Origin of the sequence: Sphingobacterium sp. BIGb0116 (genome assembly GCF_024808035.1) — a bacterium.
Lineage (GTDB): Bacteria > Bacteroidota > Bacteroidia > Sphingobacteriales > Sphingobacteriaceae > Sphingobacterium > Sphingobacterium paramultivorum.
In genome coordinates this window covers 1-115,343 of the sequence record NZ_JANUDT010000012.1, presented here as the reverse complement: position 1 = coordinate 115,343, position 115,343 = coordinate 1, and the positions used below count along the sequence as shown (strand labels likewise).

Sequence of the window (115,343 nt, the reverse complement as noted above, 5' to 3'; positions counted from 1 at the left end):
GTTTACTTTCGGTAGCGCCAGATCAGGATAAGCTAAGGCAGCAATTGGTTGACATGCGTAAGTACCTTTATCAGATCAAGCTTTAATTCCTAATGCAAGGATCTAATCTGTTATTCCAAATGATCTTACGAACTTTAAATTAGATCGAAGACCAAAACAGGTTAACTTTTAATTGGACATATTCAAGCGTAAAGCGGACATTTGTATCTTAACGATCTTCTAGCCAACTGAGGAACTGGGCGGTCTTTTCTTTGCCTATAAGCAGCTTATCGTCTGTGGGGACAGTCAATTTGACATATAATTTCCTGGCAAAATAATGTTCAACCTCTTTAACGGCCGAAAAACTGATTAAATACTGTCTGTTCAGCCGAAAAAAATCTTTGCCAGATAATTGGGAGGCCAGCTGATCCAGGGATTGACTGAGATCAAAATGCTCACCCTTAAAAGTCACCATGGTCGGAGAGGTGTAGTTAATATAGATAAAAGCAATATCTTCTGTCTTCACCGTCATGTACTTATTGTTTTTGAACACGAGAAAGCTCTTCTTTTTATTGTCTTCGCCACTGATCTTCTGGATCAGTTCAACAAGATTATTTTCGGTGGTTTTCTGAAAGAAATTCTTGAAATTATCTACCTTTTCAAAAGCGTTTTTTAGGTCTGTTTCTGAAAAGGGTTTAAGCAGATAATCAATTCCGTTCTCTTTTATAGCCTCCATTGCGTATTCACCAAATGCTGTGCAAAAGATAACAGGACATACAACCTTTACCGACTTAAATATATCAAAACTGATCCCGTCAGAAAGTTGTATATCCATAAAGATAAGATCCGGCGTGGCACTGTCAGAGAGGTAATCTATGGCTCCTTCAACGCTCTGGATCTTTGCCATAATCTTAGACTCTGGACGAAGTTTCGATATCAGGTTCTCGAGGGAACGGGCAGCTTTAATCTCGTCCTCAATTATTAGTATGTTCATATATAATGGGAAGTTTTATAGTAAATGTTTCAGTATCCATTAGGATACTGATCTCCTTTTCGGATAGATGAAGATAACGCTGGTTGATATTTTCAAGTCCTAAACCGGTAGAAGGTTCCGATATTTTCCTGGGCTGTATATTATTGCTGACAATAAGGTAATCACCTTCCTGCCCAATGGATATATGTAGGGGTTTCTCAAGTGAAACTATATTATGTTTAATGCAGTTCTCTACCAAGAGCTGCAATGTAAAAGGAGGAATAAAACTTCCATAAATTTCACGTCCTAGATTCATTGAAATAACTAAACCTTCCTCAAAACGTGCTTTTAATAGGTAAATATAGGAGTCCATGATCTGTAGCTCCTCTCCGAGTGGAAGTAGGTTCAGTTTGAGGCTGCCCAAAGTAAACCTGTAAAAATCAGCAAGCTTGATGATAAATTCCGCTGACTGAGTGTCATTGCTTTCCACCATGTATTTTAACGTGTTGAGACTGTTGAACAGAAAATGCGGATTTACCTGCTGTTTTAAAAGCTCATACTGTGCTGCGAGGTTTGCGGACATCGAACGCTCAAGTTCCCGTACCACCTGCTGGTTGAGATAAGTCTGGTATAGGAGATGTATAAACATATAGAAAGTCAGGTTGATGAGTACACCTCTGACCTCATACATCAGCATTTTAGGTCCAAAATTGAGATGTGAAAGGATGTAATACTGTATTGAGGAAAGTACGAACATCAATACCAAACCAACTCCTAAACCTCTGAAAAGTTGAGGTGATATCACATTTTTGCTGCCCGTTTTCTTTGTATAGGCTGGTATCGAATGGATATTGTAGTACCAGATCAAAAGGGCAAAACCCGTGGTTACACCAAAGTCGGCAATACCCTCAGAAAGAATAAAATTATGGTCCACAATCTTTGGGATAGATGTTAGTATACCCAATGATATTGAACTGATCCAGATTAGTTTATGGGATATATAAAAAGGTGTCTTCATACTTTGCTCACCGTTGTTAAGCTGATAATGTTTTATATAATTTGCTGGTATTTCTGGCTGTTTGAAATGCCAGCAAATTAGCGAAAAATGTTTTATATCTAAATACCTGATACTTGTAATTTAAGTATTTAGATCTTTTGCTGTATAAATAACATGATTTATCCTATTAAATGAAAAATAGGTCACTGAAAGTATAGTAATGGCAACGCATGTATCGATTACGGAAGAAGGTTCAAGAACAGCAATTTTTGAGAAGAACGCAAAAATAATATCAAAATACATACCTACGAAAACCCATTCCTTAAGCCTTTTAAATCTATTCGGGATCAGTAATATAGTAACACCTAAAATTTTGAATACGCCGAGAATGTATATAAAATGCGCTGGATAGCCTAATTTTTGTGTGATGTCCCATACTGCAGGGTTATGTGTCAGTTCAAAAAAGCCGCTGAGCCCAAACCATATTGATATCAGGATACTTCCGGTAAAATAAATCTTTTTGTATGTTGAATTTTTCATAATATTTTTTGTGATTAATTTCTTTATTATTTAGAGAGCGAGTCGGCCTCAATAATGGCATCTGCAAATTCTTTGGGTGCTTCCTGTGGCAGGTTGTGTCCGATCCCACCCGTCAGGTTATGGTGTTTGTACTTTCCTTTATATTTGGAAGCATAGTTTTCAGGGAGTGGAAACGCCGCACCGTTGGCATCACCTTCCAGGGTCACGGTCGGTACGGTGATATCCAGTGATTTGGCGAGCTTTGCTTCAAGTTCGTCGTACTGTTTCTCTCCGGGAGCAAGCCCCAGCCGCCAGCGGTAATTATGGATCACGATAGCAACATGGTCAGGATTTTCAAACGATCTGGCCGAGCGCTGATAGGTTTCTTCATCAAAAGACCATTTCGGGGAGGCTGTTTTCCAAATCAGTTTGTTAAAAGCCGCTGTATGTGCTTTGTAACCTTTGTAACCCCGCTCCGTTGAGAAATAGTACTGGTACCACCACAAGAATTCAGCAGCCGGTGGAAGTGGGATCTCATTTGTTTTGGGGCTCCCGATCAGATACCCGCTTACAGCCACCAGCGCAGAAACACGTTCCGGCCAGAGGGCAGCCATGATATCGGCAGTCCTGGCGCCCCAGTCAAAGCCCCCAACAACAGCTTTATCTATTTTCAAGGCATCCATGAAGGCGATGATATCGAGCGCCACAGCTGACTGCTGTCCGTTACGTACAGTCTTTGGCGAAATAAAGGTTGTTGTTCCGTAACCCCGGAGATAGGGCACAAGTACTCGGTATCCTTTTGCTGCAAGCAATTCAGCGGATTTTTCAAAACTATGAATATCGTATGGCCATCCATGGAGCAGGATAACGGGCTTCGCGGTTTTTGGACCGACCTCTGCGTAGCCTATATCAAGCAGTCCTGCCCTTATTTTTTTTGTATGCTGGAATGCGGAGTCTACGGTGTTGTCAGCCTGTACATGTTTATCCTGAGAAAGCTGTTGGGCGTGGACTAATGATACACCTGCTGTGGCAAGCAGGGATAACGAGAGGGTGAAAATCACCTTTTTGCCAAAATTTGCTATTGTATTCATTGGATCTGTTTTTTGTCGATTTTAAATTATTGAGTTGAAGCTATCATTGTGGAAAATTTACGGGATCAGTATCCATTATGTCGGCAATACGCTGCTCTCTGGATTCTCCGGAGGGTATTTCACCATATTCTGTGGTATAGTCCAGTTTGCCATCGCCGCCGGCTTTTACCGTCTCTACACGCAAGAGTTCACCGTTTACTTTACTCCCAAAATATTGCGGATCTTCCAGCATTTTATAGGTAACAAGCTTGAGTGAAACGCGGTCGTGACTATGTCGGGCTCCTTCCAGGAGGGACAGGGCTTCCTTATTCCCGTATAATGCCGACATCGTCTGCCTGTCCGTATTAAAAGATGATGAGATAAATTTCAGTTCGCCGGGTTCAAACATGAACCGTATTTTTCCATTCTCTTTATCTGATATGTTCTTGCTGCATGAGCCGAAGATTAAACTACTTAGAAATAGTACGGATAGGATCTTTTTCATTTTTGGACAGTTTTTAGATATTGCTGGATCATTCTTTTGGAGTTCACTTTCGGCGGAACATTGAACAGGTAACCCGTCGATTCTGCGAGCTGCCTATGACAGCTGATACAGGACTGTTGGGCAAACAGTGCGGTCTTTCCGGTGGGTTTTAAATCTTGACCATTGAATTTCGAAAAACCCCAGCCTTCGGTTTCCTTATATGTTTTTCCGTCTTTTACCATGTACTGCATGTTTACGAAATCTCCGGGCACGATATCTCCATTGGCTTTTCGGGTCTGTTTAAAAACCGCCTTGGCCACTGCACTGCCATTGGGCCAGGGGTGGAAGTTTTCCTCTTCGATAGCGCGGACTGCGATGTCATTTCCGTAAATCACGCGTAGTGTATTGTCGATAAGCGTGCTCATCCCGATCACTTTCCAGTTCTTAAAATCGGCATTGTACGGGATTCCGTTCGGTGATACCGGGGCAAGGGCAGCTGTTGTTTCTAGTACGTTCGCAATACCCTGATGTGCAGGTAGCAAACCATCTTTTGCGGATAGCGAAAGGGTATACTGTTTTATGGTCGCTACTTCAACAGCAGATAGTTTTGAGTCCGGATGTGTGAGCGCATAGGAAGGCAGGGGCATCTTACCCGCGTTTACCATATTGTAAATGGCATAAAATTTACCTTTCTGTTCCGCATCGGAGAGCTTATCCCACTCGGAAAAATTCATCACTTCCCGTGCACGGTCAATATCCCTGTTCACGATCCACGATACCGGGGCAATTTTATCAAAGAACGATAGTCGCTGCTCATTGGAATGGCAGTTGAAACAGGAACGTTCTAGGATAAGCTGAACCTGTTTAGGCACATTTCTGATATGTCCGGTTACGGCTTTTTGTTCAATGGTTCTATTGAAAAATTGAAGGGCGATAAGACCAACCACAATGCAGATGAATATGGTGGGTATCAGTTGGATTCGCTTTACGAGTTTCATGATCTTTGCTCTTTTGTTATGTTAAAATTAAGGTAAAGCACTACCCTAGGGAAGCTCAAAACAGTTGGACCGGACATATTGAAGGTTGAATTCTTCTTTTGGATCCCCGAAGTGGACAATCTATTTCCTAAAGGTTTATGCTTGAGGCAGCTAGTATTTCTCCGGATTTCTTGTCCTGCTCGAAAGCGATGATTTCCCATGCATGACCGGTTTCCGGAAGTTTAAAAGAAAAACTGTCCTGGGCTTTAGTGCCCATGCTCTTCAGCTCGCGTACAACCTGCACATGGGAGAGGGCTTTTCCGGCGTTATCTCCCGCAGATACCTGAGAGGAAGCGTGTTTCTGGACAAGAGCGACCAGGATGTCCGAGTTTTTGGAGCTAGAGGATGATACATAAGCGATCTGGATATTTTTGCCTTCGGCTTTCAATACTTTTAAAGCAAGAGTTTCAGTATGTTGTTCCAGCATCGCGGACTGGATGCCGCTGATGACTTTGCCTGTTTCCGATCCGACCATTTCCTGTTTGCCGTTGATGACCATTTGGGGGGTATATAAGGTACTTAGATTCATCCATGTGGCGTACTGTTTCTGTCTTTCGGTAAAACTGCTTTTGCTAAAGCGATCTTTCCATCCCTGATGATCCCAGTAATCGACATGAAAGGCCATGATATAAAGTTTTTTATTCAGGTTATCCTTCTCAAGTTTTGCAATAAGCTCATCTGCGGGAGGGCAACTCCAGCAACCTTCTGAAGTAAAGAGCTCGACCACGGCGAAGCTTTTGTCGGAGTTGCTGCTTTTGATCTTTTGCAGGTTTTTATCATCATTGATACCCTTGAAGGCCATGATCAGGGCAATGATCAAAGGCAGGCTCAAAACGTATAGTATTTCTTTTATTGATTTCATGATCTAAATTTTTAAGCTGTTTATAGTTTGTTGTTAGTTGAAGATTTTTAGGGAGAAGCCGAAATCCTGTGGCGGAACACATACCTGATCGCTGCACTGCATAAACTGAATGGTTCCCCGGATTGTTCCATTTTTGCCCTTTAATCTGATCTTCTGACCGAACTCGACCTCATTTTCAAAATAGGTAACTGGCATGCCCAGAAGTTTATCAGACTTCAACAGTGGGCTGGGCTGGCTCACATTTCCCACCAATTGGTAAGATCTGTCAGGCTCGAATTTAAAATTCATCTTGATAGGGCTCAGGGGGCTGTTGCCCAGTGCATACATATGCCATCCGGGGGCGATCCTGGCCTTCATCCGGATTTCTCCTTCTTCGGGGGATTTCCTTTTAAGCGTGCATTCCCATGTCACCTGACCGAATAAGGTCTGTCCTTTTGAATGTGAGCAGAACATCATTAGAACTGTCAGTACTAAAATTGTTAATCTGTTCATTTCTATGTTTTTAATTGTTAAACCTTAAATTCTTTGTACAAATAGACCGGAATTATGCTCCTGCTGCCACTGTAAACTGCTTGAAGTAGACGTTTTAAGCCCTTAAATGGACAGTTTAATGGACAGTTTGGATCATAAAGGAAAATCATCACAGTTGATCCCGCAGCGTTTTAAAAGCGTTCCTCATTTCCTGGGTGAAGAGCTCCGGCTGTTCCCATGCCGCAAAGTGCCCACCCTTTGGTGCGATATGATAATAGTATAAAGAAGGATAAGCCGCTCTCGACCAGCTTTCTGGTGCTTGATAGATTTCATGCGGAAATACTGAAATAGCTACAGGAATTTTTATGCGCTTTGTTTGCTGATGTTCGGAACTGAAATTGTTGTTATTATTTTCCCAGTAAAAGCGGGACGAGGATGCTCCGGTATTGGTTAGCCAATACAAAGTTATATCGTCAAGGATCGCATCGCGGCTAATTACCTTTTCTGGCTGAAGGTTACTTTCTGACCACTCAGCGATCTTTTCGTATAAAAACGCTGCTAGTGCAGTTGGAGAATCAGAAAGCAAATAGCCTGTAGTTTGTGGCCTAGTCACCATCATCCCGCCATACGCTGCGTTTCTGCCAAAGAAAGTGCGCATTGAATTATAAGCCTTTGTTTCTTCTGGAGAAAGGCTTGTCGGAGCGGGATCACCGGCGTTGATTGGTTTTACCAGGTCTGTAGGAATTGTGGCCGGCATGGTCAGGTGGATACCCAATAGCCCCGAAGGAGCCTGTCTGGCAAGCGCGTCGGAGATTACAGATCCATGGTCTCCACCTTGAGAAACATATTTTGTGTAGCCCATACGTTTTACCAAAATATCCCAGGCTTTGGCAACACGGTCAGGGTTCCAGCCAAGTTCTTTAGGGATTTCGGAAAATCCATATCCTGGAATTGCGGGAATGATAACATCAAAGGCATCTTCAGCTTTACCACCGTATTTGACGGGATCTGTAAGTGGGCCTATAGCATCGATAAATTCCAAGGGTGATCCTGGCCATCCATGTGTAAGGATAAGGGGTAAGGCACCTTTTTCCTTTGAACGCACGTGGATAAACTGTATGTCAAGTCCATCAATCTTGGTGACAAACTGTGGCAGCGCGTTCAGTTTGTTTTCAAGCTTACGCCAGTCATAGCCATTTCCCCAATAATTGATCAGTTCTTTTAACTGGGCTAGTTGTATGCCCTGTGATTCATCGTTTACCGTTTCGCTATCTGGAAACCGGGTCTCCGAAATACGTCTTTTCAGTTCATCAAGTTTAGCCTGTGGAATATTGATCTTGTAAGGTCTGATACCAGTTTCTGAGTTTACGCTTTCCGTTTTTGCTATGGTGCGCTGTGCATTTGTAATTGTAGGAATACATAGTGCGCATGTCGCTACCATAAGGATTGTTGTTATTTTTGTTTTCATTTCTTTTTTGTTTTAGATTTTACGATCTGATTTCTTTTGTTGCAACAAATGTATGTGGGGCGGCGTGGGTGTTAAACGGAGAATAGGTTCAAGTGGACATATTCACAGGTGAGCTGGGAGTTTTAAAGCTCGAACAGGAAGTTCCATTTTTATAAATCGGATTGAAAGTAAGATATCGGTAGATAAAAGAACCGGCTATGAAGGATTTTGATAGAAAGCATTGTCCTGTAATCAACGTAGAGGTACTTTTCTATGAAACTATATGAGCCGCGGAATTGACTAATTCACTTACAAAATTGTCCGGTTCAACTGTTTTGGGTATGTAGTGCTTTGACGATCGTTTTAAGTTTGCTTCATAATCATTAAAACAATAATAAAATGAAGACAATCAGAAAATTTACTATCGCAGGCGCACTATGTTTAAGCCTTTTTTCCGCAGTATCGATTTCGTGTAGCGACGATAATGATTTACCAATAGGGCAGGAGACAACCATTGTAAATCACAAAAATGCGAAGACCAGCTTTATCAATGTGAAAGGAACAGATTTCGCTTACCGAAGTTGGGGTAAAGATGGAGGAATTCCGCTAGTATTACTACCTGGAACAGGTGGTTCTATGGATGATTGGGATCCTGTCGTGACCGACGGTCTCGCGAAAGAATACAAATTGATCATATTTGATAATAAAGGAGTGGCATCTTCGAAAGGAGCGACCCCCAATACTATTCAGGCAATGGCTAACGATGCCATTGATTTTATCAAAGCAATGAATTTAGGGAAGGTCAATATTATGGGATTTTCAATGGGCGGATTCGTGGCTCAAAGAATTGTTTTGACGGATCCCGAACTAATTAATAAAATAATTTTAGCTGATAGTGGGCCCAAGGGAGCTATTGGTCTTTCCAATCTTCCAAATATAATTGCTGGAAGTGCAGGACTTAGTCCCGAAGATTCCTACTTAAAATTCGGATTTACCGATTCACAGTCAAGTATTGCGTCTGGAAAATCATCTTATGCTAGAGTTCATCAACGGATAATTGATAGAGATCCAGTGCTTAGCGATGCTAGTTCGTCTGCTCAGTTTACAGCTGTACTAACCTGGGCACAGCCAGACCCCGGAGCACTGGATGAAATTAAGGCTATCAAAAAACCTGTTTTAATCGTACATGGTGATCAGGACCTTCCAATTTCCATTCAAAATGCCTACAATATGAAACAAAATTTAGAAAACGCTATGCTTTTAGAGTTTTCAGATTCGGGGCACGCCGCATTTTATCAAAATTATGAGACTTTTTTAACGAAGGCTATTGCATTTCTTGCTCCATAGGTTATCTGAAACAAAAAATGATAAATAGCTAACAGGTTTTTCGTTTGAAACGATTATTAAACAGTAAACTACAATGCTAACAACCAACAATTGCTTGGACTTTCTGCCAATATAATTTTGAACTTCTCACGAATTAATTTCATCGCTAATTAGTCCAATTTTGCTGTATAACTTTTAAATACAGAAAATATGAGCAAGAGAATTTTAATCACAGGAGCTGCAAGTGGATTTGGAAAAATTGCCGCTTTTGATTTAGCAAAAAAAGGACATAAGGTGATTGCAACAGCGCAAGTTTATCCGCAAATGAGCGACTTGATAAGAGAAGCCAAAGAGCAAGGCGTAGAATTGACTGTGGATAAATTGGATGTAACCAATGCTACAGATATCGCTTATATCACTAAAAAATACGATATCGATATTTTGATCAGTAATGCCGGAATTATGGAAGGTGGTCCGATTGCGGAGCAGCCTATAGATCTAATCCGTTCGATGTTTGATGTCAATGTTTTTGGTGGATTGCAACTGGCACAAGGTTTTATCAAAAAATTTATTGACGAAAAAAGACCTGGTAAAATTGTTTTCACAACTTCTATGGGAGAATTATGGACTGTTCCTTATGTGGCCGCTTATTGTGCATCCAAGCACGCAATGGGATCAATCGCTGAAGGGTTGAAAACAGAATTGGCACCATTCAATATCAAGATTGCAACCTGTAATCCGGGTATTTTTGGAACCGGTTTTAATGATCGAGGTGTTGATACAATTTCCCGTTGGTACAATCCCGATAACAATTTTACACCTCCATCTGCATTCGATGGTACTGCCGAAGCTTTGGCCAACCAGTTAGATCCTCAATCGATGGCGGAGTGCATCGTTGATGTGGCTCTGGATGAAAATTCGAACTTTAGAAATGTACATCCAAAAGAAACTGAAGATTTTGTAAAACAATTGCAGGCAGAAGCCTGGACGGCTAAAAGCTAAATAGAATTCACAAAGCACGGATCATAAAATATTGAAAAATGAACATAACTTATAACGAAGCAACGAAAGCCTTAACTTCCATAGAAAAAGCGAAAGCTTTAAACATTCCCGTAAGCATTGCAGTGGTTGATGCTGGGGGACATCTGCTTGCTTTTGCAAGATTAGACAGTGTCTTTGGTGTAATAGAATTTGCCGTAAAAAAAGCCAGAACTGCCGTAATGTTCGGTGTAGATAGTGACATAATGGGCACAATCGTTTCCGGCGCAGATATTCACGGATATGGAATGCTGAATTCAAATGATGGACTATTGACCATAGCTGGAGGTGTTGTGATAAAGGATAAAAACGGGAATATCATTGGGGCTATAGCTTCTTCGGGGGGCTCTCCAGAACAGGATAAAGAAATCGCGGGTGCAGGAGCTGTCGGGTTGAATTAAAATTTAAGATATTTGTGGTATGGAAGCAAAGCGTGAAATTATTTTTGATAAGTTCGTCTATTCCTGTGTATTTGAAAAGCATAGAGGAAATGAAGAGTTTATTCCCGAGCATTTCTTAGGATTTCAATTATCGGGAGAAACACACGCTTTTCATGCTGATGGAAATAGCGTAATTCCTGAAAACGTCGTCGTATTGGTTCGTAAAAATCAATTAATAAGAACGATAAAATATCCTGCAAAATCGGGGAAATACCAATTTGTATCCATTACGTTGGACAAGGAAACATTGCAACAGTATGCTTTTGAAAATAAAATTGTGGTGGACAAAAAATACACCGGCAAACAGAAATTGTTTTTTGAACCGGATGATTTTCTGCAAAATTATTTCGTTTCATTGGCTCCGTATATCAATAAGAAAAAAGAAGCAACGCCACGATTGGCAGATTTAAAAATCAGGGAAGCCATCGAGTTATTATTACAGTGCAACCCTGATTTTAAACAAATTCTGTTCGATTTTTCCGAACCCTACAAAATAGATTTGGAAGAATTTATGAACCAGAATTTTATGTTCAATGTATCAGTAACATCTTTTGCAAAACTGACCGGAAGAAGTCTTTCCGGCTTTAAACGTGATTTTGCTAGAGCATTTGGTACAACGCCAAAAAAATGGTTATTGGCAAAGCGTTTGGACGAAGCCCATTATTTAATCAGGCACAAAAAACAAAAGCCATCCGATTTTTATCTGGATCTAGGGTTTGAGAACTTATCCCATTTTTATGCTTCGTTTAAAGAAAAATTTGGAACAACCACAACTGGGCTCTAATAGAACAATGGAATTTTTACGACAATTGAGCGTATTGCTCAAGCTATATCGCGACAACAACGACTCAGTCGCCCGGCACCGCGATCGAGGGAACGAATTGGACAACAGACCCGTGATCGGGTCGGTGAGTTTTTTATAAAAGATCAAACGAAAAGGAATCAACCATTGTTATAAGAATACTTTTCATAAATTAGGTTAATAACAGGTAGTAAAAACCTTGAGATCCCTCTCCTCAAGGTTTTTTTATTTTTTTAGGAACCGACCATTCCATTATGAGGATCATAACGATATAACGAAGACGACGATAAGGTTTGTTATGCATACTTATTGAAGGAGGAAGAATAGTTGGAGAGGGATCCTGCCAGGCTGGTATAGTATCTTCACTAAAGACGGCCCTTTGGCGCTGAAGATGGCGGATTGTCAGGATTAAACCGTAATTTCATCGATCAAATACATTGAACATGACATTTCTATACCAATATTTTCGTTTTTATGGGGTGCTAGTGGCATTCATATTTTCCTTCAATGTTTCTGCACAAAAGCAATCAGGGGTGGACAGCAATGCGTTGGCAATTCAGTTCATTGACGGGCAACTTCCTGAAGGCAACTATACGGCTGCGGTGTTGGGAATTCCCCGACCGAATGCATCGCAGCTTGCAATTGTTGGGAAGATGAAACAAGCCATGAAAGCCAATGAAGATTGGTTTTTCAAAACCATGAAGGAGTTAAAACCCGGAGAGCCTATACCATATCACAAAAATCTAGGTATTAGCGAAGAGGAGTATGCTGCTTTTATGGAGTTCTCCCAATCTATCAAAATAGACAAAATAGGGGCTATGGAGCTCAAGATCATCCGCAAGGACAATAGTATCCATTTCGAGCCTAAAGACTTCGGCGATTATTTAAAATATCTAGTTATCGATTTAAAAGACCAAAGGGTCAGAGTTGATAGTCTGGGCTTGGAATATAAAGGACAGATCACTTTGGATGCCAAACAGACAACATTGGTCGCAGGACCTTGGACAGGTTACTCTTGGCAACTCGAAGAATTTAAGAAAGATGGAAAATTAATTTCAGATCCGAATAAAGTCGTTCCTGCAGAAATGGGAGAACTGGATATAAAGTCTATAAAAGTGTCAGTAGGCCGACTCGATCATAGCAATCAATGTTTCCTTTATCTCAAGAGTAATATTGTCCATAAAGGCCATGTGCTTGCAAAACAGGATATAGCCCTTTTATTAACGAAAGAATAAGCTGAAATCCAAAAATATACCTAACTTTAAATTAGATCAAAGCCCAAAGCCGATTAACATTTGGCCCAAGCGGACATCTAGCCAAAAAGGCACCCTTATCGGTTAATAAGGGTGCCTTTTATTTGAAAAAAGCAGCATAAATGTTGTGACGGTACTCCGATTGAATTCAAAGAATATATCGAATGTTTAATGAAACGTAGTCTTCGATGGACCTAATTTGTGAATCGATTCATACGAATATGCTGGATAAAACCTCTTTAAAAAATCTCCAATAATTCCATGGTGACATTAAAATGAAAGATAATTTCACCATGGAGTAAGAGTTGTAAACTCTGATTTCCTAATATTAATTAAAGATTTTTGTTAGATCCACTAATTCAAACTTTTTATCAACCTCAAAAAATGTTCTAAATATTGAAGCATGTCCGGTTCCAACCAAAATAAAGATGGTTTTTGTACCGGGCTTAATTTGATTTTGAATATTGGCATACATAATTAAATTTCTTTTATACCAATCAGTAACGAGTCTAGCACCAAAATAATCTTTCCCGATCATAATTTTGTTTGCGAATGAAAAATAAAAGCCAATATTGTTGTCTAGTTTCGATTTTTCATTCATGCATAAAAAGATTTGACTCAAATTCTTTTCTTCCAGACACTTATCCGATATTGACAATTTTATTTCATCAAGTTCTTTTTTTAAGGTAGGGTTGGAATTAACCTCTTTCATCAAAATATCGAATCTCATTTCGATCAGTGTATCAATTGGATATAATTCCTGATGTTTCAATTTTTTTGCCAATCGAAATCCCAGTTGAACCGTTTCACCTTCCTTAAAAAATCTTCTCATCCGTTCGCTTTTTATTGTATCGGTGAACGCGTTATATTGATTCTTTAAATAAAACTTGTAATGTGCATCTAACTGTTTCTTTTCGTTAAAGTTGCTTTCAACAAATATTTGTTCAGGTTTATAATCAGATGAATAGATTTTTTCTACGACATTATCCAGGTCCTTTTGATTTTCTTGGGATAGGATATTTCTATCCTGTACTTTAATCATATCGTTTCCTGGATTATTGAAGTGATAGGTTCCGAGTAAAATAACCTTTATTTTCTCCTGAGCCGATAGCACTGAAAATTGAAAAAGTATCAGGAAAAGGACTGTGAAAATTTTAGTAAAATAAGAATTTTGCATATAATAGTGTTAAAAATAAATAATTCACGAAACTAATAAATAGGGATTACTTATCTGCTACGAATAATAAATGAACAGTCACGAATAATAAATCATTATAGGACCAACTATGGTTGTTTTTACTGTTGCAAGCCTATACTTCTCATTAACTTTTCATCCAACTCTGTGAATACTTTAGGAATAAATGCCTGTGGATCATAATATCGTTTAGTATTTGGCCAATATAACAAGATGAATACCACCTTTGAGTTGCCATCGCAATGCTTTTTATTCTGAATAAATAGATCGGTTGAACCGTTTATGGGGCATTTATTTTTTACATTTGTATTTAACAATAGTTTAAAATCTATGCAAAAACACAGGGCATCCATTCCTGTCAGGAGCTGGGACAGCAATTTTAATGGAATCGCTGTTGTTCGTATAGCATCAGAAATTCCCGGGAGTAAAGAGTTTAATCATGCACATCGACACGACTATCACCTTTTCGTATTGCAGGAAAGTGGTATCTCGTATACCGAAATAGACTTTAAAAAATATTTGATAGATAAGCCAACTATACTATATCAATCGCCAAATCAGGTTCACAGAGCTTTGAAAGTCGAAAATATAAGTGGATTTATTTTAACAATATCCAATGAAAACTTAAATGCGGATTACCTAAAATTATTGCAGCGCAATACGCCTATCGAGCCATTATCGTTATGCTCACGCACAGATTTAGCGATTATCCAAGCGTGTTTTCTTTTATGTAGAAACCTGTATGACAGAAAAGAAGACAAGTTATATCATTTGCAGCTGAAAGACAGTTGCAATACATTGGTCGCCCTATTTATGTCGCAGTTCCTCAAGCAGTCAAAACCAGCAGAAAAATTGTCGCGTTTTGAAATAATTCAGAAGGCATTTTCAGAATTGCTCGAGCAAAATTTTGTGCACATGAAACGCCCCGCGGACTATGCCGCAGCATTAAACATCTCCGTTGCTTATCTAAATGAATGTGTAAAGAACGTAACGGGTTTTTCTGTTTCACATCATATACAACAACGTATTATTTTAGAGGCAAAGCGGCTGCTATATCATTCCGATAAATCGGTAAAAGAGGTTGCAGCCGAATTAGGTTACGATGACTATCCCTATTTTTCACGACTATTTGTAAAAGTTGCAGGAATTACCGCTTTGACATTTCGTAGCAAAAACCACGATTAATCCAATACCTACTCTTTTCCGTTCTATTTTATACGATTGATTCTGCTGTACTTTGCTTTGAACAAAATATAATACTATGCCAAGTGCACCAAAATGGTTATTTGATACCTTAGATTTCTTAACGCCCAAGCTACCTTTGACCGAGGTTGTCGAAGCAGTCTCTTTATCAAAATCTGTCAAGAAGATTTGTTTTAAAGGGGATTTAAAAAATGTACAATTCGCGGTAGGTTCGTTCATCGACTTTAGAATTAATGCTACAGAGGCGCGGAGATATACCGTTTCTTATGCAGATACTGAAAAGGGCTTGTTTGAATTCATCGTTTATTTGAATGGTAAAGGTTGCGGAAGTCATTATATGTCGGATTTAAAAGTGGGCGACAACATCGTGATGTATAAGCCGAGAGGAGAAAGCAGGTATTATGATAAAACGACTCAAAGGTTTGTAATTTTTGGCGATGAAACCTCGTTAGCACTTGCTTGTTCTTTTCTTCCAATGTTAAAGAAAAACAACCATCAGTTTGTGTTCCTTTTTGAATTGGATGAAGAGAACAAAAACGTTCCAAAATTATTGGGTTTGGAAAATTGCCTGATATTTCCCAAAAACTTTTCGTTCAGCATGGAGGAATGGGTCAGCAAGCTACCAATGATCAATACCCCGGATTGGCAAGAAGCTAATTTCGTGTTGACAGGTAACGCAAAATCGGCTCAGCTGCTTAGAAAAATCATTAAAGAAAAAACCAATGGCAATGTTTTTTTACACGGCTACTGGTTAGCGGGTAAAAAAGGATTATAGATCGATGCGGTTAAACTGTGCGTATTTATTTGTATTTTTAGTCCTGTAGATGGCATAGGTGATTGAACGATATTTTGTAATCCGTAATGCCAAGTGTGTAGCTGAATAAGGTAGATACCACCCATAACTGATTGTTAAGGTTTTTATATTCTTACTTTGTTTTTTATGCCATTTGGATTAACATGAATCTTGAATTATTTATCGATCAATTTCAGTTGATGCTGGAATTCACTTAATGAGATTTTCCCAGATGCAAAGTTGACATCTAAAATAAACTTCTTTTCGTTGGGGGACAGTTCACGTCCATAAATCTTCCCTAATAATCCATCTTCATCAGGTAAAGCTTCGGTCACATCTGCTGCATTTAAAAATGCCTGATAGTATCGTAGTCCGAATTTTCTAAGCGACGACGCGTTGAAATGAATTTGGTCTTCGTTTGCAGTTAACCCTTTTGCCGAGACGAAGTTACAATTGTTGTGCGATGCTGCGTATTTTTGTAAGGCGCTATTGACCAAATGGTAATCATTGAAATGCGCCCCAAATAGACCATAAGGCAAAAAATCGCCTATCGCGCCGATAATCAGGGGAACTTCAGGAGCCCCTAATTGCTTCCGTAGCTCATTGACTATACTATCAAACTTTTCACCGTATTTTGCGGCCAGTTCGATGGAAGAATCATTTTCTCCCTGATGCCACAATATTCCTGTCAACTGGCTGCTACGTTGAGCAAGTTTAGCCTGAAAAATAGCGTGGTCAAAGAGTGCGCCACCAACCTGCCAGTCATTTAAGCTGGTACCGCCATCAGCACAAGGGATAAGGCCGATCTCCTCGCCAATGTGATCCGCATGCCAGGAGGCAGCAAATGATGATGCAAGCCCCACACCAGCCATAGGCCTGTCATTGTGTATGGGTTCGGCCATTATCTGCCAGCGTCCATTGCGAAGCATCTTTATTGATTCGTTGATGATAGGCGGCACTGAATCCGGAATTCCGCGGCCGGCCATATTTGATTGCCCTATTAGCAAAAAAGATTGTATCATAGTTGATTATATATTTAAGACTCCACGATTCCTATACTGCGGCTAAATGATAGCCAGGCAAATTTTTTAAGATCATTCGGAGCGACGTCACCAGAATTTAAAGCCTTCACACTTGCTCTTGCCACACTGGCAAAGAGATGTCTGATCCAGGCTGAGGACAAACGATTGTCTATAATGTGTTTCGCCTGCAGCTGGGGAACTATAGCAAACCACTTTTCTTTTGCTTGTTCATAGGCAATAACTTTTTCTTTGTCCATCGCTGCGACATCAACCTGCCTCTCCTCAAGGGCGTGTAGGAAAATATATTTTACACCGCTGTCGATAGCTGCGTATAGCATTGCTTCCAATTGTTTGACCGGATCAGTATCGCTGTTAAATGCAGAAACCATAGCGATATACCAGGTTTCAAGCATATCGACATAGCAGGCAGTTATAAGTGCATCTCTATCCTTAAAATACCGATACAAAGTTCGCTTACTGATTTGTGCAACCTCGGCTACTCGCTCTAAAGGAGCGTGAAAGTCTTCATTTAAAACTTTTACTGCACTATAAATTAGCTTTTCTCTATTCATTTGGCACAAATGTATGACAAATGTCTTATATATGTGTGAGTTTATAGGTGAAATTATAATTAATTGGTCCAATTGTCATTAAGTATCGTTAAAATTCCAAAGGGAACTATCACTTTTTAACAACCCTTTGTCAACTTTTGAACAATATTTCAAAGGAAATGAACAGATGTAATTCCAGCTAATCTTACGACCTTTCGCTTAGATCGAAGCCAAAGCCGGTTAACATTTAGCTCAAGCGGACATCTAGCTAAAATTGTCTCCCTTATTGATTAATAATAGAGGATTTTTATTAGTAGCATAAATCATTTTTTCTCCCTTAAATCGAGCTTTAAAAACTAGGACATAGATAATCAAAACAATGATCCAATATCTAATTTTTAAGCATTATCAATGCACAAGCATAAGCCTTTCGCAGCAGGTATGGCCCTCTTTGAGACCGAGAGTCGCAAGCCTATTCTTCCGCCTTTGGAAGGCAAAGGTCCTAGAATACGGTTGCTCTTCCATTGAGGTGATTCGCTGTGGCAAGATGCCGCTAAAACCCGATCCGAGGAGTGGGTAGGATGGGAATGATCTTCTTCATCGGGAACCTTGTTTTAATTCATATACAGAATAGTATTATAATGCTAAAAATATTAGTATTATAATATTTATTTACATATATTTGCATTGTTAACCAATTTAAAAACAATGTATTATGAGTGAGTTGAAACAATCGAAATATATCGATATTACAACAGATTATGGTTTTAAAAAAGCTTTCGGATCAGATACCAATAAAGATCTTCTGATCGCTTTCTTAAACGAACTCTTTAGAGGGCGCAAGGTTATTGCTGACCTGTATTATAACAAAAATGAGCATGTCGGGGATACAGAGGATATCGGTACCGTTATTTTTGATCTGACCTGTACGGCAGACAATGGCGAACGTTTTATTATTGAAGTGCAGCGCACGGCGCAGGATAATTTGAAAAAGCGCATGCTTTATTACAGCAGTAAATTGATAGCGGATCAGGCACCCAAAGGCAACCGAAGGGCTTGGAATTATGCAATTAGTGAAGTTTATATCATTGTACTGATGGATGGATTTGCAATGCCTGATGCGGGGGATGAGCAGTATTTTCTGCACGATATTTGTTTATGTTATCGAGATCATGGTAAAATATTTTATGACGATCTAGGCTTTATATATGTGGAATTGGTTAACTTTGTAAAAGCTGATGCAGAGTTAGTTAATGATTTAGATCGTTGGCTTTATGTACTCAAAAATATGTCTTCGCTAAATGGACTTTCCACTTATTTGCGTAAGCCTATTTTTGAGAAGTTATTTCAGTTAGCAGAGTATAGCAAACTAAAACCGGAGGAACGAGAGATGTACAACGTAAGTTTAAAGAATAAATGGGATGCCGAGAGTATCCGAAGTAGTCAGGAGGAGCTATTGAAACGAGCGCGCGAAAAAGCAATGGCTGAGGGAAGAGCCGAAGGAGAGGCTAAAGGAAAAGCAGAAGGAAAAGCAGAGGGAGAAGTTATAGGAAAAGCCGAAGGAAAGGCGGAAGTAATAAAAAATCTTTTGTCTTCGAATAAGTTTTCGATATCGGAGATAGCCGAATTAGCGGACGTCACTGTAGAGTTTGTAAAGCAGATCGAGGAAGAGAAAGCTAAAGGAAAATAGAGTATATAACCATATAAGGTTTTACGGCCACTTGGATACTGTCTAAGCGGCCTTTTTCTTTTTATAGGTTAAGTTGGTTTCTTAACCAATACCATTTTGAATAAGCTCTCATTTAAATAGAAATAAATACAAGGCCGAAGAGACGAACTCAACCTTTTTATAAAAAGATCAAACGAAAGCGAACTAACCATTGTTATACCAATACTTTCATAAATTAGGTTAATAACAGGTAGTAAAAACCTTGAGATCCCCCTCCTCAAGGTTTTTTTATTTTTTGAAACCGACTATCTCTTTATTGGGATCATAACTATATATCAGGGCTGGATTATTCCGGCCTTTTTTGTGCCGACACGATCAGCATCATAGGCCTTCTGAGTTCGTCTGCCATTCCGGCGACACTGTTAATCATTTCCATGTTTGGCTGTGGTTCAGTAACTAAATCGATGGCAAAGTTATTGGCAAGCAGGATTGTAAGATAAGTGGTAAGTGTCCTATGGTATTTTATTACATTGTTTTGTAAGAAATGTGTTTCCCTCTTTCCTTCTTCAAAGTAATGGTCCACGGGCCAGTATAACTTGTTTCCGGATGCATCGTAAACCCAGTCTTGGTCGGGTCTTGCAGTGAATATCGGATGCTCAACAGAAAACACAAAACTGCCGCCCGGTTTTAGCCAACGGTTTATATGCATGCAGAGCGGATCAAAGTCTTTGATGTAATGGAATGTAAGGGAACTGATGACGCAGTCGAACTCCTGCTCCTCAAACGTGATATCCTCCAATGCGCTTCTGATATAAGTGATGCCAGGCAGGTCATTGATTTCTTTCGCCTTATTGAGCATCCTTTCGGAAAGGTCGACACCTGTTACTGTTTTGGCCCCGTTTTCAATAGCATAACGACAATGCCAGCCAAAACCGCAGCCCAGGTCCAATACATTTTTGCCATCAAAGCTCGGAAGGATATTTTTTAACGCATGCCATTCTCCGGCACCTTCAAGACCTTTAATAGATCTGTCCATATTTTTATATTGATCGAAGAATGTTTGGTCGTCATATTTGTTCTGCTTCATAATCTGACAATAAATTTTAATAGGGTAAGATACATCCTTTTATCAGGGGACAGTATCACAGACCCCTGTATTAAACCATTTACCATTTCCTATTTTTGCTTTTCTTTCATAGGATCTAACCCGGTAGTATGCTGAACCTGGTAATTTTCCATCCATGATTCAATATGAAGCAGCAATTGCTCTAGACTTTTACCCGTTTCAGATAACCCATAATATACTTCCGGAGGAAAGGTGTTCACTTGTTTTCGAACCACAATTCCATCGTTTTCCATTTCTTTTAGTTGTTCTAATAATACTTTTTTGGAAACCTTGGGCATTTTACGCCACAATTCAATGAAGCGTTCATCACCCGTATAAAAAAAATGATGGAGGATCAAGGGCTTCCACTTCCCGGAAAATATTCTGAAAAAAAGATTTACGGAACAGTTTTCAAATTCCTTATAATTCATTAGGTAACAATTTTGTAACCGGGAAACCTCTGGGTAAATATCTTTCGTTAGCCGAAGGTTGTACCGAAATTTACCAGCTAAGTTAGGAATTTAAATACGTTATCACTATGACAATACATCAAATACGTAATGCCACTATTATTATCGAATCGGAAGACAACTTTATATTGGTTGATCCTTTATTGGGAAAGTCAAAGACATTTGTTCCGCTAACCCTTTTCCGTTTCAAACCCCGTCGCAACCCTTTGGTTGATTTACCCATTGAAAGCGAAAAACTGTTGCAGAAAATCGATTATTGCTTGATTACACACCTGCATCCCGACCATATCGATGCGGTAGGAATCGAGTTTTTGCGTAGCCGTAAAATTCCCGTCCTGTGCGGTGAAAACCACGCCCGCCAATTAAAAAAATGGGGGTTAAATGTCCTGCAAGCGATTGATTATTGGGAGACAATCTCGTTTCTGAAAGGCAAACTTACTGCGACACCTGCAGTTCATGGCTATGGCTGGGTAAGAAAACCAATGGGGCATGTGTATGGATTCGTATGGCAGTCATCCGATGAAGAATCGGTATATATAAGTGCAGATACCATTTATACCGATGACGTAAAAAAGGTGTTGGCTACCTACAAGCCCGACGTATCTGTGCTAGCTTGCGGTTCGGCACAATTCGATTTCGGCAGACCACTATTGATGACAATGGACGATATTGTAAAGTTTATCCGTGATGCGCCAGGCAAAGTATTGGCAAATCACATGGAAGCCATCAATCATTGTCCTACCACGCGCCTTGAGTTAAAGCAAAGATTGGAGAAGGAGGGATTGCTGCAAAAGACATTTATTCCGGCCGATGGAGAGCGTATTGAAGTTGTAAAACCATAGCATGAATCCAAGATATAATTTTAAGCATAGTTTTTCCATGGAACACAATTGCTTGGTTTAGTGTTTAAAATAGGATAAGATCTTTATCAGGGCTGGATCCATCCAGCCTTTTTTCTGATATAAATGTTATCTTAGCGCTATGCTGAACAATCTCTTTGAACAAGTCACCGTTATGAAGCTTTCGATAGGGGAGGGATTGACTCCACTGTGGAGTGATACGGCACAGACTTCGTTGTTTTAAATTAGCTATTTTATGGGAAGTTTAACAAAATATGTATCAAACGATCGTCCAGAATTCGCCGTACTTATCGAAGATGACGATAAGGTTTGTTATGCATACTTATTGAATGAGGAAAGAATAGTTGGAGATATTTGGTTATACAATAGCGTTCCTACTCCGAGAGAATCTGAATGGCATAAAAGGGAGAATCTACCGTTTTTAAATCCTGCTGAGTTTGTCAAAGAAAACCTTGAAGCATTTGATGCGATTTCACCTGTCGAGGTAACCTGGGATTTGGGGGAAGAAACGGTGGTCAATATATTTCTAGCGTCCAGATTGATCGCAAAGCTAACCGTAGGGTCTTTTCCGGGTTGGTCTAGTCTGGTCACTAAAGATGGGCCTTTGGCGCAGAAGATGTAGAGCTTTTAAAATATGATTGTCAGTAAAGATTCCTACGTGTTTTTATTTCTTCGATCCTTTTATAATAAAGTTTTCTTTGTTTTTGTTTACGAAATGGGTCAACAGACAAATAAATAAACAACAATATAATAATTCCAGAAAAAAAAGCAGCGACATACATTAACCAAGTAAAAAACTTTTTCATTTTTTTCGGACCTGTCCCACTAAATGTGTAAATAAAAACTACGGATTCCAGTTATGTTCCTTATAACGGGACTCGTTTTTCAAGTAAAGTTAGGAATTGATTTAGGACCTAGCGTGTCAATTCTTTTACTTATTTTTAGCGTATGAATGATAATCAAGCATCGGGCTTGTTTCTAGCCATTTTTAGCATTATTGTTGGACTTATTGTGAAAAGGTTCGGACAGCCATCATATTGGTATACCCGACCAATTGCTCTGGGAATATTCGTTATCATGCTTGTTCTTTTTGATGTTTTTATTAATAGATCATGAGTTTTATCGCCATCATCAAATCCCACTGCTATTTCCTTTGCTTGTGCAAAAATTGAAGTTTTGAAATCTTCGGATTTTACATATGACTGAACTGGACATCCAGCATAAAAGAAAAATAAGCATCCCACTTTGTGCCCCAAACCGGATTAGAGATCAGCATGGGACTATGAATCGGGGTCTAATGATAGAATGTAGGGTATTTAGATGATAAGTTTGTAACTTATCATGCCAATTGTTCCATTGCAGCTTTGACAATAGGATATAGGATTGAAATCAAATCAGTCGGTGGATTCAGTATTTTTCTTCGAAATTCAGGGGAACTTTTTTAACAAGGAAATAGAAATGGAGGATTACTTAATAATGTTCAACAATACGATTGAGTTCTTGAAAAAGAATAATTTAAAGTATGAATATATGAAATTTTCATCTGGTTCAATAATGCTTGATGTTTGGTTTAATAAAAAATTCTACGTTTTTCAATTTGAACCTAATCAAATAGGATTCTCAGAAGTTGATGAAAATGTAGGCTTTGATACGATACCTGATAAAATAATTTTGAATTCGGATATGTTAAGACTTGTATTGACTAGCCTTGTTTAAGGCACTCTTCTTTTATATTGGAAGCTCGTAACCAAATAACTAATGAAATTTTCCAGTTGATGATTACTAATGTCACAATTGAAAGAAAATTTTAGATAATTTTTTTGCTGGCATGCATTTCAGTAAATTTGATGCATAACATAAACTTTAAGTAAGAATGGAAAAGTATAATTACGGGGTCATTGGTCTGGGTGTAATGGGAAGAAATCTGCTTTACAATATTGCCGATAATGGTTTTTCTGTCGTAGGATTCGATTTAGATGAAGAAAAGGTAATCGAACTTCGTAAAGGAGTTGCTTCAGGTACAAAGGTTGTTGGAACTGTTTCTCTAGAGGAATTTGTGTTGAGTTTAGACAGTCCGCGAAAAGTTATTTTGATGGTTCCTGCAGGTAAACCGGTTGATGCTGTTCTTGAAAGCATAACACCGCTTCTGAGTCCAAAAGATATTGTCGTTGATGCGGGAAATTCTTATTTCAAAGATACCGAGAGACGTATAGCTGATTTAGCTTCTAAAAACCTTCATTTTATGGGAATGGGAGTTTCTGGAGGAGAGCAGGGGGCAAGAAGAGGACCGAGTATTATGCCGGGTGGAGATTTGGAAGTTTTCAATTTGGTGAAGCCTATGCTGGAAGTTATTTCAGCAAAAGTAAAAGGGGAGCCCTGCACCGCTTATATGGGAAAAGGAGCTGCAGGGAATTACGTTAAAATGGTTCACAACGGTATAGAATATGCTATCATGCAATTAATCAGTGAAGCATACGATTTACTGAGAAAAGGAGCTAATCTTAACAATAACCAATTGTATGAAGTTTTCAAAAGATGGAATGAAGGCGAGATGAATTCTTTCCTTATTGAAATAACAAGAGATATTTTCCAGCAAAAAGATGATGTAACAGACGGTTTTCTTGTCGACAAGATTTTAGATAAAGCAGGAGCAAAAGGAACCGGAAAATGGACCTCCCAGGAGGCTATGGAAGTTGGGGTGTCTATTCCAACCATCGATATTGCGGTAACATCAAGAATTTTATCCGCTTACAAAGATGAGCGCGTGAAAGCTTCGCAATTATATGCTAAAGAAGAAGTACAAACTCCTGAAAATACAGAATTGTTCATCAAAGAGGTGGGGGATGCTTTGTATTTATCTACTTTAATCAGTTATGCGCAAGGTTTGGCATTATTGGTAAAAGCTTCTGAAGAATATCAGTTTGAAATTCCGTTAAAAGATGTTGTTAAAATCTGGAGAGGTGGATGTATCATCCGTTCGGTTTTATTGGAGAAATTTTATCTGGCTTATTCAAAATACGAGAACTTATCTAATATTTTATTGGATCAGGAAATTTCAGAAATTGTAAAAGATAAAATTTCTTCATTAAGAAAAACAGCTGCTTTTGCTGTATCAAACGGAATTCCAAGCTTAGGGATTCAGTCGGCTCTAGGGTATTTCGAAGCTTATACCACAGCATCTTTACCTGTAAACCTGCTTCAGGCTCAGCGTGATTATTTTGGTGCACACACTTACCAAAGAACTGACAGAGAAGGAGTCTTTCATACCTCATGGCAAAACCCAAATAACTGAATCTAACAATGAGTGACAATACAATCCTGCATCCAACAACGATCGTTATTTTTGGTGCAACAGGGGATTTGGCAAAAAGAAAACTTTTTCCTGCCTTCTACAATTTATATATCGATGGCAGAATGCCAAAAGGGTTTAATATTTTAGCTTTAGGAAGAGCCGAAAATACGGATGAAAAATTCAGGGCTTATATTAAAGAAAATCTGGAGAGTTTTTCCCGGAAAACTGTAATCAAGGAAGATTGGGCTGGTTTTCAGGCTCACATCAGCTATTTTCAGCATCAGCTTGATGAAGAAAGCTCTTATCGGAATTTATATCAGAAACTGGAAAATTTTGACAAGGTGTACGGAATGAGAGGAAACAGACTTTTCTATTTGTCGATTGCACCAAACTTTGTATCGGTAATTTCAAATCATCTCAAAAATACGTCAATAGCATCTGATCCTGCAACAGATCGAATTATTATCGAAAAACCTTTTGGTCACAATAAAGAATCTGCCATTGAGCTAAATAATCTTCTTTCACAAACTTTCCAGGAAGAACAGATTTATCGCATTGATCATTATTTAGGTAAAGAAACCGTTCAGAATATTTTGGCGTTCAGGTTCGGAAATTCAATTTTTGAACCTCTTTGGAATCACAGACATATAGAATCGGTACAGATTACGGTTGCCGAAGAAGTAGGTGTGGAAACAAGAGCCAGTTTTTATGAGCAGACAGGAGCTTTGCGCGATATGATTCAGAACCATCTTTTGCAAATTCTTTGTATGGTTGCTATGGAACCTCCGGCTTCACTTGAATCGGGTGAGATCAGGGATCGTAAAGTTGATGTTTTAAAATCCATCCGTAGGATTTCTCCCGAAAAAGTAGATCATTATGCGGTAAGAGGACAGTACGGACGAGGCAAAGTAAACGGGCTAAAAGTAAATGGCTATCGCCAGGAAGATGGAATTGCTCATGATTCCAATACGGAAACATTTGTCGCTATTAAGTTTTATCTGGATAATGAAAGATGGGAGGATGTTCCCTTTTATGTTCGTACCGGTAAGAAGATGAAAGAAAAGCATTCTTATATAACGATTCAGTTTAAGCCACTTCCAAATTCTACTTTTTCAGAAAGCACCTCGCTTCTGTCGGCAAACCGATTGGTTATTAATATCCAGCCACAAATGGACATCAGATTGCAGTTTATGTCTAAAAAACCAGGCTTGTCTTTAGAGCTTAAACCTGTAGAAATGATTTTCGATAATTTTGCCTGTCAGACCGATACGCCCGAAGCTTATGAAACTCTTTTATTGGAAGCACTTGTGGGAGACCTTACACTGTTTATGCGCTCTGATCAGGTAGAAGAAGCTTGGGATGTGATAAAAACGATTCAGGAAACCTGGGAAAAAACCAAAGACCCATCTTTCCCAAATTATGCTTCGGGAAACTGGGGCCCTGATGACAGTGATGCACTGGTCGAGCGGCAGGGACATCAGTGGGTTTAAAATCTAATGAAAAGAGAATGAATATTACGATATTTAATAATCTGGATGCTTTATATAAAGAAGCAGCAGATACATTTGTTGAGCTTTCGAAAAAAGCAATCCAGAAGCATGATAAATTTGTGGTCGCGTTGAGTGGTGGCTCTTCACCGAAAGCTATTTTTAGTTTATTAGCTACTCCTGAATATGCAGATAAAATAATTTGGAACAAAATCCATTTTTTTTGGGTAGATGAAAGATGGGTTTCTCTTGAAGATGAGAAAAGTAATTTTAAGATGACTTTGGAAGTACTTTTGAATAAGGTTCCGGTAAATGAAAATCAGATTTTTCCCATGTATAAAGAGGGAATTGAGCCTGAAAATTACGCTAAAGCATACGAAGCCCAAATCAGAAATGTTTTGGGAGCTGACGGTATTTTTGATTTCATCCTTTTAGGAATGGGTGATGATGGCCACACAGCTTCTCTATTTCCAGGAGAAAAGATCTTACAAGAAAAAGAAAAATGGGTTGATGCCTACTATTTAAAGCCTCAGGCAATGTTCAGAATTACTTTGACTGAACCTATTATCAATAAAGCTGAAAATATTCTGATTGTTACCTTTGGTAAATCCAAGAGAAACGCTTTGAATGAAGTTCTTAATGGTGTATATAATCCTGAACTATATCCGCTACAGTTAATTGAAAAGAAAGCAGGAGTCCAGATTTTTACCGATAAAGAAGCTGGAATTTAATATCATTTAACTATAGGGGACGTCTAGCCAAAAAGGCTCCCTTAACGATTGACAAGAGTGCTTAAGTACTCTTGTCAATACAGTTATAGCCCCTTAGGGAAATATTGGATCTTTTTTATACTCGGATATCAAAGTATAGTAATCTATAAAAATGATAAATATGAGGAGTTTAAAAAGCAGTATTATGAGAATAACAGCTATAAAATACACCACTTATATTTTTCTATCGATATCAAGGAAAAATTGATTTCAAAATTTAGTGATGATTAAATACTGTTATATCAATTTTTTTTCAATTTGTAATCTATACGGTCCCATCTGATGATTGGGCTGTGTGATTATTAGTTCTCAGTACTAGTTCTGCTATTTTAAGTTATTGAATACGTCTATTGTTAACCTTTGAAGACTTTTCGGTATCTCCCGTGTACCGCCTATATATGCCTTGTTTGTCCTAGATAGCCCCCGACACCGACTGAAGTAGGAAGATCCTTACGTTTCAATCGTCGAGAACAATAGATGTTGTATCGATGGCGGATATTCACCATCAGCCTCGAAAATATCAACCTTTGTCTGTAGCAACGCTTTATCCCTTATAATCCGATGTTTTGGGAAGACTTTTTTTACTTTATTTTCCAGTTTCTCAAATACCCGAGATTCGATAGCACTTATTGGATCAAAAGATTTATCAAGATTGGATATATTCATAATCCTGATTGCATAATATGGTAAAATTACACTAACAAATAAAGAGTACAAAATCTCTTTATTTTCTTCTTGGATAAAGGAAAAGTGATAACAGGGGCTTCCGCCCATAAAGGAGTAGTCCCAAATTTCAGTTGATAGATCAGATAAGGAAGCCTTCAACAGATCCCATTGATTGCGGTCGGACCATGCGCTATCGATATAGCTCTTCTTTTTCTTATAAGGTTCCGAATTAGCATAGGCAGCAATATCATCCAGTGAAATATCAGTCGGATAAAATTCCTTCAGTTTCTCTATTATTTGGTGTTTTTCCATCAAAACTAATTTACAAGTAAGATTTCAGGTTTTTATTCCTGCAAAATTGCAATATTCGAGCCAAGCAGAACAGTAATTTAAGCTTGCATTTCTATCTTCATATGGATCGGATTCTCTTTTACAAAGATTGTAGATGTCAGATGCTAAATTAGAAGTCGAATTGATTAATTTCACATTTAAGTCACATTGACGACGACATTCTTGCTGACAGACAGAACAAGGACAACTATCGTGTAAGTATTGCAGCTCTTATCAGGTTCACACTAGTCTTTTGAAATAGCTGAGTTGAGCGGATCTTTTACCATATTATTGAGAACTTTTTTTGTCATCCGGCTCATGAACGAATCTCGATAGGTCTGTCCGATAGGGACGGCATTTTTATAATGTTCTAATTGAACCATATTCCCATTGATCATTACAATAAATGGAGTAGCAATGATAAAAGACTTATGGATTCGCATAAAGCGATCAGGCAGTAATATATTGTTTAAAGCACTTATGTTGAGCTGGACCATAATACTTTTGTCATCAGCGGTGTAAAAACAGACATATTTTGCTTTAGCTTCAATGTATACGATTTCGTTAAGCTTAATTTTGACCAGCTTCCCTTTATATTCTGTTTTGACAAATATAAATTCTTCCTCTTGTTTAGCGTCGATCGAAAGCTGTTGTTGTGCCCTTTCCACCGCTAGTAGAAAACGTGGAAAAAATATGGGTTTTAATAGGTAGTCCACAACATTCAGGTCAAATCCTTCAAGGGCATATTCTCTGTATGCGGTGGTGAGAATTACCTTATATCTTTCATTCAACATCTTCAAAAATTCCAATCCAGTTATTCCCGGCATTTGAATATCCAAAAACAACAGATTGACCTCCGTGTTGTTAAGTAACTGTAATGCAGCTATTGGATCGGCTGCAGTACCCACTAAATTTAAATAGGGAATCTGTTCAATATGTAGTGTCAGCAGTTCGATATTGTGTGGTTCGTCGTCAATTACGATACAATTTATCATATGTTAGATATTTATAATTATTTCGGTTATGTAATAATTTTCGTCTTCCTTAATTGTAAATGTGTGTGTGCTGCCGTACATCAGATTCAGGCGTTGTTGCACATTATTTACGCCGATACCTTTTGATAATTCTTTTGGACCATTTCTTTTTTTATTACTTATCAAGAAGTTTATTTTGGAGTTTCGGGCCATAATTTCAATTGAGACCTGATTTTTTGCATCATGAAGTTCACCATGTTTAAATGCGTTTTCAACCAGCGTGACTAAAGTTAAGGTAGGGATTTTAGCGTCCTTAAGTTGAATATCTTCGCTGTAGCTTATTTTTATGTTGTTATTGAACCGGATTTGGTTCATCTGAATAACTTTTTTTATTTGCTCAGCTTCTAAAGCTAACGGTACAATTCCCTGTTCACCCCAATCCTCCAATGCGTAACTCATTATTTCTGATAGCAGATGGACTGCCTGTGACGCTTCAGGATTGCTCTTATACGTTTTTGTGTAAATTAAGCTCAATGAATTAAAAAGGAAGTGAGGATTGATCTGATATTTTATTGCCGCCAATTCCGCTTTTAATTTTTCACGCTCCAACTGTTCTTTAATCCTGCGAATCACGTTTGAACAAATAGCAACGGCCACAAAATAGGATATAACGGTGGAGGCAATATTTAGTATTGTTGTTGTTATAAAAAATGAATCCGGACTTAGGTTTCCGGCGCTTTCTCGATCGCTTCTGTGCACGAAAAATGTCCAGTAATATTCATAAATAGTTAGCACGGTGAAGAAGGCGATGACCTGGACTGATACTTTTCCCCAGCGTCGATCCATAATCGCGGGTATAGCAAAATGATATATAAGCACGTAGAAAACTACCGTGCCTTTTATGATTGTATGAGTAAAACTTACATAGAGATTAATTCCACCTTCAAATTGATCAACTGTTTTATCAAAGCCCTGAAGTTGTACCAGAAAGAGAAATACGGCGACACTCCATATTCCATAAATCAGGAAAATAACCAAAAACTCCTTCCACTTTATCCTGAATGCTAATGACATTTAAACCTTGAATAACTTATTGCTGTTCTTTTTTTAAACAAAATTAGTTGAAATGGATGATGATTGAAAGTTTTATCTATTGACAATAAGATTATAGGCATGAACGGTACTATTGGTTACATCAAAACGGACAAGCGATATCGGGCAGGCGGCCAGATGTCGTGCAATGGTGATATTAATATAATAGTTTCCGGCCCCAAGTACAAGGACCGGAAATTGATACATTAGGAAATCATGTATTTGTTAAATTGTTGCACGCTCGGATATTAATTGAGTAACTATAAAATTAATTGAAGACCTGACAGCTGTATTAGCACGATGAGCATAAAATTACAGGGATGCGATTTATTTATATTTGACAAATGTCGCTACAATTTTTTTAACCTTGATATTATTTGTAATCGAACCGCCTGTATAAGTATTATTCTTTTTGCCGTTCTGTAGATTTCCAAAGTCTGATTTTGATGATCCCGTCACTTCCTCGGTGAGTTTCATGACCACAGCATCCGCACCTTTGGATTGGCCGAGTGTTATTACCTTTTGCTGCGCGGCCTCTATGGAGCCAAAACCTTTGCCTATATCCGTTGTTCCCATTACTTCGTATCCTTTTTTAATGTCATTTACATCAAAAAAAACATCCACATGCTGGGTTGGAGCATAACTTTTCCCAAAGTAAGATGGAGCAGAACAAGAGGTGGCGGCTAAGGCAATCATTGCAACCGATTTGATCAATAAATTTTTCATTTGTTTAATTATGTATGAGTGATTTTATTTCTTATTTCGTGCAATATTAGGGGAAAGATAAGTAGGTATAAAGTTTTAAGCATCAATAAAGGTATTCGTGGTATAAACACTGTAATTTACTGCATTAAATAGCTTAAGAACCATTTCAATTGGCCTCAGGTCTAAGCATATTGGAAGCAATCTGTAAAGTATTGGAATGCCAGCCTTGAGACATTTTGGGATTTGTTGAGGGCTGAGGGCCTGATTTTGTTTAGATAAAATCTTGATGATCTGAACTTCTGAAAGTTTACTGTTTTTCATAGCCTTCCAAATTCAAAAACTATATTTAAATGTTTCGGTTTTTCGGGAAGAGGTCAGATGCAAATTTACAGTTTCTCTATTTTTATTTAGGTAAGTGTGCAATCAATTCGACTTCTAATTTAGCATCTGACATATACAATCTTTGTACCTGTATCCAGGTAGCGGCAGGAAAGTCATGATTGTAAAACTTTTTCCTTACATCATTATATTTCTTCATTGCTTCAATGTCTGTCGTGTACAAATTCTCTTTTACCACATGTTGAAATGTTGCTCCAAAACTGGCCAAAGACGCTTTTAAATCAGTGTAAACTGCTTGAATTCCTTTAGGGGAAAGATCCGTCGTTACGGCGCCCGATATATAAAGAATGTTATCAACTTTTAAAACTTGACAATATCCCGCTGTTGTATCCTGTTTCATTTTGTTGTTGTTCCAATGCCATTTGTCTTTTTTGATATTTTTTTCCTGTGAAAAAGTATTGCTAAAAATTAATAGAAATGGAAGTAAAATAAGGTATTTCATAGCTTTTGGTCTTTATTTAAATGGAGATCTTCATTGTTTAGTTATTTTCCTAAATTAAGAAATTTAGGAATTGATTACACCTTTTCAGAAACTTCTATCTTTATTTCAAAATAGAGAATAATAGCTCCTCCGTTAAAATGTTCGATTTTTATGCGTTACAGGTAGGGAAAGAATCCTGCTACTAACTAAAAATGTCTTTTACCGGTTGCCTCATCTCAATTAAAGAAAAGATCATCATTTAACAGACTTTTCGATATCTCCTTCATATCGCTTAGATAGATATTGTTTTCCATAGATAGCGAGTTCTACATTCATATTTTTTCTTTACTCATAAAAACGAAAGATATGGTAAATCAATTTTTAATTAAGGAAACTAGGGAAGATATGGCCCGAATTCTCTACTTTTAAAATATCCTGTTTTGCGGAGGGAGGTCAATTAGTAGGAAATATAAAATTTTATTGTGGGTACCAATGATTTTGATTTAGTAAATTTATCACTATATTAAGTTCGTCGTTCGTACCAATTATCAGAATTTGCCAAATGAAATCTCCTAAAGAAGCTGCTACACTGGAAAAACTTAAAAATGGAGACCTAAATTCGTTTAATGAAATTTATTTCCATTATTCGCCAAAGATCTATGTTAGATTGATCAAATTGGTGAAAAATCAAACTATTGTAGAAGAAATCTTACAAGAAGTATTTACCAAAATATGGCTCCAACGTGAAAAGATTGACCCTAATAAGGGATTTGTCTCATTTCTCAATCATATTGCGGATAATTTGGCTATGGATTTTTTTCGAAAAGTGCAGAGAGACAAGGCTCTTCAATTGGAAATATGGGCTTCAGCTATAGAACTGTATTATCATACCGAAGAAAAACTGTTTTTCAAAGATAAACAACAGATGTTGACCAATGCAATCGACTCCTTGAGCCCCAAACGAAAGGAAATTCTGATCCTCAATAAATTTGAAGACAAAAGTTATAAAGAAATAGCTGATTTACTGGGTATCTCAGTATCTACTGTGAGTAATCAATTGGTGAGTGCACTCAAAGATATCAAAAAATATATTCAAGAAAACTACCGAGATGAGTATATAATCAGTCTTTTTGCGGCCTTTTTATTTAAGCTATAAAAAAAATAAAAAAAGTAATAGTGTGATTCTCTTTGTCAAACGTATAGAGTAACAAATACAGCAATGTATTGAACTAATTATAGTAAATTTTGAAAGAGCAATCCTTTAAAGATCAATTGTTGGCGTATATCCACAACCGCTTGGATGCGCAGTATTATGAGTCATTTTTTGACGAAATGGCCGAGATTGATACTGCAATTCTAGAGTTATGGATCACTGAGATGCTAGATCAGGATGAAGGACAAGCATTACAACAAATTCCGTTACCAGATTTAAGCATGGTTCATCGGAAAGTGCTCGATCATATTTATGCAGTAGATCCGCCAAAACCTATGCTAATTCAGAGAATAAGCCCGTGGGCCTGGGCTTCCTGTGCCGCTGTGCTAATTTGCGTACTGTCGGTTCTCTTTTTGAAAAATTTCTCGACCTCAACAAAAGAACAGGTTACCTGGTATGAAAATAAAAATGCTTATACAATCAATGCTCAGCTTCCTGATAGCACGACCGTTATCCTTTATCCACATGCAAAAATTGGATTCGAATATAGTGGCCGAGGCCACCGCGATGTACATCAGGTGCAAGGGCGAGTTATTTATAACGTGCACAAAAACAAAAATGCACCTTTTCAAGTCAATTACAGAGGATATTTGACCACTGCCTTAGGGACAATATTTAGCGTAGATCCCAAGGATGCCGATCATGTACTGATAAAACTAATGGAGGGCAAAATCTCGGTCGGATCAGTTACAGCGGAAAGTCGAGATTTAATATACCTCAAACCAAAAGAGGAAGTATTGGTTAATTTAAAACTGCAGCAGATGATTAAGTTTTCGGAGCCTGAATTGACAAAATCTCAGCCTGATCGTGTAGATAAGGAGTTAAGAAAACTCATTCCACATCTAACTGCCAATGTCGAATGGACCAATCAGTCTGTCAAATTTAACCAAACCAAAAACGTTCTACTCTTAAGAGTAATCGAAAGCCTTTATGATGTTTCGATTATATGTGATAATCCTGATTTGCTCAACAGTTCATTTACAGGAAGTTTAAATAGCAAAGAATCGCTAGCCAATTTTTTGAACAGCTTCTGTCAATTGAACGATTGTACATTCCAAGTGAACAATGGTATTGTTAACATCAGTAATTCGGGAAGAAAGGAGGACGTACAGTAGGAGAGAATCAACCCAACGCAGAAAAATAAACCAATATATAAATCAGAATAACCAACTGTAAACAATTATGAAGCATATTCTAATCAAATTAATGCTCGTGGGATTGCTATTTCCATACTTTTCTGTAGGATTTGCGCAATCAAACCTGAAAGTAAATGGTAAAATAGTAGACAACGAAGGTAATACATTACCCGGCGCAACTATTGATCTTGTCCACGAGAAGAGCAGTAAAAAACTCCACTTTGTGGCCGATAACAACGGATTGTTTGTTTTAACCCCGCTTGTTGCTGGCGAAAATTATACGATCTATGCCCACCATCTCGGCTACGATACCGATTCTGTTAAGCATTTTGTGGCAACCGCTACCAGCAAAAACACCGTGCTTATCCGTCTGAAACCAAATACCGGAATGATAGACGAAGTTGTTGTCGTCGGCTATGGTGTTCAGAAAAAGGTCAATTTGACGGGTGCTGTTTCCGCCGTATCGGGAGAAGATCTGAACAATAGGCCCGCAGGGCAAACCTCTTCGGCCCTTCAAGGCATGGCCTCGGGAGTAACCGTCACACAGCGTTCTGGCAAGCCGGGAGCGGACGGTGCGGATATCCGTATCCGCGGTATCGGTACACTTGGCAACGCAGCACCTTTAGTGTTGATTGATGGGATCGAAGGTTCTATCAATAATATCGACCCCAATGTAATAGAGAATATTTCCATATTAAAAGATGCCGCCTCCGCATCGATCTACGGCTCGAGAGCTGCCAATGGTGTCATCTTGGTCACGACCAAAAGGGGAAGTTCTGATAAAGTCGCTATTGCCTACAATAATTATTTCGGCTGGCAGTCTGCGACTAATATGCCTAAAATTGTCAATGCCTTGGATCATATGCTGCTGACGAATGAAGCGTATACCAATGTTGGTGCGAGTCCATTATATCCAGAAGATATCATTGCCGCCTATCGTAATCAGGGCAACGACAGTTCGGACGAGTATCCCAATACCGATTGGCAAAAGGAGTCCTTGCAGGGGAATGGATTTCAGCAAAGCCATTTTCTGACGGTCAATGCTGGCACCAACAAAGTAAAAATGCTGACCTCGGTCGGTTATTTCGACCAGAAGGGCTTGACACTAAATAGCTCGTTTAAGCGCTATACCATCCGCAACAACGTGGATGTTAAATTCTCAGATCAGCTCGCCGTTAAATTTGACTTTCAATACGTCAATCCGATCGTCACCTCACCAGCAGCGAGCATCGAAGAACTTTTTCAGTGGATGAGCAGTATTCCTGCCAATCAATCCTTCAGAAACTCCAATGGTACATGGGGACTGGGCTGGAATGGTAATAATCCTGTCTCCGCCGCCGCTGATGGCGGTGTTTCTACCAACAAAAGTCCATTTGGAAGTATCAATGCATCATTGATCTATAGACCCAAAGAATGGTTGACCGCTGAGGTCAATTATGCACCTAAATATGCGACGCAGGTAAATAAGAATTTCCGGAAAGCAGTGCAGTCCTATTTCCCAGATGGTACGCCGAGCTTCTCGGTCCCTGTGCGTACAGCACTTACTCAATACAATAGCCAAGAACTTTTTAATAATATGCGGGCGACTCTTACGTTAAACAAAGATTTTGGTCCACATCAGTTGAAAGCATTGGTTGGTGGTTCGCGGGAAGACTACAAGATTGATTACTCCCAGGGGTTTAGGGACACCTACGTTCTCCCTGACTATGAAGTGCTCAATGCGGGTTCGGCATTAAATCAGTCAGCGACAGGAAGTGCTTCAGAGTGGGCATTACAATCTTTATTTTCCCGGATCAATTATATTTTCAAAGATCGTTATCTTTTAGAACTCAATGCACGCTACGATGGTTCGTCCAGGTTTGCCAAAGGTAATCGCTATGGTTTTTTTCCATCGGCATCCGCCGGATGGCGTTTTTCCGAGGAGCGGTTCCTAACCGCATCCAAGGGATGGCTTACTGAGGGGAAAATCAGGGCATCATGGGGTAAACTGGGAAATCAGAATATTGGGACCTATCCAGCCGTGGCATCTTTAAACCTAGGTTCGTACACATTAGGCAATGGCATCGTCAATACGGCAGCGCTAAATGATATGTCTAATCCTGATATTACATGGGAGTCTACCGAGGAGAAAAATATCGGTATTGATCTTACCCTATTTAAACGATGGATTATTACAGCAGATTTTTACAATAGAAGAACCAGTGATATATTATTACAGCTGGATATCCCGCTCATCATTGGTTTAAATAAGCCTTATCAAAATGCAGGCGTCGTCGAGAATAAAGGTTGGGAGCTTTCCATGGGCTATCGAAGCGATCCGGCCAAAGACTTTAAATATAATTTTACACTCAACCTCTCTGATGTCAAAAACAAAGTGTTGGATATGCGCGGAATCAATCAGACTGGTCTAACGGTCAATCGGGAAGGCTATCCCATTAATTCGATCTTTGGCTATGTTTCCGATGGCTATTTCCAAACAGTGGAGGAGGTAAAAGCTCATGCCACACAGTTTGGTACCTTAGCACCAGGTGATCTCAAATACCGTGATCAGAATGATGACGGAGTAATTAATGAGTCCGATAAGGTTATCATTGGTAGTACCATTCCACGATATACCTATTCGCTCAACTCCAATTTTAGTTTCAAGGGGTTCGACCTCAGTTTTCTTTTGCAAGGTGTAGGCAAAGCAGATGGCTACCTATACGGGGCCGGTATTCAGCCCTTTACGACGACCGGGGCAATTGGTGGAACAATTCGTGAGGATAATAAAGATAGATGGACACCCGATAATACTACAGCGAAATATCCCCGATTGGCTTTCGGACAGAATAACAACCAGCAGTCTTCCCAATTTTGGATGAAAAATGCCGCCTATCTTCGCCTGAAAAATTTGCAGCTCGGCTATACCTTTCAGGCTGAGCTACTAAAGTCCATCGGGCTGAATAAACTTCGGGTATTTGTTAATGGTTCAAACTTATTCAGCGTAGATAAATTTGGGGACGGTTATGACGTCGAAGCACCAGTAGGCTATGGTAACTTTTACCCACAGGTAAAGGTGTATTCTTTTGGATTGGATATTACATTATAAACTTGGCTTGTATGAAAACTCTAAATAAACTCGCGTTATATATGCTATCGATTGCAGTTCTCCTTTTGGTGGGGGCATGCGAAAAATACTTGGACAGATCGCCCTTGGATGGCCCTTCGGACGAAAATTATTTCAAAAATCAGGATGAGCTGACATTGGTTGTCAATGGTTTGTACAGTGCCCTGGCATTTCATCCCACGGACGACATGCCTATTAACCTTACCCTTGATGATGCCACCGATATTGGGTGGGACCGTAATACCTCTGATTTACAAGCTGTGGGAAGGGGAGATCACGACAGCAACAATGGCTACATCCGGAATATCTGGACCAATTCTTATAAGGTCATTGGCAAATGTAATTTCATCCTGGACAATATCCAGAAGTTGGATGGAAAGATGGATGCCAAACTCCAACAGCGTTATAAAGGCGAGACACAGTTTATCCGGGCTTATGTTTACCAATATCTGATCGATTACTTTGGAGGAGTACCTTTGGTTACGAGCGGCCTAAGCCTTGCTGATGCCAATGTTCCGAAAACGTCTAAGGCTGAAATTGCTAGCTTCATCCTCAAAGAACTCGATGAAGCTGCCGCTATTTTACCGGTAAGCTATGGTTCGGCAGATATTGGGCGTGCGACCAAAGGGGCAGCATTGGCCATACGTGCTCGGGCAGCACTTAATAACGGACTTTGGGATGAAGCAGCCCATTCGGCCAAAGAAGTCATGGACCTAAACGTATATGCCTTACACGCCGATTTCGGCCAATTATTTACGTACGATGGGCAGGCTTCCAAGGAGATTATTTTTGCTTTTCAATATCTGCGATTACAAAAAACAAAGACCCACAGTGCTACGCGCGGATTTCTGTCGCGCAACGCGCAAGGGACTTCCAACAAAATCCCATCGCAATCCATTGTTGATAGCTATCTCTGCACCGATGGATTTGCCATTGACAAATCTTCCAGATTTGATCCTAAAAAACCATTCTCCAATCGAGATCCGCGTCTGGGATATACCATTGCACTTCCCGGTAGCACGTTTTTTGGTTTTCAGTTTGAGACCCATAAGGATAGTATAACCTGTTGGAACTATACATACAATACATCTACCGCAGTACGTATCCAAAATCAGGATGCGATCAATGCTTATGCGACCTTTTCTGGTTATTGTTGGAAAAAATATGTCGATATAAAGGACAAAGATTTTACCATGGAATCGGAGTTAAATATTATTCAGAGCCGCTATGCCGAAGTGTTGTTGATTTACGCCGAGGCGATGGTCGAAAACAATACGATCGACAAAACCGTCTATGACGCAATCAACAGCATCAGGCAGCGCCCTACCGTCGATATGCCGGCAATCGCGAGTAATAAAACGCAAGCTGAGCTGCGCGAGATCATACGGAAAGAAAGACTTTACGAATTAGCCAATGAAGGCTTTCGCTTAGTCGATTTGAGACGGTGGAAACTGGCCGATAAATTTATGAATTCAACGCTCTATGGCCGTATTCCAAAAGGTTTGCTGGCCAATGCGCCGACGATCGATGGGGATAATTACGTGAATTATAAAAATGTCGCTAATCAGAAAGACATGCGGGTTATCGAGCTCCGAAAGTTCGATCCCAGCAAGAATTATCTTTGGCCGATCCCGAATATTGAAATTGTAACGAATAAAAATCTGGAACAAAATCCAGGCTATTAAATCCTAAGATGATGATGAAGACACTCGTAATGATCATTGGACTTTTGACGATGTTTTGGCATTTAGTCAAAGGGCAAACAGACAGACAGGTAGATCTATGTATTTATGGTGCAACCTCAGCCGGTGTAATAGCCGCCTACACCGCTTCACAGGCCGGAAAATCCGTCTTACTGATCGATCCTGGTACACGGGTAGGAGGGCTCAGCTCCGGTGGATTAGGGCAAACGGATATCGGAAACAAATATGTCGTCACAGGGCTCGCTCTTGATTTTTATCGCAAAATGGGCAAGCACTATGGCAGTTTTGAACAATGGATTTTTGAACCCAAGGTAGCCGAATCTATTTTTAAGGACTATCTGGTACATGCTAACACACCAATGTTAATGGGACATCGTTTGGTAGCCGTAAAGACTGACAATCGATCGATTAAAACCATTTCACTGCTTCCAAGTGAGCAGGGGGATGGAAAAAAAATAACTGTAGCAGCCAAAATATTTATGGACTGCAGCTACGAGGGTGACCTCATGGCCAAAGCTGGTGTGTCCTATCACGTTGGGCGAGAGTCAAACAGTACCTATGGAGAGACGATTAATGGTGTTCAATTGCTTGATGGCCATCAGTTTCCCGAGGGTGTAGATCCCTATAAGATAAAAGGTGATCCTCAGAGTGGTATTTTATGGGGGATCAATACGGAGCCTTTAAAACAAAATGGAACGGGAGATGCTAAGGTTCAAGCTTATAATTATCGGATCACATTGACCAATGTCCCTGAAAACAGAATAGAAATCACCAAACCGGATAATTACGACGCAACCAATTATGAACTCTTAAAGCGCCAAAAAGAAATACAGCCTTGGAAGAGTATCCAGGACGTATTTATTTGGAGCCTTATGCCCAATGGAAAGACCGATATCAATAATAGGAATGGATTTTCAACAGATATGATCGGCATGAACTGGCGTTATCCCGAAGCCGATTATTTCGAGCGGAAGGAGATTATCAAGGCCCACGAAGATTACACCAAGGGTCTCTTATATTTTGTTGCCAACGATATTTCGGTACCGGAGGCGATACGAAGCGAATTCAAAAAATGGGGATACCCCAAAGACGAATATCCCGACAATAGCCATTGGTCTCCACAATTATATATTCGGGAGGCCCGCAGGATGATTGCAGATGTCGTTATGACCCAAGACCACTGTCAGGGTCGTGCGCTTGTATCCGATGGCGTAGGCTATGCTGCATACACCATGGACTCGCACAATTGTGACCGTGTGATCGTCAATGGCATGGTCAAAAATGAAGGGAACGTTGAGGTTGGCGGATTTTCTCCCTTCCCGATTTCCTATAAGGCTATTGTGCCCAAAAAAGAGGAAATCGACAATCTTGTTGTTCCCGTATGCCTGTCGGCAAGTCACATTGCCTTTGGCTCCATTCGCATGGAGCCCGTATTTATGGTATTGGGGCAATCCGGTGCGGTGGCTGCCTGCGAAGCGATCGATAACAAAATAGCTATTCAGGATGTTGATATTAAACGCGTGGAGAAAATACTGCGAGACAACCCGAAAGCGGATGGCCGTAAGGCCGATTATATCATTCATGTTGATGATAAGGATCAGGTTATGTTGAAGGGAGCTTGGCATAAATCGTCAAAAAAGGGTTATGGTATGAGTTATCAGGAAGTGGATAATGATCTTTCTGCTGTAGCACGTTTTGCTCCTGGAAAGGATTTTACCGCGGGGAAATATAAGCTTTACAGCTATTTTCCGAAAACGGCCGAAAGCACGGAATCTGGAAAGTTCATTATCCATACCGGAAAGACAAGGATCGAAAAAGATATAAATTTCAAGGAAGTCCATATTTTGGGACAGACAACCAGTACCTGGGTAGCGCTCGGTGAATACGAATTTGAGAAAGGAAGTAACAAACCTTATGTGGAGATTATGTCATCCGGAAAAGGCGTTATGGCGGCAAATGCGCTATTGTGGGTTCCGGTCACCGATCAAAATTAAACGTATGAAAAAGATAAAAATAGGTTTAAAATTAGCACTTGTTTTCGCTTTTATGCAGGTCGAAGCACAGCACGTAGCCAAAAAGGTAGATGTCGTGATTTACGGCGGTACCCCGGCAGCGATTACAGCTGCATTGGAGGTAAAGCAGGCCGGCAAGTCTGTTGTCGTCTTATCGCCCGATCGACATTTAGGAGGCCTGAGTTCTGGAGGGCTCGGCTTTACAGACACGGGCAATAAAGCCGTTATCGGTGGCTTTGCCAAAAAATTCTATCAGGACGTATACGATCATTATTCGCAGGGATCGAGCTGGAATTGGCAATCGAGGGCTTCATTTGGCAATCGAGGGCAGGGCACTGTGGCAATGGATAGTGAGCATGGGACGATGTGGATCTTCGAACCCCATGTCGCCGAGGGTATTTTTGATACATGGGTGCGGGATTATCAGATTGATGTGGTGCGCGAGGCCTATTTAGATCGGCAGGAAAGTGCCATTAAAAAAGAAGGTACAGCCATCAAATCGATTAAGACCTTAGACGGAACAGTGTACGAGGCGAAGATATTTATTGATGCCACCTATGAAGGCGATCTGATGGCGCTGGCCAAAGTAAGCTATACGATCGGGCGGGAGGCCAATAAGACTTATGGGGAGCGGTGGAACGGTGTGCAGACCGGAGTCTTTCAGCACCGGCATCACTTTATCGCGAAGATCAGCCCCTATAAACGCGAGGGAGACACCAACAGTGGACTGGTATTCGGCGTTTCTGCAGAAGATCCCGGGCAATATGGCACAGCAGATCAGAAGCTGCAGGCCTATTGCTTCCGCATGTGCCTGACCAATGATGCCCGCAATCGGAAGCCCTTCGCCCAACCTCGCGATTACGATCCACAACATTACGTTTTACTACAACGTTTATTTCGTGCCGGTTGGGACGAAGCCTTTCAAAAATTTGATCTGGTGCCCAACCATAAAACCGATGCCAACAACCATGGTCCGTTCAGCACCGATTTTATCGGGATGAACTATAACTATCCCGAAGCGAGTTATGCCGAGCGAAAATCCATTATCGAGGCCCATCATCATTATCAGCAGGGTCTATATTACTTTATGGCAAATGATCCCACTGTTCCCTTCGCAATAAGGACAAGGATGGCCGAATGGGGGGTGGCAAAAGACGAATTTAAGGATAACGATAACTGGCCTTTTCAGCTGTATATCCGCGAAGCAAGGCGGATGATAGGGCAGTATGTGACGACTGAGCATAATATTCTAGGAAAGTGCAGGGTAGAAGATCCGATCGGCATGGGTTCGTATACGTTGGACTCCCACAATGTACAACGCTATGTGACCAAAGAAGGGTATGTTCAAAATGAAGGCGATATTGGCGTTCAGGTACCCAAGCCTTATGCCATTTCCTATGGGTCAATCATCCCGAAGAGCGATGAATGTACAAATTTGCTAGTCCCTGTCTGCGTATCCAGCTCACATATTGCCTTTGGTTCCATTCGTATGGAACCCGTATTTATGGTGTTGGGGCAGAGTGCTGGTGCCGCTGCAGTCCTAGCGATTGATAATGATCATATTGTGCAGCATGTCGACTACGGGCTATTAAAAAAGCAACTGTTGAAAGTAGGACAAGTATTGGAGCAAAAATAATATATTGTGCTAGCATTAGACTTAGATATATGATGGATTTAGCTAATATGAATGCCCTCACACTGGTTTTTGCGTCGATTTTGATATTTGCGCTCGCATACCGCTTTTACGGAATTTTTATGGCGCAGAAAGTGCTACGGCTCAATGATGCGGTAGCGACTCCAGCGGTCGAGTTTGCTGATGGGCATGATTACGTTAAGACGGATCGTAAGGTCTTGTTTGGGCATCATTTTGCCGCAATAGCAGCGGCAGGACCATTGGTCGGCCCGGTGCTGGCGGCACAGTTTGGTTATCTTCCAGGGGCACTCTGGATTTTGATCGGCTGTGTCTTGGGCGGTGGTGTTCATGATATGGTTGTCCTGTTTGCTTCTGTACGGCACAAAGGGCAAAGTCTTGCTACCATTGCGTCCAAGGAGATCGGCCGCGTTGTTGGTGGGATAGCCGGTATAGCCGTTCTGTTTATTCTAATCCTGACCTTGGCCGGACTGTCACTGGCCTGCATCAGTGCCATGCACGAAGCCCCATGGTCCCTGTTTACTATTATTCTGACCATGCCAATTGCGATATTTATGGGACTCTTGATGCGGTATAAAACAGGATCTGTAACGTTGGCAAGTGTATTGGGGGGTATTTTATTGATTGTTGGCATCATAGCAGGGCATCGTTTGATGGAGATTCCGGGCGTACATAACCTGTTCGACTGGGATGTCAAGACCATTTCAATCGCGATTGCTGTTTACGGATTTTTAGCATCAGTCTTACCCATCTGGCTGCTTCTGGTGCCACGTGATTACCTTTCCACCTATCTCAAGATCGGTACGATCCTGATGCTGGCCATAGGCATTGTCTTTGTGCATCCGACCATACAGATGCCAGCGCTGACCGATTTTATCCATGGAGGTGGGCCAGTGATCGGCGGACCTGTGCTGCCATTTATCTTTATCGTGATCGCTTGCGGTGCAATTTCGGGTTTCCATGCGATTATCGCGACCGGAACGACGCCTAAGATGCTGGGCACCGAAAGGGAGATTCTTTTTGTAGGGTATGGTGCAATGCTGGTGGAGGGATTTGTCGCTTTAATGGCATTGATCGCTGCCTGTACCTTACTGCCGGGCGACTATTTTGCGATCAACACACCAGTCGGTGACTACGCAGGATTTTTGGCACAACATCCCGAATTAAAAGCGGTAGATTTGCAGCATTTTTCAGATCGTATAGGAGTAGACCTCCACGGCCGTACCGGGGGCGCCGTGTCCTTGGCTGTCGGGATGGCCCATATTTTTGATAAGGTTCCCTTTATGGACAATGTGATGGCTTATTGGTATAATTTTGCCATAATGTTTGAAGCCGTGTTTATCCTTACAGCTATCGATGCTGGTACACGAGTTGGACGATTCTTTTTGCAGGAAATGCTGGGTGGTGTTTTTCCCGCTTTTAAAGACAAGGATTGGAAACCCGGCGTTTGGTTATGTAGCGCTATTTTCACTTTTTCATGGGGCTATCTTGTTTTTACGGGAAATGTAAGCAGTATCTGGCCGCTATTTGGAATCAGCAACCAGCTGTTAGCTGCCTGTGGGCTTATTGTTTGTACGACGATGCTTATTCGGATGAATCGGGGGAAATATGCCTTAATTACGGCAATTCCGGGCGTATTTATGGATGGAATTACCTTTTGGGCGGGCTATCTACAGGTCATTGATATTTATTTGCCCAAAGGACAGCTGCTATTAGCGTTCTTAGCGATCTTGGCCATGTTGTTGATGCTGCTTGTCTTTATAGGCACGTTCCGAAAATGGTATCAGTTGTTTAAAATTGAGGCTAAATTTACCGACCAAAATGGAGAATCTGTAAAGGAATTGGTTGATCGTTAAGCGGAAATTTCAAACTTCCTAAAATTATATTGTAAGTTTTTTGATGGGAAATGTGTTCCTAATTAAGTGCCATGTTGGGTGCTACAGGGACTGTGATTTTCGATAACGTTACCGCTACTTTATCCGGTGAAAGTGTTGGATTTTTAGGCTTTTAGGTTTTTCTTTGGATTATAACGCAATTGAATAAACTAAAAATCTTAACCCTAAATGGATAAATTATGATAGTTCGTATCCACAGTAATCCAACATTTTCAGTAGGCACGATGCTGAGCTGTCTTTTCCTTTGGACAGGTCTCGCTACGGCACAGACTACAACAATACGGGGACGTGTCACCAATGCTACCGATCATGCCGCATTGGAAGGTGTAACGATCACTAATCTGAGTATGCCTGTTGCAGCACGGACAGACAATCAGGGAAATTTTAATATCAGAGCGAATGCAGGGGATAGGCTCAAAGTTTCGTTGCTGGGTTTTAAGACACTCGAAATTGCTGTTCCCTCAACAGGTAATCTCCATATAGCTCTTAAGGAAGAAAGTCAACAGATTGATGAGGTGGTGGTTACCGCGTTGGGTATCAAACGTCAGACCAGGGGGCTGACCTATGCGACACAACAGCTGGATGGAAGTGCAGTCAATGATGCCCGCGACAACAGTGGCAACGTAATGAGTAGTCTGACGGGTAAAGTCGCTGGTGCTGTCGTGACTACAGCGGCTACGGGACCCGGTGCCTCCGCCAAAGTGGTTTTGCGGGGCAACAAGTCCATCTCCGGTAATAACAATGCGTTAATCGTGGTGGATGGTATACCTTATGATAATTCCAGTGCACAACAAGCTACCGGAACAACCTACAATTATGGGACGAGCGATGGCGCTGCGAATATCAACCCGGACGATATAGAATCCATCAATGTGCTCAAAGGCCCTTCGGCTGCTGCGCTATACGGTAGCAGGGCCGCAAATGGTGCCATATTGATTACAACTAAACAAGGTAAGGCTGGTCGGTATAATATTGATTACAATGGTAGTGCATCCTTGGATCAGGTCAACTTGCTCAGTAAATTCCAGAATACCTATGGGCGGGGAAATGGAGGTGTCAGTGGTACGAATGTCGGTGAGAGCTGGGGACCACAAGGGCAAACCTATAAAAATAATGTCCGCGATTTCTTTGAAAATGCGACCTCCTTCAACAATAGCATTAGCACCTATGGAGGGACGGAAAAAGTGCAGGGTTATGTTTCTTATACAAACAATAAAATCGGAGGCATTATTCCTGGCAATGACTTGAAACGTAGTAACTTGAATCTTCGCGTAAATACGGAACTGATCCCAAAACTAAAAACAGATGTAAAACTCAATTACGTTAACCAGCAGATCGACAATCGTCCGCGCTTAGGCGATATGGGAATCCCCGTGGAAGTGTACGTGATGCCGCGGGATATGGATGAGTCTGAACTTAAAGACTTTGAGGATATTGATCCGGTTACCGGTGAGCCGCAGCGGAAGTACTGGTCCGGTTCTGCTGTATACGACAATCCGTATTGGAGTACCAACCGCACCTCGGTCAATGAAGTGCGCGATCGCATTACCGCATTGGGTTCGGCAACCTATCAATTGACGGATTGGCTAAATGTAATGGGAAGGTTCAGTTATGATAAATACATCGATAAGACAACAGGGGCCTTCTACTCAGGTACTGTTTCTCTTGGCGATGTCCGTCCTGGAGGTAAATATTATGAAACCCATGCGCGCTATCAGGAACGCAACTTTGATTTGTTGTTCAATGGAAATAATATACTTAACGAGGCGGTCAAAATTAGCTATAATGTTGGTGCAAGTTCCTTAAATCGGGAGTACAGTAGCTTTCAGAATATGGCCAATGGCCTGTCCGTACCGAATGAGTTTAGCCTAACGATGGCTACCACGCCAGAATTTCTACTGATCAATGGTTACCAACGACGTCTAAATTCGGTCTATGGAAGTGCACAGCTGGCCTTTTTTGATCATACCTTTCTCGATATGACGGCACGCAACGACTGGACCTCAACCTTAAAATCTCCACACAGTTATTTCTATCCCTCAATCGGTGTATCTACTATTTTCAATGAATGGCTCAAGTTGCCAAGCTGGATCAGTTATGGAAAACTAAGGGCTTCCTATACGCAGGTCGGTAACGATGCGAACCCCTATCTGCTTCAACAATTGTATTCTTTTGGGCTAGGTGCGGGAAAAGGATTTATCTCTCGTTCACCAATAAAAGCAATCCCAGAATTGAAACCTGAGCTGACCAAATCCTATGAAGCGGGACTGGATATGAAATTCTTTGCCAACAGATTAGGTTTTGATCTGACGATGTACAAAAGTAATACAGTTAATCAGCTTTTGTTTCTTGGATTGCCAATGGCAAGCGGTTTCAGCAGGCAATACATCAATGCGGGAAATATAGCAAATAAGGGAATTGAGGTCCAATTAACTGCGTCGCCTATAAAAAAAGAATACCTAGAATGGCAGACCACTTTCAATTTTGCAGCCAATACCAATAAAGTGATTGAACTGCACGAGCGGACAAAACGAGCAACGATTACCGAAAATACCAAATATGCCTCAGTTGTCGTCAATGAAGGAGAGAAATACGGTGATCTTTACGGTTATAAATGGAAAACGGATGCGGCGACAGGGAAATATGTGGTTGACGACAGCGGGTTGCCAGTGGTAGACGCGAATCAAAAATTGGGAAATTTTAACCCTAAGGCCTTATTGGGTTGGTCAAATTCGGTCCGCTATAAGAATTTTACGGTCAATGCCTTGATTGATACACGTATTGGTGGTGAGATCGTATCGGGTACCTCAGCTTATCTAGCGGCTTTCGGAGTAGCGGATTATACCGCAGATTACCGGGAAGGGGGGCTTGTGCTGGATGCGGTGGACGTGAGCGGCGCAGCTAATACCAAGGCTATCACAGCTCAGCAGCTTTGGACCCGTGTATCGCAGAACGGACGCGATGCCTGGGGAGAATTCTTTACCTATGATATGACCAATGTCCGCTTACGTGAACTATCTGTCAGTTATAAATTTAACTTAAAAAATACCGCTGCGATCAAAAGTGCACAGCTCATGCTGACAGGCCGTAACCTATTTTTCTTTTATCGAGGGAAATCCAAATTGGATATTCCGGGAATAGGCAAAACAGACAACCCCATAGATCCTGAGGCGGCATTGGGAGCAGGTAATTTTCAGGGAATTGAAGTGGGGTTGCCGCCTGCTGTCCGTTCCTTTGGACTGAATGTTAAGTTAACTTTTTAAATCCTTGAACAATGAATAAAAGTACCCTATTTACTTCGCTATTAGTGCTAAGCTTGTTGTCCTGTACCAAGGACTTTCAGGATATCAATACCGATCCCAACAATATCACGGTGATCACACAGCGTGAATTGCCCTTTATGTTTGCCAAGGCACAGTCTTCGGCTGCAATGAATAGATCTTTTTATCAAACAGTGCAAAACCTGGGGCCGGATCTATATGCCCAATACTTTGCACTTACTACGAATTCCTTTAGTACGGACCGTTATCTGCTTACTCCAGATTGGCAGCGCCGGTTTTGGACAGTTATTTATGTTGATACCGCACCACAGCTCAAAAGCATTCTCGAAAATACAGAATCCAAATCAGGTGAGGCCGCATTGGCCAATATCATGTGGGTATATGCCTTTCATCGGCTAACAGATCAATTTGGACCGATCCCTTATTTTGGTGCTGCCGAGGCCAACGATGTTATTCCTTATGACTCCATGGATAAGATCTATGCAGATTTCTTTGAAAAATTGACTACAGCGGTAGCCAATCTGAAGGCCTTGCCAGCCGGAACGAAAATCTTTCAGGGATACGACCTGATCTTCGATGGAAACACCGAAAACTGGATCAGATTTGCTAATTCGCTCCGCTTGCGGTTGGCCTTGCGTATCGCTAAGGTAGATGTAAATCAAGCAAAAGTCGAAGCAGAAGCAGCTGTTGCTGCCGGTCTGATGTCTAGCAATACGCACAATGCCAGTATGCTCAAATCCCTTTCTGGAAATGATACCAATGGATTGGCGCAAGTTGCCGTATGGAACGAATTTTCAATGAGTTCCACTATTGCTTCATACCTAAAAGGTTATGCCGATCCACGTTTAGGCATTTATTTTCAACCCAGTTATATTGGAAAGACATTCAATAGCGTGCGAAATGGTGCTACGGCCACGGATCTAGGGAACGTACGTAATCAGTCAGGCTCCAATTCCAATGTTGGCACCTATTGGGTACGTTACAATGGCGTGGCTATTGAAGGAAATTTTACCCAGAATTTCCATGTGATGTGTGCTGCAGAATCTTTCTTCTTACGAGCCGAAGGGGCATTGAATGGCTGGAATATGGGCGGTGAGGCTAAGCAACTGTACGAGGAAGGCATCAAAACGAGTATGGAACAATGGGGCGTTACAGATGCGACGCAGATCAGTAATTATATCGCATCAAACCATGAGCCTGTCGCTCCCGGCGATTATCATAATTCGCCAGCTGTAGCCAGTATCCCCGTCAAATGGGCAACAACCGTGGCCGAACAGCGTGAACAGATCGGCGTACAGAAGTGGTTAGCGATCTATCCCAATGGTATGGAGGCTTGGGCAGAATATAGGCGTACAGGATTCCCAAAAATGTATTCATTGATCCAGTCCGACAACCCAGACCTGCCTATTGGGACATTTATTAAAAGATTGCCTTATCCACTGACCGAGGCGACAGACAATCTGGTTGAACTGAGCAAAGGACGTGCACTGCTTGGCGGTACAGACAATGCGGCAACCAAACTCTGGTGGGATGTGGACTAAATTGGGTAAATTACAATGATAGACTTCAAGATCTGTTTAGTTTCTTTCGGTATACTTATGGGATTAAATTCGAGCATTCAAGCACAACAACAACAACAACAACAACGACGAGCGGTGTTGCCCAGCGTATTGGCCATACCTGCTGAGATAGACCCGATAAAGGTTATGGTGGAAGATCAAGCGGAACAGCTTATCGGGGCTTTGGATTACGAGAAAGCTGCAAATCCGCAAGATATGAACAAGTTGGTCAGAAAAAACCTGAAACTGGACGGATATGCTATTCCGCCGCTGGACATGCAGCTAATTTCGTCAATTGAGCAGGACAACTATACCGTTCACAGCCTGATCTTTCAGAGCTTGCCTGGGCTATATGTTCCTGCAAGTTTATATGTGCCAAAAGGCAACGGACCATTTCCGGCGATACTCAATAGCCACGGGCATTGGCCACCGGGGCGGCGAAGTGAAATTGTTCAGCGTACGGCCCATATGTTGGCATCCAACGGCTATGTATGTCTTTGTATTGATGCCATGGGGTCGGGCGAGCGCGGACGTGAGCATGAGCATGAGTATCATGGAGCTAATCTTGGGTCGGCAATGCTCGATCTGGGGACACCTCTGATGGGTATACAGCTACTTGAAAACAGTCGTGCCATTGACCTGCTCTGTAGTTTACCTGAGGTAGATCCCGAAAGGATTGGGGCTACCGGAGCCAGTGGTGGTGGCAATCAGACGATGTGGCTCGCGGCTATGGATCCGCGGATCAAAGCGGCCGTTCCCGTAGTCAGCGTCGGAACTTTCCGCGCGTATATCATGAACAGCAATTGTGTCTGCGAACTCCATCCCAATGGGCTCCTGCATTTTGAAGAAGGACAACTGTTACAGACAATGGCTCCTAAGGCTATTAAGATTATTTCGGCACTTAAAGATGGTAACGCTGCTTTCAACGCCCATCAGATGCTCAAGTCTTTTCGTATTGCCAAGGAAGCTTTTGCGCGGCAAGGGGTACCAGAACGGATCGATTATGAGCTTTTTGATGAACCACATAGCTATACCACAGAAATGAATATAAGTATGATAAAATGGTTTGATGGGGCATTTGGAGCGACGCGCGAGAAAGGGTTGCAGTTGGACAATGTGCTTCTCTTGGATACAAATGAGCTTGCAGTACTGAAACATGGGGTTAAGCAAGAGCTGATCCTCAGTATACCGGATTTTATCAGCCGTGAATTTAGTCGGATTGAATCACGGATTGCGACATCCACTCTGGATAAAATGGACTATAAAAAACAACTGCGGGCATTACTTTATACAGGGGGTACCGATAGTTTGCTGCGTGTTCAGACGTTGGAGTCGCAGCAGGGCTGGCAACGGGTTATGTTGGAGACATCGATGCGACAGCTGATTCCGCTATTGATTAGTCTGCCTCTTACCGACTCAAATACACTACATGTCTATTTCCCCTCGATGGGTAAGCAACAGGTTGCTATGCAGGAAATTGAGGCCCTTCGCAACAAAGGTGAGGGGGTGGTGCTTATAGATCTCTTTGGGCTCGGAGAGCGCTCTTCAACTACTGCTGATAAAATCGATGGAGCGTTACCCCGCTTTCATACACTTTCGCGCTCACTGCTCTGGATGGGTCGTAGCATGATGGGAATCTGGGTGTCTGAAATTGGGCTTATCAATGCTTATCTACAGCAAGAATATAAGCCCAGCAAGCAGACCTTGGTTGCAGACCGGGAGACGGCCATAGCAGCATTGATCAGCAATGTGCTGAATCCCTCAGAACAGGAATTACTGCTACGCGAGCTCCCCATCAGTTATCTGCCGGGCGCAACGGGAGCGCTGGATAGGTACAATATGGCGATCCATATTCCCGGTATTCTCCATTGGGGCGATATTCCAATGCTGCTCGCGCTTAATGAGCAGCGAGTCATGATCGATGGACTCTACCAGTTGGACGGTAAGCCTTGCGAAATAGCGAACAAAGAGCAATTAAAAAACAAAGTGAAGCACTATAAGAAGCAATTAAAGAACCAAGGAACACTCCTTACCAATTAAATATTATGGGAACAAATCGAAGATCATTTTTAAAACTGTCCGGGCTAGCCGGAATTGGATTGATGGCTGGCTGTGGACAGGAAAATAAGGCTTCAGCAAAGACAAATCTGGATCATATCCGGCTGGAAGCGTCAAAGAAATATACAGCTACATTTAATATGTCGGGCTACGCGGCCCCCAAAATACCAACCGTAAGGGTCGGTTTTATCGGTGTCGGCAATAGGGGATCTGCTGCAGTGGAACGTATGAGCCAGATTGAAGGTGTTGCGATCAACGGCATCTGTGATGTACGGGCTGAAAAGGCGATTGAAGCAAAGGCAAGGATGAAATCAGCGGGTCACCGCGCGGAGTTATTTACAGAAAATGCCGAGCACTGGAAAAAGATGTGTGAACAGGAGGATTATGATCTGATCTATATTGCAACCCATTGGAAGTTGCATGCCGAGATGGCGATATATGCCATGGAACACGGGAAGCATGTCGCTTTGGAGATTCCTGCAGCGACAACGGTGGAAGACTGCTGGCGACTGGTACAAACCTCCGAGAAGACCAAAAAACATTGTGTCATGCTGGAAAATTGTTGCTACGATTACTTTGAACTGCTGACCTTAAACCTAGCTAGACAAGGTTTTTTTGGAGATATTGTCCACTGCGAAGGGGCTTATATCCACGACATTCTGGAGAGTTTTTTTGATGCCGAAAAACGTTTTGATTTTTGGCGCTTAAAGGAAAATGCGACGCGCAACGGAAATCTTTATCCCACTCACGGTCTAGGACCGATCTGCCAGATTCTGAAGGTCAACCGCGGTAATAAGATGGAGTATATGAGTTCGATGTCTTCAAAAGATTTTATGCTCGGGAAGAAAGCCAAAGAGATGGCTGCGACTGATAAGCAATTTGAGTCTTATATAGACAAACCCTTCCGGGGCAATATGAATATTTCCAATATCCTCACCAATAGCGGCAGTACGATAATGTTACAGCATGATGTGAGTTCGCCAAGGCCTTATTCACGCCTCCATCTGATTAGTGGTACCAAGGCCTTTGCGCAGAAATATCCTCTGCCCGGCAAAATCGCTATTGGCCATGCCGATTTCTTGTCTGCTGAAGAGATGACCAAACTGGAACAGCAATATACACCGGGTATTGTTAAAAAGATCGGAGAACTGGCTAAGCAGATCGGAGGTCATGGTGGCATGGATTTTATGATGGACTGGCGCCTGATCGATTGTCTGCGCAATGGTTTACCGATGGACATGGATGTCTATGATGCCGCCAGTTGGAGTGTCATTGGCCCTTTAAGTGAATGGTCGGTCGCCAACGGTTCCCAGCCAATCGAGGTGCCTGATTTTACTGCTGGTCATTGGAAAAATAATCAGGTACATGATATTGAGCTGGCAGGTGAAAAGAGCACTGTATTATCATAAACAAACAGAACGAGAATATTATAATTAAATCAATAGACGTGAACATTAAAACTTTTAACACCCGGTTAGAGCTGGGACAACATGCAGGAGCTGCAGGAATTGAAGCTATTAATGCTGTTATTGCGGCGAGGGGAGAAGCCAACATTATTTTAGCAACCGGACAGAGCCAGTTCGAAACACTAGAAACGCTGGTGGCTACTGGCAATATCGACTGGAGCAAGGTGCGCATGTTCCACCTCGATGAATATATTGGCATGCCAATTAGCCATAAAGCCAGCTTTCGGAAATACTTAACCGAGCGTTTTATCACCCAGGTGGCGACACTGAAGGAAGTTGTACTGATTAATGGTGAAGCGGATCCAGCTGCAGAATGTGAACGTCTGCACCACAAGATTAAAGCACATCCCATCGATGTTGCCTTTGTGGGGATCGGAGAGAACGGTCATTTGGCTTTTAATGATCCTCCTGCTGATTTTGATGTAAAAGATGCTTATCTAATTGTCAATCTGGACGAGCAGTGTCGTCGGCAGCAGTTGGGAGAAGGGTGGTTTGGCTCACTCGCCGAAGTGCCGTTGCAAGCTATCAGTATGTCCATACAACAGATTCTATCAGCTCGGAAAATAATCTGCGCTGTGCCGGATGAACGTAAAGCACTTGCTGTGAAAAATTGCCTCACGCAACCTGTTTCCAATTTGAATCCAGCGAGTATCCTGCAGCAGCATGACGACTGCACCTGCTACTTGGATGCGGGATCTGCATCGCTTTTAAAATGACGGTATCTTATGACAGCATCAGCACGCGATAGGAAAACTACCTGGGTATCGATAGGCATTATTGGAACAATGTTTTTTATCTTTGGATTTGTATCCTGGATCAATGCCATTCTCATTCCATATTTTAAAATAGCCTGTGAACTGAGCAATTTTCAATCATACCTTGTCGCTTTTGCATTTTATATCTCTTATTTGCTGATGTCAATGCCTTCCTCGTATTTGCTCAAAAAAATAGGATATAAAAATGGAATTATGGTAGGCTTTTGGATTATGGCATTGGGGGCATTTTTATTTGTCCCTGCGGCCTATAATAGGGCCTATCCGATCTTTTTGATTGGTCTATTTACGTTGGGAAGTGGATTAGCCCTGTTACAGACAGTCGCCAATCTATACATTACCCTGATCGGTGAAAAGGAACGAGCAGCGCAACGGATTAGTATGATGGGCATTTGTAATAAGGGAGCAGGTATACTTGCACCCTTACTATTTTCCTATATTATTTTGCGCCCCCAGGACAATGAGCTATTTAAGCAGCTTCCACAGATGACAGAAACGGCTCGTACATTGGCTTTGGATGAATTGATCTTACGCGTGGTTGGCCCCTATACGGTGGTCGGAATTATCTTACTATTGATTGGGCTGTTTGTTAAGTTTTCTATTCTTCCCGAATTGGATCAACAACAAGATGGAGTAGGGAATGACAGTAGGGAAATCAAGAAAAGTATTTTTCAATACCCACACCTTATTCTGGGGGCTGTGGCAATATTCCTCCATGTAGGTACACAGGTTATCGCGATAGATACGATCATCAATTATGCAGGGGCGATGGGCCTCTCCCTACTGGAAGCCAAAGCACTACCTTCCTATACGCTAACGGCTACAATACTAGGCTACATGTCGGGAATTGTCTTGATTCCCAAAGTGTTCAGTCAACGCACTATGTTGCGCTTCAGTACAGTTGTTGGTCTGATTTTGTCTATCTTAGTCGTGTCGACTCATGGACATGTTTTCCTGTTTAATATGGATCTGGATATTTCTATCTGGTTTATTGTATTAATTGGGTTTCCTAATGCACTTATCTGGGCAGGCATATGGCCATTGGCGCTTGAAGGGCTCGGTCCATTGGCCAAACAAGGATCAGCACTATTAATTATGGGACTATGTGGCAATGCTTTACTTCCGCTCCTCTATGGGGTACTGGCCGATACGATCGATCCTAAATCAGCCTATTGGATATTGACGCCATGTTTTTTATACCTGTTATTTTACGCCTTTAAAGGGTATCGGATTCAGACATGGACAGGACAAACAAAAAAATCAACGAATTGATATGTGGATTATAACAAATACCAATATTATAACACCTTACCGCGTGATCGCGGATGGGACAGTATGGATTGCCGAGGGGAAAATTGTGCATATTAGCGAAGGCTATTTGGCAAAAGAAGCTGTCGAAGAAGGTTGGTCAGCTGCCCAATGGATGGATGCCGAGGGGCTGTATCTTGCACCGGGTTTTATTGATATACATGTCCATGGCGGTGGCGGCGCTGATTTTATGGATAACAGTGTGTCTGCATTTTTAACTGTTGCCGAAACGCATCTACGCCATGGTACCACTGCCATGCTGCCGACCACCTTGACCAGTGAAAGCGAGGAGCTATTGGAACTTTTCTCCGTCTATGAAGCAGCCAGAGAGCAGAATATCAAAGGAAGCCGATTTTTGGGTTTGCATCTCGAAGGTCCCTATTTTGCGATGAATCAACGGGGGGCGCAGGATCCCAAGTATATCCGTAATCCGGATCCAAAAGAATACATGCCTATACTTGAACGTTATCACCATCTCATCAGTCGATGGAGTGCGGCTCCTGAGTTGCCCGGAGCACTGGACTTTGGACGGGCTGTGCGTAGTCATGATATCTTATTGGCTCTGGCACACACCGATGCAGTGTATGAGGAGATATTACCTGCGGTCGAAGTTGGATATCGCCTGGCAACCCATTTCTACTCTGGTATGTCCGGTATGAAGCGCATTCACGCGCATCGTTATGCCGGAGTTATTGAGAGCTGTTTTCTATTGGACCAGATCGATGTGGAGATTATAGCAGATGGTGTCCATTTGCCCGAGCCTTTTCTGCGGCTAATTCATAAAGTGAAAGGCGCGGATAAAATGATCCTGATTACTGACGCAATGCGTGCAGCTGGTATGCCCGAGGGTAAAAGCGTGTTGGGAAGCTTGCGTAACGGAACTGAAGTAATCGTTGAGGAAGGGGTAGCCAAGCTGACCGATCGTTCTTCTTTTGCAGGTAGTGTGGCTACGGCAGATCGCCTTGTCCGCACCATGGTCAACAAGGGAGGCGTCAGTTTGGTAGAAGCCGTGCAGATGATGACGATCAACCCCGCAAGACTACTTGGGTTGGATCATAAGATTGGAGCAATAGCTACAGGAATGGAAGCCGATATTGTGCTTTTTGATGATAATGTGGTCATTCATCACAGTTTTGTTGCTGGTGAATTACGGTACAGTAAATAAAGACGACTAAGAGGATCGTTTGGTAGAATCCCGTTCGATTAATTTTCCAGGCAATATCATATCCTGAATTTCAAAATCCCGATTTTTTATATGACGGATGAGTAGCGCACAACTCCTTTTGCCGATCTCCATGGCAGGTTCTTCAATCGTACTTAAATTGGGTTCTACCACAGTAGCAATAGGATCATTGGTAAATCCGATGACGCCAATGTCCTGGCCTACACGGAGCCCCTGCTGCTTGATTGTCTGAATGGCACCAACGGCTTTGCGGTCATTCGCAGCGAAGATCGCATCTGGACGATCAGGGAGGGCAAGTAACTTCAACGCATCAGTGGCGCCGTGAGCCTGTGAAAAACCTGAATATACAATAAGACGCTGATCGATAGCCATATTGTGCTGCTCCAGTGCTTGCAGATAACCATTTAGCCGTTGCTGTGTGAATTGCAGATTTTCGGGGCCGGCAATATGAGCAATGCGCGTATAGCCTTGTTGGATTAGGTATTCGGTCGCCTGTAAGGCTCCCGCAAAATCATCTTGGACAACTTTGGAGGCATTTATATCTTTAGGTACACGGTCAAAGAATACGATTGGCATTCCTTTCGCCATCAATTGTTCAAAATGATCGTTTGTGGATGAATCGGAAGAGATCGAAATAAGAAGTCCATCTAGACTGCTCGTTGATAGGTTTTCCAATAGGTTCTGTTCCCGTGCGACATGATCGTTGGTGACATAGAGAATCACATTATAATCGCGTTCATAAGCTTCTTCCTGAATACCTGAAATCACCATCGAAAAATAATAATTGGTGATAAAGGGAATGACCACACCTATATTTTTTGTTGAACCGGAAGCTAAGGCGGAAGCATTTTTATTAGGCTTAAAGTTTAATTTCTTGGCGAGTGCCAGCACCTTTTTTCGGGTTTCGGGATTGACATCGTGGGTATCCCGAAAAGCCCGCGAAACTGTCGATACCGAAATTTTGAGCATCTTGGCGATATCCTTGATGCCTAAAGGATTCTTCATATTTAGATAGGGTTAACAAATTACGATACAAAATACTAAAAACTATCGAAAAATGTAGGATCTATCTTCATTCATATCTTCAGGTCATACTCGTTCGGTCTTGACGAGAATAGAGTTAATAATTATATAGTATTTATTATTATAGTCTTGCTCTATACTGCTGAGGTGACAGTCCAAAATATTCTTTGAATAGATTGGAAAAGTTAGGTACGCTTTCATACCCAATTTGATAGACAATTTCAGCGATATGCATATCCTTATTTTCCAATAATTGAAGCGCCTTTAGAAGTCGATGCTGTTTTATGAACTGGAATATGGTGATCTGCATTTCTTCCTTAAACTGTCTGAAAAGTGTTCGCTCCGAAAGAAAAAAATTAGCGCTAATCTCAGCAATTGACAATTTATTGTCGAGGTGTTGAAGGATATACGTGCATACCTGGATCATCAATTCACTTTTTGCCGGCGTGATTTGCAATAGGATCGGTTTAGCCAATAGTATGGGGAGCATAGACTTGAAGGCCTCCAAAGTAGATGTCGTAAGCGTGTCGTGGTCTTTCAGCTTCCAATGTTGCTGGCCAAAAATCAAAAAATGATTCAACAATTCATTTGATGGATACACCTTAACTTCCTCATGCATATTGTTCATATCCACAAAAATGGTTTTTAGTGACAGTTGCTGGGAACGGGAAATGAGTTTGTGTGGGACATGTGCTGGGATATATACATAGAAAGTACTTGGTACACAGAAACTGGCTTTTTCTGTATAGATAAAGAGGGTACCATTTGTTGGGCTAAGTACCTGTACTTGTTCATGAGCGTGCATTTCTGTATTGAACTGTCCATAGTTACGTAATTCAATTGTGCCATCGCGGAAGTTCTTGGCACATTGAACGAAGGGAATGTTGGATTTTGGCATTATTGAATAACAATTGTTTTATTTTCAAATATATTAAATTCTGTAGTTCGAGTACTTTTGAACTATAAAAATAAGTTGAATATGAAACAAGTTAAGATTTTCGATACTACTTTACGTGATGGAGAACAGGGACCGGGCTGCCAGCTGACACTTAATTATAAATTAGAAATTGCTGAAAAACTCGATGCAATGGGGGTAGATGTGATAGAGGCGGGGTTTCCAATAAGTTCTCCTGGAGATTTTAAAGCTGTAACAGAGGTTTGTAAACTGGTGAAAAAGGCAACAGTCTGTGCATTAGCTAGGGCCAATAGGAAAGATATTGAACAAGCCTCTTCGGCCTTGGTTAAGGCAAAGGTGGCACGGATTCAGCTCGGAATTGGAACATCGGACATTCATATTAAACATAAGTTTAATACCACTCGTGAGGTAATCTTGGCGAAAGCTTATGAAATGGTGGCTTATGCGTCGGATAAATGTGATGAAGTACAATTTTTTGCCGAAGATGCTGGCCGCGCAGACAATGATTTCTTGGTTCAAATGACCAATACGGTGGTCGAAGCGGGGGCGAAAGTTGTGAATCTTCCTGATACCAACGGTTTTTGTACACCCTTTGAGTACTTTGAAAAGATAGCCTATGTGAATCAAAATAGAAGGGAAAAAGAGAACGCAATCCTTTCTGTCCACTGTCATAATGATTTAGGTATGGCTACAGCGAATAGCATAGCTGGGCTAATGGCGGGTGCACTTCAGGTTGAAGGAACGATTAATGGTGTGGGAGAACGTGCGGGAAATGCTGCCTTAGAAGAAATTATTTTGACACTTATTGTAAAGGAAAATCTAGGGATTGCGACTGGAATTGATCCAAAATATATTGTAGAACTAAGTAGTATGGTAGAACGGGCAATGTCAAATCCTGTACAGGCCAATAAGGCCATTGTTGGGAAAAATGCTTTTGCGCATTCTTCTGGCATCCACCAAGATGGCGTGCTGAAAGACCGTAGAAACTACGAAATTATTGATCCCCAAATCATAGGAGGAAAGTTGCCTGAATTGTTTTTATCCGCAAGGAGTGGACGTGCAGCATTAAAAGATCGGTTAAAAAGTATGAAAATAGATTTCCCTGCTGAACATTTTGAAAATATCTATAACCGATTTCTTGTTTTGGCAGATCAGAAACGTTTGATTGAAGATAACGACCTCCGGAGTTTGATTTAGGTAAAAAGATCGTGTCCAGTTGTTCAGTCAACTCCGTGGTTGCTAGTTAAATAATTCTGTTTCAGATTCTCGAGAATGAGAGGGGAAAATTCCTTTTGAGTTTATAAAAATCCAATAAGCGTTGGGGATTTACTTATTTAAATATTCGAATATATAATTTTGGCACAATATCTGTTGCCTTAGCAGCGTATATTGATGTAATAAGTTCTATTTAGATAACACACTTAATAATGATAAAGAGCCTTTCGGTTGTTTTACTGTTTTTGGTTGCAACAACATTTGCAAATGCGCAATCGATGAAATTGACTCCGAATGACTTTGTAGATGCTGCAGACGAATCGAAGAATTATATCGTTCTGAATTTTGCAGGAAAATCGCAAAGTGATTTGTACAAAGCAGTGCTGAAATTTGTAAACTCGCATTACAATAACCCAGAGAAAGTTGCGACCAAGATCGAAGATGAGCAGATTGTTATTGATGCGATGGAACAAAAAGCAACGGCTTGGGGTAGAGGTAATGCTCTTGATTTTTTTTATAAGATTACCATGGATTTTAAGGATGGACGGCTGAGGTTTGCTCCAAATTATAAATACCTTGAAAACTACAATGGAATTGAATATCCATTAGTCAAAAAAAGTAATCTTTGGGTAAAAACAGCCCTTTTCAATACCGATGGTAAAGTTAGACGAGAAGCAGCGAAGCAGGAATTGGAAAAGTTTATCAATAATTATATTAGAGCGATTACAAATAGTATAAATACGAGTAAGTCGAATGACAATTGGTAAAATAAAAACCAGATAATAAGATGAAAGAGTCTCCAATGGAGGCTTTTTTTATATGCGATCACGATATTCTAAGCCGTCTTTTGAGGTATAAATTTTCATCTTCAAGTAGTTTAAGTAAATACACTTCACTATAATAATTGAAAGGTTTCGAAGATGATTACCGAGTGCCTGGATCAGAGGTAATTTGTGTCAAGAGTAAAATTGTCCATAAAGGCCGTGTGCTTGCAAAACAGGAGATAGCCCTTTTATTAACGAAAGAATAAGCTGAAATTCAAAAATATACCTAACGTTAAATTAGAGCAAAGCCCAAATGTAGTTAATATTTGGCTCAAGCAGACATCTAGCCAAAAAGGTTCCCTTATCGGTTAATAAGGGAGCCTTTTTTGATCCGCATGGCTTCCGCTACCTATTCATTTTCCACTTTTGATTTTTCATAGGCAAGAAGTTCATCTGCGCAGAGTTTCCCGAATTTATCGGCCGCTAATGGGCTATCAGCAGTAATCAGTTTTCTGTCAACATGACAATCGCCGGCAATTTTTTTATTCAAAATTTCAATCCCAAGCTGTTTGAGTTTTTCGCCATAAAACCAGGGCATCTCGCCGGGCTGGTATCCACTTTCTGGCAAAGTCTTATCCATTTCATCAAGAAACGAATTGATCTTATATCCCTTAAAGGGAAACTCGGTGGCTCCGCAATCTGCTACGCTTAAGAGCGCTGCCGGACCATGGCAGATTGCCAATAGATATTTATCTTCCGCTACTACCCATTTGATAAGTTCTTTTACATCATTATTTTCAGGTAGTCCGAGCATTGCGCCATGCCCGCCTGGGATAAAAACGGTAACGTAATCAACATATCCCTTATTCGTGTCAGCTATAAAATCTCTCAAGTTGTGCGGGTTTGAAAATTGAGTATTATACTTGTCGAGGATTTTACCGATGTTTTCATCTTCATACGGCATAGCCCACATCTCAAATTTTACAGGAGCACCTGTTGGCGTGTAGAAGTCAACCTCAAATCCAGCCCGTTCGAAATGAAGAATGGGAACCAGTGTTTCGACCGGATGATTGCCCGTTGAAAATTTCTTTCCATTTTTCATTGTCATATACCGTTCTTCTGTGCAAAGCACAAGAATCTTTTTCCTGGTGTCCTTGTTGATATCACTGTACTTTTTTTTGCTGTAATTTGTCTTGGTCGTAACCATCGTCTTTCTTGAAAAAAAAGAAGGTTCATAACCAATGCCGTCAAATACGGGTTCTTTGCTCAAATCGTTTGAAAATAATGACATAGTAATATTTTTTATTGTTTGTAATTCATGCTATTGATAAGCTTCGAATATCAAACTTTCCACATTTTATAAATCTTTAAGAGATAACAATATCAAAACCCATGCTGTTTCGACTAAAAAATATTTGTGAAAAGTAGCACGTAAGGAAGGTGGGGGAAATATGGTGATCCTTATATTCGACGTCGTAAAAAAATTGAACCTCAGAAAATTCAACTTTTTTCTAAAAGATGAAACGAAAGCGAACTAACCATTGTTATAATGGTACTTTTCATAAATTAGGTTAATAATAGGTAGTGAAACCTTGAGATCCCCCTCCTCAAGGTTTTTTTTATTTTTTTCAAACGAGTATTATATTTCGGTTGTCCTTTATACGAAAAATGAGACTATTGCTTTTGCTGGCTTGATTTGCACTTGTCACGCCAGCATTTTTTGAAACCGACTATCCCATTATTGGGATCATAACTATATATATCAGGGCTGGTTTATTCCGGCCTTTTTTGTGCTGACACAATCAGCATCATAGGCCTTCTGAGTTCGTCTGCCATACTGGCCACACTGTTAATCATTTCTATGTTAGGCTGTGGTTCAGTAACTAAATTGATCGCAAAGTTATTGGCCAGCGGTATTGTAAGATAAGTGCTAAGTGTCCGGGCCAGTATAACTTGTTTCCCGCTGCATCGAAGTCCTACGATCTACCTTGAGTTAAAAAATATTTATTCCTTCCGATGGAGATTGTATTGAAATTTTAAAACGACCGCATAAATGCAATATATACTTTTAGGAATAGTTTTCTCAATGGTCACAATTGCCTATTTTGTTATTGTGATTCCGCGTATGCCTAGTTCTCCAAAATATTTTAATTTGAATTAATTCTTTTTTTATTAAAAAACTATTCAAATAAAATTGTTGTTTTGTTATAAACGTTAAATATCTATAGCATATTACAACTTTATGCATAATCAAAAGTACCCTAAAAACGATAACAGTGACCATCTCATCTTGGATAATGATTATAAGTTAGTCGCTGACATGATTAAGAAAGATCTTTTTGGAGTGCTCCTTAAAGCGAAATTGATTTGTAATACGGAAATGGCGGTGTTGACTTTATTCGACAACAGTCAAAATTTTGTGCGGACCTATTTTCATGATGTCGATGGAAATATAAGTATCGATAAAGTATTTTTGGACTATGTGTTTGATGACAACGGCACGCTAGAGTTTCCAGACCTTAGCAATGAACTTCCTTCGCAGCGCAATTCAGTGATTTTCCAGAATTTTGGAATACTGTATTATTATGAAGCACCACTCATCAATCACGAAGGAAAAATAGTTGGTTTTTTAAGCGTTATGGATAGTAGCTCAAACAAGCTTTCTGATAATCAACGGACTCTTCTTTCATTATTGTGCACAGAAGTTCTTGGCTTACTTCAAGAGAAAAACCAGCACCTCCAGTTAACTAGTAAATTGGAATATGCGAAATCTACACTAGACATGACCAGTCAGGTGGCCAGAGTGGGGAGCTGGGAGTATGATTTACTTGATGATTATATCGATTGGTCTGAAATGACGAAGATTATTCATGGGGTTCCAAAGGATTATCGTCCAACTATTAAAACAGCAATTGAGTTTTACAAAGATCCTCAACATAGGATTAAAATTGTTCAGGCTATCAATAGTGCAATCGCTACAGGAGCTTCATGGGACCTTGAATTAGAAATTGATACCTATCAGGGTACAAGCTTGTGGGTTAGAGCACTAGGGAAAGCAACTTTTGAAAAAGGGAAGTGCGTTCGACTATATGGCACTTTTCAGGATATCGATAAACGTAAACGCTCTGAGGCGGAATCGATTCGTTCTAAGAAAATGCTCGAAGATGTATTGAATGCCACTACTGCAGTCGCTATCATTGCAACTGACGCAGAAGGGTTGATAACCCTTTTCAACCGGGGCGCAGAAAATTTATTAGGGTATAAAGGTGATGAAGTGATCGGTAAAATTACGCCGACATTATTTCATAGCAGTAGGGAAGTTAAAGATCGAGCGAAGGAACTTGAAAGTAAATTTGGGTATCCGATTAGTGAATTTAGGGTGTTCGTCGAGATGGCGGAGCGCTACGGATCCGAGCAAAGAGAATGGATTTATATAAAAAAAGATTTTACGCGACTTTACGTATCTCTTGCTGTTACTGCAATGCGCGATATTTCTGGTCAGATTATAGGTTATCTTGGCATTGCCACAGACATCACGAAGATTGTTCTTCAAAGAGAAGAATTAGAGAAAGCTAAAAAGCTTGCTGACCAGGGTAGCGTGGCGAAGTCAGAGTTTCTCGCCAATATGAGTCATGAAATTCGTACACCTCTTAACGGAATTATAGGTTTTACGGATTTGATGAGTCGAACAAAACTAGACGATACACAAAAAGAATATGTTTCTATTGTCGATCAGTCTGCTAATCTTCTTTTGAGCATCATAAACGATATACTTGATTTTTCTAAAATTGAAGCTGGCAAATTGGAGCTTTCGATCGAAAAAAATGATTTGTATGAGATGTTTGCTCAGGTTACAAGTTTGATTGACTTTCAATGGAAGGCCAAAAAATTGGATTTTCGGGTAAATTTATCAGAATCGCTACCGCATTATGTTTGGGTTGACTCACTTCGACTCAAACAGGTGATCATGAATCTTTTAAGTAATGCAATAAAATTTACGGACAAGGGAAGTGTTGCACTACATGTCGATGTACTATCCTCGGACGAAAACTCCACCACGCTGCGCTTCAGTGTAACGGACAGCGGAATAGGTATTAAACCAGATAAACAGCAAAAAATATTTGAAGCATTTTCTCAAGAAGATGCTTCAATAAGCAAGAGATTTGGCGGAACAGGGCTTGGACTTAGTATTTCAAATCAATTGCTAAAAATGATGGATAGTAAACTAAAATTGGAAAGCGAATATGGGAAAGGGAGCCAATTTTATTTTGAAATTACATTAAGGTCGCAAAAAGGTGATGTGTATGAATGGAAACTTTTAGAATCCTTAAAGATTATGATAGTTGCCCGACAAGATGCCGATCGAGCTAATATTGCATTGATGTTGCATATGAAGAAAGTTAATGTCTCATTGGCCGATAACGGATTTGAAGTTCTTCAAATGTTGGCCAAAGGTGAGCGGTATGATGCGATTATTATTGATAATGATCTACCTATAATGAACGGTATCGATACGATAAAAAAAATTAGGGAAAAGTTACTCTACAAAGGAGTTGGACAGCCCGTAGTTTTAATGTTATCCGTCCTTGAGACCAACCCAGCCCGTATTGCTGAAAGCAGCCATATTATTCATTGTATTAATAAACCAGTTAAAGTAGATCAACTGTATTCAACATTAGTTGCTGCATTACAGCAGGATGAAGAAACGATCAAATATGCCGAAAAAGAAACGGCCTTTTTGGAAAGAAAATACAAGATTTTAATTATTGAAGACAACAAATTTAATATGTTGCTTACTAGAACCATTGTACAGAATGTTCTTCCCAATGTGGAAATCATAGAGGCGGTCGATGGGGTAATGGGATTTGAATTGTTCAAGGATAATAGGCCTGATTTGGTCTTCATGGATATACAGATGCCTGAAATGAATGGTTATGAGTTAACTGGATTGATTAGAAGAAATGAAGAGGGGAGGATACATACGCCAATTATAGCATTGACAGCCAGTAATATTAAGGACGAAAAGGAAAGGTGCATTTCGTGTGGAATGGATGATTTTGCCGTGAAGCCTTTTGTTAAAGAAACATTGCTGGAGCTTTTGAGAAAATGGTTGATAAATGACAGCAATAACTAGGTATGAAAGACTTGTTTATGATTTAGTTAATAATGGCTATTCGGGTTAACGAGGTTTAAACTTGTCGCTAAGTCAAAGTTGATAATTTCTTTATTTTATAGCGCGCTATTGGCTAAATTTGATAGATTTCTTTAATGCATGAAAAACAAAAAAACACAGGATTTAATTCCATGGCTCGATACCATTAGTCAATTTTTCGATACTTTTAGGATTGGCACAGCTGTGAATGATTTATTTAACGTCATGCGGATTGAAGACCAGGCAAAAGGCAAATTGCTTTTCATGCCGCTTTTCCGAGGTAATTTTTTTCGTATTTTAATCTGCAAGACACAGGGGCCCAGATTCCTGCTTCCTGACGAAACCATCTATACGTCAGCTAACAGTATTTACTTCGCATATCCCGGTAAAATGGAAAGCTGGCAGCGTGAGGAAACGATTTATGGCTATCTCATTTGTTTTACGTCTGAATTTGCTGGAATAGACCCTCTAAAACCCAAATTTGAAAAAGATTACCCATTTTTTATGCGTGGAGCCAATTCACTTCTGAGGCTTTCGCAGCAAGATATGGACAAGGTATCGCATACAGCCGAAACGCTGCTTCTTGAAATGAAATCGGGACAGGAGGATAATTTTGAAATGATGCAAACTTTATTAAAGGTATTACTTATCCAAATCCGTCGTCTGTATTATAAAGATAAGGAGGTAAAAACTCCTTTTCAGTTAAAACAGGCCTCCCTGATGGTCAAGTTTAGAAAAGTGCTCGATGCTTATGCTATTGACGCCCCCGATATACGAAAAGAAGGAAGGCCAACGGTTCGAAAAATCGCAGATGAACTGAATCTCACAGCTAGCCATTTGAATTTTTTAGTAAAAAAATATACCGGGCACACGGCGTTGTTTCATATTAATGAAAAGCTAGTGCTGGAAGCAAAAAGTCTTTTAACACACACCGATCTGCAGGTGTCAGAAATAGCTGATCTATTACAATTTAATGAAGCAAATTATTTTAACCGGTTTTTTAAAAAGATGACGGGTCTAACCCCTACAGCATACCGTCAAGACGCTTTGCAGCTTATGAAAAGTCCACTTACTATTTAAATCGATAAAAAGTCCAATTATCGCCTCAATCCGTATAAGTCTTCTGCGGCTAACATTCTTGAAATTTGTATCATTTAACAAATAATAGAAATGTACAAATTAATTACAAATGACAGAACGGCCACAGACGTATCTATGTTTCCGGTTTATATTCTTTCATTGGCAACTTTCATTGTTTTTTTCCAGGGATTCATGGTCGCGCCATTGCTTCCACTGCTATCCGAACAGTTTGGTACGACTACCCGGCATGTGAGTTTTATTGAACCATCTTACCTACTCGGCTATGGATTGTTTACATTGGTATATGCGCCTCTAAGTGATCGCTTTGGCAGGTTCCGGATAATTACGCTGTGCCTAATCATCTTTTCCGTATTGACATTACTGACCGCTTACGCCCATGGAATTAACCAGATGATTTTCCTTCGTTTGCTGACCGGCATCGGTGCCGCCGGTATTGCCCCCACAACCATTAGCTGGATCAGCGATCGGTACCCGTACGAAAAACGGGGGCACGCGCTTGGGATATTCTTTGGTAACATGGCAGGTGGCACAGCTTTCGGATCCAGCGCAGGCGCTTTGATCACATCACTAGTCGGTTGGCAATGGCTTTTTATTGGCGTTGCGAGCATTGCGCTGCTTATCTTGCTGCTGATTGTTATTTATAAAAAGAACATATTTAAAGTAAATGAGACGGTCCATGGAGTTAAGGAGAACATTTTCCTCGTCTTCTGCAATATACTGTCAAGCGGAAGAGCTAGGTTTACCTATTTCTATGTTTTGTTTAACGGTATGTTCCATGGTGGTATTTTTGCCTGGCTGGCTTATTTTTTTTATAGAAACTATGGCCTCGGCGAATTACAGATTGGGCTAGCCTTGTTGGGGTATGGTATTCCGGGCCTATTACTAGGTCCATTACTCGGAAAGCTTGCGGACCACTATGGAAGACAGAGAATAATACCTTTAGGTTTATTTTTGGGAGCACTTACCGTATTGCTGCTCAGCCAAAATCTAAATCTTGCAGCATCCTGTGTTTTAGTGGCTTTACTTTCACTCGGATTTGACCTCTCGCATCCTTTGTTTGCTGCTATTGTCACCACATTCAGTGCGCAAAAAGGAGCGGCGACAGGGCTTTTTGCATTCTTTCTTTTCTCGGGTTATGGCCTTGGGAGCCTTTTGCTGAGCCTGATTGTCAATATCGGTCTGGAAAGCGCATTCCAGGTGTTCGGCGGGTGCCTTTTACTGGCAGCGATTTGCTCGATATTTGTTTTTAGGAAAGAGAAGTAGTTACTTAAATCCTGATCTCCGTAGTTCGTCGTAGCATTAAATATATCTTATTTCATCGTTTAAAACAACTTGTTGCCCTGGGTGGTTTTATGAACGTAGCGGCGTATCATACTGATCCACTATAACATTTAAAGCGTGTGGACCGACAAAAATTATTGATTCAAAACAAATTGCTGAAAATGAAAAATATAACGATTTTACACACAGCCAATGAATTTATTGCAAAAGGAGATTATGAAAGCTTCTTAGCTTATTGTACTGCAGAGACGAAATGGTTTTTTGTAGGGGAGCGTATTCTCCATGGGAAAGAAGAAGTTCGCGCTTATATGAAAGAGTTCTATCAGGAACCGCCAGTTTTTAATGTTGAAAAATCTATCGAGGAAGGTGATTTTGTTATGGTGACCGGAGAAATCCGGTTGAGAAATAAGGAAGGGAAATATGATCATTTCGATTATTGCGACATTTGGCGATTCGAAGATGGAAAAATGGCAGAGCTTAAAGCATTTGTCATTGAAAAACGAGGATCGCCGCCACCCTCATCCGAATAGGCTTAGTATTTGATCTGTTTCATATTTGGTTATACAATAATCCTTAATTTTGATTGGAGGTGTGTGACTTTTAACCGGACGTGCCGTAGTAAATTTTGAGGGGAAGGTCATGGCTTATAAACGGACTAAAACAATGGAAAATGAATTAAAATACCAGGCAATAAAACCTGACAAGTCGTTAGCGGATTTTGTTGAAAGCTTTTGGCTTTTACAAAACCAATCGGATTGTAATAGAGAGGTTGTTGTATTGCCAGACGGAAGAGTTGATCTATTTTTCACGCAATCTGCAACAGAGCCTTTCCACGTGACGCTTTTGGGTATCCAAACTCAGCCGGGGCAGGCGACCATTGCGCCTTTGCGACAGACTTACGCCATCAGTTTTAACCCGCTTGCAGTCCAATCTGTTTTTCAGACCAGCATCGCCAACTTGGTGGACAGGGCGAGTCTCTTGCCTCCTAATTTTTGGAACTTTAGTGCCGACGACCTGAATAACTTTGATTTGTTCTGCGCGAAAGCGACAAAAAAAATACAGTCGCTTTTGCCGCTTGAAGTTGACAACAGGAAACGGACACTGTTCGACCTCATTTATGCATCAAACGGGGCGATTACAATTAAAGAACTTGCCGCGCAATCGTTTTGGAGTCGGCAACAAATCAACCGTTATTTCGATCAGCAGTTTGGATTTACGGCAAAAGCATATTGCAATATTATCCGCTTCCGTGCTTCCTTTCAGCATATCAAAGAAGGCAAATTGTTTCCACAACAAAACTTTGCCGATCAATCCCATTTTATTAAAGAAGTCAAGAAACTTGCTGGTGTTTCCCCAAAAGAACTGTTGAAGAACCAAAATGAGCGTTTTATACAATTTTCAACGCTCAGGCCCACGTAATTTTGTTCAGTCAAAAAAAATAAATTTTACTGGATATGAAATTACAAGACAAGAAAGTTGCCGTTGTTGGCGGTGGTCCTGGCGGACTCACATTAGCCAAACTCTTACAATTAAAAGGAGTAAATGTAACCGTATATGAACGTGATAGCAATAAAGAAGTTCGCCAGCAGGGAGCCACACTGGATCTGCACGAAGAAAGTGGTTTGGAAGCTCTTCGAAGAGCAAATTTGATGAACGAATTTAAAGCTAGCTTTCGACCCGACGCGGGACGTTTAAGGGTGTTGGACGAGCAGGCCATCATCAAAATGGATGAGCACGAGCTTCAAGATAAGGATCAGGAAGATCGCCCTGAAATTGATCGTGCCCCATTGCGTGATATTTTAATAAACGCATTGCATGAAGATACCATTGTTTGGGACAGTCAGTTTATTTCAATGGTAAAACAGGATCATGGCTGGCTTCTGCATTTCAAAAACGGAAAATCTTTTTACGCTGACCTTGTCATTGCAGCCGACGGTGCAAACTCAAAAATTCGCCCTTACCTAACCGATATTAAGCCGATTTATTCTGGCGTTACAATTGTTGAAGGGAATATCTACGAGGCCGAAAAAAACACACCGAAACTTTGGGAAATAACAAAAGGCGGAAAAGTCTTTGCGCTTGGAAACGGACAATCCATTATTTTAAGTGCAAAAGGAGAGGGCAGTTTATCGTTTTATACCGGTTGTAAAGTTCCCGAAAATTGGGTGCAGGAAAGCGGAATTGACTTTAATAACAAGCAACAGGTTTTTGATTGGTTTAAAGTCGCGTTCTCCTCCTGGAGCGAAAAATGGCATGAACTTTTTGCAAGTAATGAAATTTGGTTTATGCCGCGACCACAATACCACTTTCCGTTAGACCAGACTTGGACAACATTATCAAACTTGACCATGCTTGGTGACGCAGCTCATCGTATGCCGCCATATGCCGGTGAGGGTGTAAACCAGGCGATGCAGGATGCTTTTGAATTGGCCGAGAATCTGACATGCGACCATTTTCCGGATATTCAGACTGCAATTTCAAATTACGAAAAACAAATGCAGGCAAGGGCGGCAGCAGTAACAAAAGATACGTTGCAAAACACTGAAATATTGCACGCTGAAGACGGACTTGATAATTTGCTAGCGATGTTTACCGAGCGGAGGTAAATATCGCTTTTTACGTGATTGAATCCGATTAACACTAAATTATATGATTTAATAGCTATATGGAAAGTGACCAGCATCATTTTTTAATATTGCTGAAATCATGATCTAATAATTTGCATAAGCCTAACTTTAGGAGTAAAACCATTAAATATATTTATGATGAAAATTACAAAACCTAAAGGCCAAGCCAAGCAACCTCCACTCGTACCTACAGGAGATGGCTTTTGGTCTAATGATAAATCGTCCGAGCATCAGGACACACTGTTACCTACAGTCAATATTATTGAAAAAAAAAGTGTTTACAAAATTAAGGTACTGGCACCAGGATTTAGAAAAAAGGATTTTAACATAACAGTACAGGCAGGCGATTTAGTTATTACTGCAGAACATCGTATAGAAAAAAAAGAAGAGAATGAAAATTATCTGAGAAAAGAATTTTCTACAAGCTCTTTTACACGCAGCTTTAACCTACCGGACAATATTGCTTTGAATCAGATAAAGGCCAATTATAAAGACGGGCTGCTTCATATTGCTATCAAAAAAACGCATTACAAAAATAAGAAGTGAAGGTACCTTTAAACCTAAAAAGATGGAAACCATTTATTTAAAATCTCTAGGCGGCGCCGGAACAGTCACAGGCTCCAAACATCTACTACAAACTCCCGAACTCACGATATTGGTTGATTGTGGTTTGTTTCAGGGTATTAAAATATTGCGTGAGCAAAATTGGCAACCTTTAGATGTCCCTGTAGAAGACATTGATGTAGTGCTTCTTACGCATGCTCATCTGGATCATTGCGGTTATATACCTCTGCTCATAAAAAATGGGTTTAAAGGTAAGATTTATATGACGGAGCCTACAGCTGAACTCACAAAATTGATCCTGCTCGATAGTGCCAAATTACAGGAAGAGGACGCAAGAAAAGCGAATTACCACTTTTATTCCAAACATCATCCCGCAAAGCCACTTTACACGCGAGACGATTCCGAACGATCTTTTCAGCATTTTTATACTGTCCAGGAAAACACCGCGATCAACTTGAGCGATCACATTCAATGTGAGTTTAAACCCTGCGGCCATATCATCGGCGCCTGTTCAGTAGCCATCACATGCTTTGATAAAACAATTATCTTTTCGGGAGATATCGGAAGGAACAAAAGTGAGGTTTTACCTATTAACGATTTTTTTAACAAAGCCGATTATCTAATTATGGAGTCAACTTATGGAGACCGATTGCATGATAATACAAATGTGTATGATAGCCTTCAGCATTGGATAAACCTTACAGTTGAAAATCACGGGAATATTATCATTCCAAGTTTCGCCGTGGGCAGAGCACAGGAGCTTCTTTATATGATTTATCACCTAAAGAAACAGAAAAAAATCCCCCAAGATCTACCAGTTATATTGGATAGCCCAATGGCTGCTTCTGCGACAACCATCATGGTCGATTATGCTGAATATACTGCTGTGGACAAAATTGAATGGACTTCGATTGTCTCTGGTGTTGAAATTAACAGAGATTATATAAATACGCAGGAAATTATTCGTGATCAAAGAAGTAAAATCATTATTGGAGGTAGTGGAATGGTGACTGGCGGTCGCGTTCTTGAATATTTGAAACACGATCTAGGAAACAGCCGGAATACGATACTTATTGTAGGCTTTCAGGCAGAGGGCACGCGTGGAAGGGCACTGTTAAATCATTCGCACGAGTTGAAGATCCACGGCTCGTATTATCCTGTAAGGGCTAATATTGTAGAATTAACGGGATTATCAGCACACGCTGATCAGTCCGAGCTAATGGAATGGATTGGGAAATATAAAATACCGCCAAAGCAAATCATGCTCGTACATGGCGAACCTCCAGCCTTGGAGGCACTACGGGTAAAGATCCAGACAGATTTGAACCTCCCAGTTAAAATATTAATCAAAGATGAGCGGGTTGCAATTATATAGTACAGATTTCCTTTACATCGGTTGATGTATCCCAAGGTATTGATAGAATCAAGTTTTATGGAAAGGTATCTGATTTTTTTCGTTTTAGCTTTAGTGGCAGAAATATTGGGGACGGTCTCCGGCTTTGGTTCATCCATCTTATTTGTTCCTATCGCCTCACTGTTCTTTAATTTTAAAACAGTATTGGGTATTACCGCTGTATTTCATGTTTTTAGCAACTTGTCAAAAATTGCATTATTCAGAAAGGGAATCCGTTTGGATATTGCCATCAAGCTGGGCATTCCTGCCGTTATATTTGTCATATTAGGAGCTATCATCACCAAGTATTTACCCGTTCAACAGATCGAGTTGGGGATGAATATCATTTTAGTCTTCCTAGCTTTATTTTTAATATTTAAGTCAGACAGGCCGTTAAAACCATCAAATTCGAACCTCTACTTCGGTGGCGTCACCTCTGGATTCATAGCCGGGATCGCGGGTACAGGCGGAGCGATTCGGGGAATTACCTTAGCAGCTTTTCAATTGCCAAAAGATGTTTTTATCGCTACTTCCGCCTTGATTGATCTAGGTGTTGATCTAAGCCGAGCAGTTGTATATATAAACAATGGATATTTTACCAGCAAACACCTAGTTTACATTCCATTTTTGATTGGCATAAGCATTTTAGGAAGTTATCTTGGGAAACTGATATTACAAAAAACATCAGAAAGAACATTTCGGTATATTATATTGATCGTCATATTGATAACTGCCGCATTTCAGCTTTATAAATACATCTATAGTGGTAAATCATAAAAAGAAAAGCCATTGCTGACTTTACTTTTCTGAATGGTACCATTAAAAAAGGGCGTCCATTAAGACACCCTCATTTTGGAATTAAGATGTTAGCCTAACGATTATTTAAATCTAAGATTTAGCGAAATAATATCCGACTTCATCCCCACTGACTTGCTGTAATGTCCGTACCGCAGTTCCAGCATATCCAATTTACGGATACCGAAAAGTCCATTGGGGAGATTCAAACGGACGCCGGCACCATAGAAATTACTGCTGAATTGAGATAGATCATAGTTACTGGTGTAGTAATCGTCCAATCCGGTGTGTTGCTGATATGCCGCAAAATATTTGGCAGCAGTCTGGCGGTAATACCGATAAAAAGGACTTAGCGAAACAAATGGCGAAAGCTTTATCGGCATTTCAATACTTGCCGTGTTGGACTTTATTCCCCAGTCATCTGTGTAATAACGATAATAGGCACGCATGATGAACTGGTCGCCGAAGAAATAATTTGCCCGCATACCTAATGGTATTTTAAATCGTCTATCGGGTAGGGCTTCCTGATGCACTGTACCATCTGTAAAGTAGACCCTATGGAAGGGCAAACTCAAAAAACCTGATTGCTGGACGGCATCAGCCAAAAATTCCACCTGAAAATTGCTGTTGATAATCTGTGAATAGCTCAGTGAAAGCGCGTAGGTATTTCTGCCGCTTGAGCCATAGTTCTCATGTTCGCTTCCACCTGAACCAAGGTTGGTGTTGGATCGTAACTCGATAGGGGTGACCAGTTTTACTTGGTCGAGGTAGGTTTGGAATCGTGCTGTAAATTCGCCCATTCTGTTTTTGGTTTTCTGCGCAAAACCAATATTGGCACCATAGGATTGATAGTCGAATTCAGAGGAAAGGGATATTCCGCCCATCAGTGTCGATCCTTTTTTTTCATTTTCCCGAGACCAGGAAATTGAAGGGTAGATTCGATTGTCGGCATGTGAAGCAGAGGAATTGGCTTTGAGATCGATCATATCAGATGATGCCGAAGTGTAATGGTCCAGTCCGATATTGAATGTGAATTTATTTTTCCGGTCTTTCTTGTCATATTTTAAGAGAACCACCTCGATATTATTGGAGATATCTGTTAGTCTTTCTGAACCGATACCGCCTGTTACTGCCGAATTGTTACCGTCCTGATGATAATAACTTGAGACAAGATTTGCCTCTTCGAAAGTAAGCTTCCTCGATTTTTCCGTGGGTTTGCTTTCCTGTGCTTTTGCGTGCAGCAGGCCCAGAAGGGCCGCAACACTAAGAAATACTTTTTTCATGTAATAACGTGTTAAAAAACAGGTGTCATTTTAATTGCAACCACAGCCGCCGCCAACCTTTCCGGCGTTTGCGCCAGAAGAACCTTCTCTGTAAGACTGAAAGCTGAGTTCAGTCTTTTCGACATGGCGGTTGCCCAATCTCATTTCAGCATCGTTGAGTTTATTTTTTTCGTATTCCTTTACCGTACTGCAGGATGAGGCTATTACCAATAGTAAGATCATAGCGAGGCTACAGTATATTTTATTGCTTTTGTTTTTCATTTGAAGTTGATTTTATGGGATGAATAAATATGGTTTTCATCATCAATGATGATACATTCAACCTGTTGAATCTGATTGATGAGCTCAATGCCATTTTGGACGCCCATGATGCTGACCGGTGTCGCAAGAGCATCTGCTATCTCAGCATTCGGGCAGATGATCGTAACACTCTTTATTCCACTTATGGGCATTCCTGTTTTTGGGTTGATGGTATGAGAGTACTTTTTACCATCGATCATGACGAATTTTTCATAGTTGCCCGATGTTGCTATAGCAGTATCCGTGATGTTCATATAGGAAAAGGGAAGGACTGCCCGTTCCGGATTGGCAATTCCGATGGTCCATGGTTTTCCATTAGCCTGATTTCCCCAGACGGTAAGGTCGCCAGAGGCATTTACCACACCCGAATCTACGCCCCGCTGCTGCAATAATCTTTTCCCCATTTCGGCCGCATATCCTTTCCCGATACCGCCAAAACCGATACGCATGCCCTGCTTTGTTAAAAATACAGTACCTGCCTCATCATCGAGTACTATATTGTTGTAGTTCACTAAACTCAAATTGCGTTCAACAGTTTCTGCGTCAGGAAGACATAGCATACTGCGATCAAAATTCCAAAGGCCCTTATCAATGCTCCCGTAGGAAATATCAAAATAACCATCGGTCAGGCGGCTAATTCGTAAGCTCCTTTCGATAATTTCGTAGATTTCCCGGTCAACTTTGACAGGACGGATGCCCGCATGACGGTTGATCAGGTTGGTTTGACTGTCTTCATTGAAAGTGGTCAGTAATCGCTCTATCCGTTGTATCTCTGCGATAGCCGCATCGATATGGGCATTGGCTTTCACCTCATTGTCATCAACCACTGTTAGCTCAAAATGATTGCCCATTAGTTTGAGTCCACGTCGATATTCTTTTTTCATGGCCGTGTTATTTGGTTGTAAACTGTTCTGATCTCATCACAAAAATTGGCGGGGTCTTCAGGAGGTAAGCCGGCCCAACTCTTTAAAATTTTCCCATTGGCATCCAGTAACAACGTATAAGGAAATATGCCCGTAGGATTATACTGATCTGCAAGATTCGCATTCTCTTTTTTTTGTTCTACCGGCAGTTGATTTTTTTTGCTTCTTGGAAAGTCGGCATTAAGAAAAACAATGATCTGATCGTTTATGAGCTGTTTGAATTGCTCACTATCAATGATGTTTTTATGCAACTTTATACAGGGAATGCACCAGTCCGAACCGGAAAAATTGAGCAGTATAAGTTTATGTTGCGTTAGCGCCTGCTGCTTTGCGACATTCAGTCGATTCTGCGCATGAATGGTATAACACAAGAGTGTTAATACCAACGTGTTTAATAATGTTTTCATAGCGATTTTTTTAATCTTCCCCGCTGTTTTTTAATTGCATTAATAGGGTATAGGCATTTTTACTAACTATTTTTTTACCTACAAAATCTCGGACATTCAAAACCTTTGCTAGGCCTTTTTGGGGCTCCTCAACGGATATTGCTGTCAGACGATAATTTCTGTTTCCTTCCGAGACGAATACATAACTTTTTCCTTCAAAGTCTACGATACATTCTTCCGGCAGAGCCTGTCCCAAGCTCGTTGTCGTTTGGATTTCAGCATTCATATATACCCCAGGTACCAGATTCGGATCATATTTATCCAAATGGCAATGGACATCTGTCATACCTGTGGGATCGATATCCTTGCCGATCAAATGGATTTTACCCGAGTACTTTTTATTGGGATTAGCATTGGAGTAAGCTAATAGCGTTTGTCCTGGATGCAGCTGTTCAAGGTCCTTTTCATAGACTTTCAGATTTAGATGGATGTCCGTTGGGTTGATCAATTCAAAGAGGATATCCGAAGGATTTACATATTTTCCGATATTGACATTGACTTTACTTACATAGCCATCGATCGTGCTATAGACGGGTGCGCTTTTACGGATATTTCCTGGGGTAACAGTACTAGGTTGAATAAGAATAAGTTCTAATTGTCTGGCAATTGCATTCATTGTTATCTGCTGACTGTTCATTTCGGCCTGTGCTTGCTGCATTACTTTGTCGCTGCTTGCCTGACTCTGGTTGAGTTCTTTTTGACGTCTGTAGTCGAGCTGGGCAAATTGTAGTTTCGACTGGGCGGCAAGATAGTCTTGCTGCAGTTGGATAAACTGTGGATTTTCGACGATGGCAATAATATCACCTTTTGATACTTTCATGCCTGGCAGCAGGCTGGTACTCTTTAGGTATCCCCCCAAAGGAATACTTACAGACACCATATTCTGAGGCGGTACATCAATTTTTCCATTCAGTTTTAATATGCTGGCTATCGGCTGGTCCGAAAGCGTTACCGTCTCTATTTGGGAATTTTGCAGTTGCGCTTCCGTTAAGGAAACAAGAGTTTCGTCTTTTGGCTTTGCTGATGACGGTGAAGCCTCGCCTTTATTGCCCTGGCAAGAGATGCCAGTTGTTGCCAACATAAGAACGATATATTGGACTATCATATTTTTCGTTTTCATTTCTATTGATTTATCATGATGTAATGAAGCTGAATGGCATTTTCATTGAGCTGCCACAATGCATCTGTATAGCTACTTTTCAACGCGATAGCCTGGTTTATTAAAGTGACAAATTCGAGATAGTCAATGGCTCCATTGGAAAATTGCTTCTGCGCTGTTTCAAAAACTATTGCTGCATTTTTGAGTCCCTCGGATTCATATTGATCGACAATAGCAAGACTGGTCTGATAGCGTTGCGCGAATTCTTGGGCCCGTCTTTCAAGCGCAGATTGTGCATTTTGAAGCTCATCACTTGCAATGGTTTCTGCCAGACGTGCAGTTTCGATCCGAGCACGCTGTCCGCTGGAAAATAACGGTATGGAGAGCCCTAACTGCACCGAATGAAATCTTGGACTCGCGTCGTAGATTCTGTTATCAGGCCCCGCGCCTTTAAAACTATTCAGATTGTAGCCTAGCAGCAATTGGGGAAGTAGTCGGGATTTTTCCATTGCAGTTGTGTGCGCTGCGACTATCTTTTCTTGTTGAAGCACTTTGAGTAAAGGGTGATCGGCCATCGATGACTGAACGAAAATAGCCTTTTCCACAATGGTAGGGATGTAGGCTTCTGATGTATTTAGCAACCATTGGAATTGCAGTTGAAGGACATTTATTTCATCAGCTACCTGTCTCAATTGGATTGTGATTGCGGCCTTTTGATTTGCCGCAGTTGAGCTTTCCAACGCATTGCTTTCTCCTGCCTTTTTACGGAGTATGGTCTTGTCAAGGAAGCTGCTATAAAGGGATAATGCCTCGCTCAAAAGTTTTTCCTTTTGCTGCCAATATAGTATGTTATAGTAGGTAAGGCTGACGGCCTTTTTCAGCTCAAACTCTTTGAGGGTGACATTCAGCTGGCTTTTTTTCCATTCTTCGGTATAGCGCATACGTTGCCTTCTGTAGACAGTAGGAAAACCAAAACGTTGACTGATACTAACCTTAGTATCCTGATAAGCGCTATTGATCTGCCCGTAATCTAGGCCGATATCCGTCTGCGGAATATCAGCAGTGGATGTCCCTATTAGAGCCTTGGCATAAGCCACACGCAGTTTTTCAATTTTTATGTTTCGGTTGTTTTGGAGCGCGAGTTCAATGGATTGATCCAAAGTAATCTTTGTCTGTGCTGTCAAATTTTTTGTTGCAAAAACAGCAAGAGCAATCAAAAGAGGCACAATATGCTTTCCTTTTAATTTATGAGGTTTAAATCCGCGCTCCATGGTTACGTAAAGGAGCGGAAGCACAAATAAGGTCAATAGCGTCGCGATAAGCAGACCACCGATGACCACAGTTGCTAAAGGGCGCTGTACTTCAGCCCCAGCTCCATTGCTCAGCGCCATAGGGATAAATCCCAGTGAGGCCACCGATGCGGTCATCAAAACGGGGCGCAACCGATTTTCACCACCATCGACAACAATACGCACAATATTACGAATGCCACTTTTTTGAAGCCGGTTAAATTCAGAAATCAATACGATACCATTGAGCACAGCGACACCAAATAGCGCTATAAATCCAACCCCGGCACTAATACTAAAAGGCATTCCCCGCAGCGCCAATAAGAACACTCCACCGATAATCGATAATGGTATGGCCGTATAGATCAATAAACTTTCCCTAACGGATTTAAATGCAAGGAATAAGAGTATGAAAATTAGCGCTAACGCAATAGGCACTGCAATCAACAGGCGCTGCTTGGCGTTGTTGAGGTTTTCAAAAGAACCGCCATATTTAATGGAGTATCCTGTTGGAAGTTTGATTTCCTTATCAATCCTAGCTTGTAGGTCATGAACGATACTTTCTACATCCCGACCGTTGATATTAAATCCGACGACAATCCGCCGTTGCGCATTTTCCCGTTGGATCTGATTAGGTCCTTGTACAATTTCTACACGGGCCAATTGGGACAGTGGAATTTGGTTTCCCATGGAATTAGGAATCAAAAGGTTACGGATGTCAGCAATATTATTTCGGTCTCTGGCAGCAAGCCGTACAACCATGTCGAAGCGTTTCTCACCCTCGAATACCAAGCCTGTTCGCTGCCCGGCAAAAGCCGCATTGATGGTTCTGTTTATTTCATCAATCGAGAGATGATGCTGTGCAATGCTAGGGCGATTATAAGATATGACAACTTGCGGAAGCCCGGCAATCGGTTCGATGTAGAGATTTTGGGTTCCCTGGACCTGTTCGATTATTTTACCTATTTTTTGAGCATGTAAGGTCAGGGAATCCAGGTTGTCTCCAAATATTTTGAGGACAACGTCTTGACGTGCTCCTGTCATCAGCTCGTTGAACCGCATTTGTACAGGGTACTGAAAACCGGCCGTAATGCCGGGGACATCGGCTAATGCTGCGCTCATTTTTGTAGCAAGTTCAGGAAAGGTATGCGCCGAAGTCCATTGCTTTTTATCTTTTAAAATAACCATCATATCCGAGGCCTCCATCGGCATAGGATCGGTCGGCACCTCGCCACTACCAATTTTGGTGACTACTTTTTCTACCTCCGGAAATCTGCTCTTTAAGATATGGGCAGCTTTCTGTGTGCTTTCAATGGTCGTAGTCAGGTTACTTCCTGGGAGGACACGGGTATCTACTGCAAAATCACCTTCCTCCAGTGAAGGAATAAATTCACCACCTAGCTGGCTGATTATCAATACAGCTCCTATAAAAAGTAAAATAACCAGTGTAAAAATTGTCTTTGGAATCCGCAGTACTTTGAGCAGTGTGTGCAGGTAAAACTTTTCCAGTCTTTTCATCAGCTTATCCGAAGGCGAGGGTTTGTTACTTTTTGAACGAAGTACAAATGAACTCATCATCGGTATATAGGTGAGCGATAGAAGGAATGCACCCAATAGCGCAAAAGCAACAGTTTCTGCCATAGGTTTGAACATTTTGCCCTCGATTCCTTGTAGCGTTAAGATTGGAAGGTAAACGATCAGAATAATGATCTGTCCAAAGACAGCGCTGTTCATCATGCGACCGGCTGATGCAGTTACCAAATCGTCCATTTCAGAAGCAGGTACTTTGAGTAGGGCTTTGAATCGTTGCTGTTGCATAAGCTGATGCATGACGGATTCAACAATAATGACTGCACCATCAATGATTAATCCAAAATCGAGTGCACCAAGACTCATCAGATTACCACTCACCCCAAAAAGGTTCATCATACAGATCGCAAAAAGCATGGCCAGAGGAATGACTGAGGCCACGAGCAATCCGGCCCGTACATTCCCCAAAAAGAGAACTAGTACAAATACCACAATGAGTGCGCCTTCCAAAAGATTTGTCTGCACTGTGCTGATCGCATTATTGACCATTTTGGTACGGTCTAGAAAGGGCTCGATGATGACTCCTTTCGGCAGGGTTTTTCTGATTTCCTCTACCTTGGCCTTGACATCTGTAATCACTTGGCTACTGTTGGCTCCTTTAAGCATCATGACGACGGCTCCAGCCACCTCTCCATTGTCATTGTAGGTCATGGCACCATATCGCGTTGCAAAACCCGGACGTACATCGGCTACATCCCGAATGAAAATCGGTAAGTCATTTTGCTTTCCTGTAATTGCTATATTCTGAATGTCTTCAATCGTGCCAACTAATCCTTCACTTCGGATATAAAGAACTGTTGGACCTTTTTCGATGTAAGCGCCACCCGTATTCTGATTGTTGGTATTGAGGGCATCAAAGACGTCGTTAATGGTAATCCCATAAGCATTTAGCCTGTCGGGGTTTACAGCGATCTCATATTGTTTGAGTTTTCCGCCAAAACTGCTGACCTCAGCCACCCCCTTAACACCCAGCAGCTGCCTTCTGACAATCCAGTCCTGGATCGTACGGAGCTCAGTGACATTATATGTACGCTCGTATCCTTGTTGCGGGCGAACGACATATTGATATATTTCGCCAAGACCTGTAGAAATAGGACCTAATTGCGGAGAACCTATACCTGTCGGGATTTCCTGTTGTACCTGTTGCAGACGCTCAGCTACCTGTTGCCGGGCCCAATAGATATCGATATTGTCATCAAAAACAATGGTTACCAAGGATAGTCCAAATCGCGAAAAGCTACGGATTTCCTGTAATCCAGCGATATTACTGTTAGCCTGTTCGATCGGAAAGGTCACGAGCCTTTCAATATCTGTTGCTCCAAAGGATGGAGCTATTGTAATGACCTGCACTTGATTATTGGTAATATCGGGTACGGCATCAATAGGCAATTTCGTCACCTGATAAGCACCTACACCGATCAAAGCCAACATCAACAGCACGACAATGAGTTTGTTCTTTACAGAGAACTCAATAATTTTCGTAAGCATATCAATTTGATTCTGTTAAATCGTAAGTTTTGACAAAGACACGAGTGACCAATAATATATTGACATTGAAAAATGCTTCCGTATTCCTATACAGAAATTGTAGGTACTTTCTGTCAAGAAAGCTGCTTCACTGCGGACGTCTTTATCCTAAAAATAAAAGGAGGAATGTATTAACAGAATTTTGGCGGCTGCCAGATGGAATTAAGGAAAGTATCGTCTATAAACTGATCGTTCTGTATGGTGGTAGTATTAATTTTCCTTGGTATGGAGCTGTTGTGAATTTCTACTTCTACAGTTGGCGGGCAGACAAAAATAGCATAGTATGAAGCCGTATGCATCATGAACGGGAGTTTCTGATCCTCGTCATAGTCGTCATCATGTGGATGGTTTTCCAGGTGATCTCCATTATAGTGAATCTTTAGAAATTCGATGACAGATAACTGCGGATTTTTTGTTTTATGCTCAAAATAATGCTCTATCAACAACGGAAATCGCAGCAACTGAACAACTTCAGTAGCCGAGGCGATATAGATCGTCAAAAAGCATATAGCAAACCATTTTTTCATCCTAAACAAAGTTATTAAAAAAAATGAGCGTTGTATAGTCAAATATTTTTTTTGGCGGATTTTTTTTTAGGTCTCCATTTCAAAAAACAGTTGATATTCTCTGTTTTTCACGACTCTCGTCTTTTCGTTGATGTTCAATTATCCTGGCGATCATTCCATTTTGTGCTATGTCAGCCCTTTGGCGCAGAAGATGGCGGATTGTCAGGATTAAAGCGTAATTTATCGATCAAATACGTTTAACATGACATTTTTATACCAAGGGCAGGTTACTCAGGGCAACTCGAAGAATTTAAGAAAGACGGACAATTAATTTCAGATCCGAATAAAGTCGTTCCTGCAGAAATGGGAGAACTGGATATAAAGTCTATAAAAGTGTCAGTAGGCCGACTCGTATAAACCGAGAGGAGAAAACAGGTTCTATGTCAGTTTGTGTTCCTTTATGAATTGGATGAAGAGAACAAAAATGTTCCAAAATTATTGGGCTTGGAAAATTGCCTGATATTTTCCCAAAAACTTTTCGTTCAGCATGGAGGAATGGATCAGCAAGCTACTAATGGTCAATACCCCGGATTGGCAAGAAGCTAACCAAAAAACCAATGGCCATGTTTTTTTACACGGCTACTGGTTAGCGGGTAAAAAAGGATTATAGGCCGATGCGGTTAAACTATACGTATTTATTTGTATTTTTAATCCTGTAGATGGTATAAGTGCTTGTAAGCTAATTTGTAAACCGTAATGCCAAGTGTGTAGCTGAATAAGGAAACATCCAATAACGAAACAAGAAGGCACAAAATATGAAGTATATCTTTTATTTATTTTTCTTAATCTCGATCAACGCAAAAGCACAGGATATTGAGGTTTTATTAATCGGTGTTTCCCATGATTATAGTAAATATCCGACCCAGGATTTTTCCAGCATCCATCATAAAATTAGAAAATTTAAGCCCGATGCCTTTTTTGGCGAGTTCCTGAGTAGCGAAGACGAGCGGTTGCTGATGGATTATTGGTGCAAACAACCGAATATAAACCGGCTAAACAAACTTAGGAGCAATCGACCTATAAAAGAGGTATTACTGCAGCATACTATTGACAGCTTGAAGAAACGATCCAATCAGCAACCCAATGATTATCGTGTAAAAGCCGATTTAGCGCATGCCTATTATCTTGATCAGGATGTGGCAAATGGGCATTATCAATTTTGGCAGGTTTATAATTTCCTGCGGCATCAACCTAATGCTGAAATAGAACATTATATCGAAAAATTGCTTAGCCCTGGGGTAGATACCACTGGACGAAGTATGAAAAGGCTAAAAACTTCTGAGTATGCCTATATCGCCTTCCCGATGATGCAGGAGCTAGGCATCGAGGAACTGATGGCTATGGATTGCCAGGACTATGATCTGAATTGGCAAGCATCGTGGGGAGTATTTGACGCGAAATTTGTCTTGTTCAGGAAAGATATGGCCGATTCCTCTAAAAGCCAGTTAAAATCAGCTTTGATTGCTATTAACAAGGGGTTTGAAAAATATGCTCATATCGAAAAGTCTTCAAATAGGGTAACGGAATGGTTGAACACGGATGAGGCCGCGGAGATTTCCGCCTCGGGAGATTTTTACTTGCCTGTTCTATATAATATGAATGGATTTCCCAAAGAAGAAATGTTGTCAAAAATACATTGGTGGATTATGAGAAATGAGGGCATGTGCCATAATGTTGTCAACAGGGCTAAGGTGGTAGGGGCGAAAAGAGTCGTAGTCCTAGCTGGGGCCAATCATAGAAAATACATGCAGGACATTTTCAAGACGATGCCTGCTGTAAAAGTGAGAAACATCAATGAAGTTGACTAGTAGAGAAAAGAGTAGGCTGGTATAGCGAAAAGGAAATCGACGAGAGCAGCACCATTTTAATTTGTATTCTCTTTAATCGGCAAGAACTCTCTTGAGCAGACCCTTCGAGCATCGCGCAGTGGGGTGGCGGAAAAAGAGAATGTCTTATTTTATCAGTTGTAGGGAATAGATCTTAGTACCACAATCGATATTTGTGTTAATGAAAACTTAGAAAAGCATGAAGATATAAAAGCAAATATCATCAATAGACCACAAAAATATAAAAGACCTTCACGTGCACAACTTCAAGAAACCAACTGACCTATAGTTCGTCAGGCAGATACCATAGTATAGTTACAACGTATTTAATATGTCACGAAGTTGATCAATTTTAAAATTGGATCGGACAACCCTGTTTTCCTTTGTATTAACGATGACATAGCGTGGAAATGAATATATACCCAATTCCTTTTGAAGGTTGGAGTAATCTCTGTTCTCAAAAATGTAGTTTTCATAGGTATATTGATGTTTTTCCAAATACTGCTTCCATGTTGTAAATTTGTCATTAACAGCTATGCCTAAAAATTTAAATTTTCCATTATCCTTATACTCATTCACGATGCGCTGTAGCTCAGGGTGCTGAGCTATACAGGGGCCGCACCATGTACCCCAAAAATCAATAACTAGGTATTCAGTACTATTGTAAAGTTCCCTGATATATTTTTTTTCTCCACGCGAGTTTATTATGGTAAAATTGGGGACAGGTACATTTTCTTTTGGTTTATATAATGTAACCATATCCTGATATTTTTTTAAAACCCGTTCACTGTCAAAATATGGAGAGTTTTCTTTCTTCAGCAGCTGAATGAGCTGATAAATCGAATCTTTATGTTGGAAGACAGTACTAGAATTGTAAAAAGATAAGCTAGGGTATTCCAATAGAAATGTGAGATGCTCTTCGCTGAGCTTATTTGCCGAATATTTTGTAAAAATTTTCAGGAATTCGGTCATTCTATTGTTATCACCCCTAATCTGTTCCTCTAAAGCTGGAATATTGGTTAAATCGAGCGTTTTTGCTGTGGCTTCAAATTCAGAAAATTGTTTGTTCAAATCGCTTCCATATACTTTTAATTGATGTGTGTCTATATTTATGCCCATCGTTAGATCATTGGAATCAATAATAAAAGAATAAAAGAAGTTTGGTGGGAAAATCTGGTGTCTACGGAAAAAACTGGAGAAATCCTCTCGGTTTGTGAATACACTGTCTGACAGGGCTAGTTGCGCAAAATTGAAATGACCTTTATCAAGAATCTTGTTTATTACAAACTCGCCAGTTCCACTTTTAACTTCCGTTTTAAAGACATCATTATTAATTAATACGTAACTATATGCTGGTAAGGTGTCTGCATAGACTTTAAATTTTAACCGAATGTTTTGGCCATAATTATTGCTGATTGCCAAAAATGTGAAAATGAGAACGAATAGGAACTTGGTCATAATTTCTTGCTTAAATTGAAGTTAAAGAAAAAATATGAAAAATAGTGATAATAAGTGTTCTTTTTAATGTATCTATCCAGATTCTTCTAAAGAATTTGCAATCGTAAGGAAAGCATTAAGTATACCTTGTTGATTTGTATCCAATTCTTTAAGGTGTTTTTCTTTTGAGGAATAATAGAAATGAAAGAACAACAGATGGCTCAACGATCCAATCGGTGGGTTTATCGACAGTTTCTGCCCATTCGATGGATAGCGAAATCTACGGGCGATTAAAATACATAGATTTACATCAGTGAAACAAAACAAACCTTTAAATTAAATATTATGGAAATTATACAAACACCCGAAAACACGTTGAGTCATTCAACAGTAACTGCAATCATCAATGCACCAATTGAAAAAGTAAATATTGCAGACTGGTTATTGAACCTCCCAGACGCAGAATACCAGAGATGCTCTACTCAGCATATTGGTGCTGCAATCTCGACGACATTTGACGGAGAACCAGTGTCACTTAATGTAGAAACCATCGGAGATGCATTAATGGTACAGCATTATGTAGCAGTTGTGCACGAGCCTGACTACTGCCGTATGCTTTCCATTTCGGATTCAATTACCAAAGGTGGCCGTACAAAAGTTCAGGTGCTTTGGGAGCTTAAGGCGACCAAAATTGGCGACACTACCTGTCTATACACCAATGAGATCCATGCGACTGCAACTACCGAGATGCTGGCCTATATCAAAGAAAATGGGATCAATCTTTCTGACGCCGCAGCAGCAAGACAGGCAGCTTCAGATGCGCACAACCACGAGGAGACACCAAACTTTGCTAAAAGTATCGAAAATAAGGCGCTTACAGGAAAGTACAATCAACCATTCTAGTTAAAAAAATGGGTGAATTACAGGAGACCCGCTCCAAAAATTCTTTAAAAATGGAAGAGACATTATTTAATCGATTGATTGGTACATGGACATTGGTGGAACTGACAGAAGTCGCGCTTGAAAGTGGAGATATTTCCTATCCCATGGGCAAATCACCCAAAAGCTTGATCATATATAATCCTGACGGCTATATGTCAGCGCAGATTATGAATCCCGAACGGGAGAACTTTAATCAGGAACATTGGAAAGGAGCTAATGCAGAAGAGTACATACAGGAAGTATCTACCTATTTGGCTTATTCAGGCCCGTTTTATGCGGATGAAGAAAAACAGATATTGAGCCATACGATGTTTATTTCGCTTTTTCCAAACTGGACCGGTCAAACGCAGAATAGGGTCATACATTTTGAAAATGAATATCTGATTTTGGAAAGTGGCAAACCTTTTTTTGCAGAGGGGAAGGAAGTTGTGCACAAACTTAAATGGAAAAGAGCAGAAAATTTAAAAACAAAAAGTTGAAACATATGAAAGCTGTCGTTATAACAAACTACGGTGGTCCTGAGGTGCTATAGTTGAAAGAATTTGAAACGCCAATACCCATAGCAGACAGTCCTGATTGAAGTAAAAGCAGCGGGTCTCAATAGATCTGATATTTTTCAACGGGAGGGCAATTATCCTGCTCCCGCGGGTGTACCGGCAGACATACTTGGTCTGGAGATAGCCGGTATAATCGTAGCATGTGGTCCGCAGGTCACAAACTTTAAAGTGGGGGATAGGGTGTGTGCATTGCTCGCTGGTGGTGGATATGCCGAATTTGCATGTCTGGCCACTTCTAGAATCAAAAAAGCTCCGACCTGTGATCTTTCAGACATTTCCCTTTAGTGAAGTATCCCGGGTACATAAGCTGTTAGAAGAAGGGACGCACACAGGTAAAATTATTCTTGTTCGATAGCGCAGGTCATTTACATTAAAAAAATAACACTAAAAACATACATATTATGAAAGCAAACATTGGAATAAACGAAGCAAGCACAGATGCTGTTGCTGCACAATTGGCAAAATTATTGGCCGATGAAACTGTCCTTTATATCAAGACCCGAAATGCGCACTGGAACGTTACGGGAGACAATTTTCACGCAAACCACATCTTCTTTGAGGGGCAGTACAAGCAGTTGGACGAACTTATTGATAGCGTTGCTGAACGCCTGCGTAAAATCGGGCATTATGCACCGGCAACCATGAAGAGCTACCTGGAACTGACACACCTTACCGAGTATAGTGACAGGACAAATGATGGTCTTGGTTACATGAAAGACCTGCTGGCAGACCACGAAAGTATCATTGAATTTTTACGCGGAAATATTACACCTTTTGCCGAGGTATATAAAGATTATGGAACCAGCGACTTCATTACGGGACTGATGGAAAGCCACGAGGAGATGGCATGGATGATCCGTTCCTATTTTAGATAGGAGCTATTGGTGAGCGATAAAAAAAGAAAGTAATAAGTATATTTGTCATATTAACATATATACTTATTACTATGAAAGCTCTGATTGTTGACGATAATGATATTGCAAGAACGACCTTGGCCCATTTGGCAAAGCAGGTTCCGGACCTTACCATCGTGCAGGAATTTTCAAACGCTATGGAGGCTTACTATTTTATTCAGAAAAACGAGGTTGACCTGCTCTTTCTGGATATTGAAATGCCTGAAATGACAGGTATTGAGCTTACCAAAAGTTTATCTGGTAAAGATACAATCATCATTTTCACTTCCTCCAAAAAGGAATATGCGATCGAGGCTTTTGAGCTTAATATCGCGGATTATATTTTAAAGCCCATTTCTCCTGTCCGGTTTTTACAGGCTGTGGAGAAAGTCCAGGCAATCCTGGATAGCAGAAAAGACCATGTGCATATCAGCAATGATGAATTTTTGTTTGTCAGAGATGCTAACGTGACAAGGCGCCTGAAGCTTGAAGATATCTTTTACGCTGAGGCAATGGGAGATTATGTAAAATTTTATACAAAAGAAAAGATGTTTGCCATTCATGGCAAGATGAAAACTGCGGAAGAGCGTTTACCCAAGAATGATTTTATCAGGGTGCATCGGTCTTTTATTGTATCTATCAGTAAAATAGATACTTTACAGGACGGTGGTATTGTGATAAACGGTACATTCATTCCGGTAGCAGATGCGTACCGTAAGGCTTTAAATACAAGAATGAATGTATTTTAAATCACCTACTGTTTTTCTTCTTAAGCTATTACTTAACCAATCCTCTTAACTTTTGTTTATGACAAGTAATTCTATAATGAACAGTAAACGGTTTAGCTACTTTATAATTCTGACATTTATAGCGGGAACAATACTGCTGATTGCCGTTCAGGTCAATTCGGCCAGAAATACAGAAGCACTTATCCATAACAATAACACACTGCTGAACGAGCTGCGTGCGAGCAATCATCTGCGGGAAATCGACCGCGATATCCTTGGTGTGGAAAGTAGGATCAGAGCATCAATAGCCACCAACGATACGACCCATCTGGAAGGGATCGATAAAAAGATAAATCAGATCGAGAACTTTCTGGATTCCTTGTCCAAAGATAATTCCGATCCTGTGGAAGAAAAGCTTATACAACGGCTGGGCGTCCTTGCAATGGACAAAAAAATAGTCCGTGATCAGCTTTTGGCACGGTATCTTTCTCTTGGAAACATGGATGATCAAACCTCAATTGCCAATCCAAGAGCCCGAATCATTTCAAACGAAATTACGGGAATAACAGCGAAGATCTATAAAAGTAGGCAGCTGCACATGAGTGAGCTCAGCTTGCAGAGTGAGGAAATGGGCAGAAAAGCAAGGCTATACGATATTTCCCTATTGGTTTTATTGATTTTGAGCGGTTCGGTAGTCGGTTTCCATATCCTACGCCAGTTCCGCCGGCAACGTGTGCTGATCGAGGAACTGGACGCTGCGGAAAAGAAAGCTTCCATTGCAGCGCAGACCAAGGAGAACTTCCTTGCCAATATGAGCCACGAAATTAGAACCCCGCTCAGTGGAATTCTCGGATTTACAAACCTGCTGCAAAAAAGAAGTCTGGACGCGACCTCTTCTGAGTTTGTATCATCCATTCAACAATCAGGAGAGAATTTGATGACGATCATCAACGATATTTTGGACCTTTCCAAAATCGAGGCTGGTATGATGCGCATCACTGTCGGTACATTCAGTATCAGTGGGTTGTTAAATTCTGTAGAAACCTTCTTCACTGAAAGGGCAAAAGAAAAAGGGCTTTCGATTTCAAGTAAGGTCGATGTCTCCATTCCCGATACACTGACAGGGGATGCAACCAGGTTAACCCAGATTTTGGTAAACTTGATTGGAAATGCCATTAAATTTACCAAACAGGGCAGTATACATATCGAAATTTACCAAAAGAGCAGGAGCGAAAAGGAAGTTGTGGTTGGATTTATCATCACAGATACGGGAATTGGAATTGACAAGGAAAAACTCAATGAAGTGTTTGAACGCTTTAATCAAGGCGAAGATTCCATTACCCGCAATTATGGCGGAACAGGACTCGGCTTGTCTATCGTAAAAAACCTCGTACTGCTCCAGCATGGCGACATTGAAGTACAGAGCGAGCAGGGAAGCGGCACAACGTTCAAGTTTTTTATTCCTTACGGTATAGCGCAAGAGCAAATAGTAATAGCATCCGTGGCTCATACTGCTTATTTTAAAGATCAATCCAATGTACCGATTCATATTTTGGTGGTTGATGATAATATGATGAACCAGAGCCTGATGAAGCATTTGCTCGGACAATGGAATGTAGATTTTGACATTGTTTCCAATGGACAGGAGGCCGTTGAGTATCTAAAAAATAATCACGCCGACCTTGTGTTGATGGATTTACAGATGCCACAGATGGATGGTTATGCTGCAACGCAGCACATCAGGGAAGTGTTGCAATTGGATATTCCGATCATTGCCATGACTGCGCATGCTTTGGCAGGTGAACGAGAAAAATGCCTCAGCAGAGGAATGAACGAATATATTTCCAAACCCATCAATGAAGAAGAGCTCTTTAAGCTTATTTCACATTTTGGCATCAGATTCCAGCCTACAGTGCAGTTTGAAGAAATTGCGGATAAGGGGAAGTTTACTTATTTGGACCTTGCTTACATGCATTCGGTAAGTAGGGGGGACAGCGCTTTCGAGCGGACAGTCACCCGCCAGTTTATCGACAAAGTTCCAGGCCAGCTTCAGGAGCTAAAGGCCGCTTACGCAAGTCAGGACTTCTCCAGATTTAAATTAAGAGCACATGATTTTAAAACTAGCGTCGCCATTATGGGATTGCTTCCTATTCTTGATGATAAACTGGGAATACTTGAACTTACAACCGAACAGAACACCTTATCGGAAGGTGTTTTGACCGAAGTCGTGCATATCCTTACCGCAGCCGTCGAAGAAGCTCAACGTTTATTAGCAAGCTATACGGACTAAGTTCTACATTAACAATAAGTAATTGAAAGATCATCAGCTCATGCTTGATGATCTTTTTTGTTGTCTATTTAACGACTCATTTTGCCCATTCGTCGAATGATTTTTGAAATTGGCTAATTGTTCGTGTAGTTTTATGGTAGCAAAAAGAAAATACATATTAACAGTTAAACCAAATAGCTATGAGCACTTTAAAACTAAAAGACGGAACAGAAATTTTTTACAAAGATCAAGGACAGGGTCCAGTATTGATGTTTCACCACGGCTGGCCATTATCTTCCGATGACTGGGATGCACAGGTGATTTTCTTCCTACAGAGAGGGTATCGCGTAGTCACTCATGATCGGAGGGGCCATGGCAGATCGAGTCAGGATATTTATGGACACACCATTGAGCAGTACGCTGCTGATGCTGCCGAACTTGTTGAATTCCTTGATCTCAAAGATGTCATTCATATCGGTCACTCAACAGGCGGAGGTGAGGTCATTCGTTACGTGAACAAATATGCTAATGGAAGAGCAAAGAAAGCTGTACTTATCAGTGCTGTTCCTCCGATCATGGTACAAAATGAAAGTAACCCTGATGGTGTGCCAATGGAGGTATTCGATAATATCAGGGATCAGACTTTGAACAATAGACAACAATTTTATATCGATCTAACACTTCCTTTTTACGGTTATAACAGAGCGGGAGCGGATATTAAAGAAGGAATTCGGAGAAACTGGTGGAGACAGGGTATGATGGGGGGAATTGTTGCCCATTATGAGGGTATCAAAGCTTTTTCTGAAACAGATTTCACAGAAGATTTGAAAGCAGTTGATATTCCTGTCCTGGTGCTGCACGGTGAGGATGATCAGATTGTTCCTTATGAAAATGCCGGCGTTAAATCTGCTAAACTCTTAAAGAATGGAACCTTGATTACTTACCCGGGCTTTCCGCACGGTATGCCTACAACAGAGGCTGCGACGATCAATAAGGATATTTTAGCCTTTATTGAATCTTAAAACTTCCTTACCAAAAAATATAAAAAGTGAGCTGCATAGCTCACTTTTTTTGTTAAGGAGTAATTAAGAATGGTACCTCAATTTTATAAGCCTTTCAACTAAACAAAGTTTTCTTGCGCTAATGAACGAGTACCATGCTATCTCAATAGATCAACTTTTTAAAAAATAAGTCTAAAAGCTACTCCAATCCATAATAATGTGAATGACGAATGTTTTGTTACATGACTCGTTCAACGATCATATTTGCCTGTTCACCGAAAGCCAGTATCACTCGCGTCCTTTCTTCGGTAAATTTACTTTAGTAACAAACAGGAATATCAATCGTTAAAAACAATATTATGAAAACGACATCATTAAGCTTCAAGTACGAATTAGAAAAAAAAGAACCACGCACAAATGATGGTGGTACCACCAGAGGTGCTTCTGTAACCGACTTCCCGGCTTCGATCGGAATTGCGGGTGTATCGATGCGATTACAGCCGGGCAGTATGCGAGAGCTCCATTGGCATGCAAATGCTGCTGAATGGGCCTACGTCATTTCAGGAACCGTTCGTACGACCATTATTCATCCGGACGGTCATAGCTATACCGACAATTTTGAACCGGGTGATGTATGGTATTTTCCGAAAGGCTATGGACATTCGATCCAGGCAACAGGAACTGAAGAGTGTCACTTCATCCTGATATTTGACAACGGTAATTTTTCCGAAGACCACACGTTTAGCGTAACTGACTTCGTTGCCAGTATGCCTCCAGAAATTGTCGCACAGAATTTAGGGTTGACATTGGAAGAAGTTGCTGCGCTGCCGAAAAAAGAAGCCTATTTCGCCGCAGGTATTGTCCCGGATGAATTGTCGTTTAATGCTGCTGCAAGACCAGAAGAATCTGACATAGAACTTACCAATTTACATCGTTATCCGCTTCACGCCCAGCAGCCTAGAATCATTCCCGGGGGTGGTCTTCAGCGATTGGTTACAAGTAAGGAATTTCCGATCAGTACGACCATCGCCGGTTCTATTCTTGAATTGCAGCCTGGGGCACTTCGGGAAATGCACTGGCATCCGAATGCCGACGAGTGGCAGTATTATATTTCGGGCCAGGGGGAGATGTCTGTTTTTCTTGCCGAGGGTACTGTAGTCACCGAAAAGTTCAATGCAGGTGACGTAGGCTATGTACCCATGGGAGCTGGACACTACATTAAAAATACAGGTGATACGGTATGCCGTGTTCTTATCGGATTTAACAACGGGAAATATGAGTCTATTGATCTGAGCGAATGGCTTTCAGGCAATCCTAAAGATGTCGTGGTGACAAACTTTGGCTTAGCAGATGGTGAAATTGAAAAATTTCCATCTAAGAAGATTTTTATTCAACCTGAAAAATAAAACTTATGCTGCCTGAAAAGAAAGTTTTTCTACGAGCGTTCTTTCTACTTGCATCTGCATCCATATTGCCTATATCAATTATTAAACAATAAAATTATGTTAGAACAAAATACTGTTGCACCAAATTTTACATTATTTGCAACACCAGACCAGAAAGTTACATTATCCGAATTTAAGGGCCGTAACGTGATTTTAGCATTCTATCCTGCCGATTGGAGTCCAGTCTGCAGTGATCAGATGGCACTGTATAATGAAATGCTCAAGTACTTTAAAAAGTATGACGCAGAACTGTTCGGAATTTCCGTGGACAGCAAATGGTGCCATCTGGCTTTTTCGCAGTCGCGTAACCTACACTTTCCGCTACTTGCAGACTTTGAGCCAAAGGGTGAGGTAGCAAAAAAATACGATGTCTATAATGAGCATGAAGGTCAGTGCAACCGCGCTCTTTTTGTAATCGATAAAGAAGGTATCATCCAATGGTGCTACAAATCACCAACGGCGGTAAATCCCGGTGCAGATGGAATATTGGAAGCTCTTAAAATCTTAAAATAAAATAGTTATGTCATTAAAAATACCTGTCAGTATAACTGACCACGCCCAAGGCAATCTAGATGCCGATTTAGTTATCGTAGAGTATGGTGACTATCAATGTCCTTACTGTGGAGCCGCTTATCCGGTGCTAAAGAAGCTCTTGAAAAAATTTAGCGGAGAGGTGAAATTTGTATTTAGAAACTTCCCGCTTTCAGAAATGCATGAATATGCGCTTCCGGCCGCGATCGCTGCAGAAGCTGCTTCTTTGCAGGATAAGTTTTGGGAGATGCACGATGCCATTTACGAAAATCAGCGGAAGCTTGACGACCAGTATCTTTTTAAAATAGCAGAAAAAATAGGATTAGATATGGAAAAGTTTAAGTCCGATATACAAAAAGAGGAGCTGGTGAATAAAATTGATGCCGATTTTCAGGGCGGAGTGATTAGTGGGGTCAATGGGACACCATCGTTTTATGTGAATGGCAAAAAATTTAATGGCGCGGCTGAGGACCTTTTTGAGCTTTTTACTAGGTCAACAGGGGAAATCTAAGTAAAAGGACTCTTGAAATTCCTGAGCAATGAATAAAAGCATTCTGGATGCTATCATCGCAGATACCATAAGATGATTCCAGAAGTTCATTCCATCTGAGATTACAGTAAACAATACGCTAAAAATAATGATCCGCAATTATGGGCCATAAGTTTGTTCTATATTATTTTAATCTGTTTAGATCCATTAAACGGCTACCTATTGGTAGCCGTTTAATGGATCTATAATCCTTAGATCGACTCGATCAATGTTAATCCTTTTCCTCCATTTCCAACTGTGGAGGAATTAATTTATACATCACTGGTGTAACAATTCTTGAAAGAATAGTTGAGCTGATCAGTCCTCCAATCAGCACTATTGCTAGCGGAGCGATAAGCGGGTTAGGATTCAGCGCAATAGGAAGCAATCCACAGATTGCGGTTATCGAAGTCAGAACAACCGGTAGAAAACGTGTTTCGCCAGCCAAATTCACCGCGTCATCAATACTATGTCCTTCTAAACGAAGCTGGTTTGTAAAGTCCACCAACAAAAGTGAATTTTTTACCTGAATTCCTGAAAGTCCTATAAAACCGATAATGGATACCAAAGACATGGGATTACCTGTCAACAACAAGAAAACGACACCTCCAAGTATCCCGAGCGGTATAATCGATAACACGATAATAATTCCTTTGAATGTCTTGAATTGCAGTAGGAGTACACCAACAAATAGGAAACCGCTGAGCAAGATCACTGAAAGAAAATTTCCACCCAATGCATCACCTTCTGATTCTGCTTCACCTGACAATTTGTAATAATAGCCCGGAGGTAATTTCATTTTATCGAGCTGGGGAACAATATCCTTTAGAATGTCATTGGCATATACGCCGTCTTTGGTAAGCGAAGTGACTTTGGCAAATCTCGATTTGTTAAAATGATTTATGGCGGTCGGAGAGGTCTCGAAACCAATAGTGGCAATCTGGTCAATTTGGACCGGTGTTCCCTGGAGATTGTTTACATAAAGTCCCTTTAGGGCACCAAGGTTAGCGAACTTTTCACGCGGAAGTGTGATTACTACATTACGTGAATCACCTCTGTTATCAATGTAATCACCCACATTAAGTCCTGCAACCGCCATGCGGATCACCTTGTCAACATCACTGGTCAGCACGCCCAAGGTCCTTGCCTTTTCTTTGCTAACGGTTACTTTTACATCGGATTTGTAGGCATTGAGCTCATTGTTTACAAAGAATGTTCCCGGATGTTTCCGTAAAATTTCTTCGGCTTTAAAAGAGAGCGCTCTTAGGATATTCTGATTTTCCCCGAATATACGCACAACAATGTTTGCTTCAATAGGAGTTCCCTGTTCAAAATCCTTCACCTCAATTCTGGCGAGCGGAAAATCAGCAAACTTTTTGCGTAATGATTTTATCAGCTCCTGTTTGGACTTTGGGTTGGCTTCTTCTTCCATCTGAACGAATATCTGCGCGAAATCCGGTTTGATATCCTGCTGATGTACATTGTAATAGATCTGCGGATTACCTTTCCCTACATTGGAAGTGAAATATACAATTTCTTTATGCTGCTTTAATTCTTTTTCAACAAGTTTCGTCACTCGGTCGCTTTCAGGAATATCGGCCTGTAAAGGTAATTTGATGTTGATCAGGAACATCGGTTTTTCAGATGTCGGAAAAAGTTTGAACCCTGCCAATGGAAATAGCAGAAAGGCAACTACACTCAAAATTAGTGAGATTCCTACGGTGACCTTGGGCCAGGATAGTGCTAAAGGCATCATCCTGCGATAAGAGAAACTTAAAAACTGCTGCAATTTTTGAAGGAAAAAGTTTCCAGCACCATGTGTATGCGTTTTTAGCATCCTACTACCCAAAAACGGGACTAAGGTAAGCGCTACGAGCATTGAGGCAAGCACACTTGTAATGACCGCAATTGGTAAGCTACGGATAAACTCACCAGCAATATCGGGAAGGAAAGCAAGGGGAAGAAAGGCGATGACCAGCGTAGCCGTACAGCCAACTACAGCAATGCCAATCTGCTTGGTTCCTTTTAAGATAGCATCTGTTTTTGAATGACCTTCCCTGAGCCATCGTTCAATATTCTCTACTACAACGATACTGTCATCAACCAATAATCCCAAAGCCACAACAAGTCCTACGATACTCAGCTGGTTAAGCGAGTAGCCCATCAGATTCATCGCGATCAAGCCCAGTGCAAGTGATAATGGAATGGAAATCATAACGATCAATGAGGCACGGAACCCAAGTGGGAGCAGGGTGATAACAACCAATAGGATCGCAAGACCAAAATCAAAACCCAAATGTCCCAATCGTTTGGATACCATGTCCGCCTGATCAAAATTTTTGACCATTTTGATGTTTTCCGGAAGGTCTTTGTTGAACGCGTCCAATACAGGCGTGTATTCTTCTTTTACCTTGCTGATATTGACATTGTCCTTCATTGCTGCTGTCACTAGGATACAGCGATGTCCATTGAGTCGGGTAATGTGATTTACTATTCCGTCTTTATAACTGACCTCAGCCACATCCCGTAGGTAAACAATTTTGCCATTGGCGTTGTATATAACCGTGCTGGCAACATCATCCACATTTTTGAACTTACCGCTTGTCTTTACATTGAACACTTTACTGTCGAGGTTGATGCTTCCACCCGGAATATCAGCCGCTTCACTCTGGAGACTTCCTATTACCATACCCAGTGGTATTTTTAGCTGTGCCAGCTTATCCAGCTGAATGTCAATCCGGATTTCCTGTTCAGGAATTCCGGCATATTTGACTTCCTTAAGGTCGGTTATCTTTTCCAGACGGGTTTTGAGTATATCCGCCTGATCGCGCAGCAATTTGGCAGATGCTATATTGGAAACCAAGGCTACCTGGATAATTTTGACATCGGAAGAAGCGACTTTTTCGGTCTTGAGGAGATGGATATCCTTGGGAAGTTCACTATTTTTAAGTGCATTGATCTCCGTGGAAATTTCCTGATATTTATTGTCAACATCAACACCATACTTAAATTTTGGCTGGATTACAGCGACTCCATCTTCAACCGAAGTCAGGATTTTTTCAATGTTATCGAGTCCGTATATCTTATTTTCAATGGGTTTTACAACCTGTTCTTCCATATCTTTGGGACTGGTACCCGGATATATCGCAGTAATGATGTATTGTGGCGAATGTGTTGTCGGATCTTCCGATCGCGGCATAGTGAACAGTGTCAACAGCCCAACAACTGCGAAAAGAACGAATATGATCAGCGTAAACTGATAATTCTTTACAGCGAAATTTGTTATTTTCATCGGATGTAGGATTACTTGATTATTTTAATGATGGACTGTTCGTTCAGATAGGCACTGTTTGAAACGACAATATTATTGGCTCCCTCAAGCTGTCCTGTTAGATAAACTTTATCATTGTCAAACTTTTCAATATTGACCGGTATTTTTTTAACTTTGTTGTTGCTGATAGCCGTAAATACAAAGGCTTTTTTTCCATCGGCTTCGACAAGTGAACTGTAAGGGATAACAATGGATGTTTGCTGTTGGTCTGTGGCAATTTCTGCCTTACCGAACATACCAACAGCTGGGATTACACCCTTTAGATTTAATTTTAGTTCAACCTGAAAAGAACCGATTTGTTGGTCAGCAGACTGTAGCTTTCTTAAAACACTTGCTTGAAAAACTCGATCAGGATAACCATCCAGTTTAACTTTTGCAAGCTGTCCTATTTTTACTTCTGCCCATTCAAGGTCCGTTACGCCAACTTTTAATATATAGCTTGTATTTTGTTTAACCGAATTGGTTAAAAGCACTGGCATACCACCACCAACAACTTCACCTTCACTGGCAATCTTTTTAGCTACAAAACCATCTGAAGAAGCATAGATCTTTGCGTACCGTTCATTAAACGCAACGGCTTCCTTAGATTTCTTTGCTATATCAAGAGCTGTTTTTGTGTTTTGTAATTGCTCAAGGGTGAAGACGCTATCCTTGTACAGACTGGCCGCTCGGGCATAATCGCGTTGAGCCTTTTCTACGCCCAATACGGATTGGGCAACGCCGGCTGCGATCTCCGTTGTATTAAGGGTCGCTAAAAGTTGTCCCTTTCTGAAAAATTGTCCTTCATTCATTAGAATACTGCTGATAACTCCGCCTATCTTGAATGAATAATTGGTCTCATCTTCTGTACTCACTAAGCCAGTCACCTGTATGGTACCGGAAGTATTCAATGATGAGATAGGGGATATTTTGACTGATATAATATCGGGTTCACTAAGTGAACTTTTACGTTTTGGTTCCTCATTGCAGGATAGAATAAATAGGCCCGAAATAAGAAGTATGAATTGAAATTTTTTCATTTTTTTATTTTTGAATGTTAAAACTAGCTGCGGCACGTTCAATTGCTGCATAAGAAATCCATGTGTCAAAAAGGGCGATATTTTCCTGAAGCTGGGAGTCTACCCATTGATTTTGTGCATCCAGCAATTCGATATAGATGGCCATGCCTTCTTTGTACATCAGTGCTACATCTTTGTAGTAAGTTTGGCTTGTTGTCAACTGGCTTTGCGCGGCTTGATATTGCGCAATAGCGCTTAGCATATTGGCCTGACGGACTCTGAGTTCGGTCAATAGTTGCTGCTCAACATATCCCGTCTGGGATTCAATAGCGTGATGCTCTGCAATGGCCTGTTTTATACGATTGGTATTTTTACCTGAAGCAAAGAGATCCCATTGTAAGGACACCCCCATTAAATAGTAACGGCTTTGCTTATTGAATTTCCAGTCAAAAGCCTGCGAACCCAGATCCATGCTTGCGCCAATTTTGGGGATGAGGTATGATTTTGCCAGTCCGGTCAGGTCTTCATTGATCCCTTTTGCTATTTTAAGTTTTGAGAGTTCCTCACGAGCAGAAACATTGTCCATAAGGGATAGGTCCTGCTCTGGCAAAGTGGTTATTTCATCAACCGCAATGCTGTCCGATAAGGGTCTGTTCAGCAGAAAATTAAAGTAAAATTGTGCAGATTCCTTTGTTTTTTGAGCAGATATTATTGAAGCGTCTATTTTAGAAACTTCATTTTTACTGCGTATCACTGCTGTCCGGTTGATCTTCCCGTTGTCAAAAAGTTTCTTATTAACACGCTCTCCCTCAGCAACAAGTTTACGGTAGGAGAGGTAGATCTTTTCGGCATTGACGGCTTTCAGATAATTGTAATATGAAGTTTTGATTTCTTTGACCAACTCACGTTTATAGAGCTGGACTTCCGTTTTTTGAAGGTCAATCTGCTTGGATTTGATCTTTTTGTTATAGCTAATTTCCGCATTTAAGATCGGCTGGGTAACACGGAATTTTGCATCGTAAAAATTATCCGGATTAAGCTGTTCATTTCGGTTTTGTAACTGAGGAAAAGAGCTTGTTCCAGTGAGCTGATTTAAGGTAGAGTAAACATTATTCAGCATGTCACCAACTGGAATATCTATGGTGCGACCACCATCTGCTTTTGTATAGGTAGTCGAGAAAGTGACATTGGGCTTAAACATACTTTTTGCCTCCTCAAGAGCATATATGCTTTTTTCAAGCATGAAATCCTGCTGATGGATGATCTGGTTTGACTGGAGCCCTTGTTGGATATAATCCTTCAGAAGATTTTGTGCCCTTGTAATTTGTACGGATAAAATGGTGCAGGATAAGCTGCACCAAAATAAAATATTTTCCATTAGTTTGATCATTGTAATTAATTTGAACGGTGTTCAATACAGGTGTAAAAAAAAGGACTATCCTTTTTCCAATAATGAAACGAAGCATTCGTATCCATATTTCATGAGCTCTTCGTTGGTCTTGTTCTGAAAGATGGTTGTGCGATCCTTACAAAATAAGGCACATATGCCGTGCATCGATGAAAGTATCATAAACGAAAAGTACTCAACATCCATTCCTTTAAACCTTCCCTGTGCCTGACATTCTTTTACGAGCCCCAATAGGTGATTGATCGCTTCCTGCGCAATTTGAAAACCACCCTTCTGAGATGACTTCTCCGGTTCGTCGGCTATAAACATCAGGTTATAATAATCCTTATTATCCTGCGCAAATTGAATAAAGGCTCTTCCTACGGCTTTAAGACGTTCAAAAGGATCAGCCACATGGTCTAGCACTTTTAATTGTGATAGCATTATCCTGAAGCCTTCTTTATGAAGTTCATGAAAAATTTCACTCTTGTCTTTAAAATGGAAATAGATTGTTCCAGGACTGTAATTGATTTCGCTCGCAATGTTTCGCATGCTGGTGTTTTCATAGCCTTTTTCAAGAAATATCTTTCGTGCAGCATCCAAAATACGTTTACGCATTTCCTGTTTTTCTTCCTGTTTTCTTTCTGCTATACTCATTTTATGATAACTATGAATCGTTAAAATATTGTTCATTCCATTTTAGGAATGGGACATTCCCGGACTGATTTTACCCATGATTTTAACTGCTGCTTTTCGGCTTAAGAATCTAAAGCCAAATAGCATCAATCTATTTTTTAACCCCTGAACAATTCTTGGTTTGCTTCTTTTGCTTATTGCATTTATCAGTTCATCAGTAACTTGCTGGACTGAGGAAACAACAAATTTAGGAAATGCACTCGTTTGGCTCCCTGCGTTTGAATGGAAATCAGAGTCGGCTGCACCCGGGTTAAAGCCCGCGACAAATATACCCTTATTTTTAAATTCGTACCACAGAGATTCAGAAAAATTGGCGACAAAACTTTTTGTTGCCGCATATACGGCACCTCCTGGTAATGAGGAATGTGCTAGGATCGAAGCTATATTGATCAGTGCATCTCCAGATTTTGCATGCTTTAGAAATGCATAGGATAGAGCAACGAGAGCTTCCATGTTGAGTGTCATCGTCTCGATCTGATTTTCCAATGGAATGTCAACAAATCTACCATAAGTACCATTGCCTGCGTTATTGATAAATAGGTCGTACTTATTGCTGACTAAATGATTACTGAGATAAATTATATCCTCTTGATTGGTTAGGTCGAGTGGTAGGATGTGATGGTGGTCCCGTCCTAGAGACTCTTGCAGCGAGCCTAGCTTTTCTTCGTTGCGTGCAACCAAGGTTAGAAGATATCCCTCTGCTGCCAGCCGTTTTGCAACCTCCTTACCAATACCGCCACTGGCTCCGGTTACTAATGCTTTTTTCATTTTACAAAAAATTTAAATTAATGATACTGCAAATCTATTGAACACTGTTCAATAAAAAAAATATTTTTTACAAAATGTCTTTTTTGACGATAAGATATAATTCGATGGGGAGTTCAGAAATGAAATAGGCAATAACATTTACCACTTGGCTACTGTCCCTTTGGAATTTACTTGCAGTACTGAAGTTATAAATAATTTAGACCAATGAATTTGCAGAGGGTTCATTTGGTAACAAATCTTACTAGAATACCTTATACAATGTCAGGTTTTAGGAAGGTGTTATTATTTTTAGATTTTTAATCTTAAAGTTCCTTCTTCTATTGAATAAATTTAATTTGGTAATATTCTTATTTTTGGGGTAGCCATTGTTGTATAGTGTCATTGGCCTCATAGAGGGAGATAACTTTTTTATGAGCTGCTATAATAGCTGCTTGATGTGCAATGGTTTCCTTTTGTTGTTCAATCTCTTGCGCAAGCAAACTTATTTTATTATCTAAGTGATCTTTTTTTACCAGATTATCCATAACAGATTGCTTAAGTTTAGTGAGACTTTCACGTCCCTTACCCAGACGAGATAAAATAGGTAACATGGCCAGAATGTTCAATATTTCAATCGATTTGTCCTGCGGCTCTTGCGTAGTTACAAAGTCATTTTTGGTTATTCCTTCTTCAATTACCGAAGCAAGCCAACCCGAAAGAAGATCATAAAATTTTCCTACTTCCAATTTGATATTGGAGTCTATATCGTTCATATCCGAGGAAATGGAAACAATGGGACACATCTGTCCTTTATCAGCTAAATCCACATAAAAGTCGATCAGTAGAGATAGCTTTTCCTCCGGTTTCTGTTGCGATATTGTTTCAAATAAAGCAGCTTGTATATTTTGAGAATAATGTATTATCTCGATGATAAGGTCTGATTTGGTTGGGAAATAATAATGTATTGAAGCATTTTTTATCCCTATTTCGCTTGCGATGTCATGGAAACTGAATGCATTGAAACCATTGTTAGATAGCATTTCTGCCGCTGTGCTGACTATTTTCTCTCTTGTTGTCATAATCTATCTACTAGTAGGTAGATAAAGATAAGATTTTTATAACAAATAGATTAGCTAAATTCTTTTTGTGTGTTAAAAACAGCAACAGAATCTTATATTATGAGCCTCTGTTTTTAAGTTTGCAATAGGATAATCCATTCTTTATTTTAAAAGGTAGTTTTCCGAACGATTCAAAGGTTCCAAAAATATTGTAATCTAAATCAAACCAGAGGAATTCCAGGGTTAAGCATTGAACCGTCGTGGGATAATTCCGTTGCCATCGCATCTGCAAAGTAAAGGGCCTATTTGATTATTTTATAAAATATCAAATGAAAGCGAATTAGCCATTGTTATAATGGTACTTTTCATAAATTAGGTTAATAACAGGTAGTAAAAACCTTGAGATCCCCCTCCTCAAGGTTTTTTTATTTTTTTCAAACGAATATTATATTTCGGTTGTCCTTTATGCGAAAAATGAGAAGATTGCTTTTGCTGGCTTGATTTGCACTTGTTAGGCCAGCATTTTTTGAAACCGACTATCCCATTATTGGGATCATAACTATATATATCAGGGCTGGTTTATTCCGGCCTTTTTCGCGCCCACACAATCAGCATCATAGGCCTTCTGAGTTCGTCTGCCATTCCGACAACACGGTTAACCATCTCCATGTTAGGCTGTGGTTCAGTAACTAAATGGATATATAGTCAGAAAACCTCCCTTATCGGTTAATAAGGGAGGCTTGTATTTGAAAAAGAATTAATTTAAATCACCGATTGTTTTGTTATCATCCCTTACTAAAGCAAGTAGTTTCTGAACAGCAGGTTGCCTCCATTTCTCGGGCATATCTCCGTCTAGGTAACTGAGATCCACTCCTATAATTAGTTCGTGTCCTTCAGACGATATTTTGGCATATTGGCCTACCTGACCACTTTCACCTAATTCAAAATCAAATAACTGTTCTGTTTCCGTTGTTAAAATAACCGGTATGTCTTTATATATTTTAGTTTTTGACATAGATTGAAATATTCATTAGTTCTTAAAAATGATCGTTCAAATTTTGAAAACGTTGGCAAGACTTTGCAATGATCCATATGGCTTCCGCTACCTATTCATTTTCCACTTTTGATTTTTCATAGGCAAGAAGTTCATCTGCGCAGAGTTTCCCGAATTTATCAGCCGCTAACGGACTATCTGCAGTAATTAATTTTCTGTCAACGTGACAATCGCCGGCAATTTTTTTATTCAGAATTTCGATTCCAAGCTGTTTGAGTTTTTCGCCATAAAACCAGGGCATCTCACCGGGCTGGTATCCACTTTCTGGCAAAATCTTATCCATTTCATCAGGAAACGAATTAATCTTATATCCCTTAAAAGAAAACTCAGCGTCTCCGCAATCTGCTACGCTTAAGAGCGCTGCGGGGCCATGGCAGATTGCCAATAGATATTTATCTTCCGCTACTACCCATTTGATCAGTTCTTTGACATCATTATTTTCAGGTAGTCCTAGCATTGCGCCATGCCCGCCTGGGATAAAAACGGCAACGTAATCAACATATCCTTTATTCGTGTCAGCTATAAAATCTCTCAGGTTGTGCGGGTTTGAAAATTGAGTATTATACTTGTCGAGGATTTTACCGATGTTTTCATCTTCGTACGGCATAGCCCACATCTCAAATTTTACAGGAGCACCTGTTGGTGTGTAGAAGTCAACATCAAATCCAGCCTGTTCGAAATGAAGAATGGGAACCAGTGTTTCGACCGGATGATTGCCCGTTGAAAACTTCTTTCCATTTTTCATGGTCATATACCGTTCTTCTGTGCAGAGCACAAGAATCTTTTTTCGGGTGTCCTTGTTGATATCACTGTACTTTTTTTTACTGTAATTTGTCTTGGTCGTAACCATCGTCTTTCTTGAAAAAAAAGAAGGTTCGTAACCAATGCCGTCAAATACAGGCTCTTTGCTCAAATCGTTTGAAAATAATGACATAGTAATATTTTTTATTGTTTGTAATTCGTGCTATTGATAAGCTTCGAATGTCAAACTTTCCACATTTTATAAATCTTTAAGAGATAACAATATCCAAACCCGTGCTGTTTCGCCTAAAAAATATTTGTAAAAAAAAAACAGCACCCAGACAATGTCGTCAAACGGTCATGGCTGAAGAAAAAAAGGTAGTCTCGCAGGGTAAAATGAGTTGTCAGCAGATCTCAAAAATTATCATGGAGCAGATGTCCAAAATAAAAGTTCCAGTACGGGAGCACATATTGATGCAGCTCGGGCCTCTGAGTTCAATTTGAAAGGGTGCTTTGATGCGGTCAAATATAGCTTTAACGCGTTGGTTATTTCATAAAATGAAAAGACAGTTTGATTTTAAATGCTTCCATTGTTATCTAACTCTCTTTCGTCTTCTTCCTGTTCGTCAAGTTTAGGAAATTCATTTTCTTCTTCGTCTCCTAGTTCTTCGTCGATGCCTAAATCATCCTGATCGGGCATTTCTGGAGTTTCATCGGGTTCATTTTCTGATAATTCCTCTTCAGGATTGTCTGGCACATCGTTCGGAAGATCCTCGGGGCCCTGTTGTGCAACAATTGCGAATGCAACGATAAGTATACCTTGATACCGATCCTGCATAATTTGGTTTTTTTTCATCTTTTAATAAATATATAAAGTGAACCTTCTTGGGATCGGTTTCGTTAGCTGATAAACTACGCAATATAAGTCATTTAATACTTGAAATCACTGTAATAGTCTGACGAAGTACTTTAACTGCGAATATTAAGTTTCAGCAATAAGGTTCTAAATACATCGAAAGTTCATAATCCAATTTTAAGTGCGATGGAAACTTTTTATAAAAATTATAAGGGGATGTTGACACGATAGAAATTGTAGCATATATTTCATGGAAGGTAATAATACCTGGGCTTATAAGTAATTATTACAAATTTTAAAATATAGATTTAAAACTTTCTGGTTATGTAAAAATGGCAGGCTAATTGTTCTGAAATACATATAACACACGATTTTCTCTACTACGATGTATAAAATATTACTTGTTGACGATCACACATTGGTAAGGAACGGCTTTAGGCTAATATTGGAGTCACATAAGCAGCTCTCCATTGTTGGGGAGGTGGGAAATGGAGTTGAGGCGCTAGAATTCTTAGGTAAAGGCGAGACACCTGATCTTATAATTACAGATCTCAAAATGGAAGAGATGAGTGGCATTACATTAATCCATAAAGTGAAGGCCAAATATCCTGAAATTGACGTTGCTGTTTTATCAATGATCGAGGATAATAATACCGTTGCTGATGCATTTAGGGCGGGAGCAGTTGGCTTTTTATCGAAAAATTCGGATTATGACGAACTTGTTCAAGGTATATTCAACATATTACAGGGTAAAAGATATATTTCAATGGAAATAGGTCTATCACTTCTCGATCATTTTCAGCTAAATAGACCCATTTATATCGATAAAGAAGCTATCTATCATCGCTACGATATTTCTGAAAGGGAATTAATGGTTTTGGAACTGATCTCACGTGGTTTTACAAACGCTGAAATAGCAGATCAGATATTTCTGAGCAAACGTACAGTTGAGGGGCACCGGCAGCAGCTAATTGATAAAACAAAAACAAAAAATACAGCTGATCTAGTGCGGTTCGCCTTTCAAAATAAACTACTACAATAAATGCTTACGGTCAATAACGGATTTAAGATTTATTATTCCGAGTAGATAAAAGGTCTGCTAAGGCTATAGGTTTAAATTAATAAGTATAAGATGGAACTCGATAAGGACGTAATTCAACGTATTGGCAAGCTACTTGATCGTAAGACTGTCGCAACGGCCGAAAGTGTAACAGCTGGACAGCTTCAGTTTATGCTGTCCCAGATCGAAAATGCTGCAGTTAATTTTAAAGGTGGGATTACAGCTTACACGCTTGAAGAGAAGGTAAATTTATTGGGAATCGATAAGGATGAGGCCAGAGAATGTGATTGTGTGTCGTCTCAGATCGCCGAAGATATGGCACTACAGGCATCACACTTGTTTAATGCTGATTTTGGTATAGGTGTTACCGGTTATGCAACGCCAGTGGAAGAGTCACATTTTAAGTTGTATGCATATTTTGCAATATCCTATAAAATGCAGATAATCGTTTCCGAAAAAACAGAATTGAGTAAAAATTTCTTAGGTGCAAAAGCACAGCAGAAATATGGCGAAAATATTTTGGTCACCTTTGAAGGTATACTTGCAAAGCTATTTTAGTGATTTTTCCTCTCAAATTTATCTTAGGGTTTCAAAACTACTTTAACGCAATAGTCTTTTACAGAAGGCTGGCGAGTACATTTCAATTACAACTCTTGGCTCACCAGAGATCAAGCTGATATTTTTATGGCGATGATCGAGTCCGGAGAAATACCTACCTTATAAAAAAGGCTGGAACGATCCAGCCGATATATATTGATCCCTTGTTGGGAAAGAATTTTCAAAAATGCAGGCCTGATAAATGCGATACAATCAAGCCTGCAATCTATTCATTAAATATCCAAAGTAAGTACAACTAAACTTGAATAATGGTTTACAAAAAATAAAAAAAGGCCGGTGACATGAATCCCCGACCTTTATAACTACTAAAACAAACTAACTTAACCTGGTGAAGAACATAATTCTGATAGAATGGTTCATTATTTTTCAAAAAAAGGACTAATCTTTCGATTAGCCCCTTAACTAAATTATAGACAGATCCATTTAGGACCGGAAAATACGTTTAAAATGGCCAGGCCTAAAAACCTGACCATACAATTAAATCAATCAATCTAAACTGATACGTAACGATCGACAATAGATGGACAATTCTTTTAAGAGCTTGGTTTGATAAAAATGAAAAAAGGCTGATCCTAAGACCAGCCTCTAAAATCAACCATAAAAAATAAAACCTATTAATCGTGTCCTTCAGTCTTAACGATCTTATTGTAAATTCCCAATAATAAAAACGGTGCCGCCCATTGACCGACGAACAAAGCTGTATTATCATCTTTTGTTTTGCAGCATTTTAATGCAGCTGAAATTCCCATCGCTGCAAGTGATGCCGCCAAGAATAAAATCGAGGGAATTTTAGAAGTTTGCTGTTCTACTTCTTTCGTTACTTTGTCTTCATTTCCTGTTGTAAGTGCCATAATATGCATGTTTTGGTTTATTTATGAACTACTTTAGAAAATAAATAGTTTAGTTTTATACAAAAAAAGCGTCCGAGCCAATGAATATCGACGTTAAAATATAATTTACTCCCCATAATGCACTAGTTGGGGGAATAGTAAACCGCCCCAATGGAAAGCATCGTTACGAGCAATTTGACCGGGACGGATTGTCACGATTGGGGAGTGATACAGCGCAGACTTCGTTGTTTTAATTGGATTCCTAATGTTTATTCTATTTCAAATATTGCTTGTATTTCTACAGAAGAATTTCCAGGAATAGATGATGCTCCAAGTGTGGCTCTTGCATGTTTTCCCTGTTCTCCAAATATTTCAACTGTTAAATCAGAAGCTGCATTCATTAACTTTGCGTGGTCTGAAAACGGTTCTGAGGCATTGAAAATTCCCACTAATTGCACGCATTTTTTGACTTTATTTAAATCACCATCTACTGCGTCACTCAATACCGCTATTATATTGAGCATTGTTATTCTTGTTGCTTCCTTTACCTGTTCCTCTGTCACTTCTACGCCAATTTTTCCAGGATTAATCAATTTCCCGTCTTTTAATGCATATTGATTAATAAAAACCAGATTACCGCTTCTTACGTAAGGCTGGTAATTTCCAGCAGGAGCCGGTACTTTGGGTAAAGTTATATGTTTTTCTTTCAAAATCTGGTTAATGTCCTTTGTCGCCACTTCAGGAGTCTTGACAGATTTTTTCCCAAATGTACCTTTCAAAGCAAGTGCTACTTTGCTAAAATATTTTCCTTGTTCGGAAGCTAAGAGTCGCTCGTCATCCGAAGGACGAGCTACATTTTTTAATGAAGCAAGGCTCGTCGTGCCGAGAACAGTATTACCTTGCGGAATACTTTTGTCAAGCTTTTCATTTCCCCTTATACCATTTGGAACCAGGACCATTCCATGGACCGCAAGCATATTCATAAAGGATTGCATAGCTAACTCTCGTCCTGCACCACTTCCTGCAGACATAAAGACCATGGCTGGCATCCCTTCTAATTCATGCTTGGACCATAGTGTTGTTGTCTGAGCAAAAAACTCACTCATTGCCGTACTTATGTTCCCAAAATATACAGGAGAACCAAATGCAATTCCATCATATGACGAAAGTTCCGAAACGTTTGCGACCGGGATATGGTTGAGTTTTGGATTATCAATAAATTTGACTCTTTTAATAATTGCTTTTGAGTTACCATTGTTTTCAATTCCTTTCGCAACCTCTTTTGCAATTTCGTAGGTACCACCTTCATCTGAATGAATTAGTATAAGGATGTTTGCTTGTTTTTGCATTGCCAAAGATCTGTCCGTTAATACAAGTAGTAACAAAAATGTGAATGCAAGAAATATTCTATTCATATTTACTGTAATTTTAAATGAGCATACAAAATTATCTATTGTTTTTTTATGGAATATGCCAATAAGTATATGCAAAGCGACAACATCAAATGTGGCCTGACGGAAAGTAGAATGGGGAATTCGAATTTTTTAAATCAGTACGTGTTTTTGCGGCACCCGTGGTATTGAAGGAAATGCTTTTGTATGCTGCCAAGTGGAGTAAAAATCTTCAAGATAATATAGAGCAATACCATTTTTTGCAGGCCATATTAAACAGTTTGCCAAATTTTTGTTCTGAAAACACGAATCTTCAAATACCTATTCCATCCAATGAAAAATTGATCCCAATATGTGAGGAGATTAATTGTAATTTTAAATACGGTATAGATATCGAGTTATTAGCAGATAAGGTTGCTATGTCGGCCAGAACACTTCAACGTATATTTAAATCGGAGACAGGTATCACAGTTCAAAAATATCATCAGCTTATAAGAATTTTAAAAAGTATTGAGTTGATCGATCAGAAAAAATATACACTTTCCGAAGTAGGTTATCTGGTCGGGTATAAGAGTTTATCTGCATTTACATCTTCTTATCAATCTATTATGAAGAGCACACCAAATGTGGCAAAGAAAGGAGTCCTAATGGGTAGGTGATGATTAATCTTTGCTTCAGATAGCCGCGGTAGCAGCCATACTTTGGCGAGATACATAAAACACAAAAGTATGGCAAATCAATGTATATATTTGAGTAATAAAAAAATCTAAAGATGATAAAATCAATGCGAACACCGATTATTACCATTGGAATTATAATAATGATTTTAAATTTGTTTGGCTGTTCCGAACCTACGAAGCAAAATAATAATAAGCCATCAATTCAGACTCCGTTAACCGAGCAAATTATTGATACGACATCGGATAACATGTTATTGGAAGTCGTCTATGATAACCTCTTTCGTAAGTTATCGGCGGCATATGATAAAGAATATGAAATCGTCTTGTCTTGGAACAAATCTAGACAAGCAATTTATATGATCAGCCGATTAGAAGCAGAAGTAAATAATGGTGGTTATAACCAGTTTTATTTTAATTCAAGCGGTCAATTTGCTACTGCGCTGCCAGAAGCGTTGAAATTAGTTGGCGCTACTAAATTTGCTGATCTGACCGAGCGAGCAAACAGCACATTTGAAAAGGAGAAATCGAAAATAACCGAAGATCAGGATGGTACGGTAGAAGGTTTTAGTAAATCTTATGAGAACAATCCGTTAAACAAATTTGACGAGGAGTTTTACAAACTTAATGACGTTGAAAACTTGCAAAAAATTCAGGTTGACTACATCCGAAAGAACAAGAAAGAGTTTACTGATTAAATCCTATCTTAGTCCTATGCTGTACAATCCCTTTGAACAAGTCACCAAAAGTTCGTTTCGCGCGCTCGTCGAGTCGGGCTATGCCGACTTTGTGCTGCAGCGCTTTGAGTGGCCCGATGTCAAGGAAAAGACAGGCTTTCTGCTCACACCGTATGATGACAAGCAAGCCGCCGATCAGCATGCCCATCAACTGGGGGCAAAGGAGGGAAGAGCTTTGCAGTTGCCGCAGGATACCGATAAGATCGAAAGCTTGTTGGAAACAGGATCAGGCTATCGGATCTTCCTCAATCGCATCAAGGAGGAGAATTGGGATAAGCGTATGCTTAAGCTCTACGAGAAAAATATTGTCAATTACCTGCGTACCAAGACCAGGTTTCAGCGCAAAAATCCGATCGATATCCTATTCTCCCTAGAATATGGTCGGGTAGTGGCTACCATTACCGATGGGCAGACCCAAAAGAAAGTATTTGCTATAGAGATCCTTCGCTAAATCAGATCCGGTCCGAACCAGAAAGCAGCCATTTTCTTGTTGTAGGGCAATCCATATTTAAAGCACAAATTGCGTATATTCGTATCAAAGCCAAACAAAAAAGGATTCCATTATGTGCTGGGATATTAGCCTCCATACCGATATTGAGATTATCAAAAATACCTTTCCGCAATTGCGGGACGAGCGCCGTCAATTGGATTACAATTATGACTATCTGGAAAACGTGCAGGCCATTACCTTTCCCAAATATCCGATCCTGTATAAGGACAAGGACTCAAGCCAGCTGGCCTTGACCGAGATGGAGTGGGGGGTATTGCCTACCTATATTGACGATCCCAAGCTGCAGGCCGATCGTAGGCGCAATATGATCAATGTGCGTAGCGAACGTATCCTGGAGGATAAAAAATCCTATTGGTATCGCTTGCGCAAGCAACGTTGCCTTATCCCTGTGAGTGGTACTTTTGAACATCGTGCGGTAAAGGGCTGGAAAAAGAAAGTCCCTTATTTCATCGGTGAAGCGGGGAGAGAGCTATTCTATTTACCAGGTCTGTATCAGTGGCATGAGACGGTGGATGAAGATGGCGTGGTTGAACGTGTAGGGTCTTTTGGTATGCTCACGCGTGCAGCCAATGACGTGATGGCCAATATCCATAATGATGGGCCCAATAAACCGTATGCCCTTATTCTTGCCTGAGGATCTCGAGCGTCAATGGATCGAGGATATTAACGAAGAAGATATGCCACCGATTTTCTTATTTGAAATGCCCAATGAAAAGTTGAAACATTATCCAGTGTATACATTGAGAGGATATCCAAACCGCCCCGATGGTAAGCATCGTTATGAGCAATTTGATTGGGAAGGATTACCGCCATTGGGGAGTGATACGGCACAGACTTCGTTGTTTTAAATCAGTATCCAATGGGAAGTTTAACAAAATATGTATCAAATGATCGCCCTGAGTTCGCCGTACTTATCGAAGATGACGATAAGGTCTGTTATGCATACTTATTGAATGAGGAAAAAGAGGATAAAATAGTTGGAGATATATGGTTATATAATCATGCCCCTACTCCGAGCGAATCTGAATGGCATAAAAAGGAAAATCTACCGTTTTTAAATCCTTCGGAGTTTGTCAAAGAGAATCTTGAACCATTTGAGGCGAGTTCGCCTGTTGAAGTAACCTGGGATTTTGGTGAAGAAACAGTGGCCAATATATTTCTAGCGTCCAGATTGATCGCGAAACTAACCGTGGGCTCTTGTCCCGGTTGGTCTAGTCTGGTCACTAAGGATGGGCCTTTGGCGCGGAAGATGTAACGTTTTCAGGAAACTAATTAGAAGCAGATAGAACAAATATGCAAATACATAGACGAAGCATGATGAAATACTTTCTAAGTTTTGTCCTTTTGGCAGCAACGACTTTTGCTAAAGCCCAAATAAAGCTTGACCAAAAAGACCTCCATAATTTAATAGCTATTGCTGAGCTCTATTCCTATAATACAGATGCAAGAGGAGGTCAATTTGCCAAATCAATTGACTCATTACGGACACCTAAGCTGAATTCTATTGTTGATGCTTTAATTGCGGTTGGTAAAGGTGACCATACAATTTTGGAAACACGCTTTCTTGCAAGACCAAATGATGAAGAGTTGGTATTATGGTATGTTATCCGCGAAATTCATTACAATAGGACCAACGAAAAAGTCACGGCAATACCAGCTGCTGCAGTCGCAAATGAAGTTCTATCCAAGCAGATTGATAGTCGATGGTTGCTTGATAACTACTACTATCGTATCCATGGGGGTATAACTTCATTATTTAACGAAGCTGATTTGAGTAAGTACAATTTCAATATAGACAGTTTAGGGTTTAAGGACGAAACTGAAAAGGCAATCTTCTTTTTAAATATGATGGATGCTTTGGTTGGAGGACGCTTCAAAGTTCTACAGATGATGAAAAACAATAAAAAGATACTTGAGTTTTGCGACAAACTTCCAAAGTTTAATGGCAAAGAATATTTTTACTTTAAAAACTTTGACTACGCAGACTTTGAATGGATTGGATACGATAAAACAGTAGCATACAATGAATGGCATATTGGTGGTTTTTACAGTACATTGATTGCACAATTCAGTGCATTTGCTGAATTACAGGACAAGAAAAGGATGCAGGAAATTTATTTCAATTCTATTTTACACGAACCAAAATATTTTAAGTTCACGCAATCAAAAGATGAGTTACAGTCATTCTATGACAAATCCAAGTAACTGACTATTCTGACAGGCAGTCCACTTTGAAAACGTTCGAGCGGCGAAATAGTCCAACTTTTCCTCTGGTTTGTAATGAAAAGCCGTCTCACTTGAGGTGTCGCTATTATCTGAATTGTTGACATCTTTGAATATTCGTTTGTGATAGTTCATTTCTGAATGTTTCCATTAGATTCGACTTTCTAATTTTGTTTATCTTTCCAGTAGTAAGTCAACCTGATTCGATGCGTATTGTCCGAGAAAATTAAATCCAGCTGAGCATGTAGATCCATATTATCCCAAACTGTTTCGCGGGTTAAATAAGTGCTTGAATCCCATGGTGATTTGACACTTTTGGGTTCTTGATCATCAGAGTTTGCTAGACCAAATATTTGGATCATGTTCTTTTTTATTCGCTCGTATTCCTTATTGTAGATGTCAAGTTTTTTATTCTCCTCTTTCCAACCCTTAGCAAGCTTCTGCATTGATTTATTATACCTGTTTACTTCCCAGTTGCAAGAAACTATTCTGAGTAATGAGTCTTTTTCTGAAAAAAAATATTCAACAGACAATGCCAAATAATCTACCGCTGATCGTTCTACGACTACTGGGGTTTGGAGAGGATACTTTTCCAGGTAAGGATAGTAATCAGATGACATGAAAATATTTTGATTTAAAAATTTCGGGTCTGGATTGAGTTGTGATTCGAATTTCATCGCATCATTTACCTTGGTTTGTTTTACCCAAAGTTTTTCTTGACCAAATGTGATACCACTTAGGGTAATTAGAAATAAAAGGATTGTTACTCTTTTCATAATTTCTATCTTAAATTTTTTATTTCTCCCAGAAGTCTGTTCTTTTTATTAATGACTTGATTCAAACTATCTTTTTGTAAAGGATGTGCATTGTGATGTTTAGATACTGTTTAGGGGCACCTTATTATCAGGAGTATTTATTGTTTTCTCTCAATTTTTACTAATCCTTGTCGTGTCGCTAGATACAAGTTCCCATTCATATCAAAAGTCATTGTTGAAATGTATGAAGTTGGAATATCAGAGTTCTCATTGTGATAATTTTCCCAGCCATCTTTTAAGTCATATCTTACTAAGCCGGCTCTGTCAGTCGAAATCCAAAGGATCTTTTCATTTTTGTCGTAAAGAACACAATTTGCATGGTTAAAAGGCATTCCTGAATTTTCGGTCGTAAATTGTTTGAAAGTTCCGTCTGGGTATCTAATTGCAATTCCTTCATCATTGTTTACTTTTCCTTTCACTTTTCCGTCAAACTCGAAAAGCGTAAAAAAAAGATTACCATTTTCGTCTTCGTCCATTGAAGTAATACATTTTCCTTTCAAAATGGTGTTTGTGTTTTCAAAGTTAGTTACCTGATTATTTTCGTTAATTACAGCTGTACCACTATAGGTTCCAATCCAAATTCTGTTTTTTGAATCTCTCTTTGCGAAATATACCCTGTTTGATGGCAGGTCTTTGAGTTTACTTTTATTTAGATTCGTCCATTTTCGATCTTTGTAAATTGTCAAGCCTTCGTCAGAGCAGAAAAATACTTCCCCAGTCTTTTGATTATTTACAATTTCATAGGCTCCATCTATTCCAATAGCTGTTGAGTCATACTTTGTCCATTTTACATTGTCAAAACTGTAAATATTTTTAGTGCCATAAACCCACTTAATATTTTCATTATCTGTTGTTAATGCATAATAGGAAAAGAATTTCCCTTTGTCAGTAATATCTTGTTCTGCATTTTTGAATTCTTTTCCGTCAAAAGTTACTAATCCTTCATCAAAAGTCAGCCAAACAAGTCCATTTTTGTCAATTGTGATATGGTCGTTCATATTGTTTGGAAGATTTGAGTTACTAGAGTTCCAAACTGTCATTTTGTAATTTTTTAAACTTCCGTTTTTGTACACGTAGGTTTTATTGTATATCTCTGGGCTACTTGGTGTATCAAATGACTTATTAAAAATCTTCATATCAATCGGCTCAATCTGTCCCGAAATTTTGTTGTTGTTTATTGCAAAAATTAAGTTGATGGACGACTTTTCTACAGCCTTTCCACCTGTTATTGCCGGTGTCCATTTGTCGAATTTGTTAAGTTCTTCAATAATTTTCAATGAAATGGGATTGTTTGATTGGTCAGTATGACTTAATACACAAGCGTGACCTGTTGCGTCAACAAGAACCTGAAATTTTACAGCACCTTTTATTCCTTGTAAGTTCAATTCCTTGTTCAGTTTGTCTTGTAATTTTGTGAACTCATTTTGTTCATAACCTGCTTTTATATCTCCACAGTCAAGGCAAAACTTTTCAGCCTTACAATTTTCGAGTTTTACAGGGAATAAGTTTTGTGCGTTTGCTTGAATTGTCAAACCTGCAAAAAGGATAAAAAGCG

At 40.3% G+C, this 115,343-nt stretch carries 105 protein-coding genes (1 of these 105 running past the window's edge); 61 read left to right on the top strand and 44 right to left on the bottom strand.

Features of this window, described 5'->3' with window-relative positions; all coding sequences use genetic code 11:
• On the top strand, nucleotides 1–86 hold the end of the coding sequence (locus M2419_RS24750; RefSeq protein WP_159728429.1) for a DNA polymerase beta superfamily protein. It extends 982 nt beyond the left edge of the window; 86 of the gene's 1,068 nt are visible here — the last part of the coding sequence; the start codon falls outside the window, past its left edge; its stop codon occupies nucleotides 84–86.
• 122 nt (nucleotides 87–208) lie between these two features.
• On the opposite strand, the gene M2419_RS24745 is transcribed toward M2419_RS24750, so the two are convergent.
• The 9 genes from M2419_RS24745 to M2419_RS24705 all read right to left on the bottom strand — a co-directional run bounded on the left by M2419_RS24745 (nucleotide 209) and on the right by M2419_RS24705 (nucleotide 7,860).
• Complete coding sequence (locus M2419_RS24745) at nucleotides 209–973, bottom strand: LytTR family DNA-binding domain-containing protein (RefSeq protein WP_159728427.1); 765 nt, start codon at nucleotides 971–973, stop codon at nucleotides 209–211.
• Nucleotides 954–1,970 (bottom strand): sensor histidine kinase, encoded by a 1,017-nt coding sequence (locus M2419_RS24740; protein ID WP_182332555.1) that lies wholly within the window; start codon nucleotides 1,968–1,970, stop codon nucleotides 954–956. Before M2419_RS24740 ends, M2419_RS24745 begins: the two co-directional genes overlap by 20 nt.
• Nucleotides 1,971–2,090: 120 nt before the next feature.
• Nucleotides 2,091–2,489 carry a DoxX family protein gene (locus M2419_RS24735; protein WP_159728423.1) on the bottom strand — a complete coding sequence of 133 codons (399 nt, stop codon included), beginning with the start codon at nucleotides 2,487–2,489 and terminating at the stop codon, nucleotides 2,091–2,093.
• Between the two features lie 26 nt (nucleotides 2,490–2,515).
• On the bottom strand, nucleotides 2,516–3,559 hold the full coding sequence (locus M2419_RS24730; protein WP_159728421.1) for an alpha/beta hydrolase: 1,044 nt from the start codon (nucleotides 3,557–3,559) through the stop codon (nucleotides 2,516–2,518).
• A gap of 43 nt (nucleotides 3,560–3,602) precedes the next feature.
• Nucleotides 3,603–4,043 (bottom strand): hypothetical protein, encoded by a 441-nt coding sequence (locus M2419_RS24725; RefSeq protein WP_159728419.1) that lies wholly within the window; start codon nucleotides 4,041–4,043, stop codon nucleotides 3,603–3,605.
• The gene (locus M2419_RS24720; RefSeq protein WP_259255793.1) at nucleotides 4,040–5,020 is read right to left on the bottom strand and encodes a heme-binding domain-containing protein; all 981 of its coding nucleotides are present in this window, start codon (nucleotides 5,018–5,020) and stop codon (nucleotides 4,040–4,042) included. The genes M2419_RS24725 and M2419_RS24720 overlap by 4 nt, the downstream gene beginning before the upstream one ends.
• A 127-nt stretch (nucleotides 5,021–5,147) precedes the next feature.
• Nucleotides 5,148–5,921 (bottom strand): thioredoxin family protein, encoded by a 774-nt coding sequence (locus M2419_RS24715; protein ID WP_259255792.1) that lies wholly within the window; start codon nucleotides 5,919–5,921, stop codon nucleotides 5,148–5,150.
• A gap of 33 nt (nucleotides 5,922–5,954) precedes the next feature.
• The gene (locus M2419_RS24710; RefSeq protein WP_159728413.1) at nucleotides 5,955–6,413 is read right to left on the bottom strand and encodes a protein-disulfide reductase DsbD N-terminal domain-containing protein; all 459 of its coding nucleotides are present in this window, start codon (nucleotides 6,411–6,413) and stop codon (nucleotides 5,955–5,957) included.
• A 148-nt stretch (nucleotides 6,414–6,561) separates the two neighbouring features.
• A complete protein-coding gene (locus tag M2419_RS24705) occupies nucleotides 6,562–7,860 on the bottom strand; it encodes an epoxide hydrolase family protein (RefSeq protein WP_259255791.1) in 1,299 nt (432 codons plus the stop codon).
• A 378-nt stretch (nucleotides 7,861–8,238) separates the two neighbouring features.
• Here M2419_RS24705 and M2419_RS24700 point away from each other — a divergent pair, with 378 nt between their 5' ends.
• The 5 genes from M2419_RS24700 to M2419_RS24680 all read left to right on the top strand — a co-directional run bounded on the left by M2419_RS24700 (nucleotide 8,239) and on the right by M2419_RS24680 (nucleotide 12,680).
• Nucleotides 8,239–9,186: an alpha/beta fold hydrolase gene (locus M2419_RS24700; protein WP_159728408.1), complete on the top strand. Its 948-nt coding sequence runs from the start codon at nucleotides 8,239–8,241 to the stop codon at nucleotides 9,184–9,186.
• A gap of 189 nt (nucleotides 9,187–9,375) precedes the next feature.
• A complete protein-coding gene (locus tag M2419_RS24695) occupies nucleotides 9,376–10,167 on the top strand; it encodes an SDR family oxidoreductase (protein WP_159728406.1) in 792 nt (263 codons plus the stop codon).
• Between the two features lie 38 nt (nucleotides 10,168–10,205).
• The gene (locus M2419_RS24690; RefSeq protein ID WP_259255790.1) at nucleotides 10,206–10,604 is read left to right on the top strand and encodes a heme-binding protein; all 399 of its coding nucleotides are present in this window, start codon (nucleotides 10,206–10,208) and stop codon (nucleotides 10,602–10,604) included.
• 19 nt (nucleotides 10,605–10,623) lie between these two features.
• Nucleotides 10,624–11,427 carry an AraC family transcriptional regulator gene (locus tag M2419_RS24685; protein ID WP_259255789.1) on the top strand — a complete coding sequence of 268 codons (804 nt, stop codon included), beginning with the start codon at nucleotides 10,624–10,626 and terminating at the stop codon, nucleotides 11,425–11,427.
• A gap of 461 nt (nucleotides 11,428–11,888) precedes the next feature.
• Complete coding sequence (locus tag M2419_RS24680) at nucleotides 11,889–12,680, top strand: hypothetical protein (protein ID WP_159728400.1); 792 nt, start codon at nucleotides 11,889–11,891, stop codon at nucleotides 12,678–12,680.
• A gap of 346 nt (nucleotides 12,681–13,026) precedes the next feature.
• On the opposite strand, the gene M2419_RS24675 is transcribed toward M2419_RS24680, so the two are convergent.
• Nucleotides 13,027–13,875 (bottom strand): DUF5694 domain-containing protein, encoded by an 849-nt coding sequence (locus tag M2419_RS24675; protein ID WP_159728398.1) that lies wholly within the window; start codon nucleotides 13,873–13,875, stop codon nucleotides 13,027–13,029.
• A gap of 348 nt (nucleotides 13,876–14,223) precedes the next feature.
• Here M2419_RS24675 and M2419_RS24670 point away from each other — a divergent pair, with 348 nt between their 5' ends.
• On the top strand, nucleotides 14,224–15,078 hold the full coding sequence (locus tag M2419_RS24670) for a helix-turn-helix transcriptional regulator (protein WP_159728396.1): 855 nt from the start codon (nucleotides 14,224–14,226) through the stop codon (nucleotides 15,076–15,078).
• A gap of 76 nt (nucleotides 15,079–15,154) precedes the next feature.
• On the top strand, nucleotides 15,155–15,871 hold the full coding sequence (locus M2419_RS24665) for an FAD-binding oxidoreductase (RefSeq protein WP_182332549.1): 717 nt from the start codon (nucleotides 15,155–15,157) through the stop codon (nucleotides 15,869–15,871).
• A 194-nt stretch (nucleotides 15,872–16,065) separates the two neighbouring features.
• On the opposite strand, the gene M2419_RS24660 is transcribed toward M2419_RS24665, so the two are convergent.
• Nucleotides 16,066–16,911, bottom strand: a complete 846-nt coding sequence (locus M2419_RS24660) for a sialate O-acetylesterase (protein WP_159728392.1) — start codon at nucleotides 16,909–16,911, stop codon at nucleotides 16,066–16,068.
• 14 nt (nucleotides 16,912–16,925) lie between these two features.
• The gene (locus M2419_RS24655; RefSeq protein WP_159728390.1) at nucleotides 16,926–17,483 is read right to left on the bottom strand and encodes a TetR/AcrR family transcriptional regulator; all 558 of its coding nucleotides are present in this window, start codon (nucleotides 17,481–17,483) and stop codon (nucleotides 16,926–16,928) included.
• Between the two features lie 694 nt (nucleotides 17,484–18,177).
• Here M2419_RS24655 and M2419_RS24650 point away from each other — a divergent pair.
• Nucleotides 18,178–19,152, top strand: a complete 975-nt coding sequence (locus M2419_RS24650) for an Rpn family recombination-promoting nuclease/putative transposase (RefSeq protein ID WP_259255786.1) — start codon at nucleotides 18,178–18,180, stop codon at nucleotides 19,150–19,152.
• A gap of 325 nt (nucleotides 19,153–19,477) precedes the next feature.
• Here the strand turns inward: M2419_RS24650 and M2419_RS24645 are convergent, their stop codons facing one another.
• Entirely contained in the window at nucleotides 19,478–20,218 is a 741-nt protein-coding gene (locus M2419_RS24645) for a bifunctional 2-polyprenyl-6-hydroxyphenol methylase/3-demethylubiquinol 3-O-methyltransferase UbiG (RefSeq protein WP_159728386.1), read from the bottom strand.
• 89 nt (nucleotides 20,219–20,307) lie between these two features.
• The gene (locus M2419_RS24640) at nucleotides 20,308–20,667 is read right to left on the bottom strand and encodes a helix-turn-helix domain-containing protein (RefSeq protein ID WP_159728384.1); all 360 of its coding nucleotides are present in this window, start codon (nucleotides 20,665–20,667) and stop codon (nucleotides 20,308–20,310) included.
• Nucleotides 20,668–20,774: 107 nt separating this feature from the next.
• On the opposite strand from M2419_RS24640, the gene M2419_RS24635 reads away from it, so the two are divergent.
• From M2419_RS24635 to pgl, 6 genes are all read left to right on the top strand, one after another.
• Nucleotides 20,775–21,548 (top strand): MBL fold metallo-hydrolase, encoded by a 774-nt coding sequence (locus M2419_RS24635; RefSeq protein WP_182332547.1) that lies wholly within the window; start codon nucleotides 20,775–20,777, stop codon nucleotides 21,546–21,548.
• 253 nt (nucleotides 21,549–21,801) lie between these two features.
• A complete protein-coding gene (locus M2419_RS24630) occupies nucleotides 21,802–22,188 on the top strand; it encodes a hypothetical protein (protein ID WP_159728380.1) in 387 nt (128 codons plus the stop codon).
• Between the two features lie 908 nt (nucleotides 22,189–23,096).
• The gene (locus M2419_RS24625) at nucleotides 23,097–23,282 is read left to right on the top strand and encodes a hypothetical protein (protein ID WP_153845546.1); all 186 of its coding nucleotides are present in this window, start codon (nucleotides 23,097–23,099) and stop codon (nucleotides 23,280–23,282) included.
• Between the two features lie 157 nt (nucleotides 23,283–23,439).
• Entirely contained in the window at nucleotides 23,440–24,858 is a 1,419-nt protein-coding gene (gene gndA, locus M2419_RS24620) for an NADP-dependent phosphogluconate dehydrogenase (RefSeq protein ID WP_153845547.1), read from the top strand.
• An 8-nt stretch (nucleotides 24,859–24,866) separates the two neighbouring features.
• Nucleotides 24,867–26,348, top strand: coding sequence for a glucose-6-phosphate dehydrogenase (gene zwf, locus M2419_RS24615; RefSeq protein ID WP_153845548.1), 1,482 nt, complete (start codon nucleotides 24,867–24,869; stop codon nucleotides 26,346–26,348).
• Nucleotides 26,349–26,365: 17 nt separating this feature from the next.
• Complete coding sequence (pgl, locus tag M2419_RS24610; RefSeq protein ID WP_153845549.1) at nucleotides 26,366–27,076, top strand: 6-phosphogluconolactonase; 711 nt, start codon at nucleotides 26,366–26,368, stop codon at nucleotides 27,074–27,076.
• Between the two features lie 489 nt (nucleotides 27,077–27,565).
• On the opposite strand, the gene M2419_RS24605 is transcribed toward pgl, so the two are convergent.
• The 6 genes from M2419_RS24605 to M2419_RS24580 form a co-directional block, all read right to left on the bottom strand.
• Nucleotides 27,566–28,093, bottom strand: a complete 528-nt coding sequence (locus M2419_RS24605) for a hypothetical protein (RefSeq protein ID WP_153845550.1) — start codon at nucleotides 28,091–28,093, stop codon at nucleotides 27,566–27,568.
• A 263-nt stretch (nucleotides 28,094–28,356) separates the two neighbouring features.
• A complete protein-coding gene (locus M2419_RS24600) occupies nucleotides 28,357–29,106 on the bottom strand; it encodes a LytTR family DNA-binding domain-containing protein (RefSeq protein ID WP_153845551.1) in 750 nt (249 codons plus the stop codon).
• Nucleotides 29,107–29,109: 3 nt separating this feature from the next.
• The gene (locus M2419_RS24595) at nucleotides 29,110–30,159 is read right to left on the bottom strand and encodes a sensor histidine kinase (RefSeq protein ID WP_153845552.1); all 1,050 of its coding nucleotides are present in this window, start codon (nucleotides 30,157–30,159) and stop codon (nucleotides 29,110–29,112) included.
• 72 nt (nucleotides 30,160–30,231) lie between these two features.
• Nucleotides 30,232–30,384 (bottom strand): hypothetical protein, encoded by a 153-nt coding sequence (locus tag M2419_RS24590; protein ID WP_153845553.1) that lies wholly within the window; start codon nucleotides 30,382–30,384, stop codon nucleotides 30,232–30,234.
• Between the two features lie 120 nt (nucleotides 30,385–30,504).
• Nucleotides 30,505–30,903 carry a hypothetical protein gene (locus M2419_RS24585; protein WP_200845708.1) on the bottom strand — a complete coding sequence of 133 codons (399 nt, stop codon included), beginning with the start codon at nucleotides 30,901–30,903 and terminating at the stop codon, nucleotides 30,505–30,507.
• Nucleotides 30,904–31,285: 382 nt separating this feature from the next.
• Nucleotides 31,286–31,723 carry a RidA family protein gene (locus tag M2419_RS24580; RefSeq protein WP_153845554.1) on the bottom strand — a complete coding sequence of 146 codons (438 nt, stop codon included), beginning with the start codon at nucleotides 31,721–31,723 and terminating at the stop codon, nucleotides 31,286–31,288.
• A 541-nt stretch (nucleotides 31,724–32,264) separates the two neighbouring features.
• Here M2419_RS24580 and M2419_RS24575 point away from each other — a divergent pair.
• The 14 genes from M2419_RS24575 (at nucleotide 32,265) to nagA (ending at nucleotide 56,028) form a co-directional block, all read left to right on the top strand.
• Nucleotides 32,265–32,858 carry an RNA polymerase sigma factor gene (locus tag M2419_RS24575; RefSeq protein WP_153845555.1) on the top strand — a complete coding sequence of 198 codons (594 nt, stop codon included), beginning with the start codon at nucleotides 32,265–32,267 and terminating at the stop codon, nucleotides 32,856–32,858.
• An 89-nt stretch (nucleotides 32,859–32,947) separates the two neighbouring features.
• The gene (locus M2419_RS24570; protein WP_153845556.1) at nucleotides 32,948–34,030 is read left to right on the top strand and encodes a FecR family protein; all 1,083 of its coding nucleotides are present in this window, start codon (nucleotides 32,948–32,950) and stop codon (nucleotides 34,028–34,030) included.
• Between the two features lie 67 nt (nucleotides 34,031–34,097).
• Nucleotides 34,098–37,139 (top strand): TonB-dependent receptor, encoded by a 3,042-nt coding sequence (locus M2419_RS24565; protein ID WP_153845557.1) that lies wholly within the window; start codon nucleotides 34,098–34,100, stop codon nucleotides 37,137–37,139.
• Between the two features lie 11 nt (nucleotides 37,140–37,150).
• Nucleotides 37,151–38,842, top strand: coding sequence for a RagB/SusD family nutrient uptake outer membrane protein (locus M2419_RS24560; protein WP_153845558.1), 1,692 nt, complete (start codon nucleotides 37,151–37,153; stop codon nucleotides 38,840–38,842).
• Between the two features lie 11 nt (nucleotides 38,843–38,853).
• Entirely contained in the window at nucleotides 38,854–40,854 is a 2,001-nt protein-coding gene (locus tag M2419_RS24555; RefSeq protein WP_259255785.1) for an FAD-dependent oxidoreductase, read from the top strand.
• Nucleotides 40,855–40,858: 4 nt separating this feature from the next.
• Complete coding sequence (locus tag M2419_RS24550) at nucleotides 40,859–42,508, top strand: FAD-dependent oxidoreductase (RefSeq protein WP_153845559.1); 1,650 nt, start codon at nucleotides 40,859–40,861, stop codon at nucleotides 42,506–42,508.
• A gap of 29 nt (nucleotides 42,509–42,537) precedes the next feature.
• A complete protein-coding gene (locus tag M2419_RS24545; protein ID WP_259255784.1) occupies nucleotides 42,538–44,379 on the top strand; it encodes a carbon starvation protein A in 1,842 nt (613 codons plus the stop codon).
• 218 nt (nucleotides 44,380–44,597) lie between these two features.
• Complete coding sequence (locus tag M2419_RS24540; protein ID WP_153845560.1) at nucleotides 44,598–47,681, top strand: SusC/RagA family TonB-linked outer membrane protein; 3,084 nt, start codon at nucleotides 44,598–44,600, stop codon at nucleotides 47,679–47,681.
• Nucleotides 47,682–47,692: 11 nt separating this feature from the next.
• Nucleotides 47,693–49,240, top strand: a complete 1,548-nt coding sequence (locus tag M2419_RS24535) for a SusD/RagB family nutrient-binding outer membrane lipoprotein (RefSeq protein WP_153845561.1) — start codon at nucleotides 47,693–47,695, stop codon at nucleotides 49,238–49,240.
• Nucleotides 49,241–49,255: 15 nt separating this feature from the next.
• A complete protein-coding gene (locus M2419_RS24530; RefSeq protein WP_259255783.1) occupies nucleotides 49,256–51,298 on the top strand; it encodes a S9 family peptidase in 2,043 nt (680 codons plus the stop codon).
• A 5-nt stretch (nucleotides 51,299–51,303) separates the two neighbouring features.
• Nucleotides 51,304–52,725, top strand: coding sequence for a Gfo/Idh/MocA family protein (locus M2419_RS24525; protein ID WP_153845563.1), 1,422 nt, complete (start codon nucleotides 51,304–51,306; stop codon nucleotides 52,723–52,725).
• 38 nt (nucleotides 52,726–52,763) lie between these two features.
• Nucleotides 52,764–53,498: a glucosamine-6-phosphate deaminase gene (locus tag M2419_RS24520; protein ID WP_227550138.1), complete on the top strand. Its 735-nt coding sequence runs from the start codon at nucleotides 52,764–52,766 to the stop codon at nucleotides 53,496–53,498.
• A gap of 9 nt (nucleotides 53,499–53,507) precedes the next feature.
• Nucleotides 53,508–54,827 carry a sugar MFS transporter gene (locus tag M2419_RS24515; protein WP_153845564.1) on the top strand — a complete coding sequence of 440 codons (1,320 nt, stop codon included), beginning with the start codon at nucleotides 53,508–53,510 and terminating at the stop codon, nucleotides 54,825–54,827.
• 1 nt (nucleotide 54,828) lies between these two features.
• Nucleotides 54,829–56,028 carry an N-acetylglucosamine-6-phosphate deacetylase gene (gene nagA, locus M2419_RS24510; RefSeq protein ID WP_153845565.1) on the top strand — a complete coding sequence of 400 codons (1,200 nt, stop codon included), beginning with the start codon at nucleotides 54,829–54,831 and terminating at the stop codon, nucleotides 56,026–56,028.
• Between the two features lie 6 nt (nucleotides 56,029–56,034).
• Here the strand turns inward: nagA and M2419_RS24505 are convergent, their stop codons facing one another.
• Nucleotides 56,035–57,051: a LacI family DNA-binding transcriptional regulator gene (locus M2419_RS24505; protein WP_153845566.1), complete on the bottom strand. Its 1,017-nt coding sequence runs from the start codon at nucleotides 57,049–57,051 to the stop codon at nucleotides 56,035–56,037.
• 139 nt (nucleotides 57,052–57,190) lie between these two features.
• Entirely contained in the window at nucleotides 57,191–57,967 is a 777-nt protein-coding gene (locus M2419_RS24500) for an AraC family transcriptional regulator (RefSeq protein ID WP_153845567.1), read from the bottom strand.
• Nucleotides 57,968–58,048: 81 nt separating this feature from the next.
• Between M2419_RS24500 and M2419_RS24495 the strand changes: the two genes are divergently transcribed.
• Both M2419_RS24495 and M2419_RS24490 read left to right on the top strand, forming a co-directional pair.
• Nucleotides 58,049–59,182: a 2-isopropylmalate synthase gene (locus M2419_RS24495; protein ID WP_153845568.1), complete on the top strand. Its 1,134-nt coding sequence runs from the start codon at nucleotides 58,049–58,051 to the stop codon at nucleotides 59,180–59,182.
• A 230-nt stretch (nucleotides 59,183–59,412) separates the two neighbouring features.
• Nucleotides 59,413–59,967 carry a DUF4468 domain-containing protein gene (locus tag M2419_RS24490; RefSeq protein ID WP_159732290.1) on the top strand — a complete coding sequence of 185 codons (555 nt, stop codon included), beginning with the start codon at nucleotides 59,413–59,415 and terminating at the stop codon, nucleotides 59,965–59,967.
• Between the two features lie 406 nt (nucleotides 59,968–60,373).
• Here M2419_RS24490 and M2419_RS24485 read toward each other — a convergent pair whose 3' ends face one another.
• Nucleotides 60,374–61,255 (bottom strand): DJ-1/PfpI family protein, encoded by an 882-nt coding sequence (locus M2419_RS24485; RefSeq protein ID WP_153845570.1) that lies wholly within the window; start codon nucleotides 61,253–61,255, stop codon nucleotides 60,374–60,376.
• A gap of 951 nt (nucleotides 61,256–62,206) precedes the next feature.
• Between M2419_RS24485 and M2419_RS24480 the strand changes: the two genes are divergently transcribed.
• From M2419_RS24480 to M2419_RS24440, 9 genes are all read left to right on the top strand, one after another.
• The gene (locus M2419_RS24480; RefSeq protein ID WP_153845571.1) at nucleotides 62,207–65,098 is read left to right on the top strand and encodes a PAS domain-containing hybrid sensor histidine kinase/response regulator; all 2,892 of its coding nucleotides are present in this window, start codon (nucleotides 62,207–62,209) and stop codon (nucleotides 65,096–65,098) included.
• A gap of 138 nt (nucleotides 65,099–65,236) precedes the next feature.
• Complete coding sequence (locus M2419_RS24475; RefSeq protein ID WP_153845572.1) at nucleotides 65,237–66,196, top strand: AraC family transcriptional regulator; 960 nt, start codon at nucleotides 65,237–65,239, stop codon at nucleotides 66,194–66,196.
• A 90-nt stretch (nucleotides 66,197–66,286) separates the two neighbouring features.
• A complete protein-coding gene (locus M2419_RS24470) occupies nucleotides 66,287–67,480 on the top strand; it encodes an MFS transporter (protein WP_153845573.1) in 1,194 nt (397 codons plus the stop codon).
• Between the two features lie 179 nt (nucleotides 67,481–67,659).
• The gene (locus M2419_RS24465; RefSeq protein ID WP_153845574.1) at nucleotides 67,660–68,028 is read left to right on the top strand and encodes a nuclear transport factor 2 family protein; all 369 of its coding nucleotides are present in this window, start codon (nucleotides 67,660–67,662) and stop codon (nucleotides 68,026–68,028) included.
• 133 nt (nucleotides 68,029–68,161) lie between these two features.
• Entirely contained in the window at nucleotides 68,162–68,917 is a 756-nt protein-coding gene (locus tag M2419_RS24460; RefSeq protein WP_259255781.1) for an AraC family transcriptional regulator, read from the top strand.
• A 35-nt stretch (nucleotides 68,918–68,952) separates the two neighbouring features.
• Nucleotides 68,953–70,104, top strand: coding sequence for an NAD(P)/FAD-dependent oxidoreductase (locus M2419_RS24455; RefSeq protein ID WP_153845576.1), 1,152 nt, complete (start codon nucleotides 68,953–68,955; stop codon nucleotides 70,102–70,104).
• Nucleotides 70,105–70,260: 156 nt separating this feature from the next.
• Entirely contained in the window at nucleotides 70,261–70,671 is a 411-nt protein-coding gene (locus tag M2419_RS24450; protein WP_088161246.1) for an Hsp20/alpha crystallin family protein, read from the top strand.
• A gap of 22 nt (nucleotides 70,672–70,693) precedes the next feature.
• Entirely contained in the window at nucleotides 70,694–72,064 is a 1,371-nt protein-coding gene (locus M2419_RS24445) for an MBL fold metallo-hydrolase RNA specificity domain-containing protein (protein WP_259255780.1), read from the top strand.
• A 57-nt stretch (nucleotides 72,065–72,121) separates the two neighbouring features.
• Nucleotides 72,122–72,859, top strand: coding sequence for a sulfite exporter TauE/SafE family protein (locus tag M2419_RS24440; protein ID WP_153845578.1), 738 nt, complete (start codon nucleotides 72,122–72,124; stop codon nucleotides 72,857–72,859).
• A 101-nt stretch (nucleotides 72,860–72,960) separates the two neighbouring features.
• Here the strand turns inward: M2419_RS24440 and M2419_RS24435 are convergent, their stop codons facing one another.
• The 7 genes from M2419_RS24435 to M2419_RS24405 all read right to left on the bottom strand — a co-directional run bounded on the left by M2419_RS24435 (nucleotide 72,961) and on the right by M2419_RS24405 (nucleotide 81,861).
• Nucleotides 72,961–74,160, bottom strand: a complete 1,200-nt coding sequence (locus M2419_RS24435; protein WP_153845579.1) for a DUF3570 domain-containing protein — start codon at nucleotides 74,158–74,160, stop codon at nucleotides 72,961–72,963.
• 30 nt (nucleotides 74,161–74,190) lie between these two features.
• Nucleotides 74,191–74,421, bottom strand: coding sequence for a DUF4266 domain-containing protein (locus M2419_RS24430; protein WP_200845710.1), 231 nt, complete (start codon nucleotides 74,419–74,421; stop codon nucleotides 74,191–74,193).
• A complete protein-coding gene (locus M2419_RS24425) occupies nucleotides 74,418–75,344 on the bottom strand; it encodes an FAD:protein FMN transferase (RefSeq protein ID WP_153845580.1) in 927 nt (308 codons plus the stop codon). Before M2419_RS24425 ends, M2419_RS24430 begins: the two co-directional genes overlap by 4 nt.
• A complete protein-coding gene (locus M2419_RS24420; RefSeq protein ID WP_153845581.1) occupies nucleotides 75,341–75,790 on the bottom strand; it encodes a thioredoxin family protein in 450 nt (149 codons plus the stop codon). The genes M2419_RS24425 and M2419_RS24420 overlap by 4 nt, the downstream gene beginning before the upstream one ends.
• 10 nt (nucleotides 75,791–75,800) lie before the next feature.
• On the bottom strand, nucleotides 75,801–76,949 hold the full coding sequence (locus tag M2419_RS24415) for an efflux RND transporter periplasmic adaptor subunit (RefSeq protein ID WP_159732293.1): 1,149 nt from the start codon (nucleotides 76,947–76,949) through the stop codon (nucleotides 75,801–75,803).
• 2 nt (nucleotides 76,950–76,951) lie between these two features.
• Entirely contained in the window at nucleotides 76,952–81,295 is a 4,344-nt protein-coding gene (locus M2419_RS24410; protein ID WP_153845583.1) for a CusA/CzcA family heavy metal efflux RND transporter, read from the bottom strand.
• A 170-nt stretch (nucleotides 81,296–81,465) separates the two neighbouring features.
• Nucleotides 81,466–81,861 (bottom strand): hypothetical protein, encoded by a 396-nt coding sequence (locus M2419_RS24405; protein ID WP_153845584.1) that lies wholly within the window; start codon nucleotides 81,859–81,861, stop codon nucleotides 81,466–81,468.
• Between the two features lie 794 nt (nucleotides 81,862–82,655).
• On the opposite strand from M2419_RS24405, the gene M2419_RS24400 reads away from it, so the two are divergent.
• The gene (locus tag M2419_RS24400) at nucleotides 82,656–83,708 is read left to right on the top strand and encodes a DUF5694 domain-containing protein (RefSeq protein ID WP_153845585.1); all 1,053 of its coding nucleotides are present in this window, start codon (nucleotides 82,656–82,658) and stop codon (nucleotides 83,706–83,708) included.
• Between the two features lie 333 nt (nucleotides 83,709–84,041).
• On the opposite strand, the gene M2419_RS24395 is transcribed toward M2419_RS24400, so the two are convergent.
• Nucleotides 84,042–85,184: a TlpA disulfide reductase family protein gene (locus M2419_RS24395; RefSeq protein ID WP_153845586.1), complete on the bottom strand. Its 1,143-nt coding sequence runs from the start codon at nucleotides 85,182–85,184 to the stop codon at nucleotides 84,042–84,044.
• Nucleotides 85,185–85,508: 324 nt separating this feature from the next.
• On the opposite strand from M2419_RS24395, the gene M2419_RS24390 reads away from it, so the two are divergent.
• The 11 genes from M2419_RS24390 to M2419_RS24345 all read left to right on the top strand — a co-directional run bounded on the left by M2419_RS24390 (nucleotide 85,509) and on the right by M2419_RS24345 (nucleotide 94,040).
• Nucleotides 85,509–86,066: a hypothetical protein gene (locus M2419_RS24390; protein ID WP_153845587.1), complete on the top strand. Its 558-nt coding sequence runs from the start codon at nucleotides 85,509–85,511 to the stop codon at nucleotides 86,064–86,066.
• Between the two features lie 50 nt (nucleotides 86,067–86,116).
• Nucleotides 86,117–86,584 (top strand): lipocalin-like domain-containing protein, encoded by a 468-nt coding sequence (locus tag M2419_RS24385; RefSeq protein ID WP_159732296.1) that lies wholly within the window; start codon nucleotides 86,117–86,119, stop codon nucleotides 86,582–86,584.
• 93 nt (nucleotides 86,585–86,677) lie between these two features.
• A complete protein-coding gene (locus M2419_RS24380; RefSeq protein WP_228280347.1) occupies nucleotides 86,678–86,947 on the top strand; it encodes an alcohol dehydrogenase catalytic domain-containing protein in 270 nt (89 codons plus the stop codon).
• Nucleotides 86,922–87,017, top strand: coding sequence for a hypothetical protein (locus M2419_RS27550; RefSeq protein WP_409049516.1), 96 nt, complete (start codon nucleotides 86,922–86,924; stop codon nucleotides 87,015–87,017). Before M2419_RS24380 ends, M2419_RS27550 begins: the two co-directional genes overlap by 26 nt.
• Before the next feature lie 46 nt (nucleotides 87,018–87,063).
• Entirely contained in the window at nucleotides 87,064–87,537 is a 474-nt protein-coding gene (locus M2419_RS24375) for a Dps family protein (protein WP_259255778.1), read from the top strand.
• 71 nt (nucleotides 87,538–87,608) lie between these two features.
• A complete protein-coding gene (locus tag M2419_RS24370; RefSeq protein ID WP_153845590.1) occupies nucleotides 87,609–88,304 on the top strand; it encodes a LytTR family DNA-binding domain-containing protein in 696 nt (231 codons plus the stop codon).
• A gap of 76 nt (nucleotides 88,305–88,380) precedes the next feature.
• Nucleotides 88,381–90,573: an ATP-binding protein gene (locus tag M2419_RS24365; protein ID WP_259255776.1), complete on the top strand. Its 2,193-nt coding sequence runs from the start codon at nucleotides 88,381–88,383 to the stop codon at nucleotides 90,571–90,573.
• A 179-nt stretch (nucleotides 90,574–90,752) separates the two neighbouring features.
• Nucleotides 90,753–91,574 (top strand): alpha/beta fold hydrolase, encoded by an 822-nt coding sequence (locus tag M2419_RS24360; RefSeq protein WP_075992963.1) that lies wholly within the window; start codon nucleotides 90,753–90,755, stop codon nucleotides 91,572–91,574.
• Nucleotides 91,575–91,912: 338 nt separating this feature from the next.
• The gene (locus M2419_RS24355; RefSeq protein ID WP_182331732.1) at nucleotides 91,913–92,959 is read left to right on the top strand and encodes a cupin domain-containing protein; all 1,047 of its coding nucleotides are present in this window, start codon (nucleotides 91,913–91,915) and stop codon (nucleotides 92,957–92,959) included.
• Between the two features lie 96 nt (nucleotides 92,960–93,055).
• Nucleotides 93,056–93,511 carry a redoxin domain-containing protein gene (locus tag M2419_RS24350; RefSeq protein WP_182331734.1) on the top strand — a complete coding sequence of 152 codons (456 nt, stop codon included), beginning with the start codon at nucleotides 93,056–93,058 and terminating at the stop codon, nucleotides 93,509–93,511.
• Between the two features lie 7 nt (nucleotides 93,512–93,518).
• Entirely contained in the window at nucleotides 93,519–94,040 is a 522-nt protein-coding gene (locus M2419_RS24345) for a thioredoxin domain-containing protein (protein ID WP_259255772.1), read from the top strand.
• Between the two features lie 250 nt (nucleotides 94,041–94,290).
• On the opposite strand, the gene M2419_RS24340 is transcribed toward M2419_RS24345, so the two are convergent.
• The 9 genes from M2419_RS24340 to M2419_RS24300 form a co-directional block, all read right to left on the bottom strand.
• On the bottom strand, nucleotides 94,291–97,350 hold the full coding sequence (locus tag M2419_RS24340) for an efflux RND transporter permease subunit (protein ID WP_153845595.1): 3,060 nt from the start codon (nucleotides 97,348–97,350) through the stop codon (nucleotides 94,291–94,293).
• A gap of 11 nt (nucleotides 97,351–97,361) precedes the next feature.
• Nucleotides 97,362–98,408 carry an efflux RND transporter periplasmic adaptor subunit gene (locus M2419_RS24335; protein WP_153845596.1) on the bottom strand — a complete coding sequence of 349 codons (1,047 nt, stop codon included), beginning with the start codon at nucleotides 98,406–98,408 and terminating at the stop codon, nucleotides 97,362–97,364.
• Between the two features lie 4 nt (nucleotides 98,409–98,412).
• Nucleotides 98,413–99,765 (bottom strand): TolC family protein, encoded by a 1,353-nt coding sequence (locus M2419_RS24330; protein WP_200845712.1) that lies wholly within the window; start codon nucleotides 99,763–99,765, stop codon nucleotides 98,413–98,415.
• 57 nt (nucleotides 99,766–99,822) lie between these two features.
• On the bottom strand, nucleotides 99,823–100,467 hold the full coding sequence (locus M2419_RS24325; RefSeq protein WP_153845598.1) for a TetR/AcrR family transcriptional regulator: 645 nt from the start codon (nucleotides 100,465–100,467) through the stop codon (nucleotides 99,823–99,825).
• Nucleotides 100,468–100,473: 6 nt separating this feature from the next.
• A complete protein-coding gene (locus M2419_RS24320) occupies nucleotides 100,474–101,238 on the bottom strand; it encodes an SDR family oxidoreductase (RefSeq protein WP_153845599.1) in 765 nt (254 codons plus the stop codon).
• Nucleotides 101,239–101,585: 347 nt separating this feature from the next.
• Entirely contained in the window at nucleotides 101,586–102,296 is a 711-nt protein-coding gene (locus M2419_RS24315; protein ID WP_153845600.1) for a TetR/AcrR family transcriptional regulator, read from the bottom strand.
• A 736-nt stretch (nucleotides 102,297–103,032) separates the two neighbouring features.
• Nucleotides 103,033–103,290 carry a hypothetical protein gene (locus M2419_RS24310; RefSeq protein WP_153845601.1) on the bottom strand — a complete coding sequence of 86 codons (258 nt, stop codon included), beginning with the start codon at nucleotides 103,288–103,290 and terminating at the stop codon, nucleotides 103,033–103,035.
• Nucleotides 103,291–103,381: 91 nt separating this feature from the next.
• A complete protein-coding gene (locus M2419_RS24305) occupies nucleotides 103,382–104,263 on the bottom strand; it encodes a DJ-1/PfpI family protein (protein WP_153845602.1) in 882 nt (293 codons plus the stop codon).
• Nucleotides 104,264–104,647: 384 nt separating this feature from the next.
• A complete protein-coding gene (locus M2419_RS24300) occupies nucleotides 104,648–104,926 on the bottom strand; it encodes a hypothetical protein (protein ID WP_159732314.1) in 279 nt (92 codons plus the stop codon).
• A 385-nt stretch (nucleotides 104,927–105,311) separates the two neighbouring features.
• On the opposite strand from M2419_RS24300, the gene M2419_RS24295 reads away from it, so the two are divergent.
• Together M2419_RS24295 and M2419_RS24290 are read left to right on the top strand one after the other, a co-directional pair.
• On the top strand, nucleotides 105,312–105,968 hold the full coding sequence (locus M2419_RS24295; protein ID WP_153845604.1) for a response regulator transcription factor: 657 nt from the start codon (nucleotides 105,312–105,314) through the stop codon (nucleotides 105,966–105,968).
• Nucleotides 105,969–106,058: 90 nt separating this feature from the next.
• Nucleotides 106,059–106,544 (top strand): CinA family protein, encoded by a 486-nt coding sequence (locus M2419_RS24290; protein WP_153845605.1) that lies wholly within the window; start codon nucleotides 106,059–106,061, stop codon nucleotides 106,542–106,544.
• Between the two features lie 674 nt (nucleotides 106,545–107,218).
• Here the strand turns inward: M2419_RS24290 and M2419_RS24285 are convergent.
• Nucleotides 107,219–107,455, bottom strand: coding sequence for a hypothetical protein (locus tag M2419_RS24285; RefSeq protein WP_112374587.1), 237 nt, complete (start codon nucleotides 107,453–107,455; stop codon nucleotides 107,219–107,221).
• A gap of 248 nt (nucleotides 107,456–107,703) precedes the next feature.
• The gene (locus M2419_RS24280; RefSeq protein WP_182332492.1) at nucleotides 107,704–108,849 is read right to left on the bottom strand and encodes an Atu1372/SO_1960 family protein; all 1,146 of its coding nucleotides are present in this window, start codon (nucleotides 108,847–108,849) and stop codon (nucleotides 107,704–107,706) included.
• 173 nt (nucleotides 108,850–109,022) lie between these two features.
• Here M2419_RS24280 and M2419_RS24275 point away from each other — a divergent pair, with 173 nt between their 5' ends.
• The 7 genes from M2419_RS24275 (at nucleotide 109,023) to M2419_RS24245 (ending at nucleotide 112,955) form a co-directional block, all read left to right on the top strand.
• Entirely contained in the window at nucleotides 109,023–109,484 is a 462-nt protein-coding gene (locus tag M2419_RS24275) for an AraC family transcriptional regulator (protein ID WP_153845607.1), read from the top strand.
• 113 nt (nucleotides 109,485–109,597) lie between these two features.
• Complete coding sequence (locus tag M2419_RS24270) at nucleotides 109,598–110,200, top strand: DUF4375 domain-containing protein (RefSeq protein ID WP_153845608.1); 603 nt, start codon at nucleotides 109,598–109,600, stop codon at nucleotides 110,198–110,200.
• 16 nt (nucleotides 110,201–110,216) lie between these two features.
• Entirely contained in the window at nucleotides 110,217–110,690 is a 474-nt protein-coding gene (locus M2419_RS24265; RefSeq protein WP_259255770.1) for a hypothetical protein, read from the top strand.
• A gap of 112 nt (nucleotides 110,691–110,802) precedes the next feature.
• A complete protein-coding gene (locus M2419_RS24260; protein ID WP_259255769.1) occupies nucleotides 110,803–111,384 on the top strand; it encodes an SOS response-associated peptidase in 582 nt (193 codons plus the stop codon).
• Nucleotides 111,365–111,598 carry a hypothetical protein gene (locus M2419_RS24255; RefSeq protein ID WP_259255768.1) on the top strand — a complete coding sequence of 78 codons (234 nt, stop codon included), beginning with the start codon at nucleotides 111,365–111,367 and terminating at the stop codon, nucleotides 111,596–111,598. The genes M2419_RS24260 and M2419_RS24255 overlap by 20 nt, the downstream gene beginning before the upstream one ends.
• A gap of 11 nt (nucleotides 111,599–111,609) precedes the next feature.
• The gene (locus M2419_RS24250) at nucleotides 111,610–112,005 is read left to right on the top strand and encodes a hypothetical protein (RefSeq protein WP_153845611.1); all 396 of its coding nucleotides are present in this window, start codon (nucleotides 111,610–111,612) and stop codon (nucleotides 112,003–112,005) included.
• Nucleotides 112,006–112,064: 59 nt separating this feature from the next.
• Nucleotides 112,065–112,955, top strand: a complete 891-nt coding sequence (locus tag M2419_RS24245; RefSeq protein WP_182332489.1) for a hypothetical protein — start codon at nucleotides 112,065–112,067, stop codon at nucleotides 112,953–112,955.
• Between the two features lie 182 nt (nucleotides 112,956–113,137).
• Here the strand turns inward: M2419_RS24245 and M2419_RS24240 are convergent, their stop codons facing one another.
• Together M2419_RS24240 and M2419_RS24235 are read right to left on the bottom strand one after the other, a co-directional pair.
• Nucleotides 113,138–113,749 (bottom strand): hypothetical protein, encoded by a 612-nt coding sequence (locus M2419_RS24240; protein WP_153845613.1) that lies wholly within the window; start codon nucleotides 113,747–113,749, stop codon nucleotides 113,138–113,140.
• A gap of 137 nt (nucleotides 113,750–113,886) precedes the next feature.
• The coding region (locus tag M2419_RS24235; RefSeq protein WP_259255767.1) for a two-component regulator propeller domain-containing protein at nucleotides 113,887–115,343 on the bottom strand (1,457 nt) is incomplete at its 5' end.

What these genes read in the sequence shown, in the direction of transcription:
- M2419_RS24745 (WP_159728427.1), bottom strand. Translation starts at nt 973, where the DNA reads ATGAACATACTAATAATTGAGGACGAGATTAAAGCTGCCCGTTCCCTC.
- M2419_RS24740 (WP_182332555.1), bottom strand. Translation starts at nt 1,970, where the DNA reads ATGAAGACACCTTTTTATATATCCCATAAACTAATCTGGATCAGTTCA.
- M2419_RS24735 (WP_159728423.1), bottom strand. Translation starts at nt 2,489, where the DNA reads ATGAAAAATTCAACATACAAAAAGATTTATTTTACCGGAAGTATCCTG.
- M2419_RS24730 (WP_159728421.1), bottom strand. Translation starts at nt 3,559, where the DNA reads ATGAATACAATAGCAAATTTTGGCAAAAAGGTGATTTTCACCCTCTCG.
- M2419_RS24725 (WP_159728419.1), bottom strand. Translation starts at nt 4,043, where the DNA reads ATGAAAAAGATCCTATCCGTACTATTTCTAAGTAGTTTAATCTTCGGC.
- M2419_RS24720 (WP_259255793.1), bottom strand. Translation starts at nt 5,020, where the DNA reads ATGAAACTCGTAAAGCGAATCCAACTGATACCCACCATATTCATCTGC.
- M2419_RS24715 (WP_259255792.1), bottom strand. Translation starts at nt 5,921, where the DNA reads ATGAAATCAATAAAAGAAATACTATACGTTTTGAGCCTGCCTTTGATC.
- M2419_RS24710 (WP_159728413.1), bottom strand. Translation starts at nt 6,413, where the DNA reads ATGAACAGATTAACAATTTTAGTACTGACAGTTCTAATGATGTTCTGC.
- M2419_RS24705 (WP_259255791.1), bottom strand. Translation starts at nt 7,860, where the DNA reads ATGAAAACAAAAATAACAACAATCCTTATGGTAGCGACATGCGCACTA.
- M2419_RS24700 (WP_159728408.1), top strand. Translation starts at nt 8,239, where the DNA reads ATGAAGACAATCAGAAAATTTACTATCGCAGGCGCACTATGTTTAAGC.
- M2419_RS24695 (WP_159728406.1), top strand. Translation starts at nt 9,376, where the DNA reads ATGAGCAAGAGAATTTTAATCACAGGAGCTGCAAGTGGATTTGGAAAA.
- M2419_RS24690 (WP_259255790.1), top strand. Translation starts at nt 10,206, where the DNA reads ATGAACATAACTTATAACGAAGCAACGAAAGCCTTAACTTCCATAGAA.
- M2419_RS24685 (WP_259255789.1), top strand. Translation starts at nt 10,624, where the DNA reads ATGGAAGCAAAGCGTGAAATTATTTTTGATAAGTTCGTCTATTCCTGT.
- M2419_RS24680 (WP_159728400.1), top strand. Translation starts at nt 11,889, where the DNA reads ATGACATTTCTATACCAATATTTTCGTTTTTATGGGGTGCTAGTGGCA.
- M2419_RS24675 (WP_159728398.1), bottom strand. Translation starts at nt 13,875, where the DNA reads ATGCAAAATTCTTATTTTACTAAAATTTTCACAGTCCTTTTCCTGATA.
- M2419_RS24670 (WP_159728396.1), top strand. Translation starts at nt 14,224, where the DNA reads ATGCAAAAACACAGGGCATCCATTCCTGTCAGGAGCTGGGACAGCAAT.
- M2419_RS24665 (WP_182332549.1), top strand. Translation starts at nt 15,155, where the DNA reads ATGCCAAGTGCACCAAAATGGTTATTTGATACCTTAGATTTCTTAACG.
- M2419_RS24660 (WP_159728392.1), bottom strand. Translation starts at nt 16,911, where the DNA reads ATGATACAATCTTTTTTGCTAATAGGGCAATCAAATATGGCCGGCCGC.
- M2419_RS24655 (WP_159728390.1), bottom strand. Translation starts at nt 17,483, where the DNA reads ATGAATAGAGAAAAGCTAATTTATAGTGCAGTAAAAGTTTTAAATGAA.
- M2419_RS24650 (WP_259255786.1), top strand. Translation starts at nt 18,178, where the DNA reads ATGAGTGAGTTGAAACAATCGAAATATATCGATATTACAACAGATTAT.
- M2419_RS24645 (WP_159728386.1), bottom strand. Translation starts at nt 20,218, where the DNA reads ATGAAGCAGAACAAATATGACGACCAAACATTCTTCGATCAATATAAA.
- M2419_RS24640 (WP_159728384.1), bottom strand. Translation starts at nt 20,667, where the DNA reads ATGAATTATAAGGAATTTGAAAACTGTTCCGTAAATCTTTTTTTCAGA.
- M2419_RS24635 (WP_182332547.1), top strand. Translation starts at nt 20,775, where the DNA reads ATGACAATACATCAAATACGTAATGCCACTATTATTATCGAATCGGAA.
- M2419_RS24630 (WP_159728380.1), top strand. Translation starts at nt 21,802, where the DNA reads ATGGGAAGTTTAACAAAATATGTATCAAACGATCGTCCAGAATTCGCC.
- M2419_RS24625 (WP_153845546.1), top strand. Translation starts at nt 23,097, where the DNA reads ATGAAATTTTCATCTGGTTCAATAATGCTTGATGTTTGGTTTAATAAA.
- gndA (WP_153845547.1), top strand. Translation starts at nt 23,440, where the DNA reads ATGGAAAAGTATAATTACGGGGTCATTGGTCTGGGTGTAATGGGAAGA.
- zwf (WP_153845548.1), top strand. Translation starts at nt 24,867, where the DNA reads ATGAGTGACAATACAATCCTGCATCCAACAACGATCGTTATTTTTGGT.
- pgl (WP_153845549.1), top strand. Translation starts at nt 26,366, where the DNA reads ATGAATATTACGATATTTAATAATCTGGATGCTTTATATAAAGAAGCA.
- M2419_RS24605 (WP_153845550.1), bottom strand. Translation starts at nt 28,093, where the DNA reads ATGGAAAAACACCAAATAATAGAGAAACTGAAGGAATTTTATCCGACT.
- M2419_RS24600 (WP_153845551.1), bottom strand. Translation starts at nt 29,106, where the DNA reads ATGATAAATTGTATCGTAATTGACGACGAACCACACAATATCGAACTG.
- M2419_RS24595 (WP_153845552.1), bottom strand. Translation starts at nt 30,159, where the DNA reads ATGTCATTAGCATTCAGGATAAAGTGGAAGGAGTTTTTGGTTATTTTC.
- M2419_RS24590 (WP_153845553.1), bottom strand. Translation starts at nt 30,384, where the DNA reads ATGTATCAATTTCCGGTCCTTGTACTTGGGGCCGGAAACTATTATATT.
- M2419_RS24585 (WP_200845708.1), bottom strand. Translation starts at nt 30,903, where the DNA reads ATGAAAAATTTATTGATCAAATCGGTTGCAATGATTGCCTTAGCCGCC.
- M2419_RS24580 (WP_153845554.1), bottom strand. Translation starts at nt 31,723, where the DNA reads ATGAAATACCTTATTTTACTTCCATTTCTATTAATTTTTAGCAATACT.
- M2419_RS24575 (WP_153845555.1), top strand. Translation starts at nt 32,265, where the DNA reads ATGAAATCTCCTAAAGAAGCTGCTACACTGGAAAAACTTAAAAATGGA.
- M2419_RS24565 (WP_153845557.1), top strand. Translation starts at nt 34,098, where the DNA reads ATGAAGCATATTCTAATCAAATTAATGCTCGTGGGATTGCTATTTCCA.
- M2419_RS24560 (WP_153845558.1), top strand. Translation starts at nt 37,151, where the DNA reads ATGAAAACTCTAAATAAACTCGCGTTATATATGCTATCGATTGCAGTT.
- M2419_RS24555 (WP_259255785.1), top strand. Translation starts at nt 38,854, where the DNA reads ATGATGAAGACACTCGTAATGATCATTGGACTTTTGACGATGTTTTGG.
- M2419_RS24550 (WP_153845559.1), top strand. Translation starts at nt 40,859, where the DNA reads ATGAAAAAGATAAAAATAGGTTTAAAATTAGCACTTGTTTTCGCTTTT.
- M2419_RS24545 (WP_259255784.1), top strand. Translation starts at nt 42,538, where the DNA reads ATGATGGATTTAGCTAATATGAATGCCCTCACACTGGTTTTTGCGTCG.
- M2419_RS24540 (WP_153845560.1), top strand. Translation starts at nt 44,598, where the DNA reads ATGATAGTTCGTATCCACAGTAATCCAACATTTTCAGTAGGCACGATG.
- M2419_RS24535 (WP_153845561.1), top strand. Translation starts at nt 47,693, where the DNA reads ATGAATAAAAGTACCCTATTTACTTCGCTATTAGTGCTAAGCTTGTTG.
- M2419_RS24530 (WP_259255783.1), top strand. Translation starts at nt 49,256, where the DNA reads ATGATAGACTTCAAGATCTGTTTAGTTTCTTTCGGTATACTTATGGGA.
- M2419_RS24525 (WP_153845563.1), top strand. Translation starts at nt 51,304, where the DNA reads ATGGGAACAAATCGAAGATCATTTTTAAAACTGTCCGGGCTAGCCGGA.
- M2419_RS24515 (WP_153845564.1), top strand. Translation starts at nt 53,508, where the DNA reads ATGACAGCATCAGCACGCGATAGGAAAACTACCTGGGTATCGATAGGC.
- nagA (WP_153845565.1), top strand. Translation starts at nt 54,829, where the DNA reads ATGTGGATTATAACAAATACCAATATTATAACACCTTACCGCGTGATC.
- M2419_RS24505 (WP_153845566.1), bottom strand. Translation starts at nt 57,051, where the DNA reads ATGAAGAATCCTTTAGGCATCAAGGATATCGCCAAGATGCTCAAAATT.
- M2419_RS24500 (WP_153845567.1), bottom strand. Translation starts at nt 57,967, where the DNA reads ATGCCAAAATCCAACATTCCCTTCGTTCAATGTGCCAAGAACTTCCGC.
- M2419_RS24495 (WP_153845568.1), top strand. Translation starts at nt 58,049, where the DNA reads ATGAAACAAGTTAAGATTTTCGATACTACTTTACGTGATGGAGAACAG.
- M2419_RS24490 (WP_159732290.1), top strand. Translation starts at nt 59,413, where the DNA reads ATGATAAAGAGCCTTTCGGTTGTTTTACTGTTTTTGGTTGCAACAACA.
- M2419_RS24485 (WP_153845570.1), bottom strand. Translation starts at nt 61,255, where the DNA reads ATGTCATTATTTTCAAACGATTTGAGCAAAGAACCCGTATTTGACGGC.
- M2419_RS24480 (WP_153845571.1), top strand. Translation starts at nt 62,207, where the DNA reads ATGCATAATCAAAAGTACCCTAAAAACGATAACAGTGACCATCTCATC.
- M2419_RS24475 (WP_153845572.1), top strand. Translation starts at nt 65,237, where the DNA reads ATGAAAAACAAAAAAACACAGGATTTAATTCCATGGCTCGATACCATT.
- M2419_RS24470 (WP_153845573.1), top strand. Translation starts at nt 66,287, where the DNA reads ATGTACAAATTAATTACAAATGACAGAACGGCCACAGACGTATCTATG.
- M2419_RS24465 (WP_153845574.1), top strand. Translation starts at nt 67,660, where the DNA reads ATGAAAAATATAACGATTTTACACACAGCCAATGAATTTATTGCAAAA.
- M2419_RS24460 (WP_259255781.1), top strand. Translation starts at nt 68,162, where the DNA reads ATGGAAAATGAATTAAAATACCAGGCAATAAAACCTGACAAGTCGTTA.
- M2419_RS24455 (WP_153845576.1), top strand. Translation starts at nt 68,953, where the DNA reads ATGAAATTACAAGACAAGAAAGTTGCCGTTGTTGGCGGTGGTCCTGGC.
- M2419_RS24450 (WP_088161246.1), top strand. Translation starts at nt 70,261, where the DNA reads ATGATGAAAATTACAAAACCTAAAGGCCAAGCCAAGCAACCTCCACTC.
- M2419_RS24445 (WP_259255780.1), top strand. Translation starts at nt 70,694, where the DNA reads ATGGAAACCATTTATTTAAAATCTCTAGGCGGCGCCGGAACAGTCACA.
- M2419_RS24440 (WP_153845578.1), top strand. Translation starts at nt 72,122, where the DNA reads ATGGAAAGGTATCTGATTTTTTTCGTTTTAGCTTTAGTGGCAGAAATA.
- M2419_RS24435 (WP_153845579.1), bottom strand. Translation starts at nt 74,160, where the DNA reads ATGAAAAAAGTATTTCTTAGTGTTGCGGCCCTTCTGGGCCTGCTGCAC.
- M2419_RS24430 (WP_200845710.1), bottom strand. Translation starts at nt 74,421, where the DNA reads ATGAAAAACAAAAGCAATAAAATATACTGTAGCCTCGCTATGATCTTA.
- M2419_RS24425 (WP_153845580.1), bottom strand. Translation starts at nt 75,344, where the DNA reads ATGAAAAAAGAATATCGACGTGGACTCAAACTAATGGGCAATCATTTT.
- M2419_RS24420 (WP_153845581.1), bottom strand. Translation starts at nt 75,790, where the DNA reads ATGAAAACATTATTAAACACGTTGGTATTAACACTCTTGTGTTATACC.
- M2419_RS24415 (WP_159732293.1), bottom strand. Translation starts at nt 76,949, where the DNA reads ATGAAAACGAAAAATATGATAGTCCAATATATCGTTCTTATGTTGGCA.
- M2419_RS24410 (WP_153845583.1), bottom strand. Translation starts at nt 81,295, where the DNA reads ATGCTTACGAAAATTATTGAGTTCTCTGTAAAGAACAAACTCATTGTC.
- M2419_RS24405 (WP_153845584.1), bottom strand. Translation starts at nt 81,861, where the DNA reads ATGAAAAAATGGTTTGCTATATGCTTTTTGACGATCTATATCGCCTCG.
- M2419_RS24400 (WP_153845585.1), top strand. Translation starts at nt 82,656, where the DNA reads ATGAAGTATATCTTTTATTTATTTTTCTTAATCTCGATCAACGCAAAA.
- M2419_RS24395 (WP_153845586.1), bottom strand. Translation starts at nt 85,184, where the DNA reads ATGACCAAGTTCCTATTCGTTCTCATTTTCACATTTTTGGCAATCAGC.
- M2419_RS24390 (WP_153845587.1), top strand. Translation starts at nt 85,509, where the DNA reads ATGGAAATTATACAAACACCCGAAAACACGTTGAGTCATTCAACAGTA.
- M2419_RS24385 (WP_159732296.1), top strand. Translation starts at nt 86,117, where the DNA reads ATGGAAGAGACATTATTTAATCGATTGATTGGTACATGGACATTGGTG.
- M2419_RS24375 (WP_259255778.1), top strand. Translation starts at nt 87,064, where the DNA reads ATGAAAGCAAACATTGGAATAAACGAAGCAAGCACAGATGCTGTTGCT.
- M2419_RS24370 (WP_153845590.1), top strand. Translation starts at nt 87,609, where the DNA reads ATGAAAGCTCTGATTGTTGACGATAATGATATTGCAAGAACGACCTTG.
- M2419_RS24365 (WP_259255776.1), top strand. Translation starts at nt 88,381, where the DNA reads ATGAACAGTAAACGGTTTAGCTACTTTATAATTCTGACATTTATAGCG.
- M2419_RS24360 (WP_075992963.1), top strand. Translation starts at nt 90,753, where the DNA reads ATGAGCACTTTAAAACTAAAAGACGGAACAGAAATTTTTTACAAAGAT.
- M2419_RS24355 (WP_182331732.1), top strand. Translation starts at nt 91,913, where the DNA reads ATGAAAACGACATCATTAAGCTTCAAGTACGAATTAGAAAAAAAAGAA.
- M2419_RS24350 (WP_182331734.1), top strand. Translation starts at nt 93,056, where the DNA reads ATGTTAGAACAAAATACTGTTGCACCAAATTTTACATTATTTGCAACA.
- M2419_RS24345 (WP_259255772.1), top strand. Translation starts at nt 93,519, where the DNA reads ATGTCATTAAAAATACCTGTCAGTATAACTGACCACGCCCAAGGCAAT.
- M2419_RS24340 (WP_153845595.1), bottom strand. Translation starts at nt 97,350, where the DNA reads ATGAAAATAACAAATTTCGCTGTAAAGAATTATCAGTTTACGCTGATC.
- M2419_RS24335 (WP_153845596.1), bottom strand. Translation starts at nt 98,408, where the DNA reads ATGAAAAAATTTCAATTCATACTTCTTATTTCGGGCCTATTTATTCTA.
- M2419_RS24330 (WP_200845712.1), bottom strand. Translation starts at nt 99,765, where the DNA reads ATGGAAAATATTTTATTTTGGTGCAGCTTATCCTGCACCATTTTATCC.
- M2419_RS24325 (WP_153845598.1), bottom strand. Translation starts at nt 100,467, where the DNA reads ATGAACAATATTTTAACGATTCATAGTTATCATAAAATGAGTATAGCA.
- M2419_RS24320 (WP_153845599.1), bottom strand. Translation starts at nt 101,238, where the DNA reads ATGAAAAAAGCATTAGTAACCGGAGCCAGTGGCGGTATTGGTAAGGAG.
- M2419_RS24315 (WP_153845600.1), bottom strand. Translation starts at nt 102,296, where the DNA reads ATGACAACAAGAGAGAAAATAGTCAGCACAGCGGCAGAAATGCTATCT.
- M2419_RS24310 (WP_153845601.1), bottom strand. Translation starts at nt 103,290, where the DNA reads ATGTCAAAAACTAAAATATATAAAGACATACCGGTTATTTTAACAACG.
- M2419_RS24305 (WP_153845602.1), bottom strand. Translation starts at nt 104,263, where the DNA reads ATGTCATTATTTTCAAACGATTTGAGCAAAGAGCCTGTATTTGACGGC.
- M2419_RS24300 (WP_159732314.1), bottom strand. Translation starts at nt 104,926, where the DNA reads ATGAAAAAAAACCAAATTATGCAGGATCGGTATCAAGGTATACTTATC.
- M2419_RS24295 (WP_153845604.1), top strand. Translation starts at nt 105,312, where the DNA reads ATGTATAAAATATTACTTGTTGACGATCACACATTGGTAAGGAACGGC.
- M2419_RS24290 (WP_153845605.1), top strand. Translation starts at nt 106,059, where the DNA reads ATGGAACTCGATAAGGACGTAATTCAACGTATTGGCAAGCTACTTGAT.
- M2419_RS24285 (WP_112374587.1), bottom strand. Translation starts at nt 107,455, where the DNA reads ATGGCACTTACAACAGGAAATGAAGACAAAGTAACGAAAGAAGTAGAA.
- M2419_RS24280 (WP_182332492.1), bottom strand. Translation starts at nt 108,849, where the DNA reads ATGAATAGAATATTTCTTGCATTCACATTTTTGTTACTACTTGTATTA.
- M2419_RS24275 (WP_153845607.1), top strand. Translation starts at nt 109,023, where the DNA reads ATGCTTTTGTATGCTGCCAAGTGGAGTAAAAATCTTCAAGATAATATA.
- M2419_RS24270 (WP_153845608.1), top strand. Translation starts at nt 109,598, where the DNA reads ATGATAAAATCAATGCGAACACCGATTATTACCATTGGAATTATAATA.
- M2419_RS24265 (WP_259255770.1), top strand. Translation starts at nt 110,217, where the DNA reads ATGCTGTACAATCCCTTTGAACAAGTCACCAAAAGTTCGTTTCGCGCG.
- M2419_RS24260 (WP_259255769.1), top strand. Translation starts at nt 110,803, where the DNA reads ATGTGCTGGGATATTAGCCTCCATACCGATATTGAGATTATCAAAAAT.
- M2419_RS24255 (WP_259255768.1), top strand. Translation starts at nt 111,365, where the DNA reads ATGCCCTTATTCTTGCCTGAGGATCTCGAGCGTCAATGGATCGAGGAT.
- M2419_RS24250 (WP_153845611.1), top strand. Translation starts at nt 111,610, where the DNA reads ATGGGAAGTTTAACAAAATATGTATCAAATGATCGCCCTGAGTTCGCC.
- M2419_RS24245 (WP_182332489.1), top strand. Translation starts at nt 112,065, where the DNA reads ATGATGAAATACTTTCTAAGTTTTGTCCTTTTGGCAGCAACGACTTTT.
- M2419_RS24240 (WP_153845613.1), bottom strand. Translation starts at nt 113,749, where the DNA reads ATGAAAAGAGTAACAATCCTTTTATTTCTAATTACCCTAAGTGGTATC.